We start from the raw sequence: 81,782 nt of genomic DNA on the forward strand, positions 1-81,782 counted from the left end.
GTTGTGGGGGTGGGGTGGAGATGGGGAGGTTGGTTGTGGATTCTGGTTGGAGTGGGGACATAATTTTTGTAGGAGAGCAGCCTTGTTTGGACTTGTTGGAGGCGGAGTGAATCAGTCGAAAAAACCCTTCCAGACGCGGCCGGCGCGAGTGACAATCGTAACAACGCCGTTACCAAGCCGTAAGAAAACTCAGATGGAGCAGGGAAATGATGAGCGAATTGCTTCGTCTTGCGTCACTCCTGGAGTATGCTCTAATGGGAATAATAGGGGAAAATCGGTGGATAACTTTTCCGCACTAGCTTTGGAAAGCGAGCAATCAAGGTTCGAAATCTCTGCCGTCAGCCCTGCGAAAGCAACGCAAAAGCCCGCGGATATTGCCCTGTTTATCAGGCCGGAAAACGAAGATGACGACGGGTACGACCCCTATTCCGACCGCCCGGCCACCACGGAATTTTTTGAGCCAAATCCTTGGGACTAGCAGGTAGGTAGGCTTTTTGCCCTTCTACTCTCCAGCGGCCAAGCGGACAGGGCCCTGCATTTTCGCATCCAACCAACCGAGCACAACATGATGGGGGCCGCCGCGCGCAGCCCCCATCATTTTCCCTGCCCGCAAATCAGCAGGAAGGGCAGGTTTTTCCTGCAAAGGCCGCAAAGCCTGGCCTTAGGGAACCTAGGGAAAACGCGCTTAAAACCGCTGGAAAATTGGCTGATCAACAAAGGAGAAACGCCATTCATCGCCGTTTAATCCACTATCGGTGGAGAACTTTTTGACTCCGTAATAAAGAGCAAAAGGGTCATCTTGAACAGGGGATTTATCCCGTGTCGAGAAACGTGCAAAAACCCACTCCGCCGCTTGTGCTCAAAACCGTCCACATATAAAGATGAGTTACTTGCTTGCCCTTGAGCTGTAACCCATTTGTGTATAAAATGTGACCTAACTATCTACAATTAAGGGCGAACTGCGCCCTAAAGCTTTGAGGACTAGGGGTCGATAGTTATGAAGCACCATTTGAACAGCCATTTGGCTGATCAAAACCTGGGAGGTAAAAACCCAGGTCAGACCGAGGGTATTCCTTCGGCCGCATTCGGGGAGGGCGCAAATGCGACAACTGACGCATATACGCGCACGCAAGGCCAGCAGCCGCCGGCCGTGAACACGGAAGGCGCGGAGGGTGCCCTCGGGGCGCTGTCCACGGCTCCTCGCCGAAAAAATCCCCTGTGGATGAACGTAATCTCGGTGTTTCTGGCGTTCACGCTGTCGCTGATGGCGTGGAACGAAACCTCCATCGCCGAAGCCCGTACCGCCATCCTGGGTGACGCCCCCACCGCCGCCGACGACAGCTCCGCCTCCGACCCCAGTGAAGCTGACGCCAACGACGACGCTGCCGACCCCAGCGCCAACGGCGAAGACGGCGAAGATGACGCCGCCACCGACGGCGAGAACGGCGAAGACCCTCAAAGCGACGCCCCCAACTTCGAAGAGCTGGGGCTGCAAGCCATCACCACCCTCGGCGAAGCAGAGCTGGCCGAGTTCATGCCCGAAGGCCTTGTTGCGGCGGACGCGGTGCTGCCCGTTATCAGCGATGAAGCCCAGGAGAAGCGCAGCGACACCACCGACAACGCCGCCTCGATGAAAGACGAAGAGCTGCAGGAGGCCTTTGCCGAGCGCCTGAATTTCAGCATGACCGCCACCGGCGCCCTGCAGGATTCTGACGGAAACTACCAGGTGAACGGCCAGGAGCTCACCCTCACCCCCAGCTTTGGCAACCTCGCCCGCCAGCTGGACGGCGGCTACCTGGGCGCCCGCGAAGACAACGACGGCGTAGCGGTGGTGTTCAACGCCCCCTACGTGTACCGCACCGCCCTGGAGGGCCAAACCGACGAAGACGGCAGCCAGGCCTACGAATTCCACACCACCCTGAGCGAAGAGGAGTGGAAGTACCGCGGAGGCGACGCCGACGGCATGCGTGTGGTGCTGAGCACCGACGACGTGCCCCAAGGCTGGAGCGTGTACACTCAGCACGGCGCCCAGTTCCTGAAGCACACCGAGAAGGAGCTGGAGAAGGGCCTGTCCGGCGTAATCCTGTTCCGCTACGACGGCGCCCAGGACGAAAACGGCGTGACCGTGAAAACCACCCGCAACCAGCTGCGCGCCGACGCCCAGCTGCCGCAGATGACCGCTCATATGTTGGGCGAAATCCCCGCTGACCAGGCCGTTTCCGTGTCCGGCGGCTTTGTGGCCAACAGCTTCACCGCCGCCCGCGACGAGGACAACAAGCTGAAGGGCAACAACATCGTGTGCCCCACCAACCAGCAGACGGCCGCCAGCTTCACGCTGGTAAACGCCGAAGCCACCGTGGCCCTGGGCACCAGCGTGGAGATGCTGGCCCAGCCCACTTTCACCCCCGACGCGGAGGGCAACGGCGAAGGCATTGCCGCCTTCCTGCTCACTATCACCGCCGCCAAGGGCGAGTTCACCGAGAAGGGCTACCAGCTGAACCTGGCCGACCTGCCCGACGCCGAGGGCCGCGGCGGCATGAACGCCGACGGCGTGCGTGCTTTCGACATCACCGCCCTTTCGGACGAAGACAAGGAATCTCTGAACCTGGCCGACGCCGCCGCTCTGGAAGGCGCTGGCCTTGAAGCGCTGAATGCCCAGGTGGAAGAGGATGTGCCCGGCCGCGCGGTGCTGGACATCCCGGTGGAAGGCAACCCGCAGCTGACCGAGCTGCCGGCCAACGCCACCGCCGCCGACGAGGCCGCCCAGCCCAAGCGCCAGATTGTGGTGCTGGTGCCCTACAGCGCGCCGGCGCTGGTGCACATCAGCCAGGGCAACGAAAACGCCACCAACCCCGACCTAATTGACGCCACCAACCAGCTGCTGAGCCAGGGCTTGCCCGCCGACGAGGGCGAGGCCGACCCCACTTACGACGTGACCACCCTGGAAGCCGCGCTGGTGGCCCAGGTGGAGGCCGAGCTGGTGCAGGAAGAGCTGGTAGAGAAAGAAGGCCAGGACAACGCTCTGGAAGAGGAAGAGGGCACCATCGCCGTGGCCCTGCCCCAGCAGATGCTGCAGTTCGCCTACCAGGCGCCCGCTCCCGAGGAGCCCGAAGACCCCGAAGCGCCGGAAAACCCGGCCGAGGGGGACGACACCACCGAGGGCGACAACCAGGAAACCCCTGGTGAGCAGCCCACCGAAGGGGACGAGCCCCAAGAGCCCACCGAGCCGGAAGCCGACGCCTCCCAAGAGGAAATCGAGGCGCTGGCCAACCCCATCACCTTCTCGATGGCCCAGGCCGGCCTGGCCCTGTACCAGGCGGCCCCCCGCGCGGCCAGCCCCTACAAAACGCTGGACCCCACCAAACACTTCGATTTGTGGCTGAACGTGCAGGGCGCCAACAAGCGCATCGCTGACGGCGTGTACCTGGTGTCCAACCAGGAAAGCCCCATCGTGCAGACCAACGTGAAAACCGAGGGCGACTCCGGTTACTACGGCGGCATGACCTTCGGTGTGCCCAGCGGTTGGCCCTCTGACAAGCCGGCCACCCCTGAAGACCTGCGCGACTACTACGCCACCACGCTGGAGCTATGGGTGCCCTACCTGTACTTCAACGATCAGGGCGGCATGGCCTCCACCCAGTACTTCACCGACTGGGTACACACCCCCTATAACGGTAGTGAAAACTACTACCACTACGACAATCCGCTGGCTCCCTATATGTCTATCACCTTGCCGGACAACTTGGTTGACAATTGGTACGTGTACTTGAAGTACAACCAAAATGGCGACATGATCATGCTGGACGACTACATGGCCGGCCAGGGTGGCCCCGACAAGAACTGCGGCATGAACCAGGTGTACATTCCCGACCCTAAGGGCGCGGTAGTGGGCAGCGACGGCCAATCCTACAGCATTGCCAACTTTCAAACCAAGGGCTTCACCGGCTGTTTGTACCTGAAGTACAAGGGCAAGCAGGGCAGCGATGGCTTCGATTACCAGATGCCCGTGTCCGGCCTGCAGGTGCCCAGCTTCCAGGTGTCCATGAACGGCAACATACCCGAAAACGCCGGCGGCTCCATCATCTACGGCGGCACCACCTACAGCTACACCCTGGGCAAGAACCAGTACCTGCCAGACGGCAAGTACGGCAAGCCCTACACCATCCCCATGACCGGTGACCCGGGCACCTTCGGCCTGCGCAAGATCACTTTCCTGAAAACCAACCTGGAGTTCGAGACCACCTATGAAAAGGTGTCGGACAACGTGTTGTACGACCGCTACAACTACATGGTGTACAAGGTAACCACCAAGAACACCTCGCCGGTGGGCAGCACCGCCACCATCGACTTCGTGGACTACAATCTGCGCGCCATGAACACCGAGTCCAACAACATGGAAGGCATGCTGCGTGAAGACCACGCCGCGTGGTTCTACAACGAGGCCGACCCGCTGAACCCGGAGAAGGTAACCGACCCCAACGGCGCCATTGCCGCCGAGGGCAGCGAGTTTGTGGGCAAGCCGAAAGAAGGCGGCGTACTTATATATAACACCACTGGGTGGAGTGACGAAGAGTACGACATGCTAGACATGGACGGCTTCGGAAACGTGGATGACGTTTACGAGAAGTTTTTCGAGCAGCGCCCCGACGAGAGCCGCGCCCAGTATCTGCGCCGCGTGGGCGTGACCATCAATCAGAAAACCGGCGAAACCAAGGAAGAGTTCGAGCAGCGCCAGGAACAGGTGTTGGCCTCCTTCAAAGACAACGCTTCCCAGGTAATCCCCTACGCCACCCGTGGACAATCGGGCACCATCGCGTTTGTGGTGCGCAACGACGACATCAACACCCGCACCGCCCGCGACGGCTTCCTGTCGCCCGCCTACAATGCCGACATAGACGGAAATCCGGTGATCAGCAACAGCGGTAGCACCGGCGATGGCAGCGGCGACGGCTCCGGTGAAGGCGATGGCAGCGGCGAAGGCGGCGGAGAGGGCGGCGGCGAGGGCGGCGGCTCCACCCTGCCGGACAACTTCGACCACGTGGAAGAAAGCGGCACCAGCATCACCTTCCTGGTGGCGGTGCCTTACGTGCCCAACATCGGCCTCACCAACGGCGCCGATGGTCGCGGCTACTACGTGAGTATGCAGAGTAACCTCACCGCCCGCTTCGGCGGCCTGGGCGACGGCGACTACTCCTGGGGCATCAACGAGTCCCCCTTCTGGGAGGCCTTCAAAGAGCCCACCGTGGGCATGACCGTGGGCAAGTACGCCGTGGAGAAGACCACCGCCGGCGACGGCACTGTGACCGAGAATCTGCGCACCTCCTCCACCCAAAGCTACGTGGGCTACCCCAGCACCTTTGAAACCAGCAATCTGGCCACCAGCGGCAACATGCCCCTGTTCGGCGAAACCGCTGCTTTCTTCGAGTATGACGACTACAACTTGAACGCCGACGGCAACCCCACCACCCCCAAGCTGGACGCCGACGGCAACCCCATCCGCGTGCTGGTGAAAAACCAAAACCAGGTGCCTTCTTGGGCCGATGCCGATGTGGTCGACCCCACTGCGGGCCCTGTGTTGGAAGAAACCCTGCCGGATTACTTCCGCCTGATGAACATGGAAATCATCATCGACCCCGAGAACACTCCCGAAGAGCTGTGGGACATGGAGGCCGATGAGAAGGTGAGCCTGGGCACCTACTTTGATACCAACTATGACGACTTCGAGAAGAAGCTGAACTCGGTGGATAGCAAGCTGCCCCGCGGCATGGTGGTTCAGTTTGAGGTGGAAGAGCCCAAGGGCGCCGACGAGTATGACATTTACTGGGTAACCGCTGGCGCGCCCGAGCTGGACACCACTGCTACCGACGGCCTGCTGCACTACCGCTTGGGCACCACCGCCTATGATGACGCCTCCATGGAAAACGACGCCATCAGCGGCGTGCTGAACAAGGCGGGGGTGAATCCGCTGATTGGCATTACCCACAGCGGCGCCAACTTCACCGGTAACGTGCGGATTACCTTCCGGGCCCCCTTCCAGCAGGAAATCAAAATGGCTGCCCGTGTTCGCTGGACCGGCATCATGGAAATTCCCGGTGTGGACTACACCAACACCGCCAGTGCCCAGTTCGGCAGTCGCGTGTTCGCGCTGGCCGACCCTTCCACCGCGGTTGGGGGCCGTTACACCTCCACCCTCACCAGCACCGCTCAGCAGTCGGCGGTGTTCCGCAGCGCCATCAATCCCGAACCGGGCGTGGTGGCCAAGGGTTCCATGTCCAATGCCGACATCGTTCTGGACACCAACTCCCAAACGCCGGCCAAAGAGGGAGAAAAGCAGTTTGTCATCTTGAACCACAGCGGCGCTGCCTGGCGCTTCAAGCTGACCAACGACTCCATGAGCATGCTGGACCCTGGCTACTTCACCATTAACAACATGCGCCTGAAGGCGGAAAACTCCACCGCCTTCGTGAAGGACACCGGCGAGGCCTTCAACGCCATGAGCCTGGCCTTCAGCAAAGACCTGCTGGCCATGATGGACATCGAATCCATCGAAATCACCACCTACGACCCCGCCGAGCAGGCCATCAAGAACGCCACCAAAAAGCGCACCCTGTACTGGAACGACACCACCGACGAGGACGGCACCTTCCACGAGGGCGTGAGCAAGTACGTGATCGCCGACGCCGGCACCAACGCCGATGCCGGCAACTGCGTACTGAAGGCAGACGAGCTGTGGAACGGCGAATACTTCGTTTCGGCCCGCGTGAACTTCAAGCGCATCAAGGGCGTGCAGGATCTGGCCCCCGGCAAAACCCTGGAGAACGCCAACATGTGGGTGGAGCTGTACGGCACCCCCATCACCATCGGTGAAATTGAGCTGACTGGCACCCTGGGCACCAACTATGAGTCCATCGACACCATGTTCCGCACTAAAGACCAGCAGCTGACCGCCACCAGCAAGGCCATCATCGTATCGCGCAAGGCCCAGGTAGACCCCACCATCACCGTGGAAGCTTACCGCGAGAACAGCGGTGCCGGCGAGAACGGCGAGCCGCAGAACACCGCGCTGCCCAAGTCAACCCTGCCCAAGGACGTGCAGAAAATTGAGGCCTGGATTGGCGATACTAACAGTGGCTGGCGCCTGAACATCGCCAACGACTCGAACTTCGCCCTGGGTGACAGCAAGTTGCAATTCGGCACCGCGCTGGTGGACAGCAACGGAAACGACCGCACCAGCAGCGAGCTTACTGCCGATGAAATCAAAGAGAACAACAACGCTCTGCTGAATGGCGGCAAGCTCATCACTATTGACGAGACCGACCGTCCCATCCCGTTCCGCGACCCGGCCAACCCGGCCGACCCCAGCGCCGGCACCCGCCGCGATTTCATCACCGACACCATCGCCATCCCCAAGCGGCTGCTGGACGTGGCGAAGCTGGCGGATTTGGAAATCATCGCCATCGACGAGAACGCTGCCAAGCAGGGAGAGCCCTTCTACACCGACGCTGACATCTACAAAGACCCGGTGGCCAAGGGGGAGGTTAACGCCGGATTTACCAAGGAGCCGGACGGCAGCGTTACCAAGAACGGTGTGCCGGTGGACAACTACCGCAAGATCACCATCGCCGGCCACTACCTGCGCGCCGCCGCCGGCAACGGCCAGCCCACCACGCTGGACCAGAACAACTACGACATCGCCCAGCTGAAGGCGGAAGCCGCCGACAGGGGCATCATGTACAGCGAAGAGAAGGAAATGCTGTACATCACCTCGAAGGCCTGGGGCTGCGATCCCATCCACTACGACAGCGATGGCAACGTGGACAGCACCGTGGTGTACCTCACCAACTTCACTCAGCACATGACCGGCTTCGGCGCTAATGTGGTTGACAACCGCAACTTTGACTGGACCACCTCTAGCACCAACACCGAGGTGAACCAGGACGTGGCCCAGAAGGTGAAGGACGGCTACCGCGACAACGTGTACATCGACGTGTACGGCACCGCCAACAACAAGGTGGACATGAAGGTGGGCGCCACCTTCGGCACCGAGTACGCCCAGAAGGCGTGGGACACCACTGCCGCCGACAGCGCCACCTTGCTGGGGCGCCCCTACCCGGTTGTGATCATCCCCTCGAACCAGGCCTACAACGGTGCGAAAGACACCAACGTTCTGGACCCGAACTCCCACCAGAACGCCGCCACTAACCCGGAGGACTACCTCACCTTCGGCATCACCGGCTTCGACGCCGCCACTTCCGGCAAGCACTCCACCATGAACACCTACTACACCTACGGTGCTTCCGGTTACCGCGTGAGCCTTTCCAACAACACCATCTACAACGCTGTGCGTGGCGGCCAGCTGCTGATTGGCGACCTCACCAAGCACACCCTGAACCACCAGCTGTTGGACTACGAAACCCAGAAGCTCACCCTTTCCGGCAACCTGCTGTTCGACCCGGTGAGCATTGGCACCGCCACCTCGGTGAGCCTGTACTACTACACCAATGACACCGCCGCCGATGCTCCCGCCACCGAGGCGGACCAGCTGGTGCGCCATGAGATTAAGATTTCCCTGGCCGACCTGCAGCGGCTGCTGAACAGCGGCGAAGGCTCCACCCTGGGGCTGGAAGACGTGCGCACCCGCCTCTCCGACGACTTCGGCACGGGAGGCTTAAGCCCCATCGGCACCGTGGTGGCCATCCCCAATGTGGCGGGCCAGCGCTGGGACGCGGCGAACGCGCAAAACGTGTTCGACACCCTGTATAATGCCGGCCACTTCGTGATCACCCCGCAGTTCGTGACCACTCAGCCGGCCGACTTGGACATCCGCTACGGCACCGACACCAGCCTGGGTCAGATTGGCTACGCCGACTGGGCCAGCATCCCCAACGGCACCGTGGTAGGCACCAACCCCGCCGCCGACTACCGCTACACCGAGCAGGGCGACGACATTACCGTGTACGTGAAGGGCACCGACCCCGGCAACATCACCGTGGTGGACCCCACCCCGCGCCACCATTCCATTAAAGATCCGGTTACCACCCCCCCCAGCTATCCCACGACGCCGGTGAAGGTGGACGCATGGGCCAACAAGAACGGTGAAGACGCCATCGAAACCCTCACCAACCAGGGCTTCGATGTGCGCGCTACCTACATGGCTGCCGTTGCGGCCCCCATCGACGCCAAGACCTTCTACAAAACCGACGACGGCAACGTGCTGTCCATCACCATCAACGCCACCCAGAACACCGACGGCACCTATCCGGTGGTGGGCACCGACGGCACCACCCGCACCACGGTGGACCTGATCATCAAGGGCAAGGCCCCCGAGGACGCTGCCCCCATCACCGTGAAGGACGGCAACCTGGTAATCGACCCCATTTTGTGGAACAACGGCTACCTGGCCGGCGTGAAGGTGAACTACAGCTACCTGAAGGCCAACATCAAGTCGAACGACCAGGACAGCCTGCCCTTCGTGGAGTTCTACGGCCTCACCGACAACCGCCACACTGGCGGCGCCGGCTGCACCACCGACAGCGGCACCTGCCCCGGCATCCGCTTGGGCGCCAAGTTCACCACCAACGAAATTGTGGCCGCCTGGGCCCGCAGCTGGAACCAAACCGCCCAGCTGAACGCCCTGCTGGCCCCGGTGAACCCGAAGGACTACATCGGCGCCTACGGCGTGGGTGTTTCCGCCAACGATGGCGGCTACCAGGGTTCGGTGTCGGCAAAGGCCAAGGGCGACACCCCCAACACCACCCCCGGCAACCGCGGCGACGGCACCTACGGCGTTGTGGGCGGCGACCCGGTGGACAACAGCGCTGGCAAGGCCCATATCGACGGCGTTACCAGCCTGTACAACGGCAATGTGTACCGTAACCCCACCGTGCGCCTCGACGGCACGGTGGCTGGCAGTGCTTCTGCCTACAACCCTGTATCCACCACCTGGAGTCGCAATACCGCAGCCATGGACATTGATACCAACGGTAACAATGTTGACCTGTACCATCGCCCGTACCCCTTCGGCTACGTGAACGAGAACAACTCCGGCTTCCGCACCATCGTGTCCAACAGCCAGAAATTCGCCATGAAGGAAGGCGCGCGCCTCACCATCGGCGACATCAAGGGCAAGGTGTACACCCAAACCGTTGACGGCCAAACCCTGGGCCTGGCCAAGTACAACAACTTGGGCTTCCACACCACCCACATGACCATTTCGAAGGAGCTGCTGGAGAACACCACGCTGGACTCCATCAAAATTTGGTGGACCCCCGAAGGCACCAAGCAGGACGCGCTGGTAACCAACACCTACACCACTACCCTGCAGGGTACCGAGCTGGCGGAATACCTGGAAACCTACAAGCAGGCCAACGGCGACGTGATCATCCCCTCCGAGGCTTGGAGCACCCGCAAACTGCTGCCGGCTTCCGATTGGGCCCTGAAGAACCCCGCCAAGAACGACGGCAGCTATCGCACCGATGACACCGTAACCGAAGACTGGAGCCTGCAAAACCGCGGCAAGAATGGCAACGACACCATCAAGGTGGAATTCACGTTCGGCTTCGTGCTGCCCGGCCTGTCTGGCAACGAGAACTTCGTGGACCTGTTCGGCTACACCACCGACTCGCCCAACGTGGACGAGATTTACCGCGAAATCTACTTCCGTGAGAACTTCGACTTCACTCGTTCGGTGGGCGTGACTGGCGGCCAGTGCAGCAACCACGGCTGCGCCGGCCACAACTACTACTTCCGCGGCACCAAGAGCGGCTGCGGCGGTACCCAGAACATCACCCTGCCCTCCCAGTTCCGCGACTACGAGTTCGAGTACTGGCGCGAGAGCTACTTCGACAACTTCTACGTGCACGTAGAAGCCAACTCCGAGTTTGTAGCCACTTACAAGAACTCTGAGTGGGAAGCCCTGGGCAACAACCGCGAGGACGCCTCTGAGCAGATGTGGTCGAAGTCCCGCGCCGACCTGCTGGCGCTGGCCGGCCAGTCCATCCCGAAGGTGGGCGCCTCTGCCTACTTCGACGCGAAGGACCCGGGCCCGGCGAAGGCCACTGCCAACGACAACGGCGACGGCATCACCTACGCCATGAGCAACCAGGCCACCAGCTACTGGGGCGAAGACGGCGCCGGTTATCGCTTCAGCCTGGCCAACGACGGCCGCGACATGTGGGACGCCGAGCTGCGCATCGGCACCACCGACGAGGCCCATGACCAGAACCCCACCCACAACACCGCGCTGGGGGCCACCACCTCTGGCGGTGCCTGCGTGCTGTGCGGCGCCAGCGTGCCCCACAATAGTTCGCTGGTGGGCAGTACCACTGCCAGCGGCTATCTGAGCGGCAACCGCAACAACCGCTACCACGGTCAGTACTGGACCACCAGCCACCAGAATTCCAATGGCGGCTGGTACACCGTGCAGCATTGGAGCGATCCCCACACCGTGTGCGTGGGGGCGGATGGCATTTTGTCCGATGGCATTCCGCTGTACTCCAACCTGCAAGACGGCGCCTCCATCCGCGCCAAACTGATTCCCGGCTTCGATGACATCGAGGATTACGAGAACGCAGTGCAGGGCTTCCAAACCAAGTACTTCACCGTGAACAAGGCGCTGCTGGATGCGGCGAAGATTTCCGGCTTCACCTTCACCTACTATCAGCGCGGCAACACCACCAAGCAGAACATGTGGGTGTCGTTCGACGCCATGGCCCGCCTGTACGGCTACAACGAAGATGGCAACCTGGTGATTCCCTACAGCCAGTGGGAAGAGGGCTACCTGCTGAACGCCGTGGTGCACATAGATCACTACCAGGCCGGCACCAGCGCCGATGCCTTTGTAGACCTGTACGGCTACACCAACGACGTGAACGATCTTGAGTTGTACGGCCGCGTACTGGAGCGCGTGCACAGCTCCGAGTGGCGCTATAACAGCCGCGTGAACGTTGCCAGCCTGCTGCCGGCTTCCTTCCGCGGTTCCCAGTGGAGCGACTACCCGGTGTGCGGCAGCATCATTTCCTACAAGACCAACATCCACAAGTACCGCATGAACGTGCAGGCCGTGGGCACTGGCCACGAGGACAACACCGCCGACCGCCATTACTTCAAGGGGGCCGACACCTGGACCAGCGGCGCGAAGGCCACCCTGTTCGCGCGCCCGTTCCCCACGTTGCCCCGTGTGGCCACCACCAGCTTCCGCCGCTCCACCCAGCCCGCCAGCGAAGTGGCCACCGAGAAGCGGCACCTGGACAGCACCGAGGAAACCCCCTTGGTGCAGCGGGGCAACAAGGCCAACGGCACCGACGCCAACAACGCCCCCACCAACTCTTACTACGAGGAGGACGGCAGCGGCTACCGCTTCACCCTCACCAACAACACCCACTTCCCCATGCGCAAGGCGGCGTTTGCCACCAGCAACATCCCCATGTTCCAAGACGATATGGACAAGGATGGCAAAGCCGAGAACGTGGGTTTTGAAACCAGCGCCATCGTGCTGTCCAAGGGCCTGTTCGACGCCAGTTTCGTGAACGACATCACGCTGCGCTACAGCCCCGACTTCACCACCGACACCCGCACCATCACCATTCCGGCGAAGGACCTGTACCAGGCCATCCAGGAGAAGGGCGGCAACCTGGCCGATTACGATCAGCTGGATTACCTCACCACCTTGGATACCTACAACGCCCGCATCGCCGACGAGGCGGGGGATGAGAGCAACCCGCTGCTGCAGGTGCCCAGCCTGTGGACGCCGCTGGTAGAGGGCCAAGACGTGGAAGCTGCCAAGGCCAAGTTGCTGGCCCGCGGCTACAACGTGAAGGTAACCTACCAGGGCACCGTGGACGAAACCGCCGTGGCCGCCATCAAGACCGACTACGAAGCCGGCAACCTGGATGTGGCCGCCGTGGTGGCCGCCATCGAGGCGCTGGGGCTGCAGGCGAAGTTGCTGTACAGCCCCGAGGAAGACAAGGACGAGTGGTACGACCCCAACAACACCAGCTTTGATGCCGTTCCGGTGCTGGGCAGCATCATCGGCTGGAACACCCTGAAGGCCGACACCACCGCGGGCGCGCCGCTGTACGCCGGCGACGTGGTGGAGATTACCGTATACGGCGACCCGGACGACGACCGCTACTATGCCCCGGCCCAGGAGGCCAAGACCGCCCTGGCAGTGGGCACCGTGGTGGCCCAAACCCCCGCGCAAGCCAACACCCTGCGCACCGACACCGTAACTCTTACGGTGAAGGGGGCTGGCGCCGATGAAACCTTCACCCCTGAAGCCGCCGGCGACGTTACCGACCCCTCCGCCCCCAGCCAGCCCACTGACCCGCAGGCCAAGCTTTCCGATTACGTCACCATCAACGGCGATGGCGACGTGGTCATCAGCGCTGATGTGTGGAAGCTGTACAAGGACGGCTGGGAGGCCACTGGTGAGGATTACGAGCACGCCTACTTCCGCGGCCTGTCCATGACCAACCGCTACTTCCACACCATGGAGCAGGCGGTCGACGGCAGCTGGAGCAACCAGGCGGAAGCCGCTTACGTGGAATTCTGGGGCGCGGGCACCTACCGCTTCGTGAACCATCCGGTAAGCGCTACCTTCCGCACCGACTGGCAGATTGGCTACTGGAACGACGGCAAGGTGAACTACAACACCGCCGCCGATGGCACCGGCTACAACGACGGCCGTTACAACGGCGGCAACTACCTGAACTCGTCGTTCACCCGCCTGAAGCCCACCAATCCTCGTGTTGACAACGTGGCCACGGGCATTCGCGTTACCCAGAACTCACCCTATGAGCACTACAGCTACACCACTCTGAACGTGGTGCTGCCGCCCACCCGCACCCAGGTGGAGATGTACTCCTACATCAACGCGGCCAGCCACAACTCCGCGCTGCTGGCGGAAAACAACGGCACCACTTCGCCGTTGCCGCTGTACGAGAACACCACCTACAGCGGTGGCAGCCTGCCCTACTACGTAACCGGCACCTATCTGCACGGCTACGACGCCCTGCACAAAGAGTACGGCGGAAAATACAACCCGGCGTGGACCAGCCATCCGCGCGCCTACCTGAACGAAGAGGGCAGTGGCTTCCGCGCCAAGGTAACCAACGACTCCGACTACAACGTCACCCACGGCGCCAACCTGTTCGTGAACGTGCTCACCCAAACCACCAACGTGGACGCCAACGGCGCTGGCAACCCGGCGCTGCTGGGCAACGTGGGCTTCCGCACCACCCACCTCACCTTGAGCCGCGCCCTGCTGGACGCCACCGAGCACCAGCAGACGGTGAAGGATGAGAACGGCAACATCACTGGCAGCGAAACCGTGACCGCCCTGAACGGCGTCACCTTCTACTGGGTGCCCCGCAACAACGGCCTGGGAGCCGCTGTTACCGGCGCCCTGCCGGCCAACGTGCACAGCTCCAGCTACAGCGCCGAGGACGTGCTGAGCTGGTTTGCCAACGGCACCATGGCCCCGGTGGTGGACAACCACACCGAGCCGGCCGCTGCCGACGACAGCCTGTGCGCCATCGCGGTGCCCACCATCGATGACACCATGAACCGCACCAGTGCGGACGCCGCCTTGGCCGCGGCCGTTGCCGACCGCGTTGCCACCGCTGCCCGTGGCGAGGTGGCCCCCTTCCATGTGGTGTACAACTACACCACCGACGAATCGCTGGCCGCTGCCTACGAGATGGCCCACGGCGGTGCCAGCTACGTCCAAGACCAAGTGGTGGCGGTGGATGTGGCCGCCGGCGCGAAGGTGAGCTTCCCCGCGGGCGCCACCAACATCGGCACCGGCGAGGCGGACGAGAACGGCGACTACTACGCGCAAGGCCCCGCCATCGACGAGGACGCCACTTACGTGCGCGAAGGCGCCACCATCACCGTTACCCTGTGGGGCGAAGACCCCGACGCGAACCGCGCCGCCGAGGTAGCCCCGGCCATCAGCCTGGAGGGCCAGGACGTGGTGCTGACCGACGCCCTGTGGATGTTCGGCGACCTGGTGGGCGTGGAAGTGGACTTCGGCTACTTTAAGAAGCAGATCAAGTCCACCACCGACCTGGACATGGCTGCCCCCTACATCGATTTCTACGGCTACACCATCGATGCGCCCGACTTCAACACCCAGCGCACCGCCACCGAGAACTACTGCGAAAACCATGGCTGGGCCACTTCCACCAGCGGCTGCGGCGGCGGCACCCCGCAGATTTACAGCTGGGACAAGTACTACGACATCCTGCAGATGCCGGCCCAGTTCAACACCACCTACCCGGTGGACGACTGGAACAACCTGTTCTACGAGTCGGTGAGCAACACCGCCACGGCCCAAAGCCCCAAGACGGTGTACAATCCCACCACCCATAAGTTCACCGGTGATAAGACCGCCCTCACCAACAGCAACGGCACCGCCCGCTACGACTACTACGGCTTCTCCCGCTACGAGGAGGGCAGCGCCCGCAACGGCGTGAACGAGTTTGGCGAGCGCACCCGTACCGAGGACAACGCTCGCATGTACGCCCAGATTGCCCCCAGCTTCCCGGCGGTGAAGGCCAAGAGCTTCTTCGTGGAGGAAGGCAGCAGCTTCCAGTTGCCCACCGACCCCACCTACAACAACGACGCCCTGGTGCCTCTTGCCGCCACCGACGGCAAGGGCAACCCGGTGCAGGAGAACGACAGCACCTACAGCTGGTACCGCTACAACAACGCCGGCTTCCGCTTCCATTACAGCAACTACATGGATACCGAGAAGACACTGCTGTTCGGCAACTACCTGCAGCAGGACACCAACGTGTTTGGTGAAGATCAGCAGATGTTCGACAGCTACATCCGCGTGTACGGCATGGGCAAAGAAGCGGTGCCCGAGGCCGAAGCCGACGATTACGCGAACGACTACCGCGGCTTCGACGCCACCTCGGTGGCGCTGAACAGCGGTCTTTTGAAGGCCACCACCTGGGACGCCCTGGGGGCCAACGCCAAGACGGGGCTGAAGCTGGGCAACGCCCTCACCACCATCCAAATTCAGGCTTACGTGCCGCAGGAAACCGCCATTGTGCCCGACTTCACCGGCATGACCTACGCCGAGGCGCAGCGGGCCGCCACCGCCCTGGGCTTTGTGCCCAAGAAGGGCTACAACGGCGTGGCCAACGCCCCCGAAGCTGCCGATGGTGAAACCGACCCCGCCGTGCTGGCAGGGGCGAAGGGCCATGTGGCCGCCCAGCGGCTGGCGGACGGCAGCGATGCCGTGGCCGGCAGCAGCCTGCGGGCCGGCAGCGTTATCGAGCTGGTGGTGAACGACGTGGATCCGGATGCACCGGATGCCTCCGTTTCCGCCACCATCGGTGCCGCCCAGGCGGCTAACCTGCTGTGGGCCAACAAGGCGGCCGCCACCGCCCAGCTTACCGCCTTGGGGCTGAAGGTGGAGTACGCCTACACCACCAACCGCGAAGACGTGGCCAACCTGGAAGACCGCGGCAAGTTCGTCACTCTGAGCGAAGGGGCCGTGGCCGGTGTGTCCGCCGACGGCGCCAGCCTGGACGCGCAGCTGAAGGCCCTCATCAACGGCGACGCCGCTGCTGCCGATGTTGAGCTGCCCCGGAACACCGTGGTAACTCTGCTGATCAAGGGCACCGCCCCGGTAGACCCCTACACCAACGACGTTGCCGGTTGGCAGCAAGAGCTGGCCGACAACAGCAGCCGCGTTGAAGGGGAGGGCACCCTGGTTATCTTCACCTACAACGCCGACGACCTGATGCGGCTGTACTACAACAGCAACACTGGCAACCTGGTGCTGCCCTCCACCCTGTGGGAGAACGGATACTTGGCCGAAGTGCGCGTTGACATGAAGCACTTCCACAAGAGCGTGGGTCGCAAAGCCGATGACACCAAGAACAACACCGCCACCGTCACCGACGCGAATGGCCTTACCACCGTGGTGGACAACCATGCCACCGGCGAGGCTATCGACGCCGTGATCGAGGTGCTGGGCCGCACCGATGCCGTGAGCACGGTGCAGCTCACCTCCGAGTTCAACACCAACTACGATGGCGTGTACGGCACCAACAGCTGGGACTACCAGAAGAACCACCTGGTAGGCAGCTACGACCCGCTGCGCAACGGCATGAGCGCCGCCGATGGCAAGTTCCTGCGCGACGGCGCCAGCCTGATCAGCCAGATCGAGCCGGTGAAGCCGCAGATCCAGAACTTCACCTATGTGGGCGCCACCGGCGCTGCCGACACCAGCGTAGAGCTGACCGGCAAGAAGAATCCGGTGCTGAGCGACAGCGACCTGAACCAGACCGAGCCCACCGAAACCCTGCTGGGCAACCGCAACAGCGGCTGGCGCATGTTGCTCTCGAACCCCAGCGCCTATGCCATGGACAGCGCACGCCTTGAGGCCACCACCATGCACCTGGACGCCGTGGAAGGGGAGTGGCGCGGTTTCGACACCGACACCATCACCCTTTCCGAGAAGCTGGTGCAGATGGTGATGGTGAACCACGACACCGACCTCATCCCGCTGCCGAAGCTGACCGGCGTGCCGCTGGAAACCGCCATCGCCCAGCTGGAGGCCCTGGGACTGAATGTTGAGGTGGAATACAACCCCGACTTCACCAAAGACCAGCTGTTGGCCATGGATGACGTGAAGGCGCTGTACACCGACGCCGACGGCAACCCCATCACCGACTTCACCAACATCGATGTAACCTCCAAGAACGGCAGCCTGTACGGCACCGTGATTTCCCGCAGCGTGTCGTCTACCAGCGCCAGCATGGGCAACATCGACGCCCTGTTCGCCAACGACCCCGCCGCCGCGGCCGCCGTGAAGGAGAAGATCCTGTCCGGCAACTACACCCTGCCGGGCGAAACCGTGCGCCTGGTGGCCTTCAAGCACGACCCGCTGGACGGCGATGAGGACACCACCGGTGTGCAGGTGCCCGCCATCGACACCGCCGTGCTGCAGAAGCAGGCGGTGAGCGACGCCATGGCCCGCGTGGAGAACGCTGGCTACACCCCCGTGGTGCACTACATTAGCGAAGAGGCCTATCAGGCGTTGGTGGACAAGGGCGACGATGCCCTGACCGACGATGAGCGCCTGGCGGTGACCGGCTGGAACGACGCCGCCGAGTACACCGTGTACGGCAGCCGCATCAACGGCGAGAAGACCAACGTGTCCGAGGGCATCTCCGGTGACTTCTACCTGAAGGGCACCGAGGTGCACCTGTGGGTGAAGGGCACCACGCCTGCCACACCGCCCGAGGCGGCCCCCGAGGACATGGCCACCAAGCTGCTGCGCCAGCGCTTGGCCGGCGCCAACGTGGACATCACCGTGGTGGAGCGCACCGACACCGCTCCCGGCACCCGCCGCACCATGACCCTGAACCTGGCCCAGTTCTACGACCCGGCCACCGGCAAGATCATCATCCCCTCCACCGCCTGGAACAGCCAGGGCGGTCAGCCGCTGTACCAGCGCCCCGACGGCACCATCACCACCGACCCCGAAGGGGCCACCGTGTACATGGTGCAGGCGAAGGACGACGACGGCGAGCTGCGCTGGGAAGTGAAGACCGACGCCGATGGCAACGAGCTGCAGGTGCAGGACAGAAACGAAGACGGCAGCCTGAAGTTCTACGACGACGGCACCCCGGTTATGGTGCCCGACTACGTGCTGGACGCCAGCGGGAATCGCGTCCCCGTAATGGTGCCCGGCTCCCACCCCGGCAACTATCTGGTAGCCACTACCTTCCATTTCGAGTACTTCGGCGACCACATTGCCATTGGAAGCGACCCCAAGGCCTTCGAGTATTATGTGGACTTCTATGGCCGCCCCACTCGCTCTGCCACCATGAGCCTTACCGGCACCTGGAGCACCGACTACGCCACCAACAGCTGGAACGGCTACTGGCCTGGAAACTACTACACCTACGGCACTACCACTAGCAATTGGAAGTCGTGGCCCGGTAGCCCGCAGAACCAAGCCAATCTGAACAACGTGGACGGCGTGGATTTGGCTTTCGGCAGCCAGTGGGATGCCAATCGCTGCACCGTGCACAGCTCCACCGCCTGGATGAAGGCCACCACCGCCGAGCCGGAGGTGTACAGCTACTTCAACTGGACCGGTGGCGTTACCAATGAGAAGCACCTGCAGATTCGCGACTTCAGCATCAGTGGCAACTACAACTACGACACCGTGCCTTACCGCTGGGGCCAAGCGGACAACGAGCAGGCCTGGTACGAGTACGTGCTGGAGAACCGCAGCAATTCCGAGGCGGAAGAGGGCTTCCTGGACATGACCGTGAACGGCGTGTCCACCTACAACAGCGCCGACCCGCTAATGATCAAAGACGCCATCCGCGGCTTCAAAACCTCCAGCCTGGAGATCGACGGCTGGAAGTACGTGTACGTGGATGCCCGCGGCGAGTACCTCAGCGACGTGCCCGACGCCCTGGTGCCCACCGCCACCACCAGCAGCAAGATTTCCGTGGTGCCCAACGTGATTGACGGTATGACGGCGGAAGAGGCAAAGGCGGCCCTTGTGGCGGCCGGCCTCGTGCCGGCGGTGACCTACGCCAATGCGAATAACAGCGCCTTCGGAGACATCCGTCGCTTCGGTGTGGCCACCTTCGACGAAATTCCCGACGGCACCGTGCTGGCCCAGAGCGTGGCCGCCAGTGCCGAGGACGAGTTTGTGGATCGCGGCACCAGCGTCACCATTACCGTGAAGGGCGATGCCCCTGCCACTGTGGCGGTGCCGGCTGTGACCGGGCAAGATTTCGCCACTGCCAAGGCCACCCTTGAGGGGTTGGGCTTTGTGGTGAAAGAAACCCAGATTGCCCACGACTCCACCACCAGCGGCTTCCCCAACTTTGCCGCCGCCGGCTATGGCGAGGTGCTGGCCCAGAACGTGGCCTCCGGCACCGACGCCGCCTACGGCGCCACCATCACCCTCACCACCAAGGGCTACCCGGCCACGGTGGAACTGGGCAACTACGTGAAGCGCACCGACCTGGAAGCTGCCAAGGCGCAGCTGCAGGCGGCCGGCTTCGCCGTGGTGGTGCGTTACGTGGAGGAAGACCGCGACGGCATGTACAACCCGGCCGACTTCGGCGCCGCCGATTTCGCCTCCATCGCCGACGACACCATCATCGGCCAGTCGCCGCGCGCTGGCGTCGATGCCGATTACGGCAGCACCGTAACCCTCAGCGTTAAGGGCAAAGACCCCAGCCTGCGCGACCTGCCGGCCGGGGCCGTGGGCACCAAGTGGATGAACCGCGCCGGCGACTTCAGCGAGCTGCGGCTGTTCGACTACACCACCGTTACCCCCGCCAACGCCAAGGACGTGAGCTCGGATACCTCCGGCACCCCGGCGCCGTACCCCACCGCTTACGTGAAGGCCCATGCCCAGGCGGAAATTGCCCTCACCAGCGATTTCCTCACCCCGCGCATGCGCAAGAACGCCGACGGCTACTACACCCTGGTGGTGGATTTGGATAAGCGCAGCCTGCAGGACATCCCCGGTGCCGCCAGCATCGCCCAGGTGTCCACCGTGCGCCTGGTGTACGACCGCATGGCCGCCCGGCTGTCCGAGTGGAAGTATGGCACCGATGAATCCGCCGTGTTGGCGGCCGACCGCCCGCGCCTGGTGGATGCGGCCGGCAACTTCATCAAGCACGCCTACGACGTGGCCGAGCGCCAGGTGCCGGCTGGCAGCGATGGTGTGAAGATGAACACCGAGTTCCGCGCCCGCCTCTACGGCAGCGTGGTAACTCACGGCACCCCCACCAAGGTGGCGGACGACCTGTTCAACACCACTGCCTACGACAACCGCATGCAGTCCACCTTCATGTACTTCCCGCTGAGCGAGTTCTACGGCGACATCGACCGCAAAGACGTGAAGCCGGTGCGCATTTCCTGGTTCGACGGCCTGTCCGCTGCCGAAGCGGTGAAGGGCGCCAGTGCGCGGCCCTCCCAGGGCACCGAAGCGAAGTCGTTCTCGGATGAGCGCAACGACTACGGTGCCTCGCTCACCAACGATGCCTACTGGTCGAACAACGGTGTAAATGGCGCCGACCACGTGACCGACTCTGGCAGCGGCAGCAGCTACCGCACCTATAACTTCCAGAACATGTGGATCAACGGCGCGGCCACTCAGGCCCAGCCCGCCCTCACCGGCAGTGGCGCCAGCAACGGCACCGGCTGGAGCTTCAACAAGCTGACCATGAACAACAACACCTCTGCCCGTCACTCTAACGTGGAGGTGGCCAACAAGAGCGCCGCCCAGTACGGCTTCACCTTCCGCAACGCCACCCTGGCTCGCTCCGACGCCGCCACCATCTCCATGACCTTCGACAGCGTGGGCAAGAAGGCCAAGGACATGATTCTGGAGCAAGCGCGCCTTGACGCCAAGGGCAACGTGGTGGCCCCCTACGACGCCAACGCTTGGGACACCGGCCTGTATTTCGTGAAGCGCGGCATCGTGCGCGGCTTCAAAACCAACAAGCTCACCTTCAACGCCGCCCTGTCTGAGATGGGCGACTTGAAGTCCATCACTATGGACTTCCTGTCGAAGGAAGGCATCCAGCGCACCGTTACCCTGTCCATCTACGACCTGGTGGCCCTGCGCGACGGCGGCAACCTGACCGGCTACGTGCTGAACTTCGCCGACTGCGACACCCTGAAGAACACCCTGAACGACGGCACCGGCCTGCTTGACCCCAGCCAAACCTGGGAAGACTGGTACCTGAAGAACGTGGACTTCAACTACAACTCCATTGAGCCCGGCTGGTCGAAGCTGCCCTACGCCACCGGCGATTCCGCCAACCTGTTCAGCGCCAACGTGGCCTACAACGACCGCCTGGCGGTGGTGGCCGACGGCGCCAGCGACTGGTACAACGGCGTGAACAACCCCGATCACGACTGCGCCAATGCCCACGCTTACTACCTGGGCAACGGCAGCAGCACCACCAGCTACAACCACAACGACCAGCTGCACGCCCGCCTCACCCTGTCGCAGACCGGTGCCTACGACACCCGCGCCACGGTGAAGCAGTGCGCCGCCCTGAACGTGCCGCGCCCCGCCATGGAGGTGCACACCACCATCCAGTACGGCCAGCGCGACTACACCGAGCAAACCAAGGGCGACACCTCCAACAGCGACGGCAACCGCACCGAGGTGACGGTGCCCTACGCCAAGGAATTCACCCTCACCGCCCAGATGAAGAACGAGCGGGCCATCTCGAAGCTAGACGATGTGGACGTGACCTTCAGCTATCCGCTGGAGCTGACCACCAACATCTCCACTGGCGAGAAGATCACCGACACTGGCAGCGCCTATACTGGCTTCCATCCGGTGCGCACCACCATCAAGAGCGCCTTCATCCGCACCTTCCCGAAGGAAGATGTGGGCAAGATCCGCATCTTCGGCATCGGGCATCACACCTTCATGAAGGCCACCGAAAGCCTGAGCACCGTGGCCAACCCGCTGAAGGTAGTGCTGGAGCCCTACTACGTGGGCGAAGCCGGCGTGCCCGCCGACAAGCTACCCGCCATCAGCGGCCTGGCCGAGGGCGACTTGGCCGGCTTCAAGTACGTGAAGTACACCCCCGATAAGAACGTGAACTACGGCGACCAGAAGGTGCAAAGCGCCACCTACTTCCCGCTGCAGAGCAACGGCGACTTTGTGCTTACCGAGAAGCAGGTATACGATCTGGGCATTGAATGCGTGACCACCTTCCAGCTGTTCTCGTGGAAGAACATGAGCGAAGACGCGGTGGATTACGCCAACCAGAACATCATCGTGCGCGGCTACAGCGACAGCAACTTTGAAACCCAGCGCACCATCCGCGTTACCACCGAAAACCACCTGGACGGCTTCCGCGAGCGCCCGCTGGACCTGCCCGCCACCGATCCCGCCTTCAACGATGGCTCGAAGCAGGCGGAAGTGCTGGCCACCAACGACAAGTACACTGAGAGCCGCACCGACAGCAGCCTCATCTTCGTTTCCAAGATGTACTACGACGCCGTGAGCCGCGCCGGCTACGCCGATGTGAACAGCGGCGACCCCATTGCGCCGCGCCCCGATGACGACCTGAATCAAAGCGTGTTCGACCGCGTGTCCGGTACCGGTCTTACCTTCGATGAAGCGAAAGAGCAGATTGAGGAAGACGCCCGTGACAATAGCGGCGGCAATACCCCCGGTACCCCGGGCGATGGGGAAGAGAGCCTGTTCCCCGAGATTGACGGCAAGATGACCGAAGCCGAGGCCCGCGAGAAGCTGGCCGAGAACAGCAGCTATATCGTCGATGGCACCGTGAAGGAGGACTATTCCGACACCGTGCCCGCTGGCACTGTGATCAAAGTTTCCGTGATTGAGAGTGCCGACGGCGACGCTGAGGGCACCACCCGCCTGCAGCTGACGGTTTCTAAGGGCAAGGCGCCGGTGGTGGATACCTACATCTACGAAACCGAAGAAGTGCAAAGCGAATACCTTACCGACGAGAATGGCGATAAGGTGTTGGTGGATGGCAAGCCGGTGGCGAAGTATCCGAAGGGCACCGTGATTGTAGCCAAGCTGAAGCTGGATGCGAACGGTGACCAGATTTATGCCAGCGCCCCCGGCGTGTACACCGATGAAAACGGCAAGCCTCTTACCTCCGCCAATGGCAAGGCGGTGGTGTTCATGACCATTTCGCTGGGCATCCCCGAGGATGAGGAAGTGGGCGATTTGGACTTCAGCGCCATCGAGGGCAAGATGTCCGAAGCGGACGCCCGCGAAGCTTTGGAGAAAATGGGCCTCACGGTGGAAGCCGAAGTGGCCGAGGCTTATCATGACACCATCGAGGCCGGCACCGTGATTTCTGTGACCATGGTGGACAACGGCGGCGCCCCCACAGTGAAATTGACTGTTTCCAAGGGCAAGCAGCCGGAGGAAGTGAAAACCCCCGAAGAAATTGAGAAGGAACTGTTCGACAGCCTGTTCGAGCAGACCGCCGAGCAGGCCCGCACCGCGCTGGTGGCGGCCGGCTACACCGTTGACCCCACCGTGGCCAGCGAGAAGAGCGACTACCTGCGCGAGGGTGTCATTCGCATCGATAAGGATGTAACCTGGGAAGTGGTGGACGTGCCGGCCCAGGGCGTGGAGGGCGAAGACGGCTACGTGCCGCCGGTGACCCATACTGAAACCGGCGTGCGAATCGTGGTGTCCAGCGGCCTTACCGAAGCGGGCCAGGAGTCCGCTGCCTTTGGCGACTACGTGCAAGGCACCCACACCGGCAACGACAAAAGCGTGCAAGCGGTGCGGGCGGCCCTGGAGGCGGCTGGCTACATTGTGGTGAAGCACGAAGACGCCGAGGGCGACGTAGACTACGCCTACGAGTATGTAACCGGCACCGATGGCGTGGCCGACATTCCCGAGGGCGAAGTGATCCGCATCGAGCGCGTGAACCCTGAGGACGGTTACGGCAGCGGCGCAGTAAAGAAGGTGCAAATCACTGTTTCGCTGGGACTTTCCCCTGAAGAGCTGCGCAACCAGCTGTTCGCCAGCATGCAGGGCAAGGCGCCGCAAGAGGCGTGGGATGCCCTCACGGCGGCCGGCTATGACGTGAGCACCACCTACGAGTACGAATCCAATGATATTGTGCCCAAGGACCACGTGCTGTGCGTGGACTTGGTGGAAGAGGGCGACGGCACCAGCAAGCCGAAGGTGGTGCTGATTGTGTCCACCGGTTCTGCCACCAGCGGCGGCGAGGGTAACACCGAGGGCGACTTGGTGTTCGGCGATTCTACCGACAAGGGTGAAGAGGACTACTCCACCTGGGACATCCTGAAGGGCACCGCGGAGAACTACCGCTTTACCAACTATACCTCCGGTAGCAACGACACCCATCACTACGGTCACAACGGGTGCTGGGGCAGCAGCCGCGATGAGAACGAAGGCACCATCAACATCGGCTACAAGGCCCAAGGCTCCTTCCTTACCGACTTCCGCCAGGTGGACACCACTCCCGGCGGCGCTGGGCAGGTTACCGCCAACTACCCGGAGGGCACTTGGCTGATGGAGCAGGGCTACTCCAACGCCTGGAACTGGCATTGCCCCAACCACTACTACAACTACAGCGTGAGCACCCGCCACGCCTACGGTAGCATCAACGACAACGCCACCAACCTGTACACCTCTCCCAATGGCGCGTGGGACGTGAACAACTGGCACGGCACTGCCAACAACACCCATTACGAGAGCGTGGGTTCGGTAACCTACAACACCGGTGCCCGCCTCACCCTTACCCAGAAGTTCGACACCGGCGCCTTCGACGCCTACTACGTGAAGATTCGCCAGCAGGCGCTGAAGTACATCAACTCCGTTACCGTGAACTACAAGAACGGCAGCAGCTTCACCGTTGACGGCGCCACCATCCGCCGCGAGTACTACAACAGCCTGCACATCACTGACAGCTCCGATGGCACCGCTACTTCGGTGCAGGTGGACGAGGACGGCTACTATTACTTCCGTCTGAACCTGCTGCAGGTGGATGCCAACGGCCAAACCATCGTCACCAACAACCCACAGCCCAGCTTTGGCGTGAACCAGGCCACCGCCTACAAGGACACCTTCGCCGAGTACACCGATGAGGCCCTGATCAACCCGGTGCAGTCGGTGGTGTACGACGTGACCATCAACCAGGGCACCGAGGTGTCCGACGGCGCCGGCGGCGTGAAGTCGGTTTCTCCCGATTACGGCCAGTGGTTCGCCGATCGCCTGAGCGATGCCAACACCTGGACCAAGGACATGTCGTTCGAGGTTACCGGCCGCTTCTACAAGAGCAACGCCACCGTGAACGCCACTACCGATGTGGCCATGACCATCGGCGGCGATTACTCTGGCGAAACCTACAGCCACAAGGCGGCCCAGCGCTACGACTCTCCTACCAAGCGGGCCGACACCAGCAAGGATTTGGCCGATGACAGCGAAGCCCGCGGCAGCTGGTCGTATCGCAACCTGCACCAAACCGGCGCTTGCCACTACTACTCCAGCTACTGGAGCTATCACCATGTGCACTACCATGCCTTCGACGAAGGAAAGATGCGCCACCTGCGCACCCGCGTGGCCTTCAACGTGTACGAGAGCCGTAACTTCCTGAAGAAGACCTTCAGCAAGAGCGGCAACGCCTGGAACGACCCCAACTACCTGAACAACCCCATGAGCGGCTGGGTGTTGAACGACGGCACCGAAAGCGCCAGCTACGGCGCCGACAACGCCTACCTCATGAGCCTGTACCGCGAAACCCCCGGCTATGACAGCTCCGCCTATGGCAACTCCAACTACCAGTTGTGGGGCGCCTACTCGGCCGCCGACAACATGACCATCACCGATGTGATGCCCACCGTGTACCCCGATGCCGACACCGACTACTTCGGCTTCGTGGGCATGGGCCTGAAGTTCCGCAACGGCAGCGGCGTTGCCACCCACTTGAACCCGGCCACCAACGAGGCGAAGTACAACGTGGACAGCAACTTCCGCAACGTGTTTGTGAAGATCAACACCGCCCGCTGGGTGGAGGACGCCGACAATCCGGTGAATAGCTGGATCCAGAGTCCCTCTAACCCCATCACCCTCACCAACGCCAACACCAACACCGGCTGGAAGCGCGAAAACAGCGGTGACCGCACCCTGGTAATTCGCGAAAAGGGCACCTACGAGGTGAAGCCGGTTACTCTGAGCGCCGCCTACAGCGCCAGCCCCACCCTGCCGGAGGAGCGCGTGAACGCCAGCGGCCTGCGGGTGGGCAACAACGGCAACGTGATTTACTTCGATAAGAACAGCATGCCGGTGGAGAAGGCTGCCGCCGGCACCGTGGTGTACACCGAAACCCTGGTGAACACCGTGGAGAGCGACCCGGTGCTGGCCCTTGCCCCCACCACCGACTTCGAGCTGAGCCAGGGCCTGGCCCAGCTGTTTGCCGAGGGCGTGGACAAGAACGGCGACGCGGTAATTTACTTCCAGCGCGACTTCGACCACGACCCTGACTTCATGGACAAGGCCAACTGGAACTACGCCGGCAGCTGGGTGCCCAACTACCAGATGGTGGACGGCGCCTACGTGGAGAACACCATTGGCATGAAAGCGGTGGTGCGCACCGCCGGCGGCACCGGCCGCACCAGCGCCCTGGTGAAGGAAGCCGGCGCCGTAAGCCAGAAGCAGCCGCTTACGCTGCACCTGCCCGACGGCGAGATGGTGGTGAGCTACCAGCTGAACCTGGGCCCCTACGCCGGCGACGCCGACGCCACCGCTGAAACCGCCCGCATCTACGACGGCGACAAGGGCACCGAGGCCACCCAGGCCGACTACGCGGTGCTGGGCCGCCCGTACCTGTACGTGGGCCAGGTAAACAAGCTGTACAACTACGCTTCCCAGAACAAGGTGTCCAACCCCTACGAGGCCAGCACCTATCTGGCCAGCCCCTCCAAGATCACCTACGGTTACAGCGACTACCGCCAGAACGCCACCAACAACGCCACCGTGAGCTACAGCCACTTCTACGACAACGACCGTTTGGACAACGGCAATCGTCGCACGGCCCCGCTCACCAACAACAGCTACGTTGGAAACGGCAGTTACGGTAGCCGCGGCGAGAACAACCAGGTGTTCAGCTTGAACACCGGCACCACTTTGGCCGGTACTGGCAGCGATTCGCTGGAAACCACCGTTACCCCCAACAACATGTTCGCCTTCAAGGTGCCCGGTTACGTGACCGCCACCCACAGCGTGTACGGCACCTGGGCCGGCACCCACAACTGGGCAGGCGGCTGGAACAGCTGGAACAGCAGCAGCAGCTACTGGCTGCCGGCCGACAGCTCCACCGAGAACAGCTGGATGGTGGGCTACAAGATTCAGGCCGGTTACGCCACCACGCTGCAAACGGAAAGCGACGGTAAGTACGCCACCACCCTGCTGAAGGACGTGGACGGCAAAGACATCACTGGCACAGGTCAGCAGTTCACCTACGACCCCTCCAACAGCGCTACCCATTCCAACACGGCACTTTCCGGCGCTGCCACCGACGTGTGGGGCTATACCTACACCACTCCTGGTTCTGGCTATATGCCCACTTGGACCAGCGACTATCGCGGCGTGCCCACCGGCAGCCCGGCGCTGCCTACCTCTAGCCCCAACGCCCAGTCTGAGACTACGGGTCGCTGGTGGGTGAACACCTGGCACGGTTCTTACAACACCCAAACTGGTAGCCAGGATTATCTGTGGAACGGTAGCGTTGATTACAGCATGCACAGCAAGAGCGATTCGGCTGGCAATGAATACCACAATGGCTATGGCTGGAACCGCCGCGACACCAACGGCGACGGCCAGTATTCCAACCAGGATCTATACTCCGACAGCGTGGCCATCGTGGATTACGCCGACGACAACGTAACCCCCAACAAGGCCACCTACGAGGTGCGTTTCCGCAACCGCGTTGACGGCAACGTGGCCAACCAGGTGGACGGCAACCGTGCTGCCCACCTCTCCGAGGTTACCCTGCGCTCCATCATCGACACCAACTACAGCGGCGCCAACCGCATCAACTCCATCTTCCGCCTGCAGAATCTCTACGTGCCGGTGAACCTGGTGCCTTCGGGCGTGTGCGATGTCGATTGCGAGGAGTGCGCCGAGGCCCGCGATGCGGCGGGGGAGGGCAGCGCCGCTACCGGCAGCGCCGCCGAGCTGACTGCTCAGGCGAAGGCGCTGGAAGAGGCTTACAACGCCGCCAAGGAAACCTACGAAACCAAGAAGGCCACCGCTGGCACCCCGCAGCGGGAGATTGACGCCGCCAAGGCCGCCATGGATGAGGCCGAGGCTCAGTGGCAGGCGCTGGCGCTGGTGGCCCTGTACGCCCAGCGCACCGAGCAGCGCAAAGCGGAGTGGGATGCCAACAAGGCCGCCCTGGACAAGCTTGAGGCCGACGGCGCCGCCGCCGACAAGATTGCCTCTGCCCAGGCCCTCACCGACCAGGCCGAGCAGCGCTACCTGGGCGCCAAGGTGATGTTCGACGCGGCCAAGTGCCCCGAGGACGCCAACTGCAGCCAGTGCGCCGGCGAGTGGTTCCAGGTGGCCAAGTTCATGTTCAAGTACATCGATGCCAACGGCAAAGAGCAGAACAAGTACGTTACCTGGCAAGAGCTGGTGGCGGACGGCCGCGTGAGCGCGCCTCTGACCGCCGACGGCAAGCTGGACACCGACGGCGACTACGCCATCGACCTGGAGGGTTACCTGCGCGACTCCTTCGTGGCGGCCGACTACGCCGGCGGCCTGACGGTAAGCCCCACCAACCGGGTTTCCCTGGGCAGCTACGGTCCCTTCAAAAATCTGAACGACGACGCCATTTCCTACCCGCTGTACAAGGCCACCGACGCCACCAACACCATTGATGGCTTCGAGGACGACCCCACGGTGAACGGCACCTACGCCAAGGCCCTGATCACCGAGGTGCAGCTGGCCTTTGTGGCCCCCAACGCCAACCGCCGCTTCCCCGAAACCATGCTGGATTCGGGCCAGTGGCTGTCGCGTCCCACCCAGAAGGGCACCGCCGCCAACCCCACCGCCACGGCTCAGGCCAAGGGCGACACCTACGACGCGGACGGCAACCTGGTGCAGCTGGGCAACTACGCCTTCAAGTACGATGGCGTGTTTGTGGACCGCACCTACGAGAACTTCACCCAGGCCCAGGCTGCCACCATCGACCCCGACGGCGGCAACTGGGACTACACCTCCACGCCCACCTTCGGCAAAGAGGCCAACCAGTACCGCGGCGAGGTATCCCGCCACGAGCTGAAGATCGACCGCATCAAGTCGAAAGACCCCAACACCGAGGCCTTCGGCAACTATGTGGAACGCTTCGCCGAGTACAGCACCCGTCATCTGCTGGGCCAGATGGACGTGGACTACACCCGCGGCAAGAAGATTGAAAGCGGTGTGGACGGCAAGAGCAACAACCAGGTGTTCGGCTACGACGCCGATGGCCAGTCCATGACCTGGCCCTTCAGCTACGCCCCCAATGCCGATGACAAGAACAACGACATCGACACCAGCGATGCCACCAACGACATTCCCGACGGCGCCCTGTACGCCGGCGACTATGTGGAGTACACCCTGTTCGTAGGCGCGAACGGCAACTCCGCCCTGCCGCTGCAGCATGTGGACGGCCGCTTCACCGTGGGCAAGGGCCAACGCATCGTGGGCTGGGAAGTGCTGCGCGAAGTGGGCGATGACGGCACGTCTGTTGTGGCAAAGAACACGGTGGGCACCCACAATAGTGATGGTAGCGCCATCGAAGGCGGCTTGGCTTCTACTGTAACTGCAACGCTGCTGGGCGAAGGCAATGCCGTAACTTTGACCAACGCCCCCGCTTCCACTGACCTTTCCAAGGTAACCAAGGAAAGTGGCAGCAAGCTGATGCCGCAAGTGGTGGCCACCAACGTGAGCGACGCTTACAAGCAGCTGAAGGATGCCGGCTTCGATGTAACCATCATGTACATCAGCAACGTGGCCCTCATCCCCGCCAGCTACACCAACACCTACGCCCGCGGCCAGAACGGCACCGCGGCGGCGTCCGAAGAGGGCGCCGACGACGGGGAGGCCGACCCAGCCCCCGCTGCTGCCATTCCCGCCACCGGTACCGTGGTGGGCCAGAGCGTGCCCTTCAACCAGCAGACGCCGGTGGGTGCCGAAGTGGTGCTGACGGTGTTCAACGCCCCGGTGATGGGCGAAGACGGTGTTACCCCCGAGGACGGCACCGTGCTGGTGCCCGACGTGTCCAGCACCAACCCGGCCCAGGCCGATGCGGTGAAGACGCTGGAGGCCGCCAACTTCAACGTGGCCATCAACACCATTAACTACGGCGACGCCGCCTACGACCAAGCGCTGGCCGGCAAGGTGGTGGCCCAGAACGTTGCTGCCGGCACCTATGCCAGCAGCAACCGCATCGCCATCGACGTGATGGGCCCGGCGCCGTTTGCCGCGCCCGCCATGGTAGGGGCCGCTGTGCCCGCCATCGCTCAGCAGTTGGCCGCTGCCGGCTGCAAGGTTAACGTGCAGGTGAAGGCGGAAGAGTACGAGGCCGACGGCACCACCGTGGTTGACGCCGCCAACTTGGGCAAGATCATCTCGGCCCAGGCCGAAGACGGCACCGACATCGACGCCGGCACGGCACTGGTGCCCGGCACCGTGGTGAACCTGGTGGTGTACGGCCAGGCGGACGCCTGGGGCAAGGGCAACGCCAACGTGCCCAGCGTGATGCGCCAGACCGAGGCCCAGGCGGTGGAGAACCTGAAGGCCGCCGGCTGGAACGTAACCGTGCAGTACGCCGGCATGGACGACGAGGGCAATCCGCTTGAGGGCATGGGTTCCACCACCCAGCTGGGCACCGTTATCGCCCAGAGCGTGGAGGCCGGCGCCGAGGCGGTGGAGAGCAACAACATCACCATCACGGTGTTCGGCAACAGCAGCAACCAGGGTCAGACGGAGGCTTCCTCCGCCGAACTGGAAGGCGCCGCCAACAACCGCACCATCATCTTCTCGGTGGGCAAGAAAAACACCGGCCTGCGGCTGGATGACTACAGCTACTTCGACACCCTGATCCGCAAGGGCGAAGGGGTGTACATCCGCGTCATCACCCAGATGACCGACGAGCTGCAAACCAACCCGGATGCGCTTACCTACAACACCATCTCCAACCTGGCCTTCAACGGCAACGACGATCGCCCCTCCTACAGCGCTCAAAGCGTTCGTGCCACCTTCACCACCACGGCGGCGCCGCTGCACGGCTACAGCCAGTACTATGTGGGCAACAAGCGCTCGCTGCTGAACGACAGCAACGGCAACCCCTATTACAGTGACCAATATGGCACCAAGGGTGATGAGGGCCGCGCCACCATCTACAAGTATCACGAGATGCTGGACAACAATACCAGCAAGCTGAACCCCGGCGCCGATCTCACCGGCCGCGAGCAGTATGGCGCGCGCCAAACTTCCACCCTGTCCTTCTACAACCACACTGCCGACGTGAACTCGTTCCGCTACGGCGAAGGCGAGCGCTGGGCCAACTATGTGAACCACTACAACACCGAAGCCCGCATCGTGGCCTTCAACCCGGAGGTGAGCCGCACTCGCAGCAGCAGCGCCAACCAGGACGGCAATCCGGTACGGGTGCTGGTGGGCCGCAACCAGGCGGGCAAAGACCACAACGTGGGAGCCCTGCGCAACCCCACCTGGCACACCGCCGACGTGACGGTTACGGTGAACTTCACCGACGGCTGGGACACTGTGAACCAGGTGCCTACTGGCACCCGCATCTTCGAGGTGACCGGCAACAACATCGCCTACCCCGAGAACATGCCCCGCAACGACCAGTCGCTGGCCAGCGATGAGGCGGACGTGCGCCAGCTGGGCCGCAAGCATGTGGAAATCGAGTACTACATTCCTAGCTACAACAACAGCCAGGGCGGCTGGCTGAAGGAAGACGGCTACCAAACCGCCTCCGGCAAGTACACCGTGGACGGCCAGGACACCTACACCGACGCCGACGGCAACGTGGTGGATTCCGCCGAATCGAACCACGAGCTGAGCGACTACATGGCCACCCGTCCCAACGCCATCGAGGGCGTGGAGCACGGCGTGAACATCAACCTGTACCGCGAAGCCACTGCCATGCGCTGGACCTACTACGACGTGCCCGCTACCTTGAACGGCACCACCCCGTTCGAGCTGGGCGTGGTGAAGCTGGAAGGTGTGGGCCGCTACACCGACATGCGCCTCACCCAGAAAGACCTGATGAACGGCACCTACGAGGATGCCAAGAACTGGATTGAGCGCAACCTCACCATGGACGTGGCCTATACCCACTACCACAACGAGGACACCGTTCTGGACTTCAAGGGCAACCCCGGCACCCTCACCACCGGCGCCCCGCTGTACGACGAAGCTGCCGGCGACCACAACGCCAGCAGCATCACGCTGCCGGGCCGCGAGGCCTTCGACGCCGCCACCACCAACACCACCACGGTGACCCATGGCGAGTGGCGCACCAAGCAGAACGCCTACGACGTAACCGACAGCCCGCTGAGGGTGTACCGCCGCATTCCCAATGCCCAGTACCAAACCCAGGTGTTCCAAACGCGCGACCAGGCCATGGCCCGCTACGACGAGAACGCCGCCCAGAAGATCGGCTACGTGCCCGGCGAAGTGTTCTGGTACAAGGACACCCTGGTGAACGCCCGTTTGGCCAGCAAGGGCTCGAACCCGGCGGTTACCGTGGGTTCGTTCCGCCAAACTGCCCCCGGCACCTACCAGAACACCAACCAGCGGGTGAACAGCTCGTCCTCCAGCATGAGCGTGCGCTTCAGCGTGTACGAGACCACCAACTTCACCTTCAACTTCAGCGTGAGCAGCGAGGGTTGCTGCGACTACATTTACGTGCAGGCCTACAAAGACGGCGTGTATCAGCGCAACTACGGCAATTGGGGCGGCAGCTACACTAATGCCACCTTCAATTCCGGCAATCTTGCGCCGGGCAACTGGCAGTTCAATATTGTGTATCGCAAGGACGGGTCGGTGCATTCCGGTTCCGATACCGCCACCATTTGGAACCTCAACGTGGGCGGCAGCAGCGGCGATCTTGCTGCCGACGCCGACACCCAGGCGGCGCTGCGCAACAGCGTGTCGGTTGTGGGAACTCAGGAAGAGGGCGCCGGCGAGAGCGAGATTTACAATCCGGTGTTCTACGAGCGCATTCCCACCAAGTACCTGAAGTCGGCCGTGGAGGCCGCCAACTACAAGGGCATGGCCGAAGACGGCACCGACATCATGATGGGCGGTACTTACAAAGACTTCGAAGGGGTGAGCGATCGCTACGAAGCCTACAACGGCACCGATGGCGCCGACATCGACGAAACTTACCTGGAAGCGGCGCTTCTGGGCAACATCCGCTGGTACGACTTCGATGGCAAAGACGTTACCGCTGACCGTACCCGTGGTCTGAAGCTTAAGGTGACCAAGGTTTCCAAAGAGGAGGCCCAGGACACCGGCGGCGCCATGACCGTGGCTTCGCAGGAAACCTACCGCTGCGATTACCCGAACTACAGCTATGGCCGCGCCTATGCCGACATTAACCCGGCCGAAAGCTCGCACGATACTGACTTCACCCTGTTCAAGATTGAGTTCGTGCGCGACGACGAGTCCATCGCCTATGACAAGTTCGTGAACGGCTACACCGCCGAAGACGGTACCGTGATCAGCGGCAAGGACATCAACAATCCCACCGAGAACCGCGTGGTGATTGCTGACGACCAGGCCACCGGCAACGTGGACGGCAGCGCCACCTCGCTTACCTCCGGCAAGCACCTGGCAAACGAGCTGGGCACCGGCTCGAAGCTTTCCACCGAACACACCAAGCTGCGTCCCACCGACCGCCCCGACTCCGGTTCGGCGGTTATGGAAGTGGGCGACGTGCTGGAGATTTCCTTCCCCGTGCGCGCCGCTACCGAAGACCTGCCCCAGGTGTACGTGGACATGGACGCCTCCGACAGCACCGCCAAGAACGCCGACGGCTCCGCCAACACCGCCGGCATCGAGCCCGGCTTCTTCCCGCGCTTCGGCGAGTTCTACTACAGCTACTACCACTTGCACTGCGGTCATCCGGACTGCAACAGCGCCAATAGCAACTTCCTGAACCCGGCCTACGGTTCCACCAGCTTCAGCACCGGCCTGGTGCAGGGCACCACTCGCGTGTACAACCAGAACCAGTTGCTGGACCTGAATTACCTGTTGCATGAGAGCGCCTTCAGTGCCGATAAGGCCAAGCACGTGGATGCTTGGAAGATGTTCTACAACGCTTACAGCTTTATCCCGGGCACCTCGAACAACAACAAGGCCACGGGCCCCATCTCCCAGAACAGCGCTCCCAACAGCAGTTACGACTACGGTACCAGTGGCAGCAATGGCGTGTTCTACGATGCCGACAACCAAACTGCCAACACCAAGCAGAAGGTGTCTTACAAGATTACTACCGAGCCCCTGCTGATGGGTCAGCGCACCGAGCTGCCCGATTACACCTTCGTGACGGTGAATCAAACCGGCAGCGGCTATACCAACTACATCCGCGACTACTTCAAGTTCGTCACCGGCCCGCGCGCCAAGGAAGCCTCCACCTACACCACCGAGGTAACCGGCGAAGACGGCGCTACCGCCACCGAGGAAACCCGCGTGTCAGGCACGCCGCTTATCTGGGCCCAGAGCCGCTTGCACCTGCAGAAGGCGTGGCTGGCCACTTCTTCGGAAATTGTGAGCGACTTTGACGACCGCGCCGTTACCGGCGAAGCTCCGAAGGATTACCAGGCAGCCCGCAGCTACAGCCTGTTCAACGCCCAGAACGGCGTTTCGGCCCCGCTGTACGATGTGAACTACAACTGGTGGGTGCGGGACACCAACCACGGCGGCACCAGCAACACCGTTAACAACTACAACGCCCGTAACATCACCCAGGGTACCTATACGGCCGCGCTGGAGTACGGCCAGGAGTACACCTCCCAGCTGACCGCCTACAACTACGGCGACCGCAACCTGGACGGTGTTACTTTCACCTACGTGATGCCCCGCGGCGCCGAGCCGGTGCTGGACGACGAGGGCAACGTGCAGCTGAGCGCCATGTTGTTGAAGGCGGTGAACGGCGCGGTGTCTGGCGCCAACAATGCTGCTGCCCCTTATGTGGACGAGGACTACGCTTCAATCCCGGCCGAGCTGATTGATGTGGAAATTCTGCAAACCCCCTATGGCGAGAACCATGGCTATGAAGCGGTGAGCACCCACCAAGACCCGGCCCGTTACTTCATTGGCAACACCCGTCAGAGCGGTGTGACCGACTTCTCCTCTGCCATGACCGGCGAGGGGGCGGGCTTGGCGCTGCTGGGCAGCTACAGCCAGGTGGCGGCCACCGCTGACGGTGCCCCCGGCACCGACGCTCGCGACGATGAGGGCCGCATTGTGGCCGACCGCAGCAAAATGACCGGCTACAACTACGTGACCAGCAGCCAGCCTTGGGTGCTGCGCATCACCGTGAAACAAGATTTGGGCAAATGGTACGGCCGCAATGTTGACAACCAAGTGACCAACGCCGCCGACCCCGACCCCTCCGATATGACCGACTGCTACGTGAACGGCGGCTACAAGCTGAAGGTTAACCTGCGCAGCCGCATCTTCGGTAACAACGAGAGCGAAGACTGGTATGACCGTCTGCTTACCGCCCCGTGGGACGACCTGAGTCGCATCGATTACGTGGGCGGCGAGGCCACTGGCACTGGTCACGTGGCCGGCGGTGGCGATTTTGGCAACGAAGAAACCGAAGTGGACAAGACGGTAGGGGTAGACCTGCCTGACGTTACCGGCATGAAGCTGGAAGACGCTCTGGCGCTGCTGGAGTCTCACGGCTTCAAGGTAAACGTGAAGTACGGCGCCAAAGTGGAGAATGAAGCCGGCGACCGCGAAGTGTATGTGAACTTCAACGCTGCTGGCGGCGAGGGCACTGTGGATATGGTGACCGTGGTGCTGGAAGGCGAAGAGGTAACCGGCCTGGCCACCATGCCGGAGAACAGCTTCACCCGCGACGGCTACGTGTTTGCCGGCTGGGCCACCACCCCCGAGATGCAGGAAGGGGAAACCCTGCTGCAGCCGGGCGACACCATGGAGGTGACCTTCGACGAGGATTCCTTCGACAACAGCTACATCATGTACGCCCGTTGGTCCGACAGCCTGATTTACGACGGCAACGGCACCGATGTTCAGGGCACAATGGATCCCACGCTGGGCATGGGCACCGGCAAAGCGGTGGTAGCCGCCAACGGCTTCACCCGCCCCGGCTACGTGTTTGACGGCTGGAACACCGCCATCGACGGCACCGGCACCGCCTACGAGGTGGGCGCCGAGTACGAACTGGACGCCGACGTGGTGGATACCCTGTACGCCCAGTGGCGCAAGTGCCTGAGCTACGACGCCAACGGCGAGGGCGCCACTCAGGTGATGGCTCCCACCCCCGTGGCCGATGGCGAAACCGACGTGGTGGTGGCCGATGACGGCTTTGGCCGCCCCGGCTACGTGTTCCTGGGTTGGAACACCGAGGCCGACGGCAGCGGCACCGCCTATCAGCCCGGCGACAACTACACCCTCACCAGCGGCGTGGACGTGCTGTACGCCCAGTGGCGCGCCTTCCAGGGTGTGGGCAAGCTCACCTTCGACGGCAATGCCTACCAGGTGGATGAGAACGGCCAGCCGGTGGTGGACGCCGACGGCAACCCCGTGCCCGAGTTCACCGGCAACACCGCCGACGTCACCGGCGAGAACGGCTTTGCCGTAGAAGTGCCCGACTGCAGCTTCACTCGCAAGGGCTACGACTTCAGCGGCTGGAACACCGCCGCCGATGGCACCGGCCGCGCCTACCTGGCGGGCCAGGAGTTCGTGCTTTCCACCGATGCTGATGTGGTGGATACCCTGTACGCCACCTGGACGGTGAAGACCATCACCCCCACCTACGACGGCAACGCCTACGAAACCGACGAGGCCGGCAACTTCGTGCTGGATACCGACGGCAACAAGATCCCCGAGTTCACCGGCAGCGTGCCCACTAGCCCCTCGGTGGCCTTTGGCGGTCAAGTGGTGGTGTTCGTGAACAACCTGCAGCGGGTGGGCTACAGCCCCAACGGCTGGAACACCGCCGCTGACGGCAGCGGCACCAGCTATCGCGTGGACGACATGATGCCCATCACCGAAGAGGAGATCACCCTCTACGCCCAGTGGGCCCCCAATACCGTGACCCTCGCCTTCGACGCCAACGGCGCCGCGGGCACCACGCCGGCGGCGGTTACCGGTCTGTTCGACGTGGCGGTGGCCCTGCCGGACGGCACCGGCCTCACCGCGCCGGAAGGCACCGTGTTCAACGGCTGGTACGCCCTGCGCGACGTGACCGGCGACGACGGTTCCACCACCCAGGAGAAGGTGTACTTCAAGGCGGGCGACGAGTTCCGCCACTTCGCTGACGGCACCACCACCCTCTACGCCAACTGGGCCGACCCGGCCGACGTGGAAGAGGGCGACGACGTCGAGCAGGCCAGCCTGTTCAGCGGCGAGATGATGAACCCCACCAGCCTGATGATGATGGCCAACGGCTTCTTCCGTAGCCTGCAGGCCGCGGCCGAGAGCGGCCAGGAGGAAACGGTGGAAGAGGCCAGCGAGCAGCCGGCCATCGACCTTTCCACCGCCACCCTGGGCGACAAGCGCGCCGCGCCGCGCAAGGCCACCTACTCCAACCTGCCGCTGGGATCCATGCCGCCCGAGTCTTTGTTGGGCATGGCTTCCCCCGAGGCGGGCCTGGCGGCTTCGCCGGCTTCGCTGGTGGCCACCGCCGACGAAGGCGCCGGCGACGGCACCGAGGGCGACGGCACCGAGGGCGACGGCTCTGGCGACGGCAGCGGCGATGGCAGTGGCGATGGCAGCGGTGACGGTTCCGGCGACGGTACCGATCCCGAGCCTCCGGCCGACGACGTCATCGTGTGGGAAGAGGGCATGGTAGTAAGCTCTGTGCCTCCGGCCACCACGGCTGCCCCCGTGCCCGGCACCGAGGACGAGTACTATCCCTACCAGGGCATGGAAGTTACCCTGAACGTGTACGGCAAGGCCCCCGAGTCGGCCATGGGCACCCTGCCCAAGATGGTGGACCGCAACTTCAAGGTGGTGCGCACCGCCCTGCAGAACGCTGGCTTCACCGTAGTGCCCGTATATGACGAAACTGCTACCGGCACCACCGCCGGCAACATCGCCCGCGCCTACCGCATGGGCACCGCCGGCGAGCGCGACGTGGCCGAAGGCGAGCGCCTGCAGCTGGGCACCACCATCTACCTGGTGGTGGCCGGCGCCGAGCCGGTGAACACCGAAGGCGACAAAGAGCCCTACCTGTCCAGCGCCTACTACTCCATCATGGACGTTGACCACTACGAGGGCGGCAGCGCCCGCGGCATCGCCAACGCGCAGCTGAACAGCTCGGGCCGCGCCCAGAACATCGAGCCCTACGGCATGGACTTCGACTGGACGCTGATCGGCGGCAACGTGGGCGCCCACTGCCCCGAGTACCAAACCGCCTACGGCAGCCCCCACATGCCGGCGGTGAAGGGCTACACCGTGTTGAACAACAAGGTGATGACCGCCCTGAACTCCGTTGACCGCACGGGCGACGAGCCGGTGCTGGGCGACGTGAGCGCCACTGACGTGATGGGCCTGCGGGTGGAAGACGCCCAGCAGATCGACTGGAACAGCGCCGACAAGGGCGTGTACGGCGGCGCCACCAACACCATCAACGGTGCCACCGCCAACGGCAACAAGGTGCTGTACGCCGAAACTGGCACCAACGCCATCCAGCGCAAGCCGCTGGTGCGCACCTGGCACACCGTCTCCTCCTACGCCGAGGGCAATGGCCAGATGAGCGACCCGGAGGAGCGCGACAACGAGCTGTACTTCATCGACAGCGAAAGCGACGTGCGCCAGCTGAATGTGCATGTGGAGAATCGCTACTGGCTGAACGACCAGCCCTACACCTGGGCCACCAACACCAGCTACAGCGGTAACTGGCAGAACGCCGTTTCCAACAGCAAGTACTCCAACAACTACGCCACCGATGGCGGCCAGAAGGGCACCCTGGTGCTGCCTATGGTTACCGTGGTGCTGCCCTACGGCGTGGCCCCCTACGACAGCGAAACCGGCCAGCCCTACAGTGGCGACGGCAGCACTGTTGAGGTGAAGCCCGACGACTGGGGCCTGTCCGTTCAAAACAGTGTGGACGCCAGCAACTACAGCGCCGCCAAAGAGGCCGCCGCCAGCAAGGATGTGGATTACCGCAAGTCCAACTGGAAGGTGACCAGCACCTACGAAAACGTGTCCACCGACTCCGGCGTGGTGGAGAAGCGCTATGTGGTGCGCTTCGAGCCCACCGCCACCGGCCTGAACGAGGCGGGCGACCTCATCACCGCCATCAAGAACAACGACCTGGACATCTTCAAGCTGAACATCGTCACCCATGCTGAGCCCAAGCTGGGGCTGGACCCGGCCATGTATCGCAGCTACGACAACATCCGCACCTACGTCACCAGCAAGATGATCGGCTACAAGTTCCTCACCGATCAGTCCATCAAGCTGCAGAACGTGGCGGATGGCGCCTACAGCGCCCGCACCGCTGCCGCTGCCAGCAAGCAAGGGCAGAACCCCTTCTATGTGGGTGCCCCCATGGCCCTTACCATGGAGGAGAACCGCACCTGGCAGATGTACCACTACAACAACAACGGCACCTACGGCAACTGGGCCAATGCCATTGCCGAGTACAAGGGCCACAGCCAGGACCTGCGCCTGGATTCCACCTACAACACCTTCAGCACCTATGCCCGCAACGGCAGCGGCTCCTGGGCCAGCTATTACAATACCTATAATTACGCAAAGGCCGCGTGGCTGCCCACCACCAGCAAGACACTGCCGCTGGCCACTGCCGCCGATCGTGCCAACCGCCTGCTGAGCACCACCTATCGATCCCAGGCGAATGGCACTACTACGGTGGAATCCCAGAAGGCCTTCAACACCAACCACGACAGCGGCCAGAACACCACCGAGAAGGTGCCCACCAACAGCCTCATTGGCTTCAACGGCACCTACACCGAGAACACCGGCACCATCCGCGTGCCCAGCTGCGCCAACAACAACACGGTGCTGAACCTGGGCCTGGCCGGCGCCGCCTCCATCACCACCAACGGCCAAACCCTCACCCAGGGCCAGGGCCTGCTGGTGGGCGACTACGACTTCGCCTCCACCCGCTACGGCCTGTCCGAGCAAACCACCGCCCTGCTGAACGCCAACACCATTATCGGCAGCAACGGCCAGGTGGAAAACGGCAGCGCCACCACCACCCTTGCCGAGCGCTTCGTGGACAACGGCCGCGCCAGCGAGGCGGCGGTGCACACCGACATGGGCGTGTTCTCCACGGTGAAGCTGCGGGTGAAGCAGCCCACCCTCACTGTGGAATACGAAGTGGAAGCCAACCCGGTGAACCGTCCCACCGACAGCGACGATCCCAGCCATGTGGTAACCGACGAGCCGGGCACCACCACTACCGGCGCCGGTGCCAAGCCGGGCGACATCATCAACACCGATGGCTCGGTTATCAAGGGCGCCACGTCGTCTACCAGCGGCAACGTTACCACCACTACCCGTAAGAAGCTTTCCACCCGCGGTGAGGTGAACGGCGCCAAGCCGCTGATCGAGGTGAACCAGTACACCTACGCCACCGGCAGCAACCAAACCCTTTCCAACCCCGGCCGCGGCACCAACTACGTGACCGCCAACCTGGGTAGCAAGTCCACCATGGTGGAATACAGCGACACCGACATCCAGTACAAGGTGCAGGACGCCACCCGCGGCATTTCCGCCGACGGCAAGTGGGTGTACCTGATCCTGAACCAGTACCAGAGCGATCCCGTCTACGGCGATCCGGCCGACCCCACCAAGATCACCGGCTACAACACCTACACCAAGTTCAGCCTGGAGCGCACCTACAAGCGCGACCCGCTGACCGGCGCGGTATACGGCTGGGATTCCACCTTGTACAGCCTGGACGGCGGCCAGAAGAAGGACGAGAACGGCAACCCTGTGGTGGACGACGAGGGCAATCCGGTGCGCGAGAACGGTACCTTCCGCCTGGTGGCCACCGAGCACTACGACTCCCGCGTGCCCGCCACCATCACCCAAGATGACGGTACCGTGATCGACTCCTTCAAGACTGAGCGCTGGGTATACGCCTACAACGCCGACGGCACCGTGGCCCGCACCCTGAACAACATCTCGCTGGACCAGGCGGCCCGCGGCGATTACCGCGGCACCGGTAACCCGGTGCATGAGAATTGGCGCTACGACACCGAGATGGTGGCCAACTTCAATGACCACAATAACTGGGTTCTGCACGAGACCATCTTCCTGGCTTCCGAGACCAAGGACGCCTGGCAGTACAACGAGAACCCCTGGTTCGCCGCCACCGTCACCAACAAGTCCACCAAGGATGACCCGGCCACCAAGGGCAACCTGAAGCACGCCAAGCTGGTGTTCTCGATGCACCTGCCGCGCCAGGTTACCTTCTACGATGGCGCCAAGCTGACCGATAACGAAGAGTGGGCCGAGCGTTACCCCACCACCTACAAGTACATCGGCGACTACGAGGGCGACGAGTACCCGTTCTACGTGGAGCGGGTGTACAAGGACCGCCTGGGCACCACCGCCGACCTGGCGGCAGGGGAGTGGGTCGCCGACAAGGAGGGCAACCTGGTGCCCGGCGCCACCACCGCCGATAAGAAGAAGGGCGAAGGCGTGATGAAGACCGAGCGCCTCACGCCTAAGCAACTGATCGAGGCCGGCTGGACGGTGAAGATCGCCTACGGCGACAGCTCCATGCCGCAGCCGGATTGGGGCACTAACGATTTCGCCGCGCTGGGTCAGGGCAACGCTGCCAACAGCAACTACGCCAAGCCCGACGCCGACGACCCCGAGGACGTAGTGCCCGCCGACACCCCCACCATCAAAGGCAAAGACCATGACGGCGAAGTGGTGGTGTTCGAGTTGGCCGCCCCTGACGACGCCACCGACGAGGAATTCCTGAAGTACGAAGCGCTGATCAACGCCTACTATGCCGGCGTGCACGCCAACGGCTATTTGGGCTACGGCGATTCGCTAACCCTGAAGCTGAAGACCCGCTTGGACAACCTGGGCAGTGAAGATACCGCCCTGGATGCTTCTATGTTCGATGCAGAGGGCAAGCTGCTTTCCTACAAAGACCAGCTGAAGAACATCGCCGCTTGGGACAGCGACAACGCTTCGGTGTACATTACCGCCCATGCTACCGATTTGGAGTGGATGGAAGATCCGCTGGACTTGGCCAACCTGCTGGCCAAGCCCGAGAAGGGCTGGCTGCACACCTTCACCGGCGACGTGGAAATTCCCGAGGGCGTTACCCCCATCGAGGGCGTGCTGGAGAAGGGCGATACCCGCGAGGGCTGGTGGACCACCGGCATCGACGTGACGGTTGACCCGGATGATGCCAACGACACTATTCCCGGCACCCCCATCAAGGTGGAGAACTCCACCAAGGAAGTGGAGAAGGACAACTACATCACCGACAAGGACGGCAACCAGGTTATCGACCCCGATAACCCCACCGTCACCGAAACCGTGGCCACCCGCGTGGTGAAGGGCACCGTTACCAAAAACGGCAAGACGCTGCCGTTGCGGGGCATGAAGGCCAAGACGCCGCACGACTGGAATCCGGTAGTGGGCATGCAGTTCAACGTGCAGTCGGTAAGCCGCTTCTACCGTGAGGGCATTTTGGCGGAAGACGTGTTCAGCGCCGACGGCAGCGAGCGGGCCGACTACGACCTGGACGGCTCGGTGAACGAAACCACCGTGCCGCCCACCGCTACCAACTACGACGACCTGTATGTGGCGGCTGAAACGGGCAGCTTCCGCATCCGCAAGCCCATGACCTCGGTTCGCGCCGACACCGCCAAGCTGCGCAAGCTGCTGGCCAACAACGACATGGGCATCTTCGTGGCCGGCGATGTGGCCAATAAGGGCGAGAACGACTTCTACATCACCCAGGCCATCAACACCGGCGGCGCGGTGAACAGCTTCATCGTGGATTGGCAGGTGCCCTACTGGGCCACGCTGGAGGGTACCGTTCTGGATGCCCCGCTGGAGAGCCCCACCATGGCGGTGGGCCGCGTTGACTCGCTGATTTCCAGCATCTCCACCGGCGTGTGGGAGATTCCCGGCGCCGAGTACAGCTGCGCCTACAACTACATCTACGAAGGCAAGAACGAAGACGTGACTGCCGAGCTGACTGAGAACGGCTCCATCACTCGCACTGAGAAGCGCACCGAAATTGAGTTCGGCAAGCCGGTGGACAAGATGGTGGCCATCACCTACACCCTCGACAGCAACGGCAACGTGCTGGACGAGAACGGCAAGGTGACCAGCAACTTCAAGGTTACCCGCACCGCCCAGAACGAGGCGGCGAGGGAAGAGCAAGACTTCCGTGTGTTCATGTTCGTGCGCCTGGCCGCCAACGACCGCACCGTGGCCGGCAATGGCTATGTGGAGCAGAACGGCACCGAGTACCAAGACGAAGAGAACTACGCGCTGGCCGGCACCGACGCCGATCGCGACTACTTCTACGGTGAGGATGACTACGACGGCATAGGCGATTCCACCGACTACAACACTGCCGACAGCAGCAGCGCCATGTGGGTGGCCATCGGCGACAAGACCGGTTACGCCATCTCCGACAAGACTAACGTGACGCTGCATGCGGCCGACTTCATGCGCAACTATCCGCAGTACCAGGCCAAGCAGATTCGTTGGGTTATCAAAGCAGTGCCGAAGGGCGCCACCGTGAATAACGACACCCTGGCCACTAAGAAGGGTGTGCCCACCGGCTTCCGCCTGGCGGTAGACGCCATGCTGGACGACGGCAACCCCGACCATGCCGCTTACACCGAGGGCATCCAGGAAGCCGATGATCTGGACCCGCTGCGCATGAACAGCGGCTGGAGCTGGAACTGGAACTTCGACGGCACCCCGCAGCTGGACAAGAACGGCAACGTGCTGCTGAACAGCGAAACTTTCATCCATGAGGGCATGACCACCAATGCTCCGAAGATCTGCTTCAACACCTCGGTGAAGAACAGCCCCACCATCGGCCAGGCTTCCCGTCTGGGCGAAAAGGCCTTCCAGGCGGCGCTGCAAACCGGCGGCGTGGTGGGCGTGCCCACCACCGTGCCCAACGTGATTGGCCAAACTCTCGATATCGCCAAGAGCATGCTGAACGAGGTGGGCCTGGCCATCCAAGAGGTGTACAACGCCGACGACAAGGATGAGAGCCGCAAGGGCACCGCCACCCGCATGTACCGCATGGAGAACGTGAACGGCGTGGATCGCGAGCGCGCTGTGAGCCCCGGCGACGAGCTGCCTTCCGGCACCATCGTGTATGTGGTGTTTGCCGGCGAAGCCCCGATGAACACAGGGTCCTCCAACGCCATGGCCACGGTGCACCTGAACCATTTTGTATCGGCCACCCCGCGCTACGATGACACCAAGTTCGTGGAAACCGAGCGTGACCGTGCTGGCTTCTTCCGCACCCCCGAAGAGCCGGTGCTGGCGCTGGACATCTACCGCAGCTACTTCGACGGCCAGTCCACCAAGGGCTACAGCTGGAATACCAGCCCCAGCACCATCAACATGGGCCAGTCGAAGATGGTGCGTTACAAGATCGTGCTCACCAACCTCTCTGCCGAGCAGATGGAACGCCTGAACTACGTGGGCTACGAAGAGGACATGTGCACCAACCCGCAGATTTCCCAAGTGCTGCCGGTGGTGGAGGGCCTGGGTGGCTCGCAGTTCCTCGACGACAGCGTGCTGAAGTACGTGAGCCGCGATGAGCTGGCTGCCGATTTGGTGAAGTACAAAGAATACGAACGCAAGCTGGAAGAGTGGCGCGAGAACGGCTCCATTGCCGCCCAGAAGCCTGTGAACACCTCGAAGTACTACTACTTCGATGAGTCCTACACCTCGGTGCGCGAGGCTGGCGACCGCTATGCCAAGAACATTGACGCCGAGCAGCCCATCTGGACTTACTACGTGGCCAACATGAACGACACCAACACCGACGTGTACCAGGTGTACAACGCCGAGACCGGTCAGTTCGAGAAGGACATTGTGTCGGCCTCCAGTTCTTCGGTGCCGCGCCTGAACAACCCCTACGTGAACTCCAGCAACGCCGACTTCCGCGTGCAGGACAAGCTGGGCGGCGTGTCGGAGGGCTCCGATGTGAACCGTAAGTTCCTCACCTGGCACTTCACCGGCGCCCAGAGCGGCGGCGAGGTGGACAACGGCGTATTGCTGCCTGGTCAGGCGGTAATTGTTGAGCTGCTGGTGCCCTTCGACGAGAACGCTGAAACCGCAGTAGCGGAAACCTTGCTCACCACCACTGGCTACGGCTTCAAGCCGGGCACTTACAACCCCTATCTGCCCAATTCCAGCAACGACGACGGCAAAACCCGCGGTTCCGACACCGATACCCGCGACGTTAACCTGGACGGCAACACCAACCAGAGCCAGCTGTCCATGCAGCTGCGCTCGCTGGAATTCACCACCTCTACCTCGGTCAGCCAAACTAAGACGGTTACCACCGACCTTGAAAAGCAGAAGACCGAGCGCAAAGATGGCCCGGCGCCGGTTTCCGAAGGCGGTTCGCTCTCTTATGCCAACAGCGCCGTGAACCCCGACCCCAAGCAAGACACCGCTCGCTACTACAACAACGTGGTGCTCTACGACGTGCTGCCCCATGAGGGCGACTACAACGCCTATAACGTTGAAGTGTCGGAAATCGACCGCATTTACACCCAAGACCAGGTGAAATCCATGACTGGCTTGGGCAGTGTATCCGAGACCGTGGGCAATGTGGTGACGGGCAACAACTACGAGTTCGAGTACACCAAAGACGGCTGGAAGCAAAAAATCGAGATTCCGATTTACAAGTACAACGAAGACGGCACCCCGATGGTGGATGAGAACTACGACTTCATCATCGATCACTACGAGGACGGTTACCAGCCCATGAATGTGCTGGAGCCGCGCCCCCGTAACTCCCAGTGGACCGGCTACCTGATGGATTTGGACTCCATTAATGTGGTGAAGTTCTCTTCCAACGCCAACGACAACACCGGCGCCGCCGGCGTGAAGATGGTGGACGGCAAGGAAGTGTACATGTGGGTTGGTCCCTTCAAGAAGACCACCACCGACGGCGTGGTTACCATCGCCCCCATGGACGAAGACGGCCTGATGTGGATTTGGAAGAAGGGCGCCCTGTCCAACGAGGATGAAGACGGCGAGGAGATTCCCGAGGAAAGCCAGGAAGAAGGACGTCAGGACCTCATCGACAGCCTGCGGGAGAACCTGAGCGTTGCCATGGCCAACCGTCGCGCCAACGAGGCCCGTGAGGCCGAGTGGGTGCAGGATCGTGTGAACTACCCGGCCAACGCCCCCGAGCAAACCTTCGAGGGCTGGCTGGCTGCGAAGGGCTACACCCTGTACAGCGATGCCGACTGCACTCCTGCCAAGATGTACGAGAACAACTTCGTATCCCTCGAGGAGCTGAAGGAGTATGTGGCGGCCCATCCGGCCGAGAAGGAAACCCTGCTGCGGGCGCTGCGTTCCATTTGGGCTCAGCCGGCCGATAGCGAATACCTGTACCAGAAGGGCTACAACCGTCTGAACTTCGACCTGGAAGCCCCGCTGAACCTGCCTAAGTTCCTGGGCAATCGCAGTGGCATGCGCGATGTGGACATGTTCTCCAGTTTGTCTGAGGATGAGCAGGAAGCACTGTTGAAGGGTGTCTCCAATGAGGAAGAGCGCGAGGCTCTGAGGGAGCAGTACAACGCCCGTTCCGGCCAGATTGCCGACGTTACCCAGTGGAACACCTTCCTGCAGCGCGTGAACTCCGACGGCACCAACAACCGTCCATATCTGATGGAGAACGTGCGTGCCGGCGCCTTCGTGGACGCCCCGGACAACCGCGGCTACATCGGCGACTACGTGTGGATTGACTCCGACTGGTCCGGTACCCCCGAAGACGACCTGCTGGGCTACAAGCTGGACGAGAATGGCAACCCGGTTACCAACACCGTCACCGACCAAAACGGCGAAACCCTCACCACCCATATCACCGACTCCGCCTACCAGCAGTCCGCCAATGGCCGCTACCTCATCCGCGGCCTGAACCCCGAAACTGGCGAGCGCTTCGACAACTCCACCGGCACCTGGCAGAAGTACGACGCCAATGGCAACCCGGTGGAAGGTGAGACGGTTTCCGGCAGCCGCCTGATCGACGTGGATTACGACGGCGAAACCGAGGACCCGGGCCTGAACGGTGTGAAGATTGAGCTGCTGAACCAGTACGGCAATCCGGTGAACCGCGACGGCGAATGCGTTACCCTGGTGAACGATTCCGGCACCAACCACGAGGATCGCTGGGTAATCTGCGACGCCCGTACCGGCAAGCCGCAGCTGGACGCCTGGGGCGCTTACATCAACGCCGACAGTGGCGCGCCGCTGTCCACCATCACCAAGACCGACTACTACGGCAACCCCGGCTACTTCATCTTCTCCAACCTGAAGCCGGGCGAGTACCGTTTGCGCTACACCTTCAACGAGGAGTACTACAACTACTCGCCCACTTCGAAGACCATCGGCATTTCCGGGGCCCAGGTTGAGGTAGAGACCGAGCACCGCGAGGCGGACGAGGCCGCCAACACCCCGGCGGCGCTGATTGTGACCACCGGCACCATCAAGGTGGAAGCGGTGGCCTACGACACCGACTGGGTGAACAAGGCCGATTACGACCAGCTGAAGGACAAGATCCACCAGGATTACGACCAGCGCGCCACCGGCTACAAGCTGGGCATCGCCCAGGGCGTCACCTTCGAGGGCGTGGCCTACCGCGACGACATGCTGGCCGACGGCACCATGGAGGCCGACGAGAACATCAACTCGCTGCTGGACTCCCAGGGCACCGGCAGCGGTGACAACTGGCAGCGGATGAAGGGCGCCAGCCTGGCGGAGGAGAAGCGTCTGGAAGACATCCAGATCAACGTGTACGAGACCACCCGCGATGAGAACGGCAACGTGATCATCTCCAGCAAGATTGCCACCGACGCCGACGGCAACCTGGCCACGCTGCGCACCGGCACCGACGGCTTCTTCCGCTTCCGCCTGCGCCCCGGCACCTACATCCTGAAGGCGGCCAACACGGTGAGCAACCGCCTGATCAAGCCCACCCTTACCACGTGGGTGAACGATCCGCTTACCCTGCCCAACGCCGGCGACGACACCCTGCCCGACAACGATCCGCTGCGCGAGCCGCTGGTGTACGACGAGAAGGCCATCGTGGTTGAGGTGGACGAAGACGGCAACATGCACGAGGTGGAGCAGGACGTGCCCATCTACGATAACGACCTGCGCTACGTTTCCGGATCGGCCCGTACCTACCCGTTCAGCGCCGATTTGCCCATGGTGCCCGGCACCGTTACCACCGACCCCGCCACCGGCCGCGTTATCACCGGTGTGGCCATCTACGAAGACGAGGAGAATCCCTGGATGGGCTATGCCCGCCAGAACAAGTTCGCCCTGGGCTACGTGGACGGCACCAAGGGCTACGTGGGCAACACCGTGTGGAACGACGCCAACTACGACGGCATCCAGCAGGATGACGAAGAGGGCATCGGCCAGGGCCGCGACGACAACGGCGTGAAGGTGAAGATGGAGCAGTGGTACTACGCTCCCACCACCGCCGACGACATTACCGACGAGCAGTTCGGCGGCGAAGGCGCCACCGTGGCTGCCGACGGCACCATCCTGAAGGGCGACGGCAGCGCCACCGAGTTCGTGCTGAGCGCCGCCTACATCGTGGACCGCTCCGGCAAGCCCACTGGCGAAACCGCCAAGGCCGACGAGAGCGGCACCTGGCACGTGCTGGCAACCGACGGCACCGACACCGGCAAGACGGTGGATGGCTTCCGCAAGGTGCTGGACGCCGAGGGCAACCAAACCGGCAGCTTCATGGAGCTGCCGCGCATCCGCAAGGTGCTGGGGGAGAACAGCTACGAAGACATGTACAAGTGGCGTTTGTACCCGGCCGTTTGGGGCCTGAAGGATCCGGCCAACGTGGATACCGATGCCGGCGAGTCCATCGGCAGCGATGGCAAGGTGTACGACGCCCAGGGCAACCTGGCCCAAGAGTTCAAGGGCGCCCTGCGCGAGGCCTGGACCGGCGAGGCCGCCAGTGCCGGCACCTACCTATTCCGCGACGTGTCCACCTACGTGGTGGATCCGACCCAGGTGAGCGACAACACCATCTCCGAGGACTACAAGACCAAGTACTTGGCCGGTTACCGTTTGCGCATCGACCAGGAAGACCTGGCCACCCTGGACGAGGACTACGCTGTAACCCTGCGCGACGCCGTGATTTGGGACGAGGCCAACCAAACTTGGATGCACACCATCGACGGCGACAGCGACATGATGAGCAAAGCGGTGGCCACCAGCGTGCTTTCCCAGGCGGAAGCCGAGTACGACTACTACGGCAACAAGCTTGACCCGCAGCAGATGACCGACGGCAGCCGTCTGGACGGCAAGACCACCCTTACTTACTATCTGAACGAGCCGGGCAGCATGCACGAAACCGGTTCCTTCGATGACGAGTACATCGTGCTTGCCGCCATCGGCAAGATGTCCGCCAACCCGGTGGCCTTCACCAACTTCGATGAGGGCACGGTGAACCAGGTGGAGTACACCACCACCTACACCAACGAAACCGAGCGGGCCCAGTTCGTGACCATCCTGGATCCGAAGCCGCGCGAGAGCGCCGGCCTGAACGCCGATGACGTGGCTGCGGGCGAGACCGATGCCAACTGGGTGAAGGTGATCGACTACTCCATCACCAAGACCGATGTGCCTAACGGCGAGGCGTCGCCCACCCTGGGCACCATCGACCCGAACTACATGGATAACAACCTGGGTGCCTGCGTGCAGTTCAAGGGCGTGCTGGTGCCGGCCGGCGAGACGGTTACCGTGAAGGTGAAGTACGAGCTGCGCACCATGAAGACCGTGGTGCACAGCTCCACCATCTACACCGGCTCTTCCGCCGCCAGCCTGCAGGAAGACCAGATGGAAACCAACACCATCAACCACAAGGTTATCCGCGACATGGACGGTCGCGAGCCCAAGCTGCCCACCCAGGAATGGCTGGACGCCAACGGCGCCTACGTGACCGACTACAACGCCAAGGCCGACGCCGACAACGCCGCCGCCCTGGAGGCCAACGAAGACGTGGCGCTGCGGGACGACGAAGTGCGTCCCGACTTCGACGCCATCCGCGCCGGTATCTCCATCGACCAAGCGGACGCGGCCCTGAAGGAGCTGTACGAGTACAACGCCGCGGTGGAGGCCTACAACGCGGCTTGGACCGCCATTAACCAGGCGCGCCAGGAAGCGGGGGCCAACACGGTGGCCTTCACCTCGCTCACCCAGAAGATTGGCCTGAACACCAACGCTGCCTTCGTGGCGGCGGTGGACGCCGAGTGGAACAATGCCCAGGCCATCAAGCTGCGTATGCCCGCCGAGGTGTACGAGCCGCCGGCTCCCTCTACCTTCAACCCCGCCAACAAGGAATTCAACGTCTACATTGGCGAGGACGGCGCCGAGCACAACTACACGGCCGAGCAGAAGAACGACGTGTACCAAGACTTCTTCAGCAACTTCGTGCAGGAGTGGCAGAACGTGCTGGGCTTCTACTACAAGAGCCCGCTGAACAACAAGGAATACGGCCCCACCGTGGGCGCCTCCGACCTGAAGCCGGGCCAGACCATGGCCGAGCGCTTCCCGCAGTTGGTCACTAACGTGAAGCTGGTGTTCAACAACCGCGCCGGTTCGGGCGTCAGCGGCGGCTACCTGCCCCAGGATTACTACGACGACTACACCAAGTGGTACAACGGCAACTTCTCCTACACTGCCGCCACCCAAGTGGTGACCGAAGAAATGGCGAAGACGCCCATCACCACCCAGGACAAGGACGGCAACGACGTTACCCGCTACGTGTACACCGACCCCAACGGCGTGATTTACGAGATTGGCGAAGACGCGCCGGTGTTCAAGCAGGTTACCAACGATGCCAGCCAGTACCCGCTGGCGGGCAAGCAGGTGCTGCGTCACCCGCTGAATGGCCAAACCTACGAGATTGGCCAGCTGTACCCGGCCTTCACCTACGATGAGGGCACCAACACCTATACCCCCAAGAAGCAGACAGTAACCGCCACCATGGCCACCGATGTGGACGACGACAAAAATCCGGTGTGGATCGACCCGGTGACGGGAGCCGCTTTCAAGGTGGGCGATCAGGCGCCGCTGAACGAGACGCTGGAACGCGGCAACAAGTTCCTCACCAACGACGACAGCCAAATGGTGTGGACGAGCCCTGCCACTGGCGACGACTACAAGGTGGGCGACTGGTACCAGGTATACGAGAGCGATTTCATCGGCTACAAGGCCATGTACGACCAGTTGAAGGCTGCCTACGATGTCGCCGAAGCCAAGTACAATGCGGCATTGGCGGTATACAACACTTTGAACGACGAGAACACCACCTACCGCAGCCTGTACAAGCAGTGGGCAGCCGACAAGGCCGAGTACGAGGCCGAGATTGACTATTCCGCCGGCAAGCTGGTGCTGAAGGCGGGCGAGGCGCATCTGGATACCATCTACGATTTGGGCGACGCGTCCCGCCTGTTCAACTGGGACGTGGGCCTGCGGGCTGTGCCGCGCGCCAACATCACCGGCCGCGTGTGGGACGACACCCTGCAGGAAGAGGCTTACAACGAACTGCTGGCCATGGTGGAGAACCCCGCCGAGGTGATTGACGGCCTGAACGCCGAAATTGCCGAGCTGCAGGCGCAGCTGGACGCCTCCACCAGCGCTACCGAAAAGGCCAGCCTCACCAGCCAGATTGAGAAGCTGCAGGCCAAGGTTGCCAAGGCCCAGGTGGCGGCCACCGAGTTCGCCGCCCAGGACATTGCCGCGCTGTACAAGAAGCGCGCCTACAACGGCATCCAGGACGGCCCGGTGCTGGCGCAAGATGGCACCGAGCTGCTGCCGGCCGAGCCGGGCATCGCCGACGAGGATGTGTACCTCACCCAGTGGTTCTACCTGCCCATTCAAGTGGAAGATCAGGAGGCCTTCAACGCCCTGAGCGACGAAGAGAAGGCGGCCACCCTGAAAGAGCTGGCGCTGCCCATGCTGGCGGACGCCTACCTCACCGAGGAAGGGGCCGAGTACGCGCTGGGCGCCAAGGACTACGACGTGGCCAGCGACTTCAGCGGCCTGTGGGTGCGCAACCCGCTGTTTGGCATGGATACCTACACCGGCAAGTGGGAGAAGCGGGAAGTAGCCGATGACACCACTCCCGACGACGGCGTGATCGATGCCGGCACTGCCGCCGACAAGGGCGGTAAGAAGCGGCTGGTGGGCCCCCGCACCGAAGGGGCCTGGCAGGTGCGCGAGAAGCAGGGCGTGATTGCGGTGAAAACCGCCGGCACCACCGCGGTGCCGGTGACCGAAGAGGTGCAGGACGGCAATGGCGGCATCATCAATCAGCCGGTAACCGATCCCGAAACCGGTGAGCCTCTGTACACCTACGACGAGAGCACCAACGGCATTTACAACTTCAACGAGCTGCCCTCCGCCTTCACGGCTCCCAATGGCAGCCACTTCCTGGCCAGCTATCGGGTGGAACTGGGCGTGCTGAAGCAGCAGGAGGCCAACGTAACTCTGAACGACGAGGCCCAGGCGGCCGAGGGCACCAGCCTGCCGCTGGTGCAGATCGACGATGAGAACGCGCCGCTGTTCGCTGGCTCGCAGCAGGACAACACCACCTGGAACCTGACCGACTATCATGCGCCCGCTTGGCGCAGCGGCACCCCAGTGGCTGCTGGCGAGGGCGAAGAGCAGTCCAAGCCGCTGAACAGCGCCGACGTGGACAGCGATGCCAGCTCCGCCAAGGGCGTGGCCGGCGGCTACTCCTTCACCGCGCTGGAAACCGTGGTTACCGTGAAGGGCGAAAGTGTTACCGGCCTGCGGGCCCACAGCGGCCACATCATCCTGGCCGGCGTGGCGGCCGACAACACCGGCAGCGCCACCGACCCCGACTTGGACGACAACAACATTCAGGTGTCGAAGGTGACGGTTGCGCTGGAAGATGTGCTGAACCCGAACCCCACCGCCCAGGACAACGCGCCCGGCATCCCCGAGGGCCAGCTGGTTACCTACGACTGGCTGGATTACCGCCCGCTGCTGGACGAGAACGGCAACGAGCAGAAGGACGAGAACGGCGACATCCTGCGCGGCGCCCAGGGCGGCGACGCCGGTGAGATGCACCTGATGCGGCCCACCATCACCGGTCAGGTGTGGATGGACGACAACAACGACGGCTTGAACCAGAGCCGTGGCGAGGGTGCCACCGAGGCGGGCGTGGCCGGCATGCAGCTGACGCTGGAGCGCTACTACACCGCCGCCAACCAGGCCACTTGGAACGACGAAACCGACAGCTGGGAGGCACCGGCCGCCAGCAGTGATGGCTGGCATCTCGATCCCACCTGGGCCAGCGATGAAGACTACGCCGCCTACGCCGCCGATGTAACCCGCGGCCTGCCCGGCACCGACAACTTCGCAGCCGGCACCACCTGGGTGCATGTGGCCATCAGCTTCAGCGATGCCACGGCTGAGGAGCGCAACGTGTTCGGCAACGTGGTGAAGGAAGCGGCGCCGGCCACCAGCCCCAGCGCCACCGAGTTCGCCGCCATGAGCGACGCCGACAAGAAGGCGGCGTTGGAAGCGGTCGCGGCCGATATGCTGGTAACCGACGGTGCCATCGTGGCCGATGCCGCCCGTACCGGCGTATGGGTGTCCACCGCCGCCGACGGCGCCGACCACAATACCGTGACCGACGAGGCGGGCAACTACAGCTTCGGCAACCTGCGCACCCATGGCGTGGTGTACCTGGACGCCGACGGCAACAGCGTTGACGCCAACGGCAAGGCTATCACCCCCGAGAAGGCCGCCAGCAGCCAGCTGGTGATTTACGGCTACCGGGTGCGCATGACCGACGCCGATTGGTGGAACCGCTACTACGGCACCGCCAAGTACCTGCAGGGCAACGACTACTCCGCCGCCGGCACCAGCTACACCGAGGACAGCGACCTCATCTACAACAGCGGTTACTTGATGGCCAGCCAAGTGAGCGGCGGCGCCGACGAGTACACCGTGCTGCTGGACGCCCCCAACGACGAAACGGTGGAGTCCACCAAGGCCGGCGCCCTGAACTCCAACAACCCCAACCAGAACACCCCCGACTTCATGGACTACAGCCTGGCGCCTACTGTGGATTTGCCGCTGTACGAAGTGTTGACCGACAAGCAAGTGGCCGGCGGCGTGGTGATGCTGAGCGAGGGTGACGAGGAGAAGCCCACCTATGAGGCTTCCATCGTGTACGACCTGGGTCGCCCTGCCAACCGCAGCGGCAACGATGCCGGCCTGCGAGAGCCGGTGCGCGAGACCATCTCCGGCACCATCTTCCGCGACGACTACAACGCCGACTTCGGCACCGCCGGCGGCGAGGACTACGACCGCACCGACGCGGACGGCTTCGTGCAGCAAGACCCGGCCGGCGACACTCCGGTAAACCCGCTGAACACTGCCGGCATCTACGACGGCATCTTCACCCGCATCCTGGGCGACGATGGCACCAGGCAGACGGTGACCGGCGACACCGGCCTGGCGGGCAAGAAGGTTATCCTGAAGCAGTGGTACTTCGTGCCGGCTGCCGAGGCCTACACTTACAACAAGACCGCCGACGCCACCGAGGACACTCCCGAACAGGGTACCTACAGCCTGAACGAGCCGTGGGCCGCTTTGGCCGAGGCGGACGACAACTCTATCCAGTGGGTGCTGGGCGATGACAGCGTGGCCTACCGCGCCGCCGACGTGACTGACCAGCAGCTGGCCGACCTCAAGGGCATCTGGGTGCTGAACCGCGCCTTTGGCAACGACGGCTACACTCGCGCCGAGGCGGGCGTGACCGAGGAGGCGCCGGTGACCAACCAGCGCACCTTCGTCATCCCCGGTGCTACTTATATAGAGAACGTGGGCGTGTGGCTGCACACCGACGACACCATCTGGGCCGAAGAGGCCGACGAGAACGGCCTGCTGCCGCTGGCCACCTTCGCCGGCGACTACGCCTTCGAGAACCTGCCCACCCGCTTCGTTTCGCCTTACATCCCCGGCAGCGTGGCCACCGACGGCCGCCCGGCCGAAGGGGATCAGCCGGCCGTGCCCGCCGCGCCTGCGGTGGCCCCCACCATGTCGGCCGAGTACTTGGCCGGCTATACCGTGGAGGTGCAGGGCGGCGCCATCACCGAGGATGATGCCGAGAGCATCAACGGCCTGCCCGCCACTCTGCTGCAGCAGGGCACAACCGATAGCGACGCGGTGAACTCCAACGCCATGAGCGCCAACAACGCTGGCAGCAACCCCGCCTACAGCGGCTACGAAACCGGAAACTACCCGCTGGCCTGGAACGAGACTTCCGTGCAGAGCCTGCTGTCCGCCGAGGGCAGCGCTGCCAACCCGGCCGAGGCGCCCGAGGGCACCAACACCGTGAAGGCCACCCTGGACGGCAAGATTGTGCTGGCGGCCCGCGGCAGCGTGGAAGCCGCTTCCGGCGACCGCATGGACGCCGCCACCTTCATCACCGGTGAAGAAGAGGGCAACGTGACCGGGGCCGATGTGGCCTTCGGCACCGCCGGCCAGTACTACAAGAAGCACGAGCGCACCGCCGCTGCTGCCGGCAGCATGTTCGGCAACGGTGCCGCTTACGGCGCCGCCATCGAAGAGGGCCACGACCCCCGTACCAACCAGGTGCTGGTGTTCGACCTCTCCAACGGCGTGTCCGGCGTGAACGGCGGCCTGTCCGTGCCCGGCTCCCAGAACGTGAACGGCGGCTTCGGCGAGTTCGGCTACACCACCATCAACGGCAAGGTGTGGCGCGACCACAACTTCGACGGCATCCTGAACCCGGGCGAAGAGCTGCTGAGCGGCCACACCCTGTCGGTCACCCAGTGGTTCTACCTGCCGGAGGGCGCCACCACCGCCGCTGGCGAAAGCCTGCTGGACATCGTGAAGGCCAACCTGTACAACCCCGCCACCGGCGAGGGCGCCTTCGTGATCGACGAGGCCACCGACAAGAAGACCTCCGATACGGACACCCGCCACGGCAACGGTGTGTGGGTGAGCGTGAAGAACGCCGGTGCCGAAGGGGCCGCCAGCAGCTTCGCCCGTCCCGATTCCATCACCAACGACGCGGGCAAGTACTTCTTCAACCAGCTGCCCAGCTACGTGTACCTGGCCACCAGCACCCAGGGCGAAGGCGACGACGCCGAAACCCGCCTGCAGGTGATCCAGCCTAACGACACCACCGACACCGGCGAGGCCAACGCCGTGGCGCTGGACGAGTTGTTCCTCACCGCCTACCGCATCACCCTGGCGGAGGTGGCCCCCAGCTTCGGCCTCACCACCACCCATGTGGGCGTGAATGTGGGCCAGAAGGACTTTGGCAAGGATTATGACCCGGCAAATGGCGATAAGCTGGATTCCATCACCGTGCCCGTCACCGGCGGTGCGGCGCTGGAGGATTCCGACTCCGACGCTTCCCGCGACGAGAACGGCAAGGTTATCTCCATCAAGCAGGAGTACTTCGACAACTCCTTCGACACCAACCTCACCTTCGGCGAGAATGCCGACAAGGACGCCGACGACTATCTGAACAACAACCACGACGGCGCGGCCCCGTGGCGCACCGACGGCTATGTGATTGTGGCCGAGCGCGCTGCTAAGGCCAACCAATTCACCAGCGGCGAGGAGGGTGCTGTGAAGCGCACCGACTTCACCACCTACCAGTACGAGCAGATTTACAACGGCGTGCGCTACGACGTGCCGCGCCCGATGTTCGTGCAGAAGGCGGGCGACGCCGGTCTGGTGAAGATTCCGCGCAGCAGCCTCACCGGCCGTGTGTGGGATGACACCGGTGCCCTCACCTTCAATGAGGACGGCACCACCGCGGTGGATCAGTTCGGCAACCTGGTGTACAACACCGCCACCGGCTACAACGGCATCCAGGACGCCGACGAGCGCGGCCTGGGCAACCAGGTGATCTACCTCACCCAGTGGTACTGGAAGGCGGCCATGAACGAGGGCGCCAACACCAGCGCCGTGAGCGGCGAGGGCGAATGGGTGCAGAACACCGGCTTCGGCGCCGACCGCTACACCTCCAACAAGGAGCTACTGACCAGCGACGATAAGTTCCTGTACCCGAACGGCACCGACGAGCTGCGCACCAACGCTGCCGGCGACGGCAAGCAAACTTTGTACTTCGTCACCAAGGGCGGCGAGCTGGTGGCTGGCTACAGCGCCACCAAGGTGCTGCTGGCCGACGGCACCCTGCGCGACCGCGTGGTTACCGTGCCCAGCCAGGACGACCCCGACCAGATGGTGGAAGTGGACACCATCGCCGAGGGGCTGAAGCCGGGCGTGCTGGCGCTGCTCACCTCTGACGCCGAGGGCACCGAGGGCCAGTGGCTGGCCGGGCAGCTGCCCACTGCCTACGTGGACGACCACGACAACTACTACCTGGCCGGTTACCAGGCCGAGCTGGCTTCGCTGTACGGCGAGCACAGCAACGCCGTCGACGATACCGACAACCAGTGGATGCTCACCCGCTACCACGAGAACAACGGCGCCACCGTGGCCGATGTGAACGGCACCGCCACCGTGCTGGGCGACTCCGACGTGGCTCTGGAGAACTTCGACGACGCCACCACCGGCATTGCCGGCGGCATGGTGATCGCCAACCGCGTGGGCACCGCCACTACCGGCGTGGCCTCCGATGGCACCGCCCTGGACGGCAGCGCGCAAGAGCGCACCGCCCGCAACCACGAGGGCCTCACCATCCTGGCCCACCAGGTGGCCCTGCCCGCCGAACCGGCCGACGACGCCTCCGACGAGGAAGTGGCCGCTTACGAGAGCGCCAAGCGCGCCTTCGAGGCCAATCCCGACGCCCACATCACCCTGCCGGCCGGCGCTGGTCAGGGCCAGGGCGAGGAAACCTACGACTGGATTCTGGAGAACGTGATTGAGGCGGAGGAGGTTGAGGGCGAAACCGTCATCAACCGCTACGCCTACCCGCTCACCGCTGCCGAGGCCGGCGACGTGGGCCAGGTGGAAGCGCCGCGCCAGAGCATCTCCGGCGTGATTTGGGACGACCTGGACAACGACGGCATCCGCAAGCTGTTCGGCAAGCAAGTGAAGATGGAAACCGTGTGGGATGCCGACGGCCTGCACAAGCATGAAGTGCCGGTTAAGGACGAGAACGGCAACCTGGTGTACGAGACGGTGCCCGGCGAGCCTGGCATCGAGGGCATCGCCATCGCGCTGGAGCGCTACTACCTGGTGGCCCAGCGCACGGCCGACGGCTCTTACGAGATGGTGCCTGGCAGCAGCTGGACGCTGGATACCAACTGGGCCGACGAGGCCAGCTACGAGGCCTACGGCAAGGACGCCACCGCTGGTTTGGTGAAGACCCTGAACGGTACCACCTTCGCCCGCACCACCACTACCGACGCCGAGGGCAACTTCTCCTTCAACCACCTGCCCAGCCACGCATGGGTGAGCGTGGGCGAGGGCGACGCTGCCACCACCGAGCTGCGCATCTACGGTTATCGCACCCGTGTGATTGATGGCGCGCTGTTCGACCGCAGCCTGAGCGTGGCCAAGTACCTGCAGGGCACCACCACCGCCACCGACGGTGACGGCAAGGTGTACCAGGCCTACGAGGTGGATTCCGACCTCATTTACAACAGCGGGTATCTGATGGCCGACGGCGAGTACGCGGTGCTGCTGAACACCATCACCGAGGAAAGCCCCCGCACCAACCATGTGAAGCTGCTGGCTTCCGGCAACGCCGGCCAGAACCTGGCTGACCGCAATGGCGGCACCCCTGCCGCGGTGGCCAGCCGCTACGGCGCCAGCCTGGTGGACACCGTGGCCGAAACCGGCCTGCCCACCACCTACGCGCCGCTGTACGATCGCACCGCCAACTACGAAGGAGCGGAAAGCTACCTGGTGGCCGATAAGGCCGAGGGCGACGCCGGCGCTTACTATTATGTATACGACTTAGGGTTGGGCGCCAACCGCACCGCCAACGACGGCGGCCTGCGCCAGCCTGCCGAAAGCAGCATCGCCGGCCAGGTGTTCAACGACGCCGACTACGACGGCACCACCAAGAACACCGGCGCCGACGAGGAGGGCAACGAGACGGTGGCCGATGAACTGGGCTTCGCCGGCAAGAAGGTGCTGCTGAAGCAGTGGTACTTGAAGGACGGCCAGTGGATCCAGAACACCAACTTCGGCCACGACTACTACACCAAGGCTGCCAACACCAACAACACTTTGGACAAGGTGTCCAGCCGCCAGTTCGTGATTGACAACGCTACCTACGATGCCGGCTTCGGCGGCGTGTGGGTGCTCACCGACGCTACCGATGAGGCGGCCGGCACCGTGGCGGGCGATTACCTGTTCGACCACCTGCCCAGCCGCTATGTGGAAGAGCGCGCGGCCGGCGAAGACGGCGTGACCGGCTTTGCCACCGAGTACCTGGCCGGTTACACCGTGGAGGTGCTGGGCAACGACGAAACCGCCGACATGTCCATGAACGGCCTGCCCGCCACCCGCAAGCAGGTGGACGCCAACGGCCAGGAGACTGCGGCCGCCAGCTTCGCCACCGATGCCATCAACTCCAATGTGGCCAGCGCCTTGCAGAACGCCAGCGATCGCTATGAAGCGGGCAACTACCCGGTGCGCTGGAACGAGGACACCACCCAGGTGGAAGAGCGCACCACCACTTCCGAGAACGGCACGGTGGACGAGTATCTGTTCACCAAGGCCACCTTGGACGGCATGATCATCCTGGCCAAGAAGGCCACTGTGGCTCAGAAGGACGCCAGCGAAGACCTGGCCGCCAATGGCGCCACCCATGCCGACTACCTGTTCAGCGAAACCCGCGGCGATACGACGGTGGCCTTCGATATTTCGGTGGGTCAGGACGAGCTGCGCATGAACGCCGGCTTCGGCCTGTTCGGCACCACCACGGTCACCGGCAAGATTTGGGAGGACGCCAACTTTGACGGCCTGCTGAACCCGGGCGAGAAGCTGCTGTCCGACAAGGGCCTGCGGCTTACCCAGTGGTACTACGTGCCCGGCGCCGCCGCTGATGCCGCCGGCGCGGGCGTTGTCGCCTACACCGTGCGCACCGCCGACGGCAGCGAGACCCGTTACTTCAAACCGGCCGACGGCGAGTTGGTGGCCGCAGATGCCAAGATCGACGTGGTATACGGCGGCACTGCCGACACCAAGGGCACCATCGTGGGCGCTTGGGTGCAGGTGCCGGCCAGCAGCTACAGCCTGGCCAACGCCGCGGGCGATGCCGACAAGTTCGGTTACTTCGCCGACACCACCGCCACCGACGTTGACGGCGTGTACAACTTCACCGGCCTCACCAGCTTCGTGTACGTGGAGCAGGCGGCCGGCGGTGCCACTACGGTGTACCAGCCCGGCACTAAGGTGGCGGCCGATGGCAACACCAGCCCGCTGGAGAACAAGCACGAGGTGACCACCGACAAGCTGTACCTGGTGAGCTACCGCATCACCCTGGACGAGGTGGCGCCGCTGTACAGCCTCACCACCACCCATGTGGGCATCAACGTGAGCAGTGACACCTTCACCACCACTACCGATGCCGACGGCACCAAGCACACCACGGTGAGCCACAACGCGCCGGCCACTGGTGACGTGGCCACGCGCCCCGGCACCGGCGACGCGTCCCAGACGCAGGGCAACGAGGACATCGATTCCGATGCCATCCGCACTCCCGACGGCACTATCCAGCTCCGCGAAGAGTACTTCGACCAGGTAAGCCAGGCTTGGCGCACCGACGGCTATGTGATCGTGGCCGATCACGCCGACCACTACGTGACCAACGACGGCCACCAGTATCAGCTGGGGTATGGCAGCAACGGCACCGGCGTGGTGGATTACGACGTGCCCGCGCCCATGGGCACCCAGCGCGGCGGCAACGCCGGCCTGGTGGCAGTGCCGCGCAGCTCCATCACTGGCTATATCTGGAACGATGGCCAGCTGGGATACGGCAATGCCGCTACCTACAACGGCCAGATGGACGCGGGCGAGCAGGGCATTCCCGATCAGATTCTGTACCTCACCCAGTGGTACTGGAAGCCCGCCAAAGACGGCGAAGCCGGCGAGGGCGAGTGGGTGCAGAACACCAACTTCGGCCAAGACCGTTACGGCGTGTCGGCCGAGGGGGCCACGGTGACCGTGGGCAACGTGCCCCACAACTTCACCACCCCCATGGCCTGTGACGGCAACGTGGACGAGGCCACCGGCGCGGTGGACGCCAACGCCACCCTGTTCTACGTGGGTGCCGATGGCCAGTTGATTGCCGGCCTGGGCAATGGCGAGTATCTGGAAGAAGACCGCACCACCGTCAAGTCCGGTGACGTTGCCCTGCGCGAAGGCGTGCTGGCGGTTCGCACCGGCGATGTATATATGAAGGAACTGGTGGATGGCGAAACCGGCGAGACCACTCAGGTGGCCGTGGAAGACCAGCTGGGCATGTACCACTTCGCCAATCTGCCCACCGCCTATGTGGACGATTTCGACAACTACTACCTGGCCGCTTACCGGGTGGAGCTGGCCGATGTGCAGCACACCGCCAACCTTGACGGCTCCGACAACCAGTGGCTGCTCACCCGCTACCATGTGCAGCCGACCGACGGCGCCACTGCCGACGAGAAGCAGGCGCTGGTGTACGCCGACAGCGACTCCGACGACATCACCGATTTGGGTGTGGCCGACGGCATCAAGGTGCAGCACCTGTACCTGAACGATGTGACCCCCGACGGCTCGGTGAACGTGGACGACCGCCAAGTGCGCGCCAACGATGGTCAGATCATCCTGGCCGAGCGCAGCGACGCGGCCGCCGCCACTGCCAACAACCGTCCGCACGTGCTGGTGCAGGGCGGTCAGGCCATGGACACCACCAACGAGGTGATCTACAACTGGACCCGCGCCGCCACCGACGAAAACGGTGTGGCTGGCGTGCGCGGCGGCGATGTGGGCGAGGTGCAGGCGCCGGTGCAGAAGATTTCCGGCCGCATCTGGTTCGATGACGACAACGATGGCCTGCTCACCGCCACCGACGACCAGCTGGGCGGCGGGGCCGACACCATGGCCACCGGCATGCAGCTCACCCTGGAGCGCTACTTCACCATCGCGGAGACCGCGGTGGAGGGCGCCGATGTGCCGCAAGGCTGGCTGCGCGATGACGAGTGGAACGCTGCCACCTTCGGCGCCAAGAGCACCTGGATGGGCGCTGCCGATTGGGCCGCCTACGATGCCGATCCCACCATCAGCCGCGGTGGCGCGGCCGACCATGCCGCTGCTACCGACACCGATCCGGCCAAGGGCCAGGGCGACGGCGTGGCCCGTACCGTGTTCACCTCCGACGGCACCGATGGCCAGCAGGCCGGCACCTTCACCTTCGACAACCTGAAGACCCAGGAGTGGGTGGAGATCGACGGCAAGAAGACGCTGGTCGTCTACGGCTACAAGGTGCGCATCACCGACATCCGCTTCTGGAACCGCTACTACGGCGTGGCCAAGCTGCGGGTGAACGGCACCTATGACGCAACCCACACCAACGACTCCGACATCTTCGAGACCACTGGCGACGAGGTATACGAGACCGGTTACCTGATGGGCCCGGATGAGTACGATGTGCTGCTGCAGAAGGCCGATGCCAACTGCACGCCGAAATCGAATAAGAAGACGGCTGCCAACAGCGGCAACGCCAACATCTCCGCCGACGAGGCCACTTTGGGCGCGAGCGATGCCGGCTACAACGCCGCCACCGACCTGGGTGCTTACCAGGGCGAGGTGGAGGCCGCCGATCGCGGTTACGACCTGGCCTGGGGCATCGACCGCGTGAGCAACGACGGCGGCCTGATCATGCCGCCGCTGCAGAGCATCTCCGGCCTGCTGTGGCAGGATGCTTCCGGCACCATGCGCGGCCTGGCCGACACCACCGACTACAACGGTTTGCTGGATGAGGGCGAGAAGGGCCTGGCTGGCAAGCAGGTTATCCTGAAGCAGTGGTACTACGTGCCCGGCGAAGACGGCGCTGCTGGTGCCTGGGTGCAGAACACCCAGTTCGGCAACGACAATTACGTGCTGGCTGCCACCGACGCCGACGGCAACAGCAACGCCGGCAAGCAGGCGCTGGCCAACGTGCCCGACTCCCAGTACCTCACCGGCTACAATGGCATCGCCGTTCGCACCGGCAGCGTGGTGCGCACCGAAACCATCCAGCCGGACGGCAGCACTACTATTACTTACGACGAGAGCAACCTGGGCAAGTACCTGTTCGATCAGCTGCCCACCCGCTACGTGAGCCCCTATCAGCCGGGCGACGCCGCTGCGGGCACTGCTCCCACGCCGGGCAAGGAATACCTGGCCGGCTACACGGTGGAGGTGCTGGGCACCAGTGGCGCCCTGGCCACCGACGGCAAGGCCATCGAGGGCCTGCCGGCCACCCTGCTGCAGCAGACCTCCAACAAGGAGGGCTCGAACGCGCTGTCCACCGCCGCCAGCGGTGCCGTCGCGAACAGCCCCTACACCAGCGGCGATTACGCGCTGCGCTGGAACGACCTTACCGCCCAGGATGCCTGGACCGACGCCGACGGCGTGGACTACACCCGCCACACCATCGACGGCTTCATCCTGCTGGCCGGGGTTGCCCAGGTTGATGATGAGGCTGCCGGCACCACCGCCAGCCCTGAATACAGCACTGTTCGCGTGGTGACGACCAACCGTGACGACAACGTGGAAGTGGCCTTCGACTGGAACTTGGGCCGCAACGAAACCTACCTGAACGGTGGCTTTGGCGCCTACGGCCTGGGCAGCGTCACCGGCTTCGTGTTCCAGGACAAGAACGTGGACGGCTTCTACAACAACGATCCGCAAGTCCCCGCCACCGACAAGCCGGACGTGCCGCTGGTGGGCGTCAGCCTGCAGGTGCAGCAGTGGTTCTTCGTGCCCGACGTGCAGGTTGGCGGCGCTTGGGTGGAGAATCCGCTGGTGAAGCAGCTGGAGGATGCCGGCTACACCGACACCGGCACCTGGGACACCACCGACATCGACCGCGCCACCGCCGGCACCGACGCTTCCGGCAAGCACACCGCCGAGACCGGCGTTTGGGTGCGCAGCAAGAGCTTCCGCTACGTGAACACCGACTACGTGGCCCCGGATGCCGGCGACGACGACGGCGACAACGCCGAAGGCGGCGACGGCGACAACACCGGCGATGGCGACAATAACGGCGACGGCGACAATGCCGGCACTGGCGAGGGCGACGGCACCGAAACCGCCCGCCTGCTGAGCGCCGGCCGCCTGAGCCTGTCCGGCCTGCCGCTGTACCGCGCCACCGAAGACCCGAAGGCTCCCAAGCAGAGCACCAAGGTGTTCAACCTGCCCACCGGCACCACCACCGACGGCAACGGCAACTACACCTTCGAAGAGCTGCCCAGCTTCGTGTACGTGGACGAAGTGGTGCGCGAGGCCAACAAGGACGACGCCGACGCGGTGGCCGCCCTGGGCGACGTGCAGGCTTACTTCGGCGCCTTCGACGAAACCGGTAAGGCCACCGACGGCACTCTCACCCATGTGTACACCTCGGCCTACGAGGCCAGCCAGGTGACCAACGACCGCGTGTTCATGACCGGCTATCGCGTGCAGCTGGACGAAGTTGAGCCCAACTACGCCATCACCTTCCCCAGCGAGGGCATGAACGCCACCGCCAACCCCAACCTGGGCAACATCGAGAACGACTCTGACGCTCTGCGCGGCACCGGCAACGTGGTGAACCTCATCGAGGAAATGGACGGCGAGGCCTACCTGGTGAACGGCAAGGTGGAGGACGGCATCAGCCATCGCATGGACGGCTACTCCATCGTGGCCGCCGAGCTGCAGCTGGACGCCACTGGTGCCACCAGCACCGCCAACACCGCCCTGAACGCCACCATCAACAGCACGCCGTTTGGCCAGGCCACGGTGGAGCGCACCGCTTCCGCCGCCGGCCAGTACCGCACCGCCGACACCACCGGCAGCGTGGTGTTCTACAACGGCAAAGCCTATGATGTGCCGCGCCCGGCGCCCGAAGCCGTCAAGGGCGGCGACGTGGGCCTGGTGGAACTGCTGAAGAGCAAGATCACCGGCCGCGTGTGGGACGACTCCAACAACTACGACGGCCTGCAGGCCGCCACCACCGATGCCGAGGGCAAGCGGGTGCTGGACGAGGCCGCCGAGCCGGGCATCCCGAACGAGGAGATGCGCCTTACCCAGTGGCTGTACGTGAAGCCGGACAAGTGGGTGGCCTTCGCCAAGAACCACAGCGCCCTGGTTGAGGCCATGCTGAACGATGCGGCCCTGAACGCTGAAATCGACGGCGCCTTCGAGCGCGACGCCGACGGCAACAAGGTAACCGACAAGACCGTGAACGGCGAGAACGTTCACAGCGACTACGGCTTTATCTCCAAGGGCGTGTGGGTGCGCAACATCGAGTTCGGCGAAGACCGCTACACTGCCAAGACCGAAGTGATCGACGGCGTTACCGTGCACCTGCCCTACATGACCGGCAGCCGCTACCTGGGCAACGGCGTGGTGGCCGTGGATACCGCGGCCGGCACTCTCACCGACGGCGTGCTGAAGGGCGCGGGCGTGTACACCTTCGACACCCTGCCTACCGTGACCGTGGTGCAAAACGACAGCTACGACGAGTTCTACCTGGCCGCCTACCGTGTGGAGATTCCCTACATGGAGAACACTGCGGCCCTGAACAGCACCGATGAGATGACCAACGCCGCCGCCGATACCTGGCTGCTCACCCGCAGCCGCACCTACGGCGAGGGCGACACCGACGCCGAAACCGTGACGCCGGTGGAAGACATCATGTACGACAGCGACGTGGCGAACCTGGACGATGCCAATAAGGGCGTGGCCGGCGGCTATATCGTGGCCCAGCAGCAGGGCACCGCGGCCGATGCCGGCAAGTACACCCAAACCCGTCAGCTGAACGGCCAGATCATCCTGTCCCAGAAGCTGGGTAAGGGCGAAACCGGCAACTCCAACACCACCGAAGATGTTGACAACTCCAACAACATGGCGGACGTCACCGACAAGTATGACTGGATGAAGGAGGCGGCTGAAACTGAGGAAGTGGGCTTCCGTGGCGGCGACGTGGGCGAGGTTCGCCCGCCCTACACCTCCATCACCGGTTACGTGTGGCTGGACAAGAACAACAATGGCATGCGCGACAGCTTCGAGGGAGCCGACGAGCCGGCACCCGAGCCGATGCAGCTGTCGCTGGAGCGCTACTGGTACAATGCCACCACTGGCGAGTGGGTATGGGACGCCGACTGGGCCGATGAGTACCCCGCCAACTACGGCGACAAGTACCGTCCCTACAACGCCACTGCCTCCACGGCTTCCGGCGCTGCCCGCAACCAGATGTTCCCCGGCGTGGGCAAGAACTGGATCGACAACGACCCGGCCACCCATAACGACTGGAGCTTCGATCTTTTGGGTTACGCCAACACCGTGAGCGACCCTGCCACCGGCGCCTTCAGCTTCGACAACCTGAAGTCCTCCGACCTGCGGGAAGTGGACGGCAAGATGGTGCGCGTGATTTACGGCTACAAGGTGCGCGTGTCCGACGAAACCTTCCGCAGCCGCAACCTGCTAGCGGCTAACTGGCGGGTGGACGAGGCTCAGCCCAACTACACCATCGACTCCGACCTGGATTACAAGACCGGTTACCTGATGGCGGCCGACGAGTACGCCGTGCTGCTGAACGTGGCTGACGACGAGGATTACCAGGCCAACGATAACCTGAACCCCGACGGCGCCACCTGGCTGCGCTACGTGTCGCAGGAAAGCAACCTGCTGGCCGCCGGTAACTCGCACAACGAGGCTCAGAACGAGGCCGACAACTACGGCCGTCGTCCCACCCCGGTTGCGGTGAACACTGATGTAATCACCGCCGCCACGCCGGGCCATAGCGCCAGCGCCACCGACGTGGCCCTGGTGGGGGCCGCCGGCGCTGTGGTGGACACCCTCACCAAGGCAGCCACGCTGGCTGGCACCTATCTGGGCGCCGACTACGCCGCCACGTTGGCCCAGGGCTTGAAGGGCACCCCGGCCGCCACGTTGAACTACGACCTGGCCAAGGGCGCCGGCCGCGCTCACAACGACGGCGGCTTCATGGAAATTCCCACGCAGAGCATCTCCGGCTATGTGTGGGCCGACGCCGACTACGATGGCATGGCCACCGCCAACGGCGAGAACCCGGCGCTGGTGGATTACGACGATGCCAACGTGCTCTTCTCCATCGACGGCACCGGCTATGCCGAGCACGGCCTGGTGGGCAAGACCGTTACCCTGAAGCAGTGGTACTTTGTGCCCGCCGACGGCAACGGCACCCAGGAGGCCGACGGCAACTACAGCGGCGGCAACGGCGGTCAGTGGATTCTGAACACCGTTACCGAAACCACCCTGGAAGGGGAGGGGGACGACGCCCACGAGGTGACCACCACCCGCGACGCCGTGTTCACCACCCAGACGGTGGCCGGCGACGGCGCTAATCACTCCGACGGCTACTACGAGTTCACCAACCTGCCCATCTACGTGGCCGTGGACGGCGTGGAGCGCCTGTGCGGCTACACGGTGGAAGTGAAGGGCGGCACCGAGGCCGACGCGGTGAACTTCCCCGTTACCAAGATTGAAGCGGAAGACGCCCTGTACGCCTCTACCGCCCATACCGTGGGCACCACCCTGCTGGGCCAGAAGGCCAACGGCGCCACCGGCCAGCTGGATGTGACCTACAACAAGTTCAGCGGCAACAGCCTTACCGCCCAGCGCGTGTACGACGAGGGCAACTACCCGCTGATGTGGAACAATCTCACCGGCCAGGCCAAGAAGACCGAAGGCTCCGACGAGCTGGTGGGCGACGAGGCCAGTTCGGTGACGGTGAACACCTCTAACTCCACGCTGGACGGCATGATCATCCTGGCCGGCAACGTGACCGCCTACACCCAGGATGACAACTACCAGATGGTGCAGCGCCGCGCCATGACCGATGCCGAGGGCAACGTGGTGTACGGCACCGTGGCCTTCGACATGGCCACCGGCCGCAGCGACAACCGCGTGAGCGCCGGCTACGGCTACTTCGGCACCAGCATCATCCAGGGCGTGGTGTGGCGCGACGGCGACTTCGACGGCCTGCTGAAGGGGCTGGGCAGCGGCACCGCTTCTGACCAGCTGATGACCAACACCACCGTCGAGCTCACCCAGTGGTACTACCTGGAAGGCAGCCTGGACATGGCCGGCAACTTCGTTTCCAACGAGGTGCGCGCCAACGACGGCACTCTGCTGCGCCACAGCGGCAGCTTCGCCACCAAGGCCCTGAACGCCGACGGCGTGATGGCCGATGACGTGAACAACATCGAGCTGGTGTACGAGGGCACCACCGTGGTGGGCGCTTGGATTCGCAACGCCAACTTCGGTGACAAGCTGTATGCCGCCGACGACCCGGATACCGCGGAAGACGAGAGCACCCTGTTCGTGGGCTATGCCGGCAAGAAGGTGACCACCACCGTGAACCCGGCCCGCTTCGACGCCGACCCGGATTCCACCGTGCCCGGCGCCCAGAGCTGGAACTACCAGTTCACCGAACTGATGCCCTACGTGGCCTTCGAGGCGGACGCCAACGGTGTGCTGGGCGCGCCGCTGGCGGCTTCCAACGAGGAGCTGTACGGCATTGCTAGTGCTGCCGATGACTTCCTGGCGCCGGCCGCCTACCGGGTGACGGTGCCCAACCTGCCCGACAAGCACGTGCTGACCGCCTACCATGTGGCCGACACTGCCAATACCACCGAGAACGACTCCGACGCCAAGCGCGACCTGGCCCGCCTGGATGCCAAGGGCGACGGCACGGTGACCAGCTACCCGCAGTTCACCGCCGCCAATCCTGCGGTGCAGCCGGACGGCAGCTACGCTGAAACCACCGGCTTCATCCTGCTGGCCAACAGCACCACCGCCGGCGACACTAGCTACGGCTCTGCCGCTGCCAACGCGCAGGACGCCACTCCCTACAACGCCTCCTTCGCCGGCGTCAGCTACGACGTGGCCAACCAGGTGCCGGTGCGTCGCCAGGTGAACACTGGTATTTACAAGGTGCCCACCTCCGTGGTGACCGGCGTGGTGTGGGACGACACCGAGGCCACCGAGAACACCGCCGCCGACGGCAAGCGTACCGACAAGGAAGAGGGCCTGGCCAACCAGCAGGTGATCATCACCCAGTGGTACTACGCCGACAAGGACGCCACCCTGGCCGACGGCACCACCGTGAAGGCGGGCCAGTGGTATCAGAGCAAGGCCTTCGGCAGCGAATGGCTGACCACCCACGAGGTGCCTGCCGTTGTGGTGAACCCGGGCGACCCCGCCAGCGTGCGCGTGCCGGTGATCACCGGCGGCACGTCGATGGCCGACAAGAACAGCAACCAGAGCGCGGTGGCCACCCTCACCTACAACGGTGCCAAGACCATCGTGTACAACACTTATACTGGTGAGGTGCTGGGCACCGCGGCCAGCACCGAAGAGGCCCAGAAGATGGCCGATGAGGCCGCCGCCAAGCTGCCGGAGGGCTCGCCGGTGAGCTACCAGCTGGCCACCCCCGATAAGGGCCGCTACATCTTCGACAACCTGCCCACCGCTGTGGCCCGCACCGACGCCTCCGGTCAAGACGTGTACTTCCTGGCCGGCTACAAGGTTGAGCTGGCGAAGGTGAACGACACTACCGCCGACGGCACTGACCCGTGGCACCTCACCTCCCTGTACCAGGGCACGCCGGATGCGGATGCCCTTACCCAGGAGGAGTCGGGCGCCAACGTTACCGATAAGGCTGCAAACGCCGGCCTGGTGGGCGATTACCGCATCGTGAAGCGCTACGGCGACGGCGCCGCTGCCGCCCAGCGTGCCAACGACGGCCTGGTGATCCCCGCCACCGTGCCCGAGGATGCCTCGGCCGTGGCCAACCCGCTGGCCAAGATCAGCGTGGCGGCCGGCCAGGCCATGGACACCACCGGCGCGGTCACCTACCAGTGGACTCGCCCGCAGCAGTTCGCCGAGGGCGGCGACGTGGGCGAAATCGCCCCCGCTTACGCTTCCATCGCCGGCTACGTGTGGTGCGACAACAACTATCACGACGGCGCTTACAGCCTCACCGCCACCGCGGGCGACGGCAGCAACCCGTTCTACGATCCCTACACCCAAACCCAGGTGGAGCTGGAAGCGGCCGAGGCCGGCTACCATGACGGCGCCGAGGCCAAGACTGTGTACCTGCGCCAGTGGTACTACGTGCCCAACACTGGCACCGGTTGGGACAAGGTGGTGCCCACCGGCGTGCCGGTGATGTGGGTGAAGGCCGACGGCGTTACCACCAGCGACAAGGCCCAGGCCAACGTGGCCACCGCCAAGGGCGCGTGGGTGCCGTCGCCGGATGTGAACGGCGGTTACAGCACCAGCCACGTGGACGGCAACTTCGCCTTCCGCACCACTACCACCAAGGCCGCCAACGCTGCCCAGGGCACCAAGGACGGCTACTACGAGTTCACCAACCTGCCGGTGCGCGTGATTGTGGACGGCGTTGAGTACCTGGCCGGCTACACCGTGGCGGTGCTGGGCAACTGGACGCTGATGAACACCTACGTGGAAGCTGCCTACACCGGCGACTACAACATCTACAACGTGGACTTCACCGACGCCAACGGCCACAACTACAAGACCCAAGGCGACCCTGAGTACGACTTCATGGACGAGTGGAACTCCAAGGCCCGCTCGATGGTGCGCAGCGCCCTCACCGGTGTGGTGGATTCCACCACCCGCTATGGCACCGAGGTGTTCCCGGTGCGTCGCGAGCAGGCCTTCAGCAACGACGGCAACATCCACACGCTGGATTCGCTGTTGGTGCTGGCCGGTTCCACCAGCGCCGACAGCCGCACCCTGGCCGACGCCACCGCCACCCAGGCCCCCAGCCAGTACGCCGCCGGTGCGTCGGTGGCCACTCAGCCGGTGGTGGGCGGCGCCTCCTTCGACCTCACCTTCGCCAAGAGCGAGAAGCGCATGAACGCCGGCTTCCTTGAGCCGCCCAGCGCGCCCATCGCCGGCTACATTTGGGAGGACGCCAACTACGACGGCATCCGCCAAGAGGCCACCTACGTGGAGAACGAGGACGGCACCGTCGAGCTGGCGGAAGGCGAGCGCGGCATCGAGGGCGTTGTGGTGGCCATCAGCCGCTACTTCTACAGCCCGAAGAACGGCGCCTGGTACAAGCTGCCCGGCGACGACCTGACCGCCATCACCGACAAGGAAGGCCATTACGTAACCGAGAAGATGCCCACCAAGGTGGCCCTGCGCTACCGCGAGAACGCGGACGGCAGCCTGGGCGAGCTGCTGGGCGTGGCCGACATGTCCGCCGGCGAAGAGCTGCCGCCGGGCGTGGTGTCGGAAGAGCGCCTGGCCGGCTACCAGGTGCGCATCGTGTCGATGCCCGAGGGCGCTACCCTCACGCTGCCGCATCAGGGCGGCGCCGTGGACGGCGACCTCACCAAGGGCACCTTCACCGTGGAATCCGACGCCTACCGCACCGCCGCTTCCGGCGATGCCGCCAACCAGAACATCGCCCTGGTGAACCGCCAGGTGGAGCAGACCGGCGGCCGCGATGCCGATATGCCCTACCAGGTGCGCGGCGACGGCATGGTCATCACTGCTGCCCGCCAGGCGGCCGACGTGAACGAAGACTACCTGGTAGATTACAACGGCGTGCGCTACGACGTGTCCTCTAACGTGGTGGAGGCCGAGGGCGGCGACGCCGGCCTGGTGTACATTCCCGAAACCGCCATCTCCGGCGCGGTGTGGGACGACAGCTACGTGGCCGAGAGCGATCCGCTGAAGGACGCCGCAGCCAAGCTGCGCTCCTACAACGGCCTGCGCGAGGGCTGGACCGACGAAGGCGCCGCCAAGGCCGAACCGGGCCTGGCCGGCCGCACCATGCTGCTTTCCCAGTGGCGCTACAGCAAGTCCACCAACAGCGCCGACAAGAGCGCCGGCACGTGGACCCGCAACGGCGAGTTCGGCGATAGCGAGGGTCATGTGACCTGGGGCTATGTGACCGACGACGAGGGCAACCAGGTGTGGACCCGCACTTCCGCCGACAACGCCGGCACCAACCGCGAGGGCTTCCGCTCTACCGTTACCGGCAACGTCACCTTCAGCGAAGACTACGGCGCCACCAGCTGGAACTGGACTCCGGGCACCAACCCCGACCAGCCGGACGAGACGCTGTGGAACCGCTCCACCAACCTTGAGGTAGTGGAGGGCAATGGCTCCGCCTCGCTGGCGGCCGACGGCACCGTGGTGGCCGACGACAACGGCAACTACATCTTCGACCAGCTGCCCACCGCAGTGGCCGAAATCCAGACGGACGTGGAAGGCGCCACCATCCAGGCGGACGCTGGCCAGCGCATCGGCGCGCCGGGCCAGGTGCCGCTGCGCACCACGCCGTTCGATGAGAACAACAACCCCGTGACCGGCCATCAGCCCATCGCCATTCCCACCCTGTACGGCGATGACTACTACCTGCTGTCCTACCAGCTGGAGGCGGCCGGCCTGAACAACGACTACAACAACGGCACCTTCCTGGCCACCCGCTACCACAACGCCGCCACCGCCGACGACCGCCCGGCCGATTCCGACCTGGCCACTACCGTGCGCAACGGCGTGGGCAGCACCGGCGTCGGCGTTGCCGAGGTGGGCATGGCCGTGACCGACATCGCCACCGTGGACGAGGTAACCGGCGGCGCCGCTGCCAGTGCTACCGGCACCCGCGTGGCCGAGGGCGACAACCCCGCCAATGACGGCGGCCGCATCCTGCTGGCCAGCGAAGGCGTGCAGGCGGCTTCCGGCGCGTCCCTCATTGCCGAGGGCGACCCGGTGGCCCAGGCCGCCAAGCAGGCCACCAACCTGCTGTTCGCCAGCAACTACATTCAGCTGCCGCTGCAGCAGCTGGTGAAGCCGGACGGCGGCGCGGCCCTGGCCGGCACCACCGGCTACGACTGGCTGACCGTGGACACAGATGAGGGCGCCCTGGTTACCGTGGCCGGCGGCAACGTGGGCGTGGTGAAGCCCGAGCTGAAGCGCATCACCGGCTTGGTGTGGCACGATGAGAATAACAACGGCGTGCAGGACAAGCTGGAGAGCGGCGCCTTCGAGCAGGCTCTGAACGGCTACCAGGTAACCCTGGAGCGCTACTACTCCACTGACGGCAGCGGCACCTGGGTACGCGATAACAGCGGCTGGGGCGACGTGGTGGACGGCGTTGCCACCAGCACCAAGACGGTGCGTACCGGCGACACTCTCATGGAGGAGGGCACCGCCACTTCCGCCTTCGCCGCCGACAAGCTGGGCGAGCACCTCTCCGGTGCAGACTTGTGGCGCCAGGGCACTTACAGCTTCGACAAGCTGGAGACCGCCGGCGTGGTGGACGGCAAGTGGGTGGTGTACGGCTACAAGGTGCGCATCAGCGACGCCCGCGTCACCCGTGGCCAGGTGCTGAAGGCCAAGAACCGCGTTACCGCCAACGAGAGTGGCGATGCGGTGGATTGGACCGAGGACTCCGACCTGTTCGGCAACAACTACGCAGTGGACGGCAACGAGTACATCGTGCTGCTGGACCAGGTGGACGCCGACGGCAAGACCGCCGATGGCCAAACCACCCAGGCTTCCAACATGATTGCCGCGCCTGCCAGCAACAACGCCGCTGTGGCTGATGTGCTGGGCGATCGCGAGGCCATGACCCGCGGCGGCCTGGCGGTGTACGACCTCATGAGCGGCTACGATCGCGACCACAGCGACGCCGGCGTGATACCCGTGCCCACCTATAAGATTTCCGGCTTCCTGTACGAGGACGCCGACTACGACGGCCTGTATAACTACATTGCCGAGAATCGCACCGATACCGTAACCGGCGAAACCGTCACCTACCAGGAGACCGGCTACAACGGCAAGACGGTGTTGCTGCAGAAGTGGTTCTATGTGCCCAACACCGGCACCGGCTGGGCTTCGGTGGTGCCCGCGGGCGCTACCGTGCAGTGGGTGCTGGCCGACGGTGCCATTGTTACTAGTCGTCCCGGCGCCGCCGACGTGGCCGCTGCCCGCGGCGCGTGGGTGATGCTGGACGAGGCCAACGGCGCCACGCCGCAGCTGCTGTTCTACAACGGCGCTTCGGTGGAGACGTCGGCCCCCATCGACGGCAACGTGGCCACCAAGACCAATACCTATAAGAACATTACCGGCAGTGAGATGGGCTACCGCGTGGCCACCACCAACGAGGCCGGCCAAGCGCAGCTGGACGAAGAGGGCAACCTGGTGTACGAGAACCGCTCCACCGACGTGGACGGCTACTTCCAGTTCGCCAACCTGCCCACCGCCGGCTTCCTGGAGGACGCCGATGGCAATCGCACTTGGTATTTGATGGGCTATACCGTGGAAGTGAACGGCGCCAACGCCGAGGACGGCATGTTCTCGCTGCTGGTGACCAGCTACGAGTGGCAGACCACCCCCTCCGACGCCATCAATTCCGATGTTCAGCCGATGCTGACCGAGAACGAAGAGGCGGATGTGGAGTGGTTGGGCTACCACGCCGGCAACTACCCGGTGATGCTGGACGAGGGCACGGTGCAAACCGGCTCGAAGAAGCATCACACCGACTGGGTGGAGACCCTGGTGGGCGCCGATGGCAAGCCCACCTCCATCACCCATGCTGGCGCCTCCGCGAACCCCGAGGCGCCACTGACCACCGACGGCGTGAACATTTACGGCAACCATGCCCAAATTGCCCAGAAGGTGCAAAACGGCGTGGTGCGCCTGAACGGCATCTCCAAGAACTCGCTGGATGGCAAGCTGGTGCTGGCGGGCATGGCCGACGGCTCCACTGCCACCAACCAGCGGGTGTCCGGCAGCCGCAACACCGGCACCGCCGAGGCCGTGAACAACGTGAACTTCGCCTTCGACTTCGGCACGGGCCAGAACCAAGACGCTATGAACGCCGGCTACGCGCCGCCCGATCACACCAATCTTTACGGTGCGGTGTGGTTCGACAAGGACTACAGTGGCATCTACGATGAGAACACTGGTCTGGCCGGCTTCAAGGTGGCTCTCAGCCAGTTCTACTTCGTGCCCGAGTACAACGCCTCTGGCCACCAGCGCTTCGAGGACGCTGACGGCAACTTCTTCTACTACGCCGACGGCAAGCTGCACCTGGAGCAGTCCGTCAAGGGTAACATCATCGTGGGCCCCGGCTCCGACGGCCCCGAAACGGTGTACCTAGTGCGCGCCGGCCGCGCTTACAAGCTGCAAGACCTGGTGGACGCCGGCAGCGTGAGCCTGTTCGCCTCCGGCACCTGGGTGCTGAATAAGAACTTCGCCGGCAACGGCGGCCAGTACCGTTCTGCTTCCGTCAGCTTCGACGGCAACGCCCCCGACGGCGTGATGGTGGAGGGCACCACGGCCGCTATCGACGGCACCAACGGCGCCACGGTTGCCCTGCCCGACTGCGGCTTCACCGCTGCGGGCTACCACTTCGTGGGTTGGAACACCGCCGCCGACGGCAGCGGCGACGCCTATAATGTGGGCAGCGACTTCGTGCTGAACGAGGCCGGCTCGGTGCTGTACGCCCAGTGGGAGGCCGATGAGGCCACCACCTTCGCCGCGCTGGCCACCTTTGCCGCCCGCATGGGCGCGGCCCTGGCCCCGCAGGCGGAGGGCGACGCCACCACGGCCCCGGCCCAAACCGAGGATTGGGAGTTGGTAACCCTCACCCAGGAGAAGGGCGAGTACCGCTTCTACGACCTGCCCGCCTACGTGGTGGTGGACGACGAGGTGACCGGCGACGACATTACCGACGTTTCCAAGCTGGACGGCAAGGTGTACCAGCCGCAGTCCGAGTGGAACCGTCTGGACCGCTACCAGCAGGGCGCCATCGCGGTGAAGGGCCCCGACGGCAACGTGCTGTACTACGAGGCCCCCGCCGGGTTCGACCGCTACGACACCGCCACCCCGTACCTGGTGGGCTACACGGTGCGCGTGATCAACGACGACCCCGAAACCGCCCAGTACATGGTGTCCAAGTACCACGTGGATGCCCCGGGCGAGCGCACCTCCGACATCACCGAGTTCAACGCCAGCCTGAACGGCGACTACAACGTGGACGGCAGCAAGGAAGAGGCCTTCGCGGTAGTGGCGCAGGAGTCGAAGAAGGAAGCCGACATCGACTTCGGCACCGACAGCTACGAGATCACCTACCGCGGCGTGCGCTACGACCTGGCCAACCGCCTGTACGAGAAGCTGGCGGGCGACGCCGGCCTGGTTCTGCAGAACCCGGTGCTGATCGCCGGCAAGGTGTGGGAGGACGAGGACGCCAACGGCCTGCAAGACCTTGAGGTTGAAGGCGGCATCCAGGGCGCTGTGGTGAAGCTGGAGCGCTACTGGTTCGATACCTCCGGCCTGGGCTCGATGGAGCCGCAGCCGGGCGAGACCCTGCCCGACATCACGCCGGAGACCACCAGCCTCACCGCCGAGGAGATTGCCCAGATCTACGCCCTGGGCGGCCTCACCTACCCGGTGCCCGAGGACGAGGAGGAAGTGCACCACGAGTTCACCGACGACCACATCGCCGCCATGGTGGGGTGGATCCGCGACATCCGCATCGAGGTGGACCGCATCAACCAGAAGATCGCCGCGAAGCAAGAGCTGACCGACGAGGAGAAGACCTTCCGCGGCACTGCGCTGAACAAGCTGGTGGCCTTCGAGCGGGTGTACTCCGACTTGGCCGACGGCTACTGGAACCCGGTTGTGGACGAGGAAGGCAACACCACGCTGGAGCGGGTGGACGCCGATCCGCGCATCACCGAGCCGCTGGAGGCCGCCATCTTCGCCGCCAGCGACGAGGACATGAGCACGATGGTGGACGAGAGCGAGAAGGGGGTGTGGCGCCGCGACTGGAGCTTCACCCAGGATCAGGCTCACGTGATGGTGGAAGGCGACGAGGTTTCCGCCGACAGCCTGAGCGGCCACTTAAGCGATCAGGACGCCATCGACATGGTGGCCGGCAACGGCGACAACCGCGACGAGGTATTCATCGATCAGGATGGCGCCGCCTACATCCCCGGTTCCGCCTTCGATTCCACGGTGTCTTCCGGCGACTGGGCCTTCTTGGCCTCCGGCACCGGCTACCATAAGGTGGGCAACAGCGTTGAGTTCAAGGTGCTCTACGGCTACCGCGCTCGCGTTGTCAGCTATCCGAACCCCGAGGATTACCTGCACACCATCCAGCACGTGGGTGTGGAGATGACCAACAACCCCGGTGCCACCAACAGCTACACCGAGCACACCAGTGGTATCGACCGCATCAATTCCGACTACGACTACGCCACCCAGGCGTTGCGGCCTAACTACGATGACAAGAAGCTGGCGTCGCTGCTCACCGACAAGGTGACCGTGGACGAGAGCCTCACCGACCTTGAAGTGGGCGACCTGATTGTGGTTACCCGCCTGGCGGACGACTCCGAGCGTTCGTTCACCAGCGGCCCGCGCGCCAAGTACGTTGACATCAACGGCGAGGGCCTGGTGACGGTGAACTTCGACGCCAACGGCGGCGTGGGCGACGCGATGGAGCCCATCACCGGCCTGCTGCAAGAGTCGGTGATCGTGCCCGATTGCGGCTTCACCCGCACCGGCTACGTGTTCGCCGGCTGGAACACCGCTGCCGACGGCACCGGCACCGCCTACATGCCCGGCGACAACCCCAACCTCAGCGGCCGGGTGTCCACGCTGTTCGCTCAGTGGCAGCTGGATCCCGCCTATGAGGGCCAGGACGCCACCGTCAGCTTCGAGGCCAACGGGGAGTCCGTCACCGGCGCCACCGACGCCATTGTGGCGAAGTTCGGCGACGTGGTGACGCTGCCCGAGTGCGGCTTCCAGCTGGCCGACCACCAGTTCGCCGGTTGGAACACCGCCGCCGACGGCACCGGCACCAACTACGCGCCCGGCGAGACGCTGGTGCTGGATCGCCTGGACGTGCAGCTGTTCGCCCAGTGGACCGTGGTGACGGAAGAGCTGCCCGAGATGTTCGCCATGCGGGCCGGCGCGCGCGTGGCCGACAAGCCCAACCCGCCGCTGAACCCCGATGGCAGCGACGTGTGGGCGCCGTTCCCGCCGGCCGGCGAGACCGAGGCCCAGGCCAAGGCGCGCCTGGAGGGCTACCTGCTGCAGCTGTGGCCGCAGGGCGGCGCTACCGGCGAGGAGGCCGTGAACGCGGCCATCGCGGCGGGCGTTGACTGGATTTCCAAGGCCAGCGTGGCCGACCTGCGCGACATGTCCGGCCTGCATCGCTCGGTGATCTTCGGCGATCCGGTGGACAAGTTCGACAACAACACCAATACTGGCTCGCCCGACGGCAAGCAGGACCTCAAGTACGACGAATACACTGACGAGTGGGTGCGCGTGCACGAGGGCAACGGCTTCGACGCCCTGAACCGCGCCTACGTCGCCCGCATGGAAGAGCTGAACCGCGAGGCCACCAACCGCTGGTCCGACGTGAAGTGGAGCGACTCGCTGAACCACGACTTCGGCCTGGTGCCCGTGGCGCGGCAATCCATCAGCGGCATCGTGTGGCAGGACACCAACTACAACGGCGTGCGCGACGGCAACGAGGGCCAGCGCTTCGCCGGCATCCCGGTCACGCTGGAGCGCTACTACTGGGGCGTGAAGCCCGGTGGCTCCATGGGCTGGATTGCCGACGACGAGTTCAACAACTCTTCGCGGGCCCACACCACCACCGACGGCGATGGCTTCTGGATTTTCGAGGAGCTGGAAGTGGCCGGCACCACCGGCACCGGCTCGAAGATCTACGGCTACCGTGCCTCGGTGGACAGCCTGCCGGGCGGCTACGGCGTCACCTACCTGAACCGCGGCGGCGACGGTACGGTGGACTCCGACCTGAACGAGAACAACAAGATTCTGGAACCGGCGCAGCCCTACGACGGCATGATCATCCTGGCCGAGCCTTACACTGGCGACGCCGCCAATGCCGCCGTGAACCCGCAGGGCCCCAACGGCACCGTGTGGATGATCGGCAAGGGCCACGACGACGAGAACAACGACACTGGCCTGGTGCCTTACGCCACCGCCACCATCGCGGGCATCATGTTCAACGATCCCGAGAACGATGGCCTGAAGGGCAGCACCTTCGAGCCCATCCCGGGCCAGACGGTGTACCTGGACCGCATGGTGATCCCCATGCCCGGCACGCTGCCGGTGGGCTTCAACGCCGCCGACTACGTGGCCACGGCCCTGAAGGACATCACCGAGAGCGGCATCGTGAACAACAGCGGCTGGACCCAGGTGGCGGTGCAAACCACCGGTACCGACGGCAGCTACCGCTTCGAGGGCCTGCCCATGGTGGACGGCAATAACCAGCCCTACATCTACCGGGTGCGCGCCAACAAGCCGGAGGGGTCGCAGTTCGTGGCCATTAACCGTGGCAGCAACGACAACAACGACTCCGACTGGATGAACATGGTGGGCTCTGGTACTGTTGGCATTACCTGCCCCATGGCGGTGCTGGGCGCTTTCACGGCGGTACGCACCACCCCCAACGCCTACGGCCAGATGTTCAACCTGCTGAGCGCCTATGATTGGACTCCCGAAGTGGGCCGCGCGGTTGACCTGGGTGTCACCGGTGCCGACCTAGGCAAGATTCCGCCGCTGAAGAAGCTGTTCCCGAAGCTGGGCGACAGCATCTGGCTGTTCGTGGGCCTGGCCGTCGCGCTGCTGCTGGCCCTGATTCTGCTGCTGATTGCCCGCCGCAAGAAGAACGAAGAGGAGGAGGAAGAAGAGTAACCACCCGCCCCGCCGGCCCCTGCTCCGTACCCCGCTGCGGGGGCCGCAGGCATGACATAACCATTTCCGCAGCACGGGATTGCCGACCCCAGTCCCGCTGCTAGAAGGGCCGTCTACCCCGCGGCCCGCAGGGAGCCCCGCTTACCCCGGCGGGGCTCTCCTGTTTCGCCTGCTGCTCCACTTCGACCCACCACCGCCCTTCGCCGCTTTTCGCCCCACCAATACTCCTTGCCGCGCCGCCCCGCTCCGCCCCGGGCCGCCCCCGCCCCGCGCTCCGTCGCTCTTCGCTCTGCCATCTCGCTCCGCTTCTCGTCTTGCGTTGTCACGCCACCCTGCCCCGCCTTACGTCCTTTGCCCCATCTTTCGTCCTTCGCGCTACCCTGTGGCGGAACTAGCCGTCTATTCCCGCCACGGTTTCAAGTATCGGCGTGCTTCCGCCCTCTTATGGCGGAACTAGGCGGCTAGTTCCGCCGGCGCTGCCTCGCGCTGCCTCGCTTTGCCTCGCGTTGTCCCCACGGAGCGCCGCGTTGCCCCCGTCGCCCTCCCGCCCCGGCCCTTCCTTTTTCCGCCCGTCGTCCGGTTCCGTCTCGGAATAAGCCCTCTTTTTGCCACGGCTGCGATCTTTTGCGCCAAAAAGAAGGTTTTTCGAGTTGCGAATTGCGGCTCCGTTTTGCTACGGGGACGTTTTCCCAGGTGAGGGCCGCGGCGCTCTCCGGAGGCCGTCTGGCCGCTCGGAATAAAGGCGGTTTTTGCCCGCGCCTGCTCTGAAAAAGAGGCGTTTTTGCCCGGAAAAGGGCGCGCGGTGGCAAAACGCCGCCTTTTTCCGAGCGCCGCCCGGAACGGCGGACCGGGCGGGCGCGCGGGG

2 protein-coding genes are annotated in these 81,782 nt (G+C 63.8%); both read left to right on the forward strand.

The features are described 5' to 3' along the window. Positions 1 to 478, forward strand: a 478-nt coding sequence (locus DMP11_RS10400) for a hypothetical protein (RefSeq protein WP_235869419.1), incomplete at its 5' end; no start/stop codon positions are given. A gap of 744 nt (positions 479 to 1,222) precedes the next feature. Next, positions 1,223 to 80,917: a PASTA domain-containing protein gene (locus tag DMP11_RS06835; RefSeq protein ID WP_148041104.1), complete on the forward strand. Its 79,695-nt coding sequence runs from the start codon at positions 1,223 to 1,225 to the stop codon at positions 80,915 to 80,917. Positions 80,918 to 81,782 lie beyond the last annotated feature (865 nt).

The organism is Parvibacter caecicola (genome assembly GCF_003725335.1).
Lineage (GTDB): Bacteria > Actinomycetota > Coriobacteriia > Coriobacteriales > Eggerthellaceae > Parvibacter > Parvibacter caecicola.

Coding starts and splice junctions, on each gene's coding strand:
- DMP11_RS06835 (WP_148041104.1), top strand. CDS start 1,223: ATGAACGTAATCTCGGTGTTTCTGGCGTTCACGCTGTCGCTGATGGCG.